The organism is Streptomyces sp. NPDC059989 (genome assembly GCF_042736975.1).
In the GTDB taxonomy this organism is placed as follows: Bacteria; Actinomycetota; Actinomycetes; order Streptomycetales; family Streptomycetaceae; genus Streptomyces.
The window spans coordinates 1-115,343 of sequence record NZ_JBHWUO010000021.1 but is presented as its reverse complement, the minus strand read 5'-3'; the positions used below and the strand labels follow the sequence as shown (position 1 = coordinate 115,343).

Here is a 115,343-nt window from a genome sequence, read left to right as displayed (position 1 = left end):
ACTTGCGCTGCGGCTCAGTCACGGGGCACTCCCAGTCGCCGGCTGAAGTGGTGGAGCTCAGGCAGCGTACGACGGCGGCCCGGGCAACAACCGCCTCTCCGAGCTCCTCCAGCCCCGCCTTGCCCACCTCTCCCACCCCGCCGCCACTCCCCTGAGTAACCTGTCGTGAGCGACGGAGGACCGCCCCCGACCTGCGGCGCACCCTCTTGGCGAGACAGTCTCCGCTGGGGGGAATCTGGGGGGAATGAGGCCTCGTTGGGGGGCGGCTGGGGGGAATCGGCTGCATATACGGGCAGCAGGGTGAAAGACTCGGAAAGGTCGATCGCTGCAGGTCAGACCGCCTGCGTAGGCAATTTCCGCAGGTCATCGGCGTGTGGGTGACAACTTCATGGCGATCTCCTCGCCCTCCTCCTGACGCGCCTCTGACCAGCGCTTTTCAGTATCCAACGAGCGTTGGGGAGAATCCGGGGAGAAGCGTTGGCTTCGCACCTCTGCCAGCCACACCCAGTTCGCCGTTCTGGCCGCTGTGGTAGCGGGTTCCCGGCGGCATCACGTCCCACTTGGGGGGGTTCCCGTACCAGGCGGGTGTCCTGCCTTGCGCAGTACCCGGAGCAGGAACGCGGCGGCGAGGCAGGGCCATGTCGAGCGTCTCGCGGATGGCTGCGAGTACCGGGCCGGGGTGTGGATCGCCGACCAGAAACAGGGCCACGACCGACTCGACCAGGCTCAGCTCGCCGGTTGCCGACCGCGGCGTCAATCGGGCGCGGTAGAGAACGTCTCTCTACCCGCATGTTGGCTGACGTCCATTTCGCAGCTTGAGTCCCTCATCGGCGGTACCAGGTGACACAGTGGCCGCAGGGTAACCGCCTAAACGGGAGGGGAGACCATGACTGGTGACGGGACACAATTCGTCGTGGCAGGCAAAGACATTGGGCCATTCGTACTGCGATGGCTCGAGGAGGTGGACTGCCTCGACAACACGTCAGATTCCCTCCTCCAGCACGCCGTACAGGAGAAGGACCCCAGGCAGCAGGGCTTCTACGCATCCGCATACGTCATCTCGAAAATCGCTCCCCGGGTGTGGGGTGATCAAGGTAGTGATGACGAGCTCCTGCTGTTCGCCGTCATCGCAACGTACAGGCGGTCGAAGCCGCAGGGCTGGGATGGGGTCCGCGCACATACGGAACAAGCATTCGCCTACATGCGCGAGGTGGGTGAAGTTGAGGCATCACGTCGCCTGCGTGCCGAAGTGGCGAAAGAGGCAAGCGACGAGGCAGTTTCTGCCCAGAAGGCATTCCACCAACGCATGGAAATCTCTCCACTCAGTCCCACCGCACAAGCGGCCCATGACCAGGAGATGGCACAGGGCAGCCATAGAGATCTCCGCGCGGCCAACGCACTGGACCCTCTCGGCACCACAGCAATCTGGGACCAATGAAGACGCTGGCCGACGGACGAACGCCGAGCCCCACCGACCGACCGCAACGGCCTGCCCGGCGGAGAAGCGGCCGCGCCCGGCTCCTGGAGTCGCCGTCGTTGCTTGTGCAGCTCCGCCTTGCCCCGGTCGCTCTTCGGCTTCCGGGGCCGCTTCCAGAGCCACTGCCATAGCGACAGCCCGCGCCGAGGAGGGGAGCTTTCTCACAGGTCGCGATGGGTGTGTAGCCGACCGCCGACGGCGATCCGGGAATGCCCGAGGGCGAGCAGGGGGTCACGTGGTGCAAGCGGCTGCGCCTGGACGTCACGGCGGAGGATGTGCCCCGCATCGGGTGCCGGAACACCCTGCCCTGGTCCACCGCCCGGTCGCGCGGATTGATCCGCTGTGGCTCGAGCTCAGGCGGTCGCGTGGAGGCGCGTTTCGGGGCCGTGCCAGTCCAGGCACAACACCGTGGCGTCGTCTCGCGGCAGCTGTCCGCCGTACACGTCGGTGACCGCGCCGACCAGCGCGCACGACCGGGAGTGTCAGTTTCTTCCGGACAGTCCCCTCCGGGGGCTCCACCAGCGCCTGCGCGGCCGGCGCGAGGACCGCCGTCGCATCGACGCCCTGACCAGGAAGATCGCCGACTTGGTGGAGGAGTACGGGAACCGGTGACGCCCGGCCCCGGCGGTCAGTACCGGGACCGGTTGCGGCCGAGGGTGTCCAGGGACGTGGAGGCGTTCGACCGGACATCGGGGTCGAGGGCCGTGTCGTCGGCGAACGCGGCGAGGACCGTGATGCCCCGCGCCCGGTGCCCGTCCAGCTGGGCCAGGGCGCGGGCGGCCCAGACCCGTCCGTCCGACTGCAGCGCGGGGGCCGCCGCGAACGCGGCGAGGAGCGGGGCGGAGCGTTCCTCTCCGAGCGTGGCCAGGGCCACCGCCGCCAGCATCCGGTCGTAGAGGAGCACACGCCTGTCCTGCGTGATGCCGGCGAGGAGGGCGACGCCCTCCTCGCGGTGCCCGTCCAGCCCGGCCAGCACCTCGGCGGCGTCCAAGCGGTAGGCCGAGTCCGCGGTGGGGTCCGCGGCGAGCCTGGCAAGGGGCTCGGCGGCCACCTCCCCGTGCAGGGTGGAGCGTGCCAGGACCCGCAGGGCGCGGACGCGGTCGAAGGAGCGGAAGCCGCCGAAGGCGAGCCCCTGCATCACCAGTTCCGCGGCCTTGTTCTCATCGAACCGGGTCAGGCCCTCCGCCACGATCAGGCGGGCGGCGGAGAGCGATGGGCTCTCGTGGCCGAAGGCCGCCAGCAGCCGGACGGCCCGCTCCCCGTCGCCGGTCGCCTCGGCCAGGAACTCCGCGGCCCACACCCGGTCCCGCGGTTCGGTGCCGGGGTCGGCCGCGAAGGCGGCGAGCAGCCCGACGCCGTCCTCGCCATGGCGTCCCGGCAGGTGCGCCAGGGCGCGGGCGGCCGCTGTGTCGCCGTACTGGGCGAGTCCGAGCAGCAGCCGTGCGCCGCGCTCCCGGTGGCCGTCCAGCCGGGCCAGGAACTCCGCGGCGGCCTTCCGGAGGTACTCGTCCGCCCCGGGGCTCGTGAAGAACGCTTCGAGGAGCGCGGCGGCGTCGTCCTCGTGGCCCTCCACCCGGGCCAGGTCCCGGGCGGAGGCGATACGCGTCCGGTCGTTGAGAGCGGGGTCCCGGGCGAACGACTCCAGTAGCACGGCCCCCTCCTCCCGGTGGCCGTCCAGTCCGGCCAGCGCGGCGGCGGCCCAACTGCGCTCGAACGGCCCCACATCCCGGCCGCGGGCGAGCCGGCCCAGCAGCGCGGCCCCCTCCTCCCGATGTCCGTCCAGCTCGGCCAGGTCCCAGTTTGCTTCCACGCGGTGATGGGGGAGCAGCAGGGGGCTCAGTGCGAAGGCGCTCAGCCAGCGTGCCGTGCTCTGCGGCGGGAGGGCGCTGCCGAGCTGCACCTGCGCCTTGAGCAGGTAATGGCCGGCCAGCCCCGCGGGGGAGAAATAGCCCTCCCTGCCTCGGCTGAGGCGGAACAGGCAGGGGCGTACGAGGGGGGCAGGGGCGCATGGTGGGCGTGTAGGGGGCTGTGGGCCTCTGGAGTGGTTGGCGGGTGCGGTGTGCGCCTGCGTGCTTCCTTGGGCGGGTGAGGACTCGTTTCTGCATCCTGGGGACTTGGGCAGGTTCCTGCCACGGAGTCGCCCTTTCTATCGCTGGATGTGGTGGTCGTTGTCTCTCCTGCCTGCTCCCCGCTGCCCTGCCCGTGTTCTGGTCGCTTCGGTGTCCGCCGCTGAGGCAGGCGGTGGACTGGTGGATGCCCGGGTCTTGGGCGGGGATCGACCTTGACGGTCTACCCGGCCTCTGCGGCTGCCTCCACGCTGGACCTGCCCGTCATCCGCCACGATGTTGACGCGGTACTGGAGGAGTTCCTCCGGCACAAGGTCGCCGCTGCTGCGGACTCCTTCCTGCCTGACGAGGTGCCCCGGGCCCTGGAAGTCTTCGTCTTCGCTGGTGGCAAGCGGTTGCGCCCGCTGCTGTGTGTGATCGGCTGGCACGCCGTGCAGGATCATGGCGTCACGTCTGCGGTGGTCCGCGCCGGGGCCGCGCTGGAGATGTTCCATGCCTTCGCCCTGATCCACGACGACCTCATGGACCGTTCCGACACGCGCCGGGGCCGGCCGACCGTCCACCGTGCTTTGGCCGACCGTCACCGCGCCTCACGTGCCCCCGGTGACAGTGACCGCGTAGGCGCCAGCGCCGCCATTCTGGTCGGCGACCTGGCCTTGGCCTGGTCGGACGAGCTCCTCCACACCGCCGGCCTGTCCCCGAGCCAGCTCGCCGCCGTGCTCCCGGTGGTCGACATGATGCGAACCGAGGTGATGTACGGCCAGTACCTCGATCTGGTCACCACAGGACGGTTCACCGCGGATGTCGGCGCGGCCCTGCGAGTGATCCGCTTGAAGACCGCCAAGTACACCTGCGAGCGTCCTCTGCACATCGGCGCGCTGCTTGGCGGCGGCGGCCCGGAGGTCCTGGCCGCCTGCACCGCGTTTGCCCTGCCTCTGGGCGAGGCCTTCCAGCTACGCGATGACCTGCTGGGCGCCTACGGAAGTGTGGGGACGACGGGGAAGTCCGCTTCGGACGACTTCCGTGACGGCAAGCAGACCGTTCTGCTCGCGCTTGCCCTCCAGCGTGCCGATGACTCTCAGCAGCGCATGCTGCGGAAGCTGATAGGCAACCCGGACCTGGACGACGATGGAGCGGCCGGTGTCCGCGAGATCCTCACCGCGACCGGTGCCCGCCAGGAGGTCGAGCGGATGATCCGTGCCCGCTTCGCGCGGGCCCTGCACGCCCTGGATGAGGCGTCGTTCACGCCGTCCGCGACCGCGGCTCTGCGCCGGCTCGCCCACACCGCCACGGAGAGAACCGCGTGATGTTCTCCGCTCCCGTCGACGACGTCAAAGACAGCCTTGGCCGGATATCTCACCATGGAGACCAGCGATGACGACAGTGGACGCACCCTTGCAAGCCAGCGGCTTCGATTCCTCCGCGGCAGCCGCCCAGCTGGTCGCCGATCTCGTCGCCGCGCCCTGGGGCCGCCCCGCTCCTTCCCTGTACGAAACTGCGCGGCTGGTGAGCCTCGCACCCTGGCTAACCGGACACGAACGGCGGCTGCGGCACCTTCTCGACATACAGCAGCCGGACGGCAACTGGGGTCCGGCGGCATCGGAGGGCTTCGCTCTGGTGCCCACCCTCAGCGCGACCGAGGCCTTGCTGACCACCCTGCAGCGCACACCCGGCGGACCCGGCGTCGATCGGGCGCGCGTGGCTGCGTGCGCCGACCGGGGCCTTGAGGCACTCCTCCGCCAACTGAGCAGCCTACGGAGCCCGCTGCCGGACACCCATGCGATCGAACTGATCGTCCCCGCCCTGGTCGAGGCGGTCAACGCACATCTGGACCGGCTGCGCGACGCTCCGTCCTCGGATGCGCAGATCTGGCTGCCGTCGGGCCGCCTGTCCTTGCCGGCCGATGTCGACGTCAGCGTTCTGGCCGCGCTGCGTTCCCGGCTCCGGGCCGGCGGTGCGGTACCCGACAAGGCCCTGTACTCGTTGGAGAGCGCCGGCGACGCGGCCCGCGGGGCGCGGGGCGTGCGCCCTGTGGAACCCGGCACGGTGGGAGCCTCGCCGGCGGCCACCGCGGCATGGCTCGGCCCCGCCCCCGCCCACGGGCCGGCCGTCGCCTTCCTGGAAAGCGTGGTGTCCGACTTCGGCGCTCTGGCCCCGGCGCCCGTACCCATCGAGGTCTTCGAACGTGCGGCGGTACTGGGCGTGCTGGCCCGAGCCGGCCTGTACCCCCAGGTGCCCGATCACCTCGTGAAGGGCCTGGTGAACGCCGTGGGCCCAGACGGAGCCGCGGGCGGAGCCGGCCTTCCGGTCGATGGCGACAGCACCTCCATCGTGCTGTTCACGCTGGCCTTGCTCGGGGCACCCCAGGACCCGGGATGCCTCTTCGGGTACGAGGAGGATGATCACTTCTGCACCTGGCCGGGAGAACGCACTCCCTCCCCCAGCACCAACGCCCACCAGCTGGAAGCATTGGGGCAGCAACTCGCCGCCACCCGGCCGGGCCCCCCCGACGCCCACCGCTACCAGGCAGCCGTCACCAAGCTCTCCGCCTGGATCTGTGACCAGCAGCAGGCCGACGGCAGCTGGGACGACAAATGGCACGCCTCCCCCTACTACCCGGCCATGTGCTGCACCCTGGCCCTCGCCCACTACGGAACCGGCGCTGCCCCGGCCGCCGTAAACAAGGCCACGCAATGGATCCTGTCCACCCAGCGCCCGGACGGCTCATGGGGCCGGTGGCAGGGAACCCTCGAAGAGACCGCATACGCCCTGCTCACCCTCCAACTCACCCCCCACACCGCCAGCCCGGCGATCGAGCACGCTGTGACCCGCGGAAGCGACTTCCTACTCCCCCGCATCGCCCACCCGGACGGGGCCGAGCTCTGGACCGGCAAGGACCTCTACCACCACCCCGCACTCGCACAAGCCCCGGCCGTCGCAGCCCTGCACCTCGCCCAGCAAGCAACCCGACGCACCACACCACCGCCGGACGCCGGGAGGAACCGCTAAAGGAGACCGCGTGGCAGGCGAGATCAGAGCACGGCACCCCCACGAAGTGCTCGGACGCAATCACGGTGGAAACACCCGCCACGGGCTCCTGCTTGTCCCATACGGACCCGACGCTTCGCGCCCTCAGCAAGGAGCACACCTCATGATCTCCGCCCTTCCCGCAGTGAATTCGCACCGGGATTGAACGCGCCGCCACCGGCCGGACCCTCTTGCACCGACCACAGGACAGCAGGGGCGCGGGCGTCATTCGACGCGCCAGCCTCTCACCCGATCCCACACGTCTCTTCCGAGGAAGTGCCCCATGGCGAAACCACCGGCAGTGTCAACGACCGGGAGCGAGGCGGACAGCATCAGTGTTCCGTTCCCCAAGGCAGCCGGGGGACTGCCCCTGCTGGGCCACCTCGTGCCAATGCTCCGCAATCCCTTGAAGTTCCTTGCCGGCCTGCCGCCACAGGGCGACGTCGTGCAGGTCCGTCTCGGGCCATTGCGAGCGCTGGTGGTCTGCGAACCGGCTCTGACCAGCCATGTCCTGCGCAACGACAAAATCTTCGACAAGGGCGGACCGATCTTCGACCTGGGCCGGAAGGTCGTGGGAGACGCCCTGCTGACCTGTCCGCACAGTGGGCACCGCCGTCAACGGCGTATGCTCCAGCCCGCCTTCCTGGCCCCCCGCCTCCCGGGCTACGCCGAGGCCACCACCGCCCGGGCCGCCGATGCAACCGCATCCTGGCGGGACGGCCAGATCCTCGACGTGCTCGCCGAAACACAGGCGCTCACCGCCAAGATCACGCTCGACACCATGTTCTCGGCCACGGCGCCTCCCCAGGTACTCACCGAAGCACTCAGCGACCTCAACACCATCATCAAAGCTCTCTCCGTGCAGATGGCGACCCCACCGCTGCTGGCCCGGCTGCCCACCCCCGGCAACCGCCGCTACCAGCAGGCGTGGGTGCGTCTGCGCCGCAACCTCCGGCACCTCGTCACCGACCGCCGAGCCGCCGGCATCGACCACGGCGACCTGCTGTCGATGCTCCTCACCGCCCATGACGCCGAGTCCGGGCCCGCCCAGCAGACGCTGACCGATACCGAGATCATCGATCAGATCGTCACGTTCTTTCTGGGCGCGACAGAGACGTCCGCGTCCAGCCTGGCCTCGGCGCTGCACATGCTGGGACAGCATCCCGAAATCGAGAGGCGCCTGCACGCCGAGGTCGATGCCGTCCTCGACGGCCGCCCGGCCACCCACGCCGATCTGCCCCGCCTGGAGCTGACCGGCCGCGTCGTCACCGAGACCTTGCGCCTGTGGCCTCCCATCTGGGGCGCCACCCGCGTCTGCACCGCCGACACCCAGCTGGGCCGACACCCGGTCCCCGCCGGCACCACCATCCTCTACAGCCCCTACCTCATCCAGCGCCGAGCCGACCTGTATCCCGACCCCGAACGGTTCGACCCCGACCGGTGGACAGCTAATGCCCCCCAGCCGCCCCGGCGCGAAGCATTCCTCCCCTTCGGCGGCGGAGCCCGCAAGTGCATCGGCGACCGCTTCGCCACCGCATCGGCAACCCTCGCCCTGGCCACCATCACCAACCGCTGGCGCCTGCAGCCCCTCCCCGACCTGCGCGTCCGCCCCTCCATCGACGGCCCCGCCCTCACCCCCCGCGGACTGAAGCTGCGCGCCACCACCCGCACCACAACCCCCGCCGGCCCCCTCCCTCCCCAGGGGGAAGAAAAACCCTCAAACCCCAGCGAACAGCGGCTTTGCCCCGAACCAGAGAGGTGAGGTGCTCTTCGAGAGCCTCCCGCAGGCGCCCCACGAATCACCCGACAACCGCGCCGAGCCAGACCACGATGCGTCCGAACAGATCGAAACGGAGAGGGCCATGACTGACAGAGACATCCGTCGCACGGTGCCATCGGCATGGCACCTGGACCGGGACCTCCCCGCCGGTGTCAGCGCCGACGCCGCGGCAAGCATGATCGAACTGCACGCCCTGCTTGGCGACGCCGTACGCGGCCTGCAGCCCCACTTCCGCCGCGACCTGCTTCTGGAATGCACCATGACCGCCGTCTTCACCGCTCCGTGGATACGGCCCCAAGACCTGCTGCCCGCCGCCCGTCTCGCGTGCTGGATCGTGGTCATCGACGACCACGCCGACACAGCGGCAGCCGACACCGACGAGGTCGACGCCACCTTCGACAGCTGCCGCAACGTGCTCAACGGCGCCGGCCCAGTAACCGGCAATCCCATCGCCGACGCACTCGCAAGCATCCTCCACAGCCTCGCCCAACTACCGTCGCACGACCTCCTCGGCCCCCCACTCCGCGCATCCCTCCACCGCATGCTCGACGCCATGTCCATCGAGTACCGGGCCAGCCGCCGGCACGGTCAGGAAGCGCGCCCTTTCGGCACACAGGAGTACTTCACGATCGCAGCGGACTCCATCGGCGTCCTGCCCCTCATGACCACGCTGTGGCACGTCATGGACGCACCCGACCTCCCCCGGCACCTGCCCCTGCTCACCGACGCCGCACAGCACGCCAGCCTCGCCGTCCGCGTGGCCAACGACCTCGCCGGAACGGAACGCGAACACGCCGAAGGCAAAATCAACGCCCTCAGCCTCGGCTTCTCCCGCTCCCACCTCCACACCGAGCTCGCGAACGCACAGCAGAACCTGCAGAAGATCTGCCAGCCACTGATCGACAACGGGAACGCCCCAGCCATCGCCCTCACCAGGTTCACGACCTGGGCCGTACGGCTCTACCAACATCAAGGGCTGCCCTCGACCAGCAGTCCGGCGTAACCGCGCGTCGCGCGACCAGCGGCTATTCGCACGCACCGTGGTTCCACCTGAAGATCACCAACAGCATCCCGAAAGTGAGCCAGAACCCGTTCTCGTGAACAAAGCCACCCTGCTGCAGGACAGAGACCTTGACCCGCGGGAGGGCATCGCCCATGCCACAGCGGAGGCGCTCAGAGCCGCAGCCGAAGGCGCGCCGCTCCCTCCCAGCAGGGCGGAACCGGCGCACCCTGACAAAGCGGCCTCAGTGGCCGGCCTCTCCCCGGACCGCCCGCCGTGGCCGGCGGTGGGCCGGGGCCGCGTCGTGGCGGGGTAAGCCGCCCTCGCCCGGACGTTGCGAAACCCCCACCTCACACGGGGGGGGTGAGGCGATGCGTGGCCCGGGCCGCGCACTCCTATGAGGCACGGAATGCGAGGACGACGTTGTGGCCGCCGAACCCGAAGGAGTTGCTGAGCGCCGCGGCCACGTGCTGCCTGACTGCGGTCTTGGTGACGAGGTTGAGGTCGATGTCCGGGTCCGGGGTGGTGAGGTTGGCGGTGGGCGGGATCAGAGAGTGCTGGATGCTCAGCACGGTGAGGGCGGCTTCGACGGCGCCGGTGGCGCCGAGGGAGTGGCCCAGGACGCCCTTGGTGGAGGTCACCTTGGGTCCGTGGGGCAGGACGGCGCGCAGGGTGTGTGCTTCAACGGCGTCATTGAGGCGGGTCGAGGTGCCATGCGCGTTGACGTAGCCGATGTCGCTTCCCGTCAGCCCTGCATCGGTGAGGGCGGTGAGCATGGCCTGCTTGATGCCGCGGCCCTCGGGGTGGGGCGTCGTGGGGTGGTAGGCATCGGTGGTCGACCCGCAGCCGGCGAGCAGGGCCCGAGGACGGTGCCCGCGGGTGACCGCGTCCTTGGCGCGTTCGAGGATGAGGATGGCTGCGGCCTCGCCGAGGACGAATCCGTCGCGGGCCTGGTCGAAGGGCCGCGATGCGGACGCGGGATCGTCGCAGCGGACGGAGAGGGCGCCGAGCTGCGCGAGACCGGTCACGATCAGCGGCGTGTTGCACGCTTCGGTGCCGCCGGCGATGACGACATCACACTGCCCGGAGGTGAGCAGGTCGCGGGCGATCACGATGGCGGTCGCGCCGGAAGCGCAGGCGGTTCCGGTGGCCAGGCTCGGACCCTGGGCGCCGCACGCGAGGGCGACCTCTCCCGCGGGGGTGCTGGGCCCGATCATCGGCAGCAGCAGGGGTGAGACCCGCCGGGGCCCGAACTCCTGCAGACGCCTGCCTTGGGTCTCCCACGTGTGGGACGCGCCCACCCCGCACCCGATCACGACTCCTACACGCGCACCGTCCCAGGTGTCGGGTTCCAGCCCCGCGTCGCGCAGGGCCTCTTTGGCGGCGATGACAGCGAGTTGGCTGGAGCGGTCCAGGCGGTGCGCGGTACGGCGTCCCAGTACATCGGCAGCATCCAAGGGAGGCAGGGAGCAGCAGAAATCGACCGGTAAACCCGCGAGCCGCGTGCTGGTGGCGGCCGTCGGCTTACCGTCCAGGACTCCTTCCCAGGCGGCCTCCACGCCGATCCCGGCAGGAGTGAGCATGCCGAGGCCGGTGACGGCGATAGCGGGGCCGTTCACCACCCACCACCTTCACGCGCAGCCAGGCGTGGAACAGCGATGGCTGTGTTCCCGTCGACCGTCACCGCCTGCCGTGAGGCAACGTCCTTCGTGTAGGCCGCGCGAGCCGCGCAGCCCGTGCCAGGGTGGGGGCACGCCTTGCCCTCGTGGTGAGGCAGCACGGACCGGGCCGCGGTAGGAGGCGTGAACCGGGTGCGGGCGGCGGCTTCGGGGTTGCGTGGTGTCACGGTCTACGCCTGCTGTGTCTGGGCGGCGGGCGTGAGCTGTTGTGCGGCCTCGGCCAGGGTGGTGTCCAGGGTCATGCCGTCCGCGCGGGTGTCGGATTCTTCGGCTGCCATGACGGCCAACTCGGTCAGGGACAGGGAGTCCATGTCCAGCTGGCGGAAGGTGGTCTGCGCGGTGACATGCGAGGTGTCGATGCCGATCTCGAACAGCATCGCGACGAGCCTGTCGTACATACGGTCTCCATGGCGGAAGGAAAGGGTGGTAGGCGCTTGGCTCGCGGCGTGTGTGGCGGTACGGGTGGTGATGTGGGCGGCGAGCGCATCGATGCTGGGGTGGCGCCTCATGTCGGCGATGGGCAGGGTCACGCCGTACCTTGCTTCGAGGTCGGCTGTGAGGATCACTTCTTCCATCGAGGTGACGCCGAGTGCGTCCAGCGGCGTCTGCGGGTCGATGTCCTGGGTGGCGACTTCCAGGAGCGCGGCGAGGTGGCCTGTCAGCCAGTGGCGGATCTCCACCGGGGTGGGGGGCTGGCTCACGTGACCTCGTTCCTGGGCGTGGGGTCTGTGGCGTTCACCGTTGAGAGGTAGTGCTGGCGGCAGTCACCGCGCCGGAGTTTGCCGCTGGTGGTACGCGGGAGTGTGCCGCGCCGGGCCGCGACCACGTCGTGGGGACGTACGCCGTGGCGTTCGGCGACCGCCGTCTGGACCCGGCGGCGCAGGCCGATGTCCTCGGCGGCGGCGGGACCGGCGGCGAGTTCGACCATGACGATCAGACGGTCGCCTTCGGCGTCGGTGCCGGGTACGGCGAATGCGGCCACGCCGCCGGGTACTGCTTCGCCGATGGCGCGGCGGATGGTGTCCTCGATATCGCTCGGGGCGTGGTTGGCGCCGTGGATGATGACGACGTCCTTCAGCCTGCCCAGCACGAACACCTCGCCTTCGTGCAGGAACCCGTGGTCGCCTGTGCGCAGCCAGCCGTCCTGGCTGCCGTCCGCGGTCTTGAGCGTGCACTCGAACGTCTCGGCGGAGCGCCCGGGCTGGCGCCAGTAGCCGGCGGCGATGTTGGGGCCGCGGAGCCAGAGCTCTCCGACCTGTCCGGGTTCCTGCTCGACGCCGGTTTCCGGATCAGCCACTCGCACCTCCTGCCCCACGGGCCGCCCGCATCCCACTACCGTGGTCACGTTGGCCGGAGGCTGTCGCTCTTCGCGCTCGTCCACGATGCGGACCCGTCCGGCGCAGAGCGCCTCGCTGTCCAGAGCGAGTTCGGTCCACCGCTGTCCCACCCGGTTGCACGCCACCAGCACGGTCGCCTCTGCCAGGCCGTAACTGGGCTTGACCGCGTCCCCGGGCAGACCGCAGACGGCAAAGGCCTCACTGAAGCGCCGCAGCGTGCCGGCGCGCACGGGCTCGGCTCCGTTCGTCAGCACCCGAACGCAGCTCAGGTCCAGCTCCAGCCCGGCGGGGTCGGGAATCTTCCGGACGCACAGGTCGTAGGCGAAGTTCGGACCGCCGCTGAAGTGAGCGCGGTGCGCATCCAGGAGCCGCAGCCACCGCACGGGCCGCTGGATGAACGCCAGCGGCGACATCAGCGCGAGATGTGCCCCGGCGAACATCGGGGCGAGGACCCCGATCGACAGGCCCATGTCGTGAAAGAGCGGCAGCCAGCTCGCGATCGGGGTCTCAGCGCCCAGGCCGCATCCGTCGATGACCTGCCGGGTACTGGCGACCAGGTTGCCGTGCGTGATGACCGCCCCGGCGGGCCGACCGGTGGAACCGGAGGTGTACTGCAGATACGCCGGCTCCTGCGGCCCGGCCCGATAGCCCGACCAGCCAACCGCCCGTCCCGGGTCGGTCTCTTCCACCAGCCACACAGGAACCCGCCCGCCGGCCAGCTCCCGGCACGCGGCCGCAGCCGGTCCGACGGTCAGCAGGCACACCGGGTCCGCGTCGGCCAGCACGGCCGCCAGCTGGTCCCTGCGCCGGGGGTCCTCCGGAGGAAACAGCGGCACCGCTGTCATCCCGGCGTACAGACACGCCAGCAGGCCGAGGCTGTACTCGTTGCCCTGCGGGCACAGGACGGCGACCCGCGAGCCCCGGGGAAAGCCGGCTTCGAGAGCAGCCGCCAGGGCGCGGGCCCGCAGATCCACCTGGCTGAACGTCAGGGTCTGCCAAGTGCCGCTCTCGTCACGGCCGTAGTTGATGAAGCTGAGCGCCGGGCGCTCCCCTGAGCGTGCCGTGTGGCCGTGCAAAACATGGGGAAGCGGCGTCCAGCCATCCTCCGGCAGCTGGCGCGCGGAACCCGCCACGCTGGTCACCATCGACGAGGCGGGGCCCCTACGGAAGAGGTCAGGCATATCCATCAGGCCCCTTTGCACCGTGCCGCCGAGTTGCACCTCGACGAGCCGGCTCCCGCGCTTCTGGTGAAGCGCAGTGCGGCTCGTTCCCCCAACTCCCACCGCGGACAAGCCGTGACGTCGGCTGTCCCCGGCGCGAGGGCGAGGTACGGCAAGCTGATCGCACAGCCGGGATCCGCTGAAACCGAGCCGCCGCACGCTACTGCAATCGGGTGACGCTTTCCCCCGATCGAGTCACCCCTAGGAAGGGCGGTGCCCCCTCTGTCCTCCTGCCGGCCGCAGGTCACCCTCACGCACGCATCCAAAACCGACCGGGGATCGTTCCATCGACGGCACGCCCGACCCCTGAGCGCACGTGCGCGAGCGGAGCATGAGTGAAAGCCCCCCACAGCACCGGCCCCACAGCCGCACAACTACCAAGTCCTCAGCGGCACGACACCGTGTTCCCTGAAGACGCGGCCAGGGCGGCGACCCGGCAGCCGGGCGGCCAGCCCCACGACCAGAGGCTCAGCACCAACTCACCTCCCGCGCCGACCGACGGAGCAGCGAATATCCCACCGCGCGCGCAAGCCGCCCCTGGGGGCGCAGAGTTCAGCCCCCACCAGGACCGAGCCATGCTCGAGTGGTCACGTCAGCGTCCCGACGACGGCTTCGTCATCGGTGTCACGCTGCGGCTGCGCGGGCCCAAGCCCACCGCGGGGCAGATCGCCGCGCTCATCACAGCCCGCCTGCCGCAGGTCCCCGCACTCGCACAGCACCTGGACGGCCCGGTCGGCGCAGAGGTCTGGCGTCCGGACAGCGGCTTCGACGCCATCCGGCACGTCCACACCCCCGACCGTGCCACCCATCCCGCACTCTTGGTGGAAGCCCTGGGCAACCAGCCCGTATGGGAGGACCGACCGCGCTGGGGGATCTGGCTCGGGGACACCGAACGCAAAGGCGAGTACCTGCTGGCCTACCGCGTCCACCACGGCGCCCAGGACGGAACAGCGGCCGCCTACACCCTCAGCCGACTGCTCGATGCCCGCAACCCTGCCGTCCCGCTCAGTGGAGCCCGCCACGGCGCCGTCCCCGGAGCCGATGCACCGGCCCCCAACCGCAGCCGCCTACTGGCCACCGCAGATGTCCCGCTGGAGGCCATGCGTGCCATCAGCCGTCGCACGGGCGCATCCCTCAACGACATCTACCTCGCCGCTCTGGCCGGAGCCCTGCGCGCCTGGCAGCCCCCCGCCGAACGTGACCAGCCGGCCGCCGTGCGCGTCCCCTTCAGCGTGCGCTCGCGCCAGGAGCGCCAGGACCGCGGCAACCGGGTGGGATACGCGCGCATGCTCCTGCCGGTCGACGAGCCGAAGCCCGCACACAGGCTGGCCCTTGTTGTCCAGCAGACCGGTGACTGGCCGCGGGAGCGCACCCGAAGGCTCCTGGACCGCATGCCGCACCACCTGCTGTGGAAGCACATCGCAGCCTCCCTCACCCCCGGCGACTCCCTCGCCAGCGTCACCCTCCTCGGCATCCCCACGCCCATGGCCTTCAACGGTGCATCGGTCACCGCGGGCATCGCCACGCCTCCGCTGACTGCCGGGCACCTCTTCTCCAGTGTCCTGTTCCTCCACCGGGCCGGCGCCACCCTCTCCTTCACCGCACAAGAACAGCACCAGCACGTACGCGACCTGCCCCGCCTGTGGCAGTGCGCGGTCGCCGAACTCGCCGCCGCCATCAGCCCCTGACCGCCGTGCTGTCCACCACCGCTGGTTCGACGCGTACTGCGCCCCCGACCTCCAGGAGCCTCGTGTACCCGCCCCCCTCCACCGTCCTGCTCACCGGATCCACGGGAGTGATCGGCACGAGCCTCCTGCCCGCCCTCGCCGCACGCCACGACGTCACCGCACTCGTCCGCCACCGGCGGCCCGACACCCCGACCATCTACGTGGAAGGTGACCTCACCGCCGAAGGCCTGGGCATGAGCAGCAGCGAGCGCCGTGAACTGGCAGCGAAGATCGACGTCATCGTGCACTGCGCCGGCCTCACCGGCATGGCCCCGCCCGACCTCACGGCCTTCGACACCATCAACGCCGAAGGCACCCGCCGCATCCTCAGCCTCGCCGACGAGGCACGCGTGCCCGTCCTACTGCTCTCCTCAGCCGCCGCCGCCTTCGACACCCCCGGCGAAGACCTAACCGCCCGCTCCATGCGCGCGTACGGCAGCTCGAAGCGCCGCGCCGAAGAACTGACGGCCCACTGCAGCCAGCCCGTCGCCGTCGTCCGCCCCGCTCTCCTGTTCGCCGCACACAACGCCACCACCGCCCCCCGGCACCAGTTCCCCCACGCCCTGATCACCGCCCTGCTGCAGGGCCGCACCGGGGGACTGCCCGTCAACCCCGACCACTGGTGCGACGTCCTGCCCATCGAGCTCCTCGTCGACTACCTCACCGCCCTGACCGACGCCCTGCTCCGCGGTGACACCTCCATGGCCACCCTCCACTGGGTCACCGCCGGCCACGCCCACCTGACGGCCGCCGACATGGAACGCGCCTGCCTAGACCACCTCACCGAAACAGGACGGCCCCCCACCCGACCACTCCTCGCCCCGCCCGCCGCCTCCCGCCCACGCAGCCACGGCATGGCCCGCATCGCCCAACTCGGCTTCCAGCCCCCCGACCAGCCCGCACTCCCCTCTCACCTGGACCGCCTGCTGCCCGCCCAACTGACCCGCACCGCAGCCCTCGAAGCCCTGGCACGCAACGTACGCCTATGCGCCCCATAGACGCGTGCACGGCCCCCGCCCGGCACACGGACACAGAACGGCCACCCCGCACCACCACTGGCCCGGACCGGCGACGGACGCGTACGAGTGATCACGAGCGATCTGGCGGTTCCAACCCGGACAGCAGTCGTTACCGGGGGCGTGAACATCTTCAATTCCAAGAAGCGCGTGGTCGTCCTCGCCCTCGCCGCCACGGCCGCCTTCGGCATCACCGCCGTCCAGGCCGGCGCCATCGGCGCCGACCTCCCCCTGCGCGGCAGCGGCACCTTCTGCCTCTCTCCGAACGCGGAGCGAACCCTGGCAGCCCAGAACGTGACGCTCGAAGCGATCGCCCCCGCCACGAGCACCGGCAACTGCGTCACGCTGCCCGGCGCCGGCAACCTCTCTCCCGACCTCTCCGGCGGCGAGATGCCCCTCCAGGGAGGCATGCGCTTCACCGGCTCCCAACACCGCATCGATGTGACCAACCTCCACATCCACATCAAGATCGGCGAAGGCTCCACCAGCGCGGACATCGCCCAGGACGGCGCACCGGCCACGCACGTCGACTTCTTCCACTACCCCGTCTCGCTCGACAAGGTTTCCTTCACACCGACCACCGTGGACACCAAGAACATCCCGCTCAAGCTCGCCGCCCCCGGCGCCGCCGCCTTCACCAACGCCTTCGGTGCGGGCACCACCGCAGCCCACGACCCGCTCTTCCTCTTCGACGGACACGCCCAAGTCACCAACCCCTTCGGAAGCCTCCCCAAGCCATAGCCGAAGCGACACCTCAAAGACGCGGGTAGCCGTGAGCCGCAGCCACCGTCGTCTCCTCCGGGCCCCGGCCACGACCCGGTCTACGCCCCCAGGACCTCGTCGAAGTAGCCGGGCCCCGTGCTGGGGATGACCTGAAGTGCGCTGGTGTAGCGGCGGGTCTGGGTCTGCCAGGCGTGGTAGCCGCTCATCCAGGCCCCCATGACCTCGACATACGTGGCCACAGCGGTTCGCTCCGGGCCGGTGAGACCGAGCTGTAGGCACATGGCCGGGACCTGGAGGGCAAGTTCCTGGAACCGCTCGACGCGCCCGTCCACTTCCCGGCGGGCGGCCGTGATGGCTTCGTCGCGGGTGCACGACCGGGTGTGTTCGATGACGAGGACGAGGTTGTCCATGTCGCCGCGGGCCTCCTCCTTCTCCAGCGAGTAGACGTCGTTGCACATGAAGGTGACGTCGATGGCGGCCTGGCGCATGATGCGCAGCTGCGGGCTGTGGAGGGCAGCTGCGGGGATGGTGATGCCAGCGGCCCGCTCGCCCAGGGACAGGGGGAGGTCGGTGCCGGCTATGCCCCGTCTGACCTGGAGGTACGTTTCCATGTCGGCGGGCGTCCTGCGGAGTCGGCCTATCGCCTCGTGCGCCTGGATGGCGAAGTAATACTCCCACTCGTGCGCGGTACGGGCCACCCAGCCCGGGTGCGCGCCATCGCTGCTACGCGCCCACAGGTCGGCGAACGCCACCGAGCACGCATCCGCCCCCGAGGCCAGGGCAGCGCCGTGCACGATGTCGATCAGTTGCTGGCACAACCTCGCGGCGCGGGCGGGGTCCTGACCGAGGGGACCGTCAAACTGGTCATCGAAGACGAAGAAGAACGCCATCGCGTCCGCGCACAAGTCCAGCGCCGGGCCTTGAGCGTAGGGGAAGCCGTAGGCGGCCAGGAGCGGCATGTCCCACGACACGTACCACTCCAGCGAGCGCCCCTCCCCGACAAGACCCATACGCGCCACCCACTCGAGATTGCGCTGCCGCGCACTCTCCAGGTCCGGGCTGAGGGAGCTCGGGAAGGGGAGGTGGAACTCGATGTCCTGCGGCACGTGTCCTCCGTGAAGCGAGCTGGTCACAGCCGGGATGGAGTCCCCACCAGCTTCCGATACGGAGCTCACGGTCTCTCGGTTCCGCGGCGTGACGAAGCTGGCTATCAGCCAGATAGTGGCCGGTATCCACCGGCGTTGCCCGCGAGCCTGCTGGTGACGGGGCTGGATGTGTCACCGGGCGTGACACATGCGCGGCCGCGGTCGACCGCTACGCGTTGGAGAACCAGCGCATCGGCCTGGGCGCCAGCCCCAGGTCCGGTTTCCAAGCCCCTCGCCCCGCAATGTGTCGGCAACGCTCCCCGTCGCCACGTAGCGTGCCGCGGGCGGGGCGCTCAGGGGGGCTGGCGGTGAATGTCTTCCAGGAACTTCCACCCGGTGACGGTATGACGTCTGCGCACAAAGGGGCGCGGTGGCACCACCACTTCCACCATGTCTCCCTGGACCGTTAGTAGCCCGATGCCGTATAAGTCCGCGCGCATCACAGCGTCATCCTTGCGCCGCAGTACCCCGTCCACGACCACGACCACCGTGCGAGAACAGAGCCCCGGGCCGAGGACCTCAAGCCGTTCATGCATGGCTTGAGCCCCTACGGACCCAGCTGCTGAGCACCCACTCTGCCGCGCACACGATGACGCCCAAGAAGGACTTGCGCTGCGGCTCAGTCACGGGGCACTCCCAGTCGACGGCTGAATTGGTGAAACTCTGGCGGCATACGATGGCGGCCCCGGGCGACAGCAGACTCGCCGAGCTGTTCCAGCCCCGCCTTGCCACCTACTCCGCCCCGCCGCCACTCCCCTGAGTAACCTGTTGTGAGCGACGTTGGATGGCCCCCGACCTGCGGTGCTCCTCTTGGCGAGGCAGAGTCCGCTGGGGGGAATCTGGGGGGAATGAGGCCGCGTGGGGAGCGGCTGGGGGGAATCGGCTGCATATGCAGGCAGCAGGGTGAAAGACTCGGAAAGGTCGATCGCTGCAGGTCAGACCGCCTATGTAGGCAATTTCCGCAGGTCAGCGGAGCGAGGGTGACGACTTCAAGAAGATCTCGGCCTGGGCCGCCATCCTCTTTGCGCCTACACTCGTTGGCACCATCTACGGCATGAACTTCGACTCCATGCCGGAACTGGGCTGGAGCCTCGGGTACCCCTTCGCAATCGGTTTGATGGGGATGGTTTGCGTCAGTTTGTACGTGATTTTCAAGCGTCGGGACTGGCTATAAGCGGAGGCTCACCCCTTCACGCAGCACGCGCGATTTGCGCCTGCACCTCCCGCGCAAGCCTCCCATTTGAGACTCTGGGGAGTCCCTGGGGAGAAGTGATGCGGACGATCTCCTCGTGCTGTCCTTGACGAGCCCCTGACCAGGGCCTTTTGGCATCCAACGACTGGTGGGGAGAATCCGGGGAGAATCGACTGGCCTCACGAGCTGTCGGCCGCACGCCGGAGCAACGCGGGTTATCGATCTGCGGCCTCTACCAAACCTGACGGCGTCGGGCCACATCTCGGACAGTGAGAGCAGCCGCTGCGCTCAGCGGGGCCCAAGGCCAGCCAGGGCGACCGGTCATGTCCCGCCTTCGCCCCAACGCCGTTCCGTTTCCCGCCCGTCCCCCCGTCAGGCATGCACACGGCCATCCGCCATCACCAGCCGAACGCGACGCAGCGCCTGGAGGTCGCTCAGGGGATCACCATCGACGACCAGGAGGTCCGCGCGGAGGCCGGGGAGCAGGCGCCCCGTGACCTTGCCCAGCCCGAGTGCGTCCGCCGCCTCGCAGGTGGCCAGGTCGACGATCTCCTGCGAGGTGCAGCCCAGATGGGCGAAGAACTCGAGACTGGACACGAAGTCATCGAAGACCGCCCGGCTCACGCCCGCGTCCGTGCCGGTGAGCAGCTGCACCCCGCGCTCGCGCATTCGGCGGATCCCGCCGAACATCTCCTCCGCGCGCTCATGTCCAAAGCGCTCGGCGAAGCCGCGCCAGTCGGGGCTGGCCGCCGGACAAACCCCGATGCCCCGGGCGGCGATCTCGTCGACGACGTCGTCGAGGAGCCGGAAGCCATCCTGGTCGATCCACGTGCAGTGCTCGATCGTGCTCACCCCGGCCTCCACCGCCGCGACGATGCCTGCGGTGCCGTGCGCGTGCGCCGCCACCGGGAGGCCGGCACTCGCCGCCTCCTGCACGATGGTCCGGAGCTCCTCGGCCGTGAACTGGGGCGCCCAGATCGGCGGCCCGCCCTTGGTGATGCCCCCGCCCGTGGCCATCACCTTGATGAGGTCCGTGCCCCGCTCCACGTTGCGGCGGACCAGCGCCCTGGCGGCGTCCTCGCCGTTCACCTCTCCGCCCAGGAACCAGCAGTGTCCGCCGGGTCCCGTCACAGGAGTGCCGGCCGCCAGGACACGCGGTCCGGGCAGCCGTCCCGCCCTGACGGCGTCTCGGAACTGCGTCACCAGTCCGTTCCGGTCGCCGAGGTCGCGCACGGTGGTGACGCCCGCGTTCAACAGACCAAGCGCCCGCTCCGCAATGCCTTCGGCCACCGTCGCGTCGTCCGCCTCCCGCAGCGCCGCGACCGGATCGGCCCCCGCGTCCAGAACAAGGTGGACGTGCGCGTCGACGAGCCCCGGCAGCAGCGTGCCGTCGGGGAAGTCGTGACGGAGAATGCCCGCGGGGGCCCGGGACTCCACCTCGCGGCGCGGTCCGGTGTCCACGATGACGCCGTTTCGCACCAGCACGGCGCCGTCCGCCAGGACCTGGCCGTGCGGTCCGTTCACCACGCGCCCGGCAGATATCAGGGTGTCCATCGTCACTCCTCGTTCAGGATTGTGCTGTCAGGGCTTCGGAAAGCCGGATCAACTGCCGTACATCGCTCTCCAGTCCGCCGTCGCCCTCGCCGGGCAGCGCTACCGGAACGGCCTGGGAGGGCGCGTCCTCTCCGGAGGCGTACGCCCGCAGCGCGGACCTCAGATGGCGCGCCGCGACCTCGGGCGTGAGTGGCGCCTCGGCGTCGGCCGTGGCCGCCTCCAGCGCCAGATAGGGACTGATCCGGACGAGCCCGTCCCGGCACTCGATCACACGCCGGTAGTAGCGCCGGTGCACGCCCCGCGGACTCAGCACGTCCCAGCGGCGACCGCCCCCGGTGCGCTCGAGCGCGTCCTCCGGGAACGCTAGGTGCAGAGCCTCCCAGAGGCGTGCCAGCTGGTGGTAGACGCGGCCGTGGTGCCACCACAGACGGATGCTGGCCCAGCGCGTCACCAGCCCCGGGTAGACCACGCCCGCTACGAAGAGGGGGATCGCAAGGTCGAGCAGGAGCTTCGCGCCGGTGATCACCGGGTGGGGCACACCACCGCCGAGCAGGCGCACGAGCGTCAGGCACTCCCGTGCCGCCGAGGCCAGCACCATGCCAGCCAATGCGGTGGCCACCATCCGCAGCCCGGTCGCCAACGGCCGGCTCGCCAGCCGCGCGTACCGCACCGTCCAGAACAGCGCCGCCGCCACGGCATACGTAAGGTAGGCGCCGGCCGAGAGGTAGAAGACCGCGACACCGGGGACCCTCATGTCGGCCGTCGCGTACGTGTGGCCCCGCTCGGTGTGCGGCGTCACAGCCATGGCTGCCGAGGCGATCACCGCAGTCGCGGCGAACGGCACCGCATGCCACCGCACCCGTGTCCGGGCCGAGGTCGGGTCGGACGCCGAGTGGATGAAGAAGCACCCCAGGAAGTAAACGGCTCCGAGCAGGCAGAGGTTCTGCAGCAGCTTCGCGGCACCGTCCCCGGCGAGCCTGTCGACGAGGCGGATGACTACGGGCAGGCCCAACGGGAAGGAGAGTCCCGCACTGAACATGCAAAGGAAGACCGCGCGCAGTAGCCGGTCGGAAGGATCGCGTACGACCTGCCGCCCCGTCCAAAGCAGCGAGCCGTACAGAACAACAGCGAGCACCAGGGACAGCACGGTCACAACCACCCCTGCCGGTCCGCGAGCGCCGTGTGCACCCGTCGGGCCGAGACGTCACCCGGCGCGCGGGGCGTGACCCGGTCCAGCACCGACGCCCACTCGAGGATGATCGTGGCGACGAGTTCCGCCTCCCGCTCCCTCTCCTCGGCGTAGGAGGTGCGCCGGAGCGCGCGGTTGATCACCTCGATCGAGAGGTCCGGCAGCACCTCCTGCCAGACGGCGTCCTCGGACTCGTCGCTCCCGTGGTCCGCCAGGATGTGCCCGACCTCGTGGAGCACGATGTGGTCCTGGTGCGCCCGGCTGGTCTCCTTCTGGTAGAAGATGAAGTCCGCCTGCGCGCCGGCGATCCACAGACCGTACGGGCCGGGGACGGGCAGCGAGTACGGGACCAGCCGGATCGGCCGTCCGCGGTGCTCGCCGAGGAGCCGGCACAGCTCGGGGACCCGCAAGGGGGCGGTGACGCCGAGTTCCCTGAGGATGCTCCGACATCGTTTGCGTAACGTACGTTCGTTCACGGGCCAACTCCGCTGGTGGATCTCCTGGGGCCTGGAGACTCCATCCAATGGCGTCAGACCATCATGATCCAGGACGATTCAGGCCATCGTCCTGGCCGGGACCGCCCTCGGCCTGCTCCAGGCGGTAGACCACGTCCAGCAGATCCATCACCTGTTCGCGGTGCTTCTGGGACAACTGACCCGCCCTCATGGCCATCAGCTTCACATCACTGCCCTGCGACGCCTCGTGCAGCCGTGCCTGCGCGGCGGCGAGGGCCGAGAGCTGCTCCTCGATGCGCGCGGTGGCCGAGTCGTCCACGAAATAGGCCGCGGGGACTCCGAAGAAGGCTGCCAGCGCTTGCAGATGACGCAGCGTCGGATTGGTCTTCTTGCTCTTCCGCAGCTGCCAGATGTAGCTCTGAGAGATCGACACTCCGGTATCCCGGATGGCAGAGGCCACCTGCTCGTTGCTGTACTCGTGGCCGGGATCCGGTCTGACGGTCTCGAAGAGCCTGTTCAGCTTGTCGGCGAACCCACGTTCCGGTTCCTCTGGCATGACGTCCACCCCTCTGGTCCGGCCAGCCCTGTTCTTCCACTCGGATGAATCGGTGCAACGTCCACTATCTCCATACTGGTTGAAGAGCGTCAAGGTGCGGACTACGGTACGGCTGCACCAGCCATCAACCGATGTGAAAGAACGGTCTGCCCGAGAATCGACATGGGTCTATGCCGGACCCGGGGAACGACGAAGGCAGCCATCGGCTCCGCACCGACCACGCGGAAGCCGTCCCTGAGGCTGCCCCCTGCCCCGGCGAGTCGACGGCGTGGCACGAGTGCTTGAGCACAACGTGAACCAGAAGGGGGAGCAGCACATGTCAACTGCGTCCGGAACGGGGAACATCAACCTCCACAGCAGTGCCGCCGAGATACCGCTCTACGCCCAGATCCGGGCGAAACTCAGGATGGACATCGCGTCGGGCCTCTACCCCCAGGGTGAGTACCTTCCGCCCGCCGACCAGCTCGGCAAGGAGTACGGCGCCAACAAGAACACGATCCTCCGCGCGCTGCGGATGCTGCGCAGCGAAGGCGTCGTGGACTTCGGGCGCGGACGCGGTGCCGTCGTCCTGCCGGCTTCCGGCCCGGTGGGCCTCGACGACATCTCCGACCAGCTCCAACGGGTCGTCAACCTCGCAGACGTCTCGGGTATCCCGCGCGCCGCCATCATCTCCGCCATCGAACGGATGCCCAGGATGGCCGCCCGCCACGGGAGGGCGACGCGGCGCGGGCTGCCGACGGTGCGCGGCCGCAGGCCGGGATGGAGCCAAGGAAGCTCAAGCGGAGAGTGACCAACAAGCCAAGAAGACCAGGCCGATCCCGCACGCCCGGACCGGCGGATCCTTCTCACGCCGGTCCCTCTTCTGCCAGGTGGCGGCCCCTGACAAGAGGTGCCGGGAGGCCCGGCCGCCCCGATCGCGGACCGTGTCGACCACCGGTTGCTCCTTGAGCGGCGGGTGGCCACCGATCGAGGATCTTTCCAGGCGGCCACCGAATTCCCGGGAAACGGGGTCGTCCCGTTAGAAAGCCACTCGAGAAGGGATGAGAACCATGGCCAAGAAGATCTACGAGGTTCCGGCTCTGTCCAAGGCCGGCGACTTCCGCAAGGACACCGGATTCCTGAAGCGCGGACCGCACGAGCCCAAGGTCCGTCTGCCCCTGGGCTGGTAGTCCGATGACACGCCACGGCGAGGGATGGTTCGCGCTGTTTCCGGACTGTGAGGCCGCCCTCGCCGTGGCCTCCCGGCTCGGGACACGAGCCGAACGCACCCTCACACACCCGTCAGGACGACCGTTCGTGCTGGGCAACTGGGCCACGTCCGTCCAGGCCCGCAACGACCGGGGAATCTCCGTGACGCTCGTCGGGCACACCCCCGTCGGCGCACCCGAACTCAGCGCGCACATCGCCGGGGTGCGCGATCCCGGCGAGGTCCACCGGGTCACCGCGCGCCTCCCCGGTGACTTCCACGTCATCGCCGAGGCACACGGCGAGATCCACGCGCACGGCACCGCCTCGGGGATGCGCCGGCTCTTCCACGCCGCCGAGGACGGCGTCACCGTCGCCGCCAACCGCTCCGACGTCCTGGCCCGGCTGTTCGACGCGCCCCTCGACGAGGACGTCCTCGCCCTGCGACTGCTGGACTCCGTCCCGCACCCGCTGGGCGACGTCCCCCTGTGGCGCGGTGTGCACTCCGTCGTCCCCGGCGAACTCCTGCGCTTCGGCCGCTCCGCCCCTCGGACGGTCCGCTGGTGGCAGCCCCCGCAGACACAAGTCCCTCTCGCCGAGGGGGCGGAGGCGCTCCGCACGGCGCTGGACGAAGCCGTACGCCTGCGGGTGGACGCAGCCGGAAGCGTCAGCGCCGACCTCTCCGGCGGCCTCGACTCCACCACCATCTGTGCCCTCGCCGCAGGCGTGAGCACCGCACCGTTACCCGCGCTCACCATGCCCAGCAGGGACCCGGGTGACGACGACGTGCACTGGGCCCAGCTCGCCGCCGCCGAGATCGACGGCCTGGAGCACATCCTGCTCGACATCGACGAGATCCCACTCTTCTACAGCGGTCTGCTGGACGTGCGCGGACCCGTCGACGAACCCCTGCCCACCATCCTCGACCAGCCGCGCCAGCTGGTCGGCCACGACCGGCTCCTCGCCGGCGGGTCGCACCTCCACCTCACCGGCATGGGCGGCGACCACGTCCTGTGGGGGCATCCCGCCCACCACCGTGACCTGCTGGCCACCCGTCCCCTCACGGCACTGCGCAGCATCCGCGGCTACCGCGCCCAGAACCGCTGGTCGCTGCGCGAGACCCTGGCCGTCCTCGCCGACAGCCGCCCCTACGGCAGGTGGCTCGCGGACGTCGCCGACGACGTCACCGCCCCGCGACCCGCCCCGCACAGCCCGGACGTCTTCGGCTGGGACATCCCGCCCCGTCTGCCGGTCTGGGCCACCGCCGACGCCGCCGCCTCCGTACGCCGGAGCCTGCGGGAGGCCGCCGGCACGGCACAGCCCCGCGGTACCACCCGCGCCCTCCACAACGAGATCCACACCCTGCACCACGGCACGCGGGCCACCCGAATCCTGCACCAGGTCGCGGAGCACAGCGGGCTGCCCCTGGCGAGCCCCTTCCTCGACGACCGCGTCGTCGAGGCGTGCTGGTCGGTCCGCTCCGAGGAACGCGCCACGCCATGGGAGTTCAAACCGCTGCTCAAGCGCGCCATGCGCGGCCGGATGCCCGACGCACTGCTGCGCCGCACCACCAAGGGCGAGGCCTCGGCCGACGCCGCCAACGGGCTGCGGGAGAACCGCGAACGCCTCGCCGAGCTGTGGCGGGACTCGCTGCTCGCCAAGGCCGGACTGGTCGACGCCGACAAGCTCCTGGACATCACCCTGCGGCCCTCGTCGCCCGAACTCCGGCACGGCGGCCTCGACGCCACGCTCGCCTGCGAGATCTGGCTCCGCACCATCTGAAGGGGAACCCATGCAACTGCGCGAGGACGTGTCCGTGGTGGACACCGACTACGGCAAGATCCTGCTCGACGGCAGTACGGGTGAGTACTGGGAGCTCAATCCGACCGGCAGCTCGGTCCTGGCCGGCCTGCTCGACGGCACCCCGGCGAAGGACATCGCCGATGCCCTGTGCGCCGAGTTCGACGTCGACGCGGACCGGGCGCAGTCCGACGTGAGCACCCTGCTCTCCGCCCTGCGCGACGCCCGGCTGGTCAGCCCATGAGCTTCCATCCGGTCCCGGAGACCCATACCGGGACGTCGTTCGCCCAGCGCGCCGGAGCCCGCCTCGCCGTTGCGGTGGGCCGGCCCCTGCTGCTCTTGCCGCCGGCCCGACTGGCGCGGGTGCTCGGCGTGGTGTCCCGCGGGGCCCGCCCGGCCGGCCATGACCGGACCTACCGGGCCCGGCAGGCCGTCACCACGGTCAGCGCCGCCTGCGCCGGCCGTGAGGGCTGCCTGCCGCGCTCGGTCGCCACGGCCCTGCTCTGCCGCGCCCGCGGCGAGTGGCCCACGTGGTGCGTCGGCGTCCGCGCCGCGCCTCCCTTCGGCGCCCACGCCTGGGTCGAGGCGGAGGGCCGACTGGTGGGCGAGGAACTGCCCGAGAGCTACTTCCGGAGGCTGATCACCGTGGGCTCCGGGAGCGAGGAGAGGAGCCCTTCATGACCGACCACGCGGATCCGTCCGGCGCGGCGACCGAATCCGGCCGGGGAACCGAGGGCGTGCCCGCGGCCGTGGCGCGCCCGGGGGAGAACCCCGCCGACGGTGCCCGCCCGGGCACCCGTGACCTGTTGCGCCTGCTGCGCGGCAGCGGCCGGACCGTGGGGGCCGCGCTCGCACTGACCGTCGTCGGCACCGCCCTCGGGCTGCTCCAGCCGCTGCTGACCATGCGTCTGATCGACCGGGTCTCCGCCGACCGGGCCGTCACCGCGCTCGTCGTGACGCTGGCTGCTCTCTTCCTCGTCCAGGCCGCCCTCGAGGCGGCCGGTCAGTACCTGTTGGACGTGACCGGCGAGAGCGTGGTCCGGCGCCTGCGCCGCGGACTCGTCGAACGGCTGTTGTTCGTCCGCCTCCGGGAACTCGACGGCCGGCGCGCCGGCGACCTGCTCTCCCGGGTCGGCACCGACACGACCATGCTGCGGGACATGGTCGCGGGCAGCTTCGTCCAGCTCGTGACGGTCACCATCACCGGAGTCGGAGCCGCCGGACTGATGCTGTGGATCGACCCCGTCATGTTCCTCATGGTCGCCGGGACGCTGGTGATCGCCGCCGTCCTCGTCGCGGGCGTGATGGCCGGCATCCGGACCAGCACCGAGCAGGCCCTCGCCGGTGTCGGTGCGATGACCGCCGACCTCGAACGCGCCCTCGGCGGCATCAGGACCGTGCGGGCCGCCCGCGCCGAACACCGGGAGGCCGAGCGCATCGGCGCGGACATCGACGCCGCCTACACCGCCGGCGTCCGCTCCGCGAAGCTCGGCTCCGTCGTGGGGCCCGCCATGGAGATCGCGGTCAACGGCTCGTTCCTCCTCGTCCTGCTCGTCGGCGCGGTCCGGGTTTCCGACGGCTCCATGTCCGTCAGCGAACTCGTCGCGTTCCTGCTGTTCGCCACCTACCTGGTGATGCCGCTCGCAGGCCTCTTCAACGCGCTCAGCCTGATCCAGCGCGGTCTCGGCTCGCTCCGCCGGATCGAGGACGTCCTGCGCCTGCCCGTCGAGCAGGACCCGGAGGACAGTGCGCCCGTACCGCTCCCTGCCCCCGCCGCATCGCCCGCGACCCCGCCCCCGCCCCCGCTCCTCGAACTGCGCCGGGTCTCCTTCGCGTACGACGACCGCCCGGTACTGCGCGACGTCTCGTTCTCCGTGCCGCGCACCGGGCTCATCGCCCTGGTCGGCCGGTCCGGCGCCGGCAAGACGACGATCGTCTCCCTTGCCGAGAAGTTCCACGAACCGGACGGCGGACACGTCCTCTTCGACGGCGCCGACGTCAGGGGCGTCGATCCGCGCGACCTACGGGCCCGTATCGGCCTGGTCGAGCAGCACGCGCCCCTGCTGTACGGAACCCTGCGGGACAATCTCGTCTACGCGAAACCCGAGGCGAGTGAGAGAGAAATCCGGGAAGTGCTCCGGATGGTGAATCTCGAAGAACTCGTGGAACGCCTGGCGAACGGACTGGAGACAGAAGTCGGCGACCGGGGATTCAATCTATCCGGCGGAGAACGCCAGCGCGTCGCCATCGCCCGCGCCCTGCTCGCCCGGCCCGAACTCGTACTCCTCGACGAACCCACGTCTCAACTCGACCCCATCAACGAACGGGAACTCACCGACGTCCTGCGGGACATCTCCCGAGAACGCGCCCTGCTCGTCGTCGCCCACCGCATGTCCACCGTCCGGGCGGCCGACCGGATCGTCGTCCTCGACGAGGGCCGTGTCGGCGCCGAGGGCACGCACGAACAGCTGCTCGCCGAGGACCCGTTCTATCGCAGGCTGACCACCGACCACCTCACGCCGCCCCTCGGCCGGCCCGCCCCAGAGAGGAGCGTCGCAGCACCGTGAGCCCCACCCCTGCCCGCACCCCCACCGCACCCCACGCGACCGCCGGCGCACGCGCGCCGGGCGCACCGCACTGGACACCGGCCCTCGAACGGGTCGGCCGACTCACCCCGCGCGAGCAGGAGACCTTCCTCCTGCTCGCCGAAGGGCTCTCCAACGAGACGATGGCCCAGCGGCTGCACGTGACCGAACGGACCGTGCGCGCACACGTCGCCGCGGTCATGGAAAAACTCGAACTCTCCTCACGCCTGACCGTCTGCCTGGCTTCGTATGTGTTCTCCACGGAACACGCGGACGCCGGGAACCGGATTGGTCCGTAATGAGTCATGAAAATGCTGCCCGTTCGAGATCCGGTCCCACGGCGAATACTGTCGCCACGGCCAATGGAACGGACGCACGGTGTTCGACACGATTTCCCTGGCTTCAGAAAATCCCTCCGGAGCCCCCGACGAAGCGATTCGCCGGGAAGAATGACGAAAGGAAAGTCATGTCTGACGCATTCGACCTGGACGCCCGGATCTCCGCCCCCGCCGGCCCCACCGGTGAGCAGGCGCCCCCGCCGTCCATCTCCGGGATCGCCACCCGCACCGTCTGCACCCGGGTGACCTGCCAGGCCAGCAAGACCTGTGTCTGCACCTCGCTCTGCACGACCTTCTGCGTGGGCGGCAAGTAGCCACGGGCTAGTTCCCGACGGGTGCTGCCGTGGTCGAGACACGGCAGCACCCGTCGTCGCAGAGCGAGAGAAGCACGCCGATCAGACAGGGGCCGACCACCATGCACCTCACCCACCACGGTACCGAAGCCTGGGCCCGCGTGGCAGACGACGACCTCGTGAGCCTGGCGCGGACAGCCGTCCGGCAGGTTCTGAGGGAGACCGCGACCACCGCTCAGGTCGAGGACCTCGCGCTCCGCGCCGCCGAGCAGAGCGACACCACCGGCGCCTGGTACCCGCCCAGTCTCACCCACGGCCAGGCAGGTACCGCGCTGCTCCACCTGTACGCCGCCCGGGCCGGGCTCGGCGACCTGGACACGGCCTCCGGCCACATACGCGAGGCGGTCCTCTCGACCCAGACCGAACCTCTGCAGCACCACGGTCTGTTCGCCGGCACCAGCGGCCTCCTCCTCGCCCTCGCGGACGTCACCCGCGACGAACCCCGCTTCCGCCCCAGCCTCGACCGGCTGACGGACCAGCTGGCCGAGCAGGTCCTCGCCGCGCCACCGCACCGCACCGAACGGGCCGTCAGCGACCTCGACTACGACCTCGTCACCGGCGCGGCCGGCACCCTCGCCCAGCTGAGCTCCGTCCCCGAGCCCTCCGAGCGGGTCACCGAGGCCGCCGCCGTACTCGCCGACTACCTCATCTGGCTCGCCGGACCCGCCGAGACCGCGGGCACCCCGCACCGCTGGCTCATCACGCCCGCGTACTACCCACCCGTCGGCGACTACCTCGCGAGGTACCCGCACGGGTACCTCAACCTCGGTCTCTCGCACGGCGTCCCCGGCATCGCCGCGGCCCTCGCCGCCGCCTGGGCCTCGGGCAACCGCCGCCCGGGCCACCTGGAGGCCGTCACCGCCCTCAGCGGCTGGATCCGCGCACAGGCGGACACCGACGCGCACGGCTCCCTGTGGAGCGACGGCACGCCCGTCGACGAACACGGCCACGAGGTCTCCGCCGGATGCGTGCACGACCGGATCGCCTGGTGCTACGGCACCTTCGGCGTCGCCGGCGCCCTCCTCACGGTCGCCGAGGCCACCCTCGACGACGAACTGCGCGCCGAAGCCGTCGGCGCCTTCGAGGGCGCGCTCGCCCGCCTCGGGGACCTCCGGCCACTGTCGCCGACCCTCTGCCACGGCCTCGCCGGACTGGTCATGCTGGCACTGGAGTTCGCCCCCTGGAGCGCCGCCGCCCGCGAGCGGCTGCCGGAACTGGTCGGGGACCTCCTCGACCGCCACGAGCCGGACCGCCCGCTCGGGTTCGCCGACCTGGAGGAGCCCGGCAAACCCGTCGACGACCCGGGACTGCTCACCGGGGCCACCGGCGTCGCGCTCACGCTGCTCGCTGCCACCGGCGACCGGCGGCCCGACTGGTTCCGCGCCTTCCTCGGCCGGTGACGCCCATGACCCCGTACGAGCCCGCCGGCTTCTTCCTCCTGCGCTCCCCGGCCCTGCCCGCCCGCACCTGGCTCGACGTGACCGCGGACCCCGACGACACCCCGCGGGCCCTCGTCGACCTCGCCCGTCGTCCGGACGTCACGCGCGCCCTCCTCGTCGCCAGTGGGGACCTGGCCGACAGTCTCGACCGCATCGGCGACCTGAGCGAGAAGCGCCTGCGCCGGCTGCACTCCGGGCTGCTGCGCTACGTCACGCGCATGGCGACCCGGCCCACGCCCTTCGGGGCCTTCTCCGGTGTGGCGATGGGCGAGTTCGGCCCCGCCACCACCGCCCGGCTCGGCCGACCCGAGGAGCACCGGCTGCGCGTGCGGGCCGACATGGGCTGGCTGCTCGGGCTGATCAAGCGCCTCGACGAGTCCGACGACCTGCTCCGCAGGCTCCGGCTCGTCCTCAACCCGATGGCGGACACGGCCGGCGACCGCGTGGTCCTGCCGCAGGCCGACAAGTACGGCCGGCACGACGCCCGCAGCGTGCGCATCCGGGCCACACCCGCCGTCGGGCTCGTCATGCGGACCGCCGCCACCCCGGTCCCGTACGAGCGGATCACCGCCGAACTCGCCGCCGCCTTCCCCGAGGTCACGGCCGAGACCGTCGAGGGCCTGGTCCGGCAGATGTGGGATCTCGGTTTCCTCATCAGCGACCTGAGGCCCCCGCAGACCGCGGAACGGCCCGAACACCATGTCCTGAAGAGGCTCACCGGCATCCCCGCCGCGCAGGAGACGGCCGACCGGCTCAGCGCCGTCGCCGACCTCGCCGACCGGGCGGACGACGCCGCCTCCCTGCGCCGACTCGCCGCCGCCCAGCAGGACCTCGTACCCGGGCACGACGGCCGCCCCTACCAGGCCGACATGGCGCTGCACCTGGACGGTCCCGTACTGAACGCGTCGATCGGCGAGGCGGCGGCCGAGGCCGTCGGCGTCCTGGTCCGCCTGAGCGCCGCCCACGGTACGCGCAACCACCTGACGCGCTACCGCGAGGAATTCACCGAACGCTACGGCGAGGGCACCCGCGTCCCGGTACTCGGTCTGCTCAGCCCCGACACGGGGCTCGACGCCCCGCCGACCTACACCAACCCGCCGCGCAGCATCGAACTGCCGGGGGCGACGCCCGAGCACACCGCCCGGCTGGACGCCCTGCTCGTCGAGTTCGCCCAGCAGGCCTGGTGGGACAAGTCCTTCGAGGTCGAGCTGACCGACGCCTGGCTGGAGCGCCTCTCCCCGCGCGGGCCGGTGCCCGACCCGCCGCCCGCCATGGAGGTCTACCTCCAGCTGCACGCCGCCGACCGCGCCGCCCTCGACCGGGGGGAGTGGCAGGCCGTCCTGCGCTACGACAGCCTCACCTACGGCGGCCGCACCTTCGGGCGCTTCAGCGAGCTGCTGGGCGAGTCCGCCGCCGAGCGGCTGCGCGGGTACGCCCGCGCGGAGGAGGCGCTCTTCCCCGACGTCGCCTACGCGGAGCTCGCGTTCCTGCCCCCGTACGGCCGTGCGGCCAACATCACCCTGCGCCCCGCCGTCCGGCCGTACGAGATTCCCGTCAACACCACGCCGTCCGTCGGCCCGGACCAGGTCCTCCCCCTCGCAGACATCCTCGTCGGCGTCAGCGGGGAGCGGTTCCACCTGTGGTCCCAGAAACTCGACCGGGAGGTCGTGGTCGCCCAGCACCACATGCTCAGCCCGGCGATGGCGCCGAACGTGGCCCGGTTCCTGCTCGAGGCCTCCCAGGACGGCTGTGTCATGCCCTCCGGTTTCCACTGGGGCCCCGCCGAAGCGGCCCCCTTCCTGCCGCGCGTCACCCGCGGGCAGATCGTCCTGCGCCCCGCGCAGTGGCGGCTCACCAGAAGTCCCGCGGCCGCCACGGACCCCGCGGGCGCGCACGGCAGGACCGGTCTCGCGGCACCCGCAGCCGGCACACCGTCCACGCACCCGCTCGACGACCTCGACGGCTGGCGCCGGCGCTGGAACGTGCCCCGCCACGTCTATCTCGTCGAGTCCGACCAGCGGCTGCTGCTGGACCTCGACCACCCCGCCTGCCGCGCCGAACTCCGTGCGGAGCTGGACGAGCGCGGTACCCTCGTCTTCCACGAGATGCTGCCATCCTTCGACGGCATGTGGCTCCAGGATGCCGACGGCGAGCACTACGCCGCCGAGGTCGTCGTCCCCGTCCTCGCCCGCGACGCGGTCCGCGCCACCCGCGCTCCCGTGCCGCGGCAAGGCCGCGCGGTCCCCGTGGAGCGCCATCTGCCCGGCGGTGCCTGGACGTTCCTCAAGGTCTACGCGGCCCCCGAGCGGCAGGACGAGATCATCGCCGGCCCGCTGCTCGACCTCGTCGCGGGACTGGGCCGCGAAGGGCTCCTGGACCGCTGGTTCTACATCCGCTACGCCGACCCCTTCCCGCACCTGCGCCTGCGGGTCCGCGGCACCGACGCCGACCGTACCCTGACCGAGGTCACCGCGTGGGGACGCGATCTCGTCGCCCGCGGACTGGCCCTGGACATCGAACTCGCCGGCTACGCACCGGAGACGGCCCGCTACGGCGGCCCGGAGGTCTTCGACACGGCCGAGCGGCTCTTCAGCGCCAACAGCGAAGCCACCGCCCTGCTGCTGTCGCGACAGCCCGACATCAGGCCCGAATTCCTCGCCGTCGCCGCGCTGGACACCCTCCACGCCCAGTGGGGCATGCCGCCGGGCGGCGGGCGCGTTCACCACACCGGCGGCCACGACGCGGCCCACGTCCGGAACACCCGGACGCTGTTCCGCGAACACCGCGCCTACCTGTGCGAACTCCTCAGCCCGTGGGAACGCGACCCGCACGAGGAAGGGCGGGCCCACCGGCTGCTCCTCCGGGAGACGTTCGCCGCGCAGGCACCCGCCGTCGCCGAGACGGCCGGAGCCGTCCGCGAGGCGGCCCGCCGCGGCCTCTTGGTCGGCTCCGAGGACTCCATCCTCGCCAGCCTCGCGCACATGCAGATCAACCGGCTCCTCCCCATCGACCTCCAACGGGAGGCCCGCAGCCACGCCCTGTGGGCCCACATCCTGCGCGCCGTCCGGGGCCGCGCGGCCGCGAAGGCCAGGGAGGGCCGATGATCTGGCTGCGCGTCGGCACGCTGTTCTGGCGGCTCAGCCCGCTGCGGGTATCCGCCTTCACCGGCGTCTCCCTCCTCCTCGCCCTCATACCGGCCGCGCAGATCGGGCTGGTCGCCGCCGCCGTGCAGGGTGTGGCCGACGCCGTCACAGGCGACAGGGACGCCGGACGGGCCGCGCTCACGGCGGGCGCCGCCCTTCTCGGGGTGGGCCTCGCCAGTCATGTACTGGGCACCTTCCTGCAGTACCTCGACACCCTCCTGCGGCTCGAACTCACCGCCCGCATCGGCGAATGGGTGATGCGCAAGGGCACCATGCTCGACCTCCAGCAGTACGAGGACGCCGAGGTCTACGACAAGATGCAGCGCGCCTTCCAGGAGAGCAGCGGAGGCCGCGTCTACCAGGTCTTCACCCAGCTCCTGGAGGTCGCGAGGGAGTTGGTCACCCTGGTGACCGTCAGCGTGGTGCTGTTCTCCTGGAGCCCCTGGATCGCCCTGGTGATCCTGGTCTCGCCCATGCCGTCGGTCGTCTCGTACATGCTCTTCAGCCACAGGGCGTACGAGATCGAGTACGACCGGACCGCCGACCGGCGGCGCGCGTACTACTACCAGCACCTCACCACCACCGACCACTCCTACAAGGAGGTCCGTCTCTTCCAGCTCGGCCCGCACCTGGTGGACCTCTACACCCGGCTCATCCGCACCTTCTTCGACGTCGACCGCCGCCTCGCCCGCAAGCAGTCCGTGCTCGGCGGCGTCCTCGGTCTCCTCAGTGTCGCCGCCTCCTCCGGCGCCGTGCTCTGGGCGATCCACACCACCACCCACGCCGGGCAGGTAGGCCAGCTCGCCGGCTACCTCCAGGCCGTCGGTTCGGTCCAGGTCTCCGCTCATGGCATGCTGCTCGGCATCGCCGCTCTCTACAAGGACAGCCTGTTCCTCGGCAACCTCTTCGACTTCTTCGCCCTGCCCGAGCGTCAGATCAAGGGCGGCACCCGCCCGTTCCCGGACACGCTCCGCAAAGGCATCGAGTTCCGCGACGTCCGCTTCGTCTACCCCGGCACCGGCCGCGTCGTCCTGGACGGCGTCAGCTTCACCCTGCCCGCGGGCGAATGCGTCGCGCTGGTGGGACAGAACGGCTCCGGCAAGACGACGCTGGTCAAGCTGCTGACCCGGCTCTACGAGCCGACGAGCGGCCAGATCCTCGTCGACGACGTCCCGATCGAGGAGTACGACCTCGACGACCTGCAACGCCACATCGGCGTCATCTTCCAGGACTTCATCCGCTACGAGCTGCCCGTCCGCGACAACATCGGCCTCGGCAGCGTCGAAGCCCGCGAGGACACCGGGCGCGTCGCCGAGGCGGCACGGGCCGCCGGCGCCGACGGGTTCGTCGAGGCGCTGCCCCGTGGCTACGACACGACACTCGGCCGCCACTTCGAGGACGGCCACCAGCTGTCCGGCGGCCAGTGGCAGAAGATCGCCCTGAGCCGGGCCTTCATGCGCCGCGCTCCCGTCGTCGTCCTCGACGAGCCGACGGCCTCCATCGACGCGGAGGCCGAAGCGGAAATCTTCGGCCGGCTCAAGGACGTCGCCCGCGGCGCCACTGCCCTGGTCATCGCCCACCGCTTCGCCACCGTCCGGATGGCTGACCGGATCGTCGTCCTGGAAAACGGCAAGGTCATCGAGCACGGAGTGCACCAAGACCTCCTGAGGGCCGACGGCGTGTACGCCCGGCTCTTCCGTATCCAGGCTTCGGGCTACCTGACCGAAGCCGCGTCCCCCTGAAGGCCGAGTGATGCGCGTATCCGTCCTGTATCCCGCCATGCCGACGGACCCCCGGCACGTCGCCCCCTTCGCCGCGCTCGTCCGCGACGAAGGAGCGGCCCGCCTCTGGCAGGGCCAGTCCCTCTGCGCCGACACCCAGCAGGTCTTCGCCTACCTGGCCGGAATGGGCTACCGCGTCCCGGTCGGGACCAGTGTCGCCCTCATGCCGCTGCGGCATCCGCTGGACGCAGCGATCCAGGCCCGCTCCCTGTCCGTCCTCACCGGACACCGCACGACCCTCGGACTCGGTCCCGCGACCCCCGACATCGTCGCCGGACTGCACGGAAAGCCGTACGACAGCCCACGCGACGCCTGTGTGGAATACCTGACCGAGGTGCGGCGCCTGATCGGGACCGAGGACGGAGTCGCCGGACCCGGCATCGGCGCCGCCATCGGCCTGCCGGGCCTGTCACATCCGGGGGTGGAGACCGGACTCGGTGTGCTCCGGCCGACGCTCGCGCGGGCCGCAGGCCGGGTGGCGGACGCGGCGATCAGCTGGATGACCCCGCCCGGCTACGTCCGCGACACCCTGCTGCCCGCCATGGCGAAGGGCGCGGCCGAGTCGGGCCGCCCGGTGCCCCGCATGGTCACCGTCGTGCACGCCGCCGTCGACCGCCCCGGGCGCCACGCCTACCGGCTCGCCTTCGCGGCCGCCCACGTCCACCTCGCCGGGCCGCACTACTGCGACATGCTGCGCCGCGCCGGACTGCGCGTCCACCACAGCCGCCCGGGGCTCGGCGCCCGCGCCCTGGTCGATTCCGGAGTCTTCCTCTACGGCACGCCCGGGCACATCACCGCACAGCTGGCCGAATTCGATCGGGCGGGGGTGGACGAAGTTGTCGTCAACGTCGCGGGAGTGTATTCCGAGCATGGCCGACCGGACGCCGTACAGGACCTCCAGGAGATCCTCGCGGCCTGCCGGGAGGCGATGAACTGACCCAGGAACGGGTGCGGAAGGCCGGGGCACGCCCGCGTGCCGCCCTCCCGCACGCGGTGAGGAGAGGCAAGACGGTGCCCGACGACATCGCCCGATGGCTGAACGAGCACGCCAACCCCTTGAGTACCCTGACCCCCGGCGCGCCGGTGGAGGACCTGAAACCCCTGGGCGAGGCACTGCGGGGAACACGGATCGTCGGTCTGGGGGAATCCACCCACGGCACGGGCGAGTTCTTCCGGCTGAAGCACCGCATCGTGGAGTTCCTGGTCCGCGAGGAGGGGTTCACCACCCTCGCCATGGAGGCCAGCCAGTCCGCCGCCCGCGCGCTCGACGCGTACGTCCGGAACGGCACGGGCGCCCCCGAACGGCTCGTCGCCCGGCTGGGCTTCTGGACCTGGCGCACCCGCGAGATGGTCGACCTCGTCGAGTGGCTGCGCGCCCACAACCGCGACCTGCCCGAAGAGCGCCGGGTCCGCTTCGTGGGAACCGACCCCCAACTCTGCGCCGACTCGGTCGAGGCCGTCGCCGCCTTCCTGCGCCGCGCTGCGCCCGAACAGGCCGGGCGCGTCAGCGCCCTGGACGTCCTGGCCCGGGCCCGCCCGGGCTCGCTTCCGGACCCGGACAAGGCCCTGATGCGACGCGCCGAGGAGATCGCCCGCCTCGTCGCGGATCACGCCGGGCGGCCGGGTCCCGGCGACGACGCTGGCGAGGCGCTGGAACACGCGCGGATCCTGGTCCGCGCCGCCGACCTGGTGGGCCGGCCCTTCGCGGCCTCGGCCGGCGAGGACGGCGTGCTCGCCGCGCGTGACCGCTACATGGCCGAGGCCGTCGCACGGCTCGTGGACGACAACCCCGAGGCTCGCGTCATGGTCTGGGCACACAACGGGCACATCGCGAAGGGCACGTACGGGGACCAGGTGCCGGCCCTCGGCAGCAGACTCCGCGAACGGTACGGCGACGCCTACTATGCGCTGGCCCTCCTCTTCGGCAAGGGCTCCTTCCTGGCCCGCCGCGGCAACGACCTTCAGCGCCCGCCTGCCCGCCACCGCATCGGCACCGGCCTCCGCTCCCTGGAGGCCAGACTCACACACGCCGTACCCGGCGACTACTACGCAGACCTCCGCGCTGCGGGTTCCCCCTCCGACACCGCGCCCTGGCTGCACGCCCCGCACGCGCAGCGCAGCTTCGGCGCCAACGTCCAACGGTTCCTCTACCGCTTGAACACGGCCCCGCTCGTACCGGCCGAGGACTACGACGGCATCGCGTTCGTAGCACGCTCGACCTGCTCCCACCTGCTGCCCCCGGCGGAGGACTGAGGTTCTCTCACGGCCACAGGTCGAGCGCGGCGTTCAGAGCGAGCTGCCACATCGGTTCGGCACCGGTGCCGAATGCCGCGGCGAGCCCGTACCCCACGGACGCGTCGTACGGGTCCCTGGCACACTCGGACTCGCCCGCCGCCTCCCAGTCGGCCGACACGCGCCCGTCGCCGCTCGATGTGAAGATGCCGAGCAGCCGCTCGTCCCGCAGCAGCCGGCTGGTGCCGAGGGAGTCCGGAACCAGCAGATAGCTGCACTCCCGCGCCCCTGAGACGACCTCGACCCGGTACGAGCGCCGGGTCAGGAACCCCTTGGACGGCCGCAGGGTCTCCTCTGCACCGTCGACGAGCAGAGTGAGGTGCTCGGGGTCGCGCGTCCCGATCGGCACATGGCTCTCCGGCACGGTGTGCGGGGCCCGCCGGATCTCGACCGGCGGCAGACCGTCCCCGCTCACGCCCAGCGTCCCGCCCTCATGGTCGAGTTCGATCCGGACCGCGCCGAAGAGCGGATCGTCAACGGGCACGTCCGCGTACGGATTCATCGGGACCCTTGCCTCCTGTTCATCCTGGTGATCGTCTTCCCCCAGTCTCGTCCGGACGCGGTGGACCGGTTCCCTTTCCGGCCAGAGGCGGGCCCGTGGGCGACGGCCACCGGCTCCCGCCTCGCTGCCACTACGTCGCGTAGCCGGTCACGCCAGGCGCTTCGCGGTCCCGACCAGCCGCGATCCGTCTTCAGAGGCAGCCGCGGCTGGGGAGAATCCGGGGAGAACGAAGCCTCGTTGGGGAGCGGCTGGGGAGAATCGGCCGTACAAACGGGCAGCACGGTGAAAGGGGCGGAAAGGCCGATCACCGCAGGTCGGACCGTCTGTTCGGGCGATTTCCGCAGGTCAGCGGGGTGAGGGTGACGACTTCAAGAAGATCTCCTCATGGGCCGCCATCCTCTTCGCCCCCACCCTGGTAGGCACGATCTACGGCATGAACTTCGAGGACATGCCGGAACTCAAGTGGGCCGGCGGCTACCCCTTCGCAATCCTGCTGATGGCGGTGGTCTGCGTCAGCCTGTACGTCATCTTCAAGAAGCGCGACTGGCTGTAGACCACACATCAACACCGTTGATCAACTTAGCTCTTGCGAATCCCTGAAAGTGGCCCGCAGGGCCCCCTGGGGAGAATCTGGTGAGAATCCGCAGCCCGCCCATGCCGGGTACTCCCCCGCACCTTGGCGCTGACCCTCCCGCACCGCCGACCACCTTCGACGGCACGCGGTTGCGGAGGGTAACGACAACGGGTGGCACAGCAGATGCTGTGCCACCCGTTGTCGCGACCAGGTCTGTCCTGTCTCCCCCCAACGACTACAAACCGGCAGTCGTCCAACAACCTTCACCGTAGGGCGTCGATGTCCGACCCCCTGTCTAGCCTGTCTTCGTGAAGCCCACCGATGATCGCCAGTTCCCCGCCGCGCTCGCCACTGCGATGGTCGTTCGATTCGACTACGCCGACGGGAAGACCGGGGTCGACTTCGAGCCCTTCCCGGCCTTCCTGTCCGCTGCCGAGACCACCGACTGGTTCCAGGCATGGACCGGGAACAGCGAACTGGACGGCAGCGACTTCCGCGTGTTCGGGCAGGACGGCACGGGCGGGTACGCCGCGTTCTGGCTGATCCGCCCGAGCCGGCCGCTGTCCGAGCAGCCCATTGTCTTCCTCGGCTCCGAGGGCGAGACCGGTGTGGTCGCGCGCGACCTGGGCGACTTCCTGTGGCTGCTGGCCGACGGCTTCGGCCCCTGGGAAGCCGCCACCTCCTACGAACCCGGCTGGAAGGCGAACCCCAATCCGGAGTTGGCAGCCATCGCCGAAGGATTCGCGCCGAACCAGCGCCGGTCGGCGGCGGCCGTGATCGAGCTGGCGGCCCAGGAGTTCCCCGACTTCGACGACACCATCATGGAGCTCTGCCGCTGAACCCAGCGTCACCACCTGCACGACCGGCCGGAATCACTGGACAAACCCCGATCGGACGCGAGTGATCACCGCCGAACTCGCCGCTTCGGCACGGTCCCCACGGCAGGGGGAATCGCCGAACTGGCCGCGCGCAGCGGCGACTGGGGCGCCTAGACGTTCTCCGGTTCAGCCGGCCGGCTGCCCGTCCGCTGTCGCCGTGACGGGTTCTTCCGGTGCCGACGGCAGGCCACGTAGTCGGCTCACCGGGGACAGGACGAGCGCGATCAGCACGGCGGCGGAGCCGATCGCCGCCACGGTCAATGCCCCCCGGGCGCCGATCCGGCCGGACAGCAGGCCCGCGAACAGGCCGCCGAGTGCGCCGCCGCCGAACAGCAGGGTGCGGAAGACCGCCGTCATCCGGCCCATCATCGACTGCGGGGTACTGGCCTGGCGCAGGCTGACGATGATGACGCCGGCGACGCCGAGTCCGAGGTAGGTGGTGAAGAAGGAGAGGACGAACATCCCCACCATCACCGGCCGGGGGCCGGTGGCCAGGACGATCAGCGTCGGGCCGATGAGGAGGGCCGACTGAGCGACGAGATAGACAAGGCCGAGCCGGAAGCGCCGGATGACCTTGCGGGAGACCGCCGCGCCGATCAGGCCTCCCACGGAGGCCGTGGCGAAGATGCCACCGAGAGTCGTCGAGTCCAGGTGCAGGTCGCGTGTTCCGTAGATCAGGAACATCGTCCATACGGAGATCATGGAGAGGTTGCAGCAGAACCCGATCAGGGCCAGCGACCGCAGGACCGGGTTCTTCAGCACCAAGCGCAGGCCGTCCCGGAGTTCGGTGGGCAGGTGCCGTCTTGCCGCGGGCGGTTCGGGACGGGGCTCGGGCGTGCGGATGAGCAGCAGCGAGATCAGGGACACCAGATAGGAGAAGGCGTCGACGATCAGCGCCACGGGCGCAGCCAGGGCACCGACCAGGACGCCCGCGAGCCCGGGCCCTGCCACATCGGCCGCCGATGAGCTCATCCCCATCTTCGCGCCGGCTTCCACATAGTGCTTGGGGTCGCGTACGAGCGTGGGTACGTACGACATCCAGCTCACGTCGAACAGCACCGAGGCGACGCCGACTGCGCAGGCGATCACCAGCAGCGATCCCATACCGAGCACGTCCGTCCAGTACAGGACGGGGACGAGTGCCAGCAGGATCATCCGGACGAGGTTGGCTCCGAGCATGATCCGCCGCCGTCGGGCCCGGTCCACCCACACCCCGAAGACCAGGGCGAGACCGAGATACGGGACGAGCTGCAGGAACCGCAGGATGCCGACCTGCTCGTCGGTGGCGTTGAAGGCGATGATGGCGGTCAGCGGCAGGGCGAGGTTCGTCACCTGGGTGCCGAGGAGCGAGAGTGTCTCGCCGAGCCAGAACTTGAGGAAGTCGCCGTTGCGCCAGAGGTTCTCCGTGGACGGCTCCTCGGTGCGTGTCTGTGTGGCGGTCATCGCCGTCCCCGGCCGGCGAGGTCCGCGACCGCGTCCGCGACGTGGTCCACTTCCTCCTCGGTGTTGTAGTAGTGCGGCGACAGGCGCAGGCACCAGTCGACGTCCTTGTCCCCGAAGTCGAACTGTGCGAACTCGCGGAAGCTGAGCGCCGAGTTGATGCCGCGGGCGTCTATGGCCGCCTTGAACGGCTGCGGCTGCCAGCCCGCTACTGCGAAGGTGACGAGCGCGGCAAGACGCGGGCCGCGGTCGAGCACGCGCACCCCCGGGATCGGTGCGAGCCGGTCGCGGAGCCGGGCCGCGAGCGCCGGGGTGCGCTGCTCGATGGCCTCGATGCCGACCTTGCGGGCATAGCGCGCCGCGGCGGCGCTGCCGAGCACCGTGGCATACGGGAACTCCCACTCCTCGAACCGGGCCGCTGTCGCTACGGGCTCGTAGCCGCCCGGCTCGGTCCAGCGGGCGCCGTGCATGTCGATGAACAGCGGTTCGTAGCCCGCGCGCAGGACGCGATCGGATACGTACAGGAATCCGGAGCCGCGCGGGCCGCGGAGAAACTTGCGGCAGGTGGCGGTGAGGAGGTCGCAGCCGATCTCCTCCACGTCGATGACGAACTGGCCCACCGACTGGCAGGCGTCGACGAGGTAGAGCAGATCCAGCTCCCGGCAGTGGCGGCCGATTTCCGCGACGGGCGAGACGAGGCCCGAATTGGTGGGGACATGGGTGGCGGACACCAGGCGGGGGCGGTGGATCCGCATCAGCGCGGCCATCGCCTCCACGTCGACCCCGCCCTCCGGGGTGTTGGGCGCGTGGACGATGCGTACGCCGAATCGCTTGCGCAGGGAGAGGAAGGCGATCTGGTTGGAGACGAAGTCGTCGCGGGTGGTGAGGATGACGTCGTCGGCCTCGAACGGGATCGACGACAGGGCGTTGGCATAGGCGTGGGTGGCGCTGCCCGCAAAGGCGACGTTGTCGGGTGTGGTGTTGATGAGGGCGGCGATCTCCGTGTAGAACCCGCGGACTTCGGCGGCTTGCGCGGCCGAGGCCTCATAACCACCGATCCTGGCTTCGAGGTTCAGATGGCCGACCATCGCGTCGAGGACCGGGGCCGCCGGCAGTCCGCAGCCCGCGTTGTTGAAGTGGATGACCTGGCGGCACCCCGGGGTGTCGGCCCGCAGGGCGGCGACGTCCAGCCGAAGTGCTTCCTGACCAGGACCGGAAGCGCTACTGTTGTCTCTCATGAATGACGGTAGCACTTCTGGTGAGTTGGTCGACAGCCTCCGTGCGCTGCTCTCCCGGCTGTCGCCCGGCGACCGGCTGCCGAGCAGCCGGGAGCTGACCAAGGAGTACCGGGTCGGCCCTGCGACCGTGGCGCGGGCCATCGCCACACTGGCCGCCGAGGGCGCGGTGGTGACCCGTCCGGGCAGTGGGACGTACGTGGCGCAGCGCACCCGCCTGCACGACGGAGCCAGTTCCACCGACACGTCCTGGCAGACGGTCGCCCTCACCGACCGCGCCGTCGACACCCACCTGATCGCCGACCCGCTCGGCCCGCCGCCGGTCGGGACGATCACGATGGACGGCGGCTACGTGCACCGCTCGCTCCAGCCCACCCGGGCCCTGAGCGCGGCGCTGGCGCGGGCGGCACGCCGTCCAGACGCCTGGGACCGCGCCCCGGCCGGCGGCCTGATGGCGCTGCGCACCGTGTTCGCCCGGATCGTCGGCGGCAGCGTGGCGCCGGAGGACGTGCTGGTCACCGCCGGCGGGCAGAGCGCCCTGTCGATCGCGTTCCGGGCCATCGCCGGGCCCGGCAGCCCGGTCCTGGTCGAGTCCCCCACCTATCCCCGGGCCCTGGCCGCCGCCCGCGCCGCGGGGCTGCGGCCGGTCCCGGTACCGCTCGACGCCGACGGACTGCGGCCCGACATGCTGGCCGACGCGTTCGCGATGACCGGCGCGCGACTGCTGTACTGCCAGCCGACCTACCAAAACCCGACCGGCACCGTGCTCACGCCCGAACGGCGCCGCCAGATTCTCGATGTGGCGCGCGCTTCGGGCGCGTTCGTGCTCGAGGACGACTTCGCACGGCACCTGGGACACGGCGGCGCCGTGCCGCGACCGCTGGTCGCCGACGACCGCGACGGCACGGTCGTCCACGTCACATCCCTCAGCAAGCCCGCCGCACCGAGCCTGCGGATCGGGGCGCTGGTGGCCCGCGGACCGGTCATGGAACGCATGCGGGCGGTGCGCCTGGTCGACGACTTCTTCGTCACGCGCCCGCTCCAGGAAGCCGCGCTGGAAGTGCTCAGCTCCCCCTCCTGGGACCGGCACGTCCGCTCTCTCGGTACGGCACTGCGGGAGCGGTGCGCCGTGCTGGCCGCCGCGGTCACGCAGGAGATCCCGGGCGCGACCCTGGCCGGGTTGCCTACGGGCGGACTGCACCTGTGGGTTCGCCTGCCGGCGGGCGTGGACGACACGTTCCTCACCGGCGCCGCCCGGCAACGCGGCGTCACCGTGAGCGACGGCAGTCGCTACTTCGCCACCGAGCCGCCGGCGGCTCACCTGCGTATCGGGTTCGCCGCGACGGCCGATCACGCCGAGCTGACCGAGGGCGCACGTCGGCTGGGAGCCGCGCTTGCGGATGTCGGCCCCGGGCAGGAGTGAGGGGCCTTTCAGTCGGTCTGCTCGCGTACGTAGGTGTCGGTGAGGAGTTCGCAGGTGCACCAGTCGCCGGTGCACGGGGTGCCGTACTCCGCGCCGTAGGGGCCGAGTAGGGCCATGAGGTCGAGGATCTCGGCGCGTTCGGGTGGGGTGAGAGCGGGGGCCGAAGGGTCCGCCAGTTGCTGCCAGTCGGACGGGACGTCATTCACGTCGGCGACGCGCCGGCCGTCGACGAAGAAGGTGTACAGCGGGTGCTCGGGGAAGTCGTTGAGCCGCAGGACCCACCAGCATCCTTCGACCCGCGCGGCGTGAGGGAAGACTCCCGAGCCCGTGGCGTGCCAGGTGGTTCCCGGGGGGAGCGGGAGCGGGATCCCGCCCGCCCCCGCAGGGTTGGTCGCGGCCCGTTCGTTCTTCATACGGACCATCCTGCAAGCTCCCGGGCCGCCAGGTCCAGGCCGTGTCGTCAGGCCGGGTACGCGCAGCGCGGTCAGGGCCAATGCCGGGAGGAGGGGCCCGAACAACACCCCGTAAGCCAGGCGCGGCGAGCGAGTCAGCCGCGTCGAGCGATGCTTGGCCTCGGCTCGGAGCGTCACCCACCGCACAGCGCGGTGTCCGCGGCGCGGTCGAGGTTCATGCGGGCCGCCTCGTCGGTGAGTTGGGTGGTGACCGCGAGGTGGGTGGCGCGGCCGTCGTCGGTGGCGCCGCCGCGGGTTTCGTAGCCCGGGAAGCTGCCGCCGTGGCCCCAGGCGAGGCCGCCGCACGGCAGGGGCCTGCTGACGAGTCCGAGTCCGTAGCGGGCGCCGGGGCCGAAGGTGGCTTCGGCGGGGACGGTGGAGCGCATCTGGGCGAGCTGGGCCGGGGGCAGGAGGCGGCCGGCCAGGAGTGCGCTGAAGAAGCGGTTGAGGTCGGAGCCGGTGGAGATCAGCTGGCCTGCCGCCCAGGCCCAGGAGGGGTCGATCTCGGTGATGTCGCGCAGTGGCGCGTCCGCCGATTCCCGTAGGTAGCCGTGGGGGTGGGGCTCCCGGATGGAAGCGTCACCGGGGGCCGGGAAGTAGGTGTGGTGCAGCCCGATGCGCTTGATGATGCGGCGGTCGATCTGGTCGGCCAGGGGGCGGCGGGTGACCTTCTCGATGAGCAGGCCGGCCAGGACGTAGTTCGTGTTGCTGTACTTCCAATTCGTGCCCGGGTCGAAGTCGGCGGGGTGCCGGAGGGCTGTGGCGAGGAGTTCGCGGGGGGTGTAGTAACGGACGTCGTCGCCTAGGTCGTTGCTGTAGTTGGGGATTCCGCTGGTGTGCTGGAGGAGTTCGCGGACGGTGATCCGCCGTCCGTCGATGCCCTCCCCGCGGACGAGGCCGGGCAGGTAGGTGTCGACGAAGGCGTCCAGGTCCACCCTCCGCTCCGCGACGAGCTGGAGGACGACCACCGCGACGAAGGTCTTGGTGTTGCTGCCGATCCGTACCTGGCCGTCCCTGGGCACCTTCGCGCCGGTGGCCAGGTCGCCGACTCCCGCTGTGTAGGTGTGGGTGCGGCCGTTGCGGTCCTGGACGCTCGCCAGCGCGGCGGGCATCCCGTCGGCGCGCACCAGCGCGTTCAGCCTTTGCTGGACGGTGTCCGGCCTTGCGGAGGAGACAGCGGGCGGGGCGAGGGCGCCCAGCGTCAGAGCGCCGATGGTCAGCGCTATCGCGGCCGACACGGTGCGTCGCCGCATGCCGCCCTTCCTGCGGGTCGAGGCAGGATGGTTCTGTGGGGTCCGAGCATGCATGAGTCAGCTCCTGGGGATGGTTGGCGTTCGTTGGGGATCGTTTGGGCTGGGCACGATCCTGGGGTCCTGGGCCTTTGGCCGCATCGCGGGAAGGCGGGAGGGATCGCTCCCCCGATCGGGGGAGGCTGTCGGTGGGTTGCGTGGCGATACTGGCGATCATGATCAGGGGAATTCGGCCGCTGTTGAGCGGCTCCACGTATACGGGTGTGTTCTTCGCCTACTGCGGCGCGCTGGCTAGCCTGCCGCTGCTGCCTTTCGCGCTGCTGCCGGCGATGTCGTGGCCATACGCTCCCGAGAGCGTGCAGATCGTGCTGGTTCTGGTGGTCTGGGCGGTGCTCGTGGGCGTGGTCGGGCTGGCGCGCCCCGTACGGCGGGCGCTGGTCGTGTCCGCCCGCCGGCTGCTGCGGGTGCCGCTGCCGGATCCGGTGGCCTCCGGTTCAGTCGGCCTCGACCGCTGGCGGACCCCGGTGTGGCTGGTGCTGCATGCGGCCGTCGGGTGGACGGGGGCGCTGGTGAGCGGGGTGCTGTTCCTCATGGGCCTGTCCCTGCCGGGGAACTGGCTCGGCGGCGAGGCGCGGGTGGGTCTGTTCGGCACGTCGGTCCGAGTTGCGGGCGGGTGGAGCTGGGTGGTGGCGGCCGCGTGCCTCCTGCTGGCGGCGGCCGTCTGCGTACTGGTGACGAAGGCGCTGCGGTGGTCGGCGCCACGGCTGTTGGGGCCGTCGGCGGCCGAACGGCTCGCGTTGGCCGCCGAGCGGGAGCTGCTGCTGGCCGAACGCAACCGGATTGCCCACGAGTTGCACGACTCGATCGGGCACACGCTGACGGCGGCCACCATCCAGGCGGCGGTGGCCGGCGAGGTGCTCTCCGTCGACCCGGCGGCGGCGCGGGCCGCCATGCGCAGCATCGAGGAGTCGACGCGGGCCGCGCTGGAGGACCTGGACTACGTGCTCGGAGTGCTGCGCGAGGAACAGTCGGGGACGGCGCCGACCCGGACCCTGGCCGACCTCCCGGAGCTGCTGGACCGCCTGCGGCACGCGGGTGCGGTGGTGGAACCGGAGTTGTCGGGCGAGTGGGCGCAGGTGCAGGGGACGCTCTCCCGGGCGGCGTACAGGATCCTCCAGGAGGGGCTGACGAACGCGCTGCGCCACGGGGCGGGCGGCCCGATCGAGGTCCGGGTGGCGGCCGGTCCCGACGGGCTGGATCTCACGGTGGTCAACCGGACCGGGGCACGGACGGGACCGGGTCAGGGCGAAGGCCAGGGCCAGGGGGCCGCCTTCCCGACCTCCGGGCACGGGCTGTCCGGACTCGCCGAGCGCGTCCGGCTGCTGCACGGCGAGTTCCGGGCCGGCCCGGACGGGACGCAGCACTGGCGACTGGCCGTCCGGCTGCCGGGACGGGTGTCGGCGTGAGGGGATCCGACGCGGGCGAGGGCACGGCCCTCCCCGCCGTCACCGGCCCCGACGTCACCGGCCCCGACGTCACCCTCCTGATCGCGGACGACGACGAGGTGACCCGCAGCGGCCTGCGCATGCTGCTCGCCGCACAGCCGGGGATCACCGTGGTCGGCGAGGCGGCCGACGGTGTCGAGGCGGTGGAACGGGCGCGGAGCCTGCGGCCCGACGTGGTCCTGATGGACGTCCGGATGCCGCGGCTCAACGGGATCGAGGCCACCCGCCGGCTGCTGGCCGAAGCGGCCGACCCGCCGAAGGTCGTGGTGATCACCACCTTCGAGAACGACGGCTACGTCACCGCCGCCCTCAGCGCGGGCGCCAGCGGCTTCGTCCTCAAACGCCTCCCGGTCCGCCGGATCGCCGAGGCGGTCCGGGTGGTGGCGGCGGGCGAAGCGGTCCTCTTCCCGGCCGCGCTGGGCCGCATGGTCGCCGCCCGCCCGCTGGGCTCCACCCAGGCCCTGCCGCAGGCCGCCCTGACCGGCCGGGAGGAGGAGGTGCTGCGCCTGATGGCCACCGGGCTCTCCAATCCGGAGATCGCGGAGGCCCTCAGGGTGAGCCTGGAGACGGTCAAGACCCACGTCGGGAACGTGCTGACCAAGCTCGGCGCGCAGAACCGGACCCATGCGGTCGTCATCGCGTACGAGTCCGGCCTCGTGGTCCCGGGCTTCGTCGGCTGACCGGTCAGCCGGCAAAGCCGGGTCAGCCGGGTCAGCCCGGCGAAGCCGCTCAGCCGGCGAGGGAGAGGACGGGCTGACGGTCGGTCGTGGCCCGGTGGATGCCGAGGTTCTCCTGGATGTCGAGAGCGGCGGACGAACGGTTGAGCGTGATGTGGTGCAGCCCCGGCGCGCCCGCGTCGAGCAGGCGCTCCGCGAGCACGGTGGCGTGCTCGACGCCGATGGCGTAGGCGGCGTCCGCGTCGTCCCGGGCGCTCTCCAGGGCATCGGCGAGGCCCCGGGGGAACACGGCGTTGCTCAGCGCGGCGAAGCGTTGGATCTGCCGCACGTCGGTGGCGGGCATGAGCGCGGGAATGATGGGGATGTCGCAGCCCGCCGCGGCCACTCGATCGCGCAGTCGCAGGTAGTCGTCGGCGTGGAAGAACATCTGGGTGATCGCGTAGTCGGCTCCGGCACGGCATTTGGCGACGAAGTGCCGGATGTCGCTCTCCCAGTCCGGTGACCGGGGGTGGCGTTCGGGAAAGGCCGCCACACCGACGCTGAAGGTCCCTGACTCCTTTATCAGGCTGACGAGTTCGCCGGCATGGCTGAAGCCTCGGGGGTGCGGCACCCACGTTCCGCGCGGATCGTCGGGCGGGTCTCCGCGCAGGGCCAGCAGGTCGTGCACGCCGGCTTCCGCGTAGGAGCCGATGATCTGCCGGAGTTCGGTGACCGAGTGGCCCACCGCGGTGAGATGGGCCACCGGGCGCAGTGTGGTCTCGGCCGCGATGCGCCCCGTCAGGTCGACCGTCCGCTCCCGCGAGGAGCCGCCTGCCCCGTACGTCACCGAGACGAAGGACGGAGCGTACGCCGCCTCGATCCGCCGGATCGAGCGCCACAGCAGGGCGTCGCCCTGGGGCGACCGGGGCGGGAAGAACTCGAACGAGAAGGAGGGCCGGCCCGGCTCCGGCAAGGGGCGTGAGGGCGGGAGGGAGGTCATGGGCGCACGCTCTCCAGATGCGCGGCGGCCGCCCGGGCGGATGCCTCTCCGTAGCTGTCCCCGATGCGCCGGAGCAGGGTCTTCGCATCGAACGCGTACCCCTGCGCGCCCAGTGCCTCCAGCGAGAGGGAGGCCACCGCGCACCCGACCCGGGCGGACAGATCGAGCCCTTCCCCCCAGCTCACGGAGGCCAGGAACCCGGCGCGGAAGGCGTCTCCGGCACCGGTCGGGTCGGCGATCATGTCCGGGGGTACCGCGGGGACCTCGCGCGCCCGTTCACCGGCGGCTTCCATCCGTACGCCCCGCTCGCCCAGGGTCGTGAGCCAGACCCCTGTGCAGGAGAGGATGTCGGCGTGCCGCCAGCCGGTCCGTTCCTGGAGCAGGGACGCCTCGTATTCGTTGGTGAAGAGCCAGCGTGCTCCGGTCACGAGGTGGCGGGCCTCCTCCCGGTCGAGCCGGGCGAGCTGCTGTGAGGGGTCGGCCGCGAACGGGATTCCCATCGAGCGGGCCTGGTCGGTGTGGCGGAGCATGGCCTCCGGGTCGTTCGGCGATATCACGACGACTCCGATGTCCCCGGCCCGCTCGACCACCTGCCGGAGGTCGATGCCGGCGGCTTCCGCCATGGCTCCGGAGTAGAAGGAGGCGATCTGGTGCTCCTCCCGGTCCGTCAGGCACATGAAGCGCGCGGTCTGGCGCTCGGACGAGATGTGCACGAAGTCCGTGTCGACGCCCTGCTGTTTGAGCCGGACGCGGTACTCGGCGAAGTCGCTCCCGGCGGCCCCGACCAGTACGGGCGCCTGCCCGAGGCCGCCCAGACCGTAGGCGATGTTCGCGGCCACGCCGCCGTGCCGGATTTCCAGGTCGTCGACCAGGAAGGAGAGGGAGATCTTGTCCAGCCGGTCCTGGATCAGGTGGTCGGTGAATCTTCCCGGGAACACCATGAGGTGGTCGGTGGCTATGGAACCTGAGACGGCTATCCGCACGGGTACTCCTGGTTCTCGAGGTAGGACCGGACGTTGCGGCGGGTTTCGGTGACGCTGTCGCCGCCGAACTTCTCCGCGACCGTGTCCGCGAGGACGAGTGCGACCATCGCCTCGGCGACGACGCCGGCGGCCGGCACGGCACACACGTCGGAGCGCTGGTGGTGCGCCGTGGCGGCCGCACCGGTGGTCACATCGATGGTGGCCAGTGCACGCGGGACGGTGGCGATGGGCTTCATCGCGGCCCGTACGCGCAGCAGTTCGCCCGTGCTCACCCCGCCTTCGGTACCGCCGGAGCGGCCGGAGGCCCGCCGCACGCCGTCGGGCGTGGCGATGATCTCGTCGTGCGCCCGCGATCCGGGCACCCGGGCCAGCTCGAAGCCGTCACCGATCTCGACGCCCTTGATGGCCTGGACGCCCATGAGGGCGGCGGCGAGCCGGGCGTCCAGACGCCGGTCCCAGTGCGCGTACGAGCCCAGGCCGACCGGCACGCCGTACGCGAGGACCTCCACGACCCCGCCGAGGGTGTCGCCGTCCCCGTGGGCCCGGTCGATCTCCGCGACCATCGCCCTGCTCGCGTCCGCGTCGAGGCAGCGCACCGGGTCGGCGTCCAGCTCCTCGGCGTCCGCGGGGACCGGGTGGACCCCGTACGGGGCCTTCGCCGAGCCCAGTTCCACGACGTGGGAGACGATCTCGATGCCGGCCGTCTCCTTCAGGTAGGAGCGGGCGACGGCGCCCAGCGCTACCCGGGCCGCCGTCTCCCGCGCGGAGGCGCGCTCCAGCACGGGGCGCGCCTCGTCGAAGCCGTACTTCTGCATCCCGGCGAGGTCCGCGTGGCCCGGTCGGGGCCGGGTCAGCGGGGCGTTGCGCGCCAGTGCGGCGAGCTCGGCCGGATCGACCGGGTCGGCCGCCATGGCCTTCTCCCACTTGGGCCACTCGGTGTTTCCGATCATCACGGCGACCGGCGAGCCCAGGGTGAGGCCGTGGCGTACACCGCCGAGGAAGGTGACCTCGTCACGCTCGAACGCCATCCGGGCACCGCGCCCGTGGCCGAGGCGCCGCCGCGCCAGGTGGTCCGCCACCGTCCGTGTGGTGATGGGGACGCCGGCGGGCAGTCCCTCCAGCGTCGCCACCAGTGCGGGACCGTGGGACTCCCCCGCGGTCAGCCAGCGCAGCCTGCTCAACGTGCCACTCCCCCCGGGACGTGCCCCAGGCCGTCCCAGTCCCGGTCCGGGACCAAGTCACAGCCGCGGTCACAGTGGTTGACGGTCGTGCACACGCCGCTGCCCTCCGTACACTTCCGCGATCAGGAACGCCAGTTCGAGCGACTGGCTGCGGTTCAACCGCGGGTCACAGGCCGTCTCGTAGCGCTCGCGCAGATCGGCGTCCCCGATGGCGCCCGCGCCGCCGACGCACTCGGTGACGTCATCGCCCGTGAGCTCCACGTGGATGCCGCCCGGGTGGGTGCCCAACTGCCGGTGCACCTCGAAGAATCCCCTGATCTCGTCGAGGATCCTGCTGAACTGGCGCGTCTTGTAGCCGCTCGCCGACTCGTAGGTGTTGCCGTGCATCGGGTCGCACGTCCACACCACCTGGGCGCCGGAGGCGGTGACCTTCTCCACCAGGCCGGGCAGGACGTCCCAGATCTTTTCCGCGCCCATCCTGGTGATGAAGGTGAGGCGGCCGGGCCGGCGTTCGGGGTCGAGTACGTCGATCAGCGCGAGCACGTCGTCGGCGGTGGTGGTCGGTCCGAGCTTCACCCCGATCGGGTTGCTGATGCCGGCCGCGAACGCCACGTGGGCGCCGTCCAGTTGCCGGGTGCGCTCCCCGAGCCACACCATGTGGGCGGACACGTCGTACAGGTCTCCGCTCCGGGAGTCCACGCGGGTCAGCGCGGCCTCGTAGTCCAGCAGCAGCGCCTCGTGGCTGGAGTAGAACTCCACCGATTCGAGCTCCCGGTGGAGCGTGCCGCAGGACCGCATGAAGGACAGCGCGGAGTCGATCTCTCCGGCCAGCCTCTCGTACCGCTCCCCCACCGGGGAGAGCGCCAGGAAGTCCCTGTTCCAGGCGTGCACGCGGTGCAGGTCCGCGTATCCCCCGGTGGTGAAGGCCCTGACGAGGTTCAGGGTGGTGGCCGAGGCGTGGTAGATCCGGCGCAGCCGCTGCGGGTCGGGCTCGCGGCTCGCCGCGGTGAACTCGAGCCCGTTGACGGCGTCTCCGCGGTAGGACGGCAGGGTGACGCCGTCACGCGTCTCGAAGTTGCCCGAGCGGGGCTTGGCGTACTGGCCGGCCATCCTGCCCACTTTGATCACGGGGACGGAGGCCGCGTAGGTCAGCACGGCCGCCATCTGCAGGATCGTGCGCAGTTTGTTGTCGATCTGGTCGACGCTCACGCCGTCCAGCGTCTCGGCGCAGTCGCCTGCCTGGAGGAGGAAGGCCTCCCCCCTCGCCACCGCGGCGAGGCGGTCGCGCAGCCGGTCGCATTCGGCCGCGTACACCAGGGGCGGGCTCGATCCGAGGAAGGAGAGGACGTCGCGCAGGGCGTCGGGGTCCGGCCACTGCGGCTGCTGCGCCGCGGGCCGTGAACGCCAGTCGGGTGTGGTGTCTCCGGCCATCGGTCAGGCCCCCGCGGCCTTGCGCAGGGCGTCCACTCGGTCGGTGCGCTCCCAGGTGAAGTCCGGCAGCTCGCGGCCGAAGTGGCCGTAGGCGGCGGTCTGGGCGTAGATGGGGCGCAGCAGGTCGAGGTCGCGGATGATGGCGGCCGGGCGGAGGTCGAAGACCTCGCCGATGGCGTCCTCGATCTTCTCCGTGTCGATGGTGTGGGTGCCGAAGGTCTCGACGAACAGACCGACCGGCTGCGCCTTGCCGATGGCGTACGCGACCTGGACCTCGCAGCGCGAGGCGAGGCCGGCGGCGACGACGTTCTTCGCGACCCAGCGCATGGCGTAGGCGGCGGAGCGGTCCACCTTCGACGGGTCCTTGCCGGAGAAGGCACCGCCACCGTGGCGGGCCATGCCGCCGTACGTGTCGATGATGATCTTGCGGCCGGTCAGACCCGCGTCGCCCATCGGGCCGCCGATCTCGAAGCGGCCGGTCGGGTTGACCAGCAGCCGGTAGCCCTCGGTCTCCAGCTTGATGCCGTCACCGGCGAGCTGATCCAGGACGTACTCGACGACGAACTGCCGTATGTCCGGTATCAGCATCGAGTCGAGGTCGATGTCGGAGGCGTGCTGCGAGGAGACGACGACGGTGTCGAGGCGGACGGCCTTGTCGCCGTCGTACTCGATGGTGACCTGGGTCTTGCCGTCCGGGCGCAGGTACGGGACCGTGCCGTTCTTGCGGACCTCGGTCAGCCGGCGCGAGAGCCGGTGCGCCAGGTGGATCGGGAGGGGCATCAGCTCGGGGGTCTCGTCGGTCGCGTACCCGAACATCAGACCCTGGTCGCCCGCCCCCTGCTTGTCGAGCTCGTCCCTCTCGGACGCGCCGTCGACGCGGTTCTCGTACGCGGTGTCGACGCCCTGCGCGATGTCCGGGGACTGTGAGCCGATGGAGACCGAGACGCCGCAGGAGGCGCCGTCGAAGCCCTTCACCGAGGAGTCGTAGCCGATCTCCAGGACCTTGTTCCGGATGAGCGCGGGGATGTCGGCCCACGCCTTGGTGGTCACCTCGCCCGCCACATGGACCAGGCCCGTGGTGATCAAGGTCTCCACGGCGACACGGGAGGACGGGTCCTCCCGCAGCAACGCGTCGAGAATGGTGTCGCTGATCTGGTCAGCGATCTTGTCGGGATGTCCCTCGGTCACGGACTCCGAGGTGAACAGATGACGTGACATGGCCTTCCTTCGCGTAGCGTCGGTGTGCTCTCATCCCGCGGCCGGCCCGAGCCGCCGCAGGACGTCGAGCACGGTCTCCTGGCTGTAGAAAGCCTCGGGAGGCAGGGAGACGAAGACTTGGATGCTGGTCACTCCGGGCAGGTGGAAGCGCATGATCTGCTCCCGGCACTCCTCCGGGGATCCGCTGATGAACAGCCCGTCGACCACCTCGTCCGAGAGCGCCTTCTGGGCGCCCGCGGGGTCGCCCGCCTCCCACGCGTCGTGCACCTCGCGCAGCAGCTCCCCGTGCCCCAGCCACTCGTGGAACTTGCGGTAGGGCTCGCGGTTCAGGATCCAGGCGAGGAACGGACGGGCCTGGCTGCGGGCGTACTCCTTGTTCTCGGTGGGACAGACGAAGACCTTGACCACCAGCTCCTTGCCCAGGGGCTGCGGGCCGACGGCTTCCAGGATCTTGGGAACGTCCTCGGGGAAGAGCAGGTTCGTGATGGCCCCGTCGCCCTCGTTGAAGCCGAGCCTCAGCATGTTGGGGCGCAGCGCGCCCAGGATGACCTTGACCGGTTCGGTGGGCGGATGCGGCAGGCGGTAGCCGGTGATGGAGAACGTCTCGAACTCATCGGCGACGTACTCGCCGCGCAGGGCCCGGGTGACGAACCGCAGGACGTCCCGTGTGCGTTTGAACGGCTCCTCGAACGGGATGCCGTTGATGTCGCTGACGTGGGCGGGAACCGACGAGCCGAGCCCCAGCAGCAGACGTCCGGGGGCGAGCTGGGCCAGTGTGGCCGCGGTCTGCGCGATCAGGGCGGGACCGCGGGTGAAGACGGGGATGATCCCGGTGCCCAGGCGCAGGGAAGGGGACCAGGCCGCGGTGGCCGCGAGCGGGGTGAACGCGTCGGTGCCACCCCCCTCCGCCGTCCAGACATCGGAGTATCCGATGTCCGGAAGCCGCTCGACGATGTGCTTGTGGTGGCCGATCGTGATGCCGGGGAGGGGCAGGGTGACGCCCCACTTGGGCTGCGCGAGCGGGGAGCGGTCGCTGGAGGGCACGGGGGATGGGGTCCTTTCCTGGTGACGGTGCGCCCCCGAGGAGACGGTGACGGGAGCGGCAGGTTCAGCATCACGCCCTCCGCACCGCCCGAACCAGCCAGGCGTTGATGCCATTACTCCTACTAACAGGACCAACGCCTGGCTGGTTGGCCTTCGTCGGGAGCGTCAGGGTGGTCGAGCCGGCAGCCGGATGTCCCCCGAATTTCGCTCGAAAGGCAACTCGTCTCATGGACAGTTCCTCCACACCCCCCGTAGCCGCCGCCCCGGCGCGGTTGCGCTGGGGTTCGTACTCCTCGGTCTTCCTCCTGCTGTTCCTGTTCGGGACCGAGACGTTCCTCGTGTCCCCGCTGTTGCCGACGATCGCGGGCGACCTGGCCATCTCCGAGCAGGCGGCGGCGTACAGCGTCACCGCGTACGTACTGGTGTACGCGGTCTGCGCGCCCTTCCTCGGCCTGGTGAGCGACCGTGTCGGACGCCGACGCACGCTGGTGGTCGGCTCGGTGCTCTTCCTGCTGTCGAACGTCGCGGCCGCGCTGTCCGACGGGCTGACGCTGCTGATCGTCTCGCGTGCGCTGGCCGGTGTCGCGGCCGCCGCGGCCGGCCCGGCGATCTGGGCGCACATCTCGGAGACCACCGAGGACACGGTGCGCGGCCGCGCCCTGGGTCTGGGCATGGCGTTCTTCTCCTGCGGCCAGGTACTGGGCGTGCCGCTGGGCAGCTTCCTCGCGGGCGCCGCCGGCTGGCGTGCCGCCTTCCTGGCCATGGCCGTCGGCACGCTGCTGGTCGTCCCGCTGCTGCTGAAGCAGGTTCCGGTCAGTGCCATCCAGGCCGCCGCGACCAGCGGCGCCCGCGCGGTGTTCGCCGCCTGGGGGCATGGCGCGCTGCGCAAGGCCCTGCTGGTCAACACCGCCTTCAACGCCGCCAACCTGGGTGCCTACACCTTCATGGGTGTGGTCCTCGCGGACCGGTTCGACCTCTCCGTGACGGCTCTGGGCCTCGTCGGCATCCTCGTCGGCATCGGCAGCATCGTCGGCTCGACGGCCGGCGGGCGGCTCGGCGACCGGGCCAGGGCCCAGGGTCAGGCGCACCTTCCCATGCTCGCCGTATGGGGACTCCTCCTCGCCGTCGGCATCGCCCTGACGGTCTGGGGTCCGGGTCTGGTCCTGGCACTGCTCGGCGTGACCATCTGGTTCGTGGCCAGCGGCGGCTTCGTCACCGACCAGCAGACGCTCGCGGGTACGGCCGCCCCCGAACTGCGGGCGACCTCCAGCGCCTGGCTCACCTCCACGATGTACGCCGGTACGGGCGTGGGCGCATGGGCGGTCGGCCTGTTCTCCGATCTGGCGCTCGGTACGGCCGTGATCGGCGGTGGCCTGGCCCTCGTCGCCGCTCTCGGCGGCCTGATGGTCAGCGCTCAGCTGCGCCGGGGCACCGGCAGCGGACCGCGCGTCGAGCAGGTGGGCGTGGCGGAGAAGGCCTGAGTCCGGCCGCTCGGCGGCTCGATGAGCAGTACCTCACCCAAAGACAGGGCTGAAGGCGCGGCAACCAATCCCCCGGTCGCGCCCTCAGCCCGCCTTTCGTGTCGCCCCGACCGACCGGAGCGGCCGGCTCACCAGAGCCGACACCCTGGCGCTGTCCTCCTGGCTCGCCGGCGTGAACAGCAGGATCAGCGATGCCGGGTCGTCCACCGGGCGCATCGACGACAAGGACACCTTGATGGGCTCGCTGTGCACGGGCGTGACCGTGACGACCCGGGTGGTGAGCTCGCCCACGGAGTGGCAGCTCCACCAGTGGCTCAGCTCGGGCGCGTCCGCCGCCAGCCGCCGGTACAGCTCGGCGACCCGCTCGTCCGCCAGGTTCGCCCCCGCCTGGGCGCGGAAGTGCTGGAAGACGCTCATGGCCAGCGGCTCCCAGTCGGTGTCCCGCAGGACGCCGCGCAGGTGGTCGTCGGCGGCGACGAACCACATCAGGTTGCGGCGGTCGGCCGGCACGGCCGAGGGTTCGCCCCACACCGCCGACCAGGCGGCGTTCCAGGCGACCAGGTCGAAGTTCCGGTCGAGCAGGACGGCCGGGCTGGTCAGCCAGGAGTCCAGTACGGGCTGGAGCGAACCGTTCAGCGGCGCACGGGCCGAGGCCGCCTCGGGCTCGTAGTAGCCGGCCAGGCGCAGGGCGTGGCGCACCTCGGCGTCGTCGAGGCGCAGCACCCGGCCGACGGACTCCAGCACCTGCCGCGAAGCGGTGACCCTTCCCTGCTCCAGCCAGGTGTACCAGGCGATGCTGACACCGGAGAGGGAGGCGACTTCCTCCCGGCGCAGGCCCGGGGTCCGGCGACGGGACGTGGCGGGCAGGCCGACGTCCTCGGGCTTGAGCAGCGCGCGATGGGCCCTGAGGAATGCGCCGAGTTCAGGACCGGCGGTGGGAGTTGACATGTATGTGGCTCCTTCACGGGCGCCGGGAGGAACCCGGCCATGATAGACCGCGCCGCGACGGCCCGGCTGTTTTCTCCCCTGTGGGAGGGACCAGCCGGGCCGTTCCGCGACGCGGGTGCTACGCAGGTCGTGTGGTCATGTTCCACAGCCGGACCGGCATGTTGCTGACGTGTCCGCGCTCCTGCTGGCGCCGCCATGCGGCTTCGCCCACGGCCCCGAAGAAGGCCGCGCGCTTCGCGGGTTCGACCAGGCGGCTGTAGTAGTCGCCGAAGGTCGCCGCGTGGAAGTGCTCGTACTCGGCCGCGCTGTCGACCCGTACGACGGCGTCGCGTTCCGTGGTGGCGACGATCCGCAGGTCCCGCTCCAGGAGCTCCTTGAGGCCTTCGGTGCCGCGGGTCCGGGTGGCTATGGGAAGGATGTCCTCACCGGCGAACAGCTTCGGCACGAGCGCACGGTCATGGCCGAGCGCGACGAGCGCTTCGCGTACCAGTTCGTCCTCGCCGCCGAGGCCGTGCCCGTCCCGCGCGGGGTGGTAGGTGGTGAGCAGGAACGTCCCGCCCGGCGCCAGGTGCTGCCCCACCCAGTCGAAGATCCGCTCTTCGACGGGGTAGAGCCAGTGGAGCACCGAGGTCATGGTGATGAGGTCCGGGGACAGCTCCAGGGGTTCCGGAGCCGTCAGGTCGGCCTGCCGCAGCAGGACGCGGCCGCCGTAGCGCTGGAGCCGGCTCGCCGCCTCGGAGAGCCGGAACGTGGACTGCTCCAGGCCCACGACGGTCTCCAGGGACGGGAACCGCTCCAGGGTGGCCTGCAGCAGCTGCCCGATGCCGCTTCCGAGGTCGGCGTGGACGCGCGGGGCGGCGGGGGCCTGCGCCAGCACCCAGTCCTGGTCGTTGGCCTGGCGCAGCTTGCTCGCGTCGGAGTACCCGGAAAGGGTGCTGGCCTGTATCTCCACTGCGGAATTGGTCACGAACGCTCGCCTTCCGAGGTGTCTGCGGTGGTGTGGGTGGGGGCGGAGGGTGTGGAGGGGGCTGAGGGGGCGGCGATCAGCTGCTCCAGGCGGCTGCGGACCTCGCTCTGGTCCTGCCGCTTGTAGATGTTGATCCGGTTGCGGGCGAGGTCGCCGCGGTGCACGTACTCGTACAGGTCCTGGCGCTGGCCGAAGCTGTCGCCGGTGAGGTCCCACGCGAGCCGGAACAGGCGGGACTTCTTGTCCGCGGGCATGTTCTTGCCGCGCATGTAGCGGTCGAGGTGCGGACGCAGCCGCGGGTTGTCCAGGTCGTTCGGGGTGGGCTGCATGAGGATGCCGGCCGAGCCGATGTTCCGTACGACCGCCACGGCGGCGGCCGCCACCTCCGCGGACCACACGCGGCTGGCCGCGGTGTCGCCCGGCGCGAGCAGGCCGCTGTCGGTGACGGTCGCCCGGGCTTCGGCGGCGTCGATGAAGTACTCGGTCAGCTCGGCATAGCTGGCGAGCTTGCCCAGCTCTTCCTGGATGTTGCGGAAGCCGTCCACTCCGATGCTCTCGGCGAGCATGGTGGCCGTGCCCAGCAGCGTGCGCAGCCGCTCGCGGTAGCGGATGTGGCCGATGTACGCGCTCCAGGCGTTGATCCGGCCGAGGCCGGTCCGGGCCAGTGCGCCGTCGCGCAGCAGGAACACCCGGTCCCAGGGCACGAGCACGTCGTCGAAGAAGAGCATGGCGTCCTGCTCGTCGAAGCGCCCGGCGAGCGGGTGCTCGTGCCCGTACGGCTCGGCCCCGAAGGGCTCCCGGCAGAGCGTGATCAGGCCGGGTGTGTTCAGCGGCAGGGCGCACCAGACGACGAACTGTTCGCCGCGCCGCTGGGTGAAGGAGGCGGAGAGGTAGACGAGCACCTCGTGGGCGGTCGGTGCCAGGGTGGTGAGCTGCTTGGCGCCGCGCACCACGATGCCGCGGTCGTTCTCCTCGATCACCCGCAGGGCGAGGTCGGGGTCGTCCACGGGATCCGCGGACCGGTCGATCTGCGGGTCGCCGAGCGCGTGCGTCAGGACGAGGTCGTTGGTCGCGCAGTGGCGGTACCAGGCCTCGGCGTTGGCGCCGAATCCGGGCCGGCTCGCTTCCAGTTGGTGGCGGAAGTCGTACAGCCCCAGGGCGATGCTCGCCATGAACGCCGGGGACCGGCCGTGCTGTCCCATGCTCTCCCGGAGCCAGACCTCCGCGCTGCGGCGCTGCGTCCGCAGGTCTTCCAGGGTGCGCGTGGGCTGGTAGGCGCGGGCCAGGGTGAGACCGCTCTGCGGGTCCTTCCACGTCATCAGGGGGGCGTGCTCGGGATCGTGTTGGAGGTCGATGAGCCTGGCCAGCTCGTCGACGGAGGGCTTGAAGGCCGGGTGGGAGGCGGGGTCCGTGACGCGCTTGCCGTCCAGGTAGAGCTCCCGCCCGTCATCGAGACTGGCGCGGTAGCGGTCGCCGGTCTGGACGCCCAGCGGGGCCTTGCCGGTCTTGGTGGTGGCCGGTTCGCTCATGTACGTACTCCTGGTGCCGTGGGCGCCCGGTCCGGGCGCGGGGGTGAGGTGGCGGTGAGGGCGGCCAGGGCGTGGTAGCCGCCCGCGCGGTAGAGCAGCGGCTCGCCTTCCGAGCCGGCGGCCGCTACGGGCCGGCCGACGAGGATGCTGTGGTCGCCGCCCGGCAGCACGCTGTGCAGTCGGCAGTCGAACCAGCTCAGGCAGTCCTCCAGAACAGGGGCCCCGGTGGCCTCCGTACGGGTCGCCACCCCGGCGAAGGCACCGGTGGCGCGGCCCGCACCGGGGGTGGCGAAGCGCTGCGAGAGGTATTCCTGGCCGACGCGGAGCACGCTGACGGCGAGGCGTCCGGAGTCGCCGACGGCCCGGACGAGGGGGCTGTGCCTGGTCACCGCGACGCTGATCAGGGGCGGGTCCATCGACAGCGTGACGAAGGACGAGACGGTCTTGGCGAAGAGCTCGTCGCGGAGCCTGGTGGTGAGGACCGCAACGCCCGTGGCGCAGGTGCGCGCGGCCTGCCGGACGAGCTCGGGGTGGAGGGTGTGCGCACTGTCGCTCGGTGCCGTCATCGCAGGCCCACCTTGTAGGCGCGCAGCCATTCGTCGACCTGGAGCAGGTGGTCCAGGCCGCCTACGGGGTTGGGTGCGGTGCGGGGGCTCGGCAGCGGCCGTCCGTGGCGGATGGCGTCGCGTACGACCTCCCTGTCGACCAGGTCGAACACGGGGGCCGCGGCATCGGCGAGCAGGTCGTTCATGCGGGCCGTGAGCACCTCGGTGTACCGGACGGCGGGTGTGGAGGGGTAGCCGCTCTTGGGCCGGTCCACCACCTGGGGCGGGAGCAGGTCCCGTACGGCCTCGCGGAGGATGCCCTTGGGGGTGCCGCCGAGCGACTTCAGTTCCCACGGGATGTTCCACGCGTACTCCACCAGGCGGTGGTCGCAGAACGGCACCCGTACTTCCAGGCCGACCGCCATGCTGACGCGGTCGACGCGGTCGAGCAGCGGGGGCATCCACCGGGTGAGCGCGAGGTGGCCGACCTGGCGCAGGCGGCGCTGGCTGCCCTGCTCACCGGGCAGTTCCGGCGTCTCGGCGAGCGAGTCGCGGTACTGCTGGGCGGTGTACTCCTCGGGCCGTACCGCCGCCCTGACCTCCGGGCGCAGGAGCGCGGCCGGGGTCTGGCGGCCGTGGAGCCAGGGGAAGGTGGTGGCGGCGAGGCCCTCGGGTGCGTGGAAGTAGGGGTAGCCGCCGAAGACCTCGTCGGCCGCCTCGCCGGACAGCGCGACCGTGGACTGCCGTCGGACCTCGCGGAACAGCAGGTACAGGGAGGCGTCCATCTCGCCCCAGCCGGGGCGGTCGCGGGCGCGCAGGACCATGTCCCTGGCCTCCAGCAGGTCGTCGTCGGGGAGGACGACCTGCGAGTGCCGGGTGCCGAGGTGGTCGACGACGGCCTGGACGTACGGCGCGTCGTGCGTGGTGCGCCAGTTGTCGGGGCGCAGTGCGGTGGCGCTGTCGGGGAAGTCCACGGAGAAGGTGTCGACCTTGTCGTGGCCGGCCCGGCTGCGCGCGAGGGCCGCCAGGGCGGTGATGGCGCTGGAGTCGATGCCGCCGGAGAGCAGGGTGCACAGCGGTACGTCGCTGAGCAGTTGCCGTTCCACGGTGTCGGTGAGCAGTTCGCGGATCTTCGCGGTGGTGGTCGCGGTGTCGTCGGTGTGCGCTTCGGAGTGCAGCTGCCAGTAGCGCACCTCGCGGGTGGCACCGCGGGTGACCTTCAGGAGGTGGCCGGGGCGCACCTCGCGCATCCCGCGGAAGAGGCCGTGCCCGGCCGTGGGCGCCGCGGGCAGGGCGAACAGCTCCGCGATGCCTTCGGTGTCGAGCTCGGCGCGGAAGCCGGGGTTGGCGAGGATGGCCTTGGGTTCGGAGCCGAAGAACAGGCCGGTGGCATGGGCGTGGTAGTAGAGCGGCTTGACGCCGAGGCGGTCGCGTACGAGCGTCAGTTCCTGGGCGCGGGTGTCCCAGATCGCGTACGCGTAGATGCCGTTCAGCCGGCTCGGTGCGTCGGCGCCCCACCGGAGGTGGGCCTGCAGGACCACTTCGGTGTCGGACTCCGTACGGAAGTGGTGCCCCAGGGACTGGAGTTCGGTGCGCAGCTCGCGGTAGTTGTACAGCTCACCGTTGTAGGCGAGCACCGCTTGCGGTGTCTGCTGCGGGCCGGCGTCGGTCAGGGGCTGCACACCGCCCTGGAGGTCGATGACGGCGAGCCTGCGGTGTCCGAGCGCCGCGCGGGCCGAGAACCACGTGCCGCCGGCGTCCGGTCCCCGGCAGGCCAGCGTGTCGGTCATGGCCTGTACGGTCTGCCTCTGCTCGCGCAGGTCGCGGTCCCAGTCGAGCCAGCCGGTGATGCCGCACATCACGCCTCCTGAGCGGTGTTGGGGGCGGTGTTGGGAGCGGTGTCCGGGGCGGTGGCCTCCCAGTGGCAGCCGTGTCCGCTGCGGTCCTCGCGGAGCTGGTAGGAGACCTCGTACCCCTTGGCGCGTACGTTGGCCGACATGGCCTTGGTGCAGTAGGTGCACGGTGAGGCGAGCGTGAGGCGTACGCCGTTGCTCCTGGCCTGTTCCCGGTAGTCCCAGATCGCGCAGTGCGTGATGTTCACGGAGGCGACGGCGGCCGGTCCGGAGCCCTCGGCCACGTGCACCCGGTACTGCGATCCGTAGAGTTCGGCTTGGCGCGCGATGCGCCTGACGGGGTCGGCGGCGCCGCCGTCGCGGTCCGGCTCCACCGTGCGGTGGACCTCGGCGATGGAGGCGGCCCAGTCGGCGAGGATGCCCTCGCCGTAGCGGGAGACCAGGAACCGCTCCATCAGGGCCTGGCCCCGGAAGAAGATCCGCTGCCAGGCGGCCGACGCGTGGGTGGAGGACATCGGCAGGTCGGCGAATATCTCCGCCTTGAGTCCGAACCAGGCCTTCAGGTCGGCGGCCGGGCCGCGGGCCACCAGGAAGCGGGTCAGTCCGGCTTCGGCCTCGTGCAGCCGCTGGCGCCACAGGGCCGCGCGCTCCGCATCCGACATCGCGGCGATGGCCTCGTCGTCCGCGGACCGCCGGTCGATGACTCGCTCGTCGCCCTGGCCGGCCGCACGGGTCCCGCTGCCGGAGTCGACGGACGGGGGTGCCGCGAGGCCGAGGGCCGGGCCCACCGCCGTGGCCCCTTTGGCCGCTGCACTCATCAACTTCTCCCTCTGCGAATGGGGGGCCGGACTCGGACGCCCGGCCTGAGACCACGCTAGGAACGGCGGCCTGCCCCCAGAAGCTCCCTTCGTCTCGGATGGTGGTGACCTTCGGAGGTCCCGGGAGGCTCCCAACAGCCCTTCGGGGAACGTGACAGCGCACCGCGGCGCCATCGGGCCGGGCGGTGTGCCGCGCAACCGGGACGGGGGCCCGTGACCAGCGAGAAGGCCACGGCAGCGGGAACGACCGCATGTCACACCGCGCTCCCGGCACCGGGGGAAGCGGGGCCGGCCCCTTCGGCGACCCGTCGTAAACCCGAAGGCTCCCCAGGGCTGCCCAGGGCGGAGCCCGCCACGGTCAAGGGCGGGGTCCCTGGTGGACACCCGCCCTTGAGGTACCGACGCCGAATCAGCGTGATGACGGCATGGCCGCGGCTCTCACGCCAGGCCCTGGCGATGGGCGTAGAGCGCCGCCCGCAGCCGGTCGGGCTGGCGGATCTTGCGCATGGCCTGGGTCAGATGCTTCTTGACCGTGGCGACGGAGAGCGAAAGGGCCCTGCCGATCTCCGCGTTCGAGAGCCCGCGCGCCAGCATGGACAGTACGGCCCGTTCACGGTCGGTCAGACCCGCCTCGTCCACGGAGGGTTCGGGATCCTCCGTGAACTCCGGGGCCTCGTCCTCCTCCAAGGGCGCCGGCAGGAAGATCGAACCGCCGGCCGCGACCACCGCGATCGCCCGGATGACACAACCGGCGTCCTGGTCGAGGGGGAAGGCACCGCTCACCCCCGCCTTGAGCATCTGGCTCACCTGGGACGCGGTCGCGGCCTGGCGCAGCAGGACGATGCGCACATCGGCCGCGCCCCGTGTCCGGCGCATGCTGCGGACCATGGCGAGGTCCTTGCGCAGATCGTCGGTCGCGCCGAGCAGGATCACGTCGGGGCGGTAGCGGTTCACCTCCGACAGTGCCTGCCAGTGGTCCCGGACGGCGCCCACCACCTGGAGTCCCTCGCTCCGTGCCCCGTTGAGCACGCTGCGCAGTCCGGCGAGGGCGATGGGATGCCCGCCCGCCAGCAGGATCCGGGCGAGGACCCACGGCGAATTCGCGGCGCTGTCGTTTCCGGCGGGATTGGACAGGGGAGTCAACCACCGCCCCTCGGGCAGCGCGGCGTCCTCTCTGAACAGCCTCTGGTGTCCGGCGACGGTGTCGAAGGGGTTGGACGCCTCGACTTCGATTAATTCCTGCTCGGATAATTTGGCCACCTCGAGAAACTTCGAGCGTCCTGAGCCCTGTTGGGGCCTTCTGCGGGAGGCGCCGGTGGTGGATTCCATTCCTATGGTGAATCTGTTCATTACATTACTCCCCCGAGAGATGCAAGCTCAATTCTGGAACTGTCGAGGATAACTTTCACCAGCGCCCCGGTGCCCAACGACTGGATCACACCATCGAATTCCGGACACGTAACAACGACAGCCCTAGCTCTATTCCCTTGGATGGCGCAGATCGGCCGGGCGCAATTCAGTGCGCCCTCATCTCAAGGGGACGCCCTTCGTTTCGCGCATGCCGACGTAGACGAGGGTCGACACCAGGGTCAGCCCGGACACGTACCAGCCGAACCGGTCGGCCTGGCCCCTCGCGATCAGCGACGTGGCCAGGTACGGGGCGGTGCCGCCGAAGGCGGCGACGGTGACCGCGTACGGCAGGCCGATGCCCGCCGTGCGCACCGAGGCGGGGAACAGCTCGACCATCACGGCCCCGCTCACCGCCGTGTACCCGGTGAGCAGGACCATTCCCGCACACGAGATCAGGAGCAGGCTCCAGAAGGAGTCGCGGAGCAGCCCGAGCAGCGGAACGGTCAGCACGGTGAACCCCGAGCCGAACGTGATCAGCAGCGGTTTGCGGCCCACCCGGTCCGACAGCCGGCCCGCCAGCGGCTGCAGGGCGGTGAAGAACGCCAGCGCGATGGTGCTCACCGTGAGCGCCGAGCCGGGGTCGAACCCGACGACGAGCCGCGCGTACGTGGGCAGGAACGTGGTCCACGTGTAGAAGGTGACCGTGGCTCCGAGGGTCATGCCGACGATCAGCGCCGCCTCGCGCGGGTTGGTGCGCAGGAAGTCGAAGGGCCTGGGGCGGGCGGTCCGTTCCGTGCCCGGGTGGTACGTCTCCTGCGTTCCGTGCCGTACCCACAGACCGGTCAGGCAGGCCACGGCGCCGAGGCCGAAGGCCAGCCGCCAGCCCCACGCGTGCATCTGCCCCGCCGTCAACTGCCAGGTCAACAGGGCGGCGACACCCGAGGCCAGGAGCTGCCCGAGGTTGCCGCTCACGTAGGCGATGCTCGAATAGAGCCCGCGTCGGGTGGCGGGCGCGGATTCGACGACGAAGACCGCGGACACGGTCGACTCGCCGCCCACCGACAGCCCTTGGGCGAGCCGGATGACCACCAGCAGGACCGGGGAGGCCATGCCGATCTGCTCGTAGGTGGGGAGCAGGGCCATGGCCAGCTGCCCGCAGCCCATCAGGGTGATCGTCGTCGCCATCGCGGTACGGCGGCCGTGCCGGTCCGCGAGCACGCCGATGAGCAGGCCACCGACCGGGCGGGCGGCGAAGCCCACCGCGAAGACGACGAAGGCGCTCAGCGCGAGGACGACCGGATCACCGCCGGGCGGGAAGATCTGGTCGGCGAAGTAGGCCGAGAGGTACGCGTATGCCAGCCAGTCGTACCACTCTGCGAGGTTGCCGGCGGAGGCCGCCAGCAGCTGGCGCCTCCCGTTCACGACAGGGGTGGGAGGGGGTGGCGCAGAGGGCGGAGAGGGTTCCGACGGAGCGTCAACTCTCATGACGCCGGACCTGCCGGAGGCTCCGGTGGTCGGCGATTCCACACGAGCCCGGTCTACAGTCTCCGACGTCCGTGATGCCTGCGCTCCGGGCGGGGACGAAAACTAAGACACAGCGGCTCATATCGATCGTCTTTCGTGGTGCGGGGGGACGCTGTGACATCGGCCGACCACGCCACAGCGACGGGACGACATACATGGAGGACCTCATGGAGCATCACTCTCCGCATACTGATCTGTCAACCGCGCCTATTGCGTGACGCGTTACCCCACGCCAAGGTGGCGAAAAACGATCCCCGTCCGCCCCGCACCGAGCCGATGCGATGTCGCTCATGCCGGAGAGAATTACGGAAAGGCGAGTCGGCGCACGACGACCGGTTTCCCGCACCGGGATACCGCACCGCGGATACGGGCGGCGGACGAATTGTTCGGTCAGCCCACCCCGTCGCCGCTAGGGTTCACGGATGCGCATGTACCTCTCCTCCTTCCGCACCGGCGACCACCCGGAGGAGATGTCGGCGTTGCTGGACCGTCCCGCCGAAGCGGGTGAGGTCGCGGTGATCGCCAACGCGATCGACGCCCTGCCGGGCAGCGAGCGCCGGGCCGCTGTCGAGCGGGAGATCACCGCACTCGCCGGGCTCGGTCTGCGGGCGGTCGAGCTGGATCTGCGTGCGTTCTTCGGTCGCCCCCCGGCCCACGTGGCAGCCGCTCTGGCCCGCTTCCCCCTGGTCTGGGTCCGCGGAGGCAACGTGTTCGTCCTGCGGCACGCCCTGGCGCTCAGCGGCGCCGACGAGGCCCTGATCGGGCTGTTGCGGCAGGATGCAGTCGTCTACGGCGGATACAGCGCCGGCGCGTGCGTGCTGGCGCCCGACCTGCGCGGGCTGGAGCAGTGCGACGACCCGCGAGCGGTGCGAGCCGCGTACGACGCCGAGGCTCGCTGGGACGGACTCGGGCTGCTGGACTACGTCGTGGTGCCGCACATCGACTCTCCCGGGCATCCCGAATCCGAGATCCTCGGCGTCGTGGCCGGCGGATACCGCGCGGGAGGTGTCGCCCATCGGACCCTGCGCGACGGCCAGGCCCTCGTGGTCAACGGCGGCAACAGCTACGTCTGCTGACCCCCGCTCGCGCCCAGGGCGCGCAGTGCGGCCGTGATCGTCTTCGGCCGGGTGTACTCGCGCAGGGCCAGCACGCTCAGGTCGGTTCCGTGTCCGGAGGCGCCCCGGCCGCCGTGCGGCAGCTCGGCGGTCTGCACCAGGTGGCAGTTCACCCACACCTCGCCCGCGTCGATCCGGCGCGCAAGGCTGAGCGCGGAGGCCAGATCGCTGCTCCAGACGCTCGCGGCGAGCGCCTGGGACGTGCTGTTGGCCAATTCCACGGCGTGCTCCACGCTGTCCGCCGGCTGCACCGTGAGGACGGGTGCGAACACCTCTTCCGTGATCGCGGGGTCGTCCTCGGGCAGCCCGGCCAGCAGGGCGGCCGGCCGCCAGAAGCCGTTCTGCTCGTCGGCGGGCACCTCGACCTCGCCGCGAAGGACCGTCTTCGCGCGGGTGGTACCGAGGATCCGGTCGTACCGGGCAGCCTGGTCGGCGTTGTTCAGCGGCCCGAAGTGGACCCCGGCGGTGTGCGCGGCCATGGCCGCGCCCAGTCCCTCGACGGCCTTGTCGTGGTGCTCCGCGAGCACGATCACGCGGGCGGGTGCGGCGCAGCTCTGTCCGGCGTTGTACACCGAGGCCGCGACGATGTCCGTCCAGGCGTGCTCGGGTGCGTCCGGCAGGACCACGACCGGGCAATTGCCGCCCAGTTCGAGACTGGTGCGCTTGAGCCCGGCGCGCACCGCGACGTCGGTGCCGCCGCGCACGCTGCCCGTGAACGCGACCGCGTCCACATCGCTCTCGACCAGGAGCTGTCCGGTGGTGCGGTCGCCGGTGAGAGCGGTGAGCACGCCGGAGCCCAGGGTGCCGTCGGCCAGCTCGGCCATCAGCAGTGCGGTGTCCGGCGTGGATTCGGCCGGTTTGAGCACCACCGTGTTGCCGGTGGCCAGCGCGGGCGCCAGCCGCCAGACCGCCATCATCAGCGGATAGTTCCACGGCACGATCACGCCGACCACGCCGATCGGCTCCCAGCGCACCCAGCTCTCGTGGCCGTCGAGCAGCCCGCCCGCGGCCGGGCTCAGCTCCGTACGGGCCGCCTGTGCGTAGAACCGGATCAGGTCGACGGCCTGCTCCACTTCGCCCGCGGCCTCCGCCGCGGGCTTGCCCGTACCTGCCCGCTCCGCCGCGGCGAACCGCTCCGCGCGGGAGCCGATCGCGTCGGCCAGGGCGGTCAGCCGCTCCGCGCGCGCCCTGGGCGTGAGCGCCCGCCAGACCGGCAGCGCCGAGCGGCAGGCGTGGACGGCGCCGGCGACCTCGGACGCACGGCTCAGCGTGGATGCGCCGCGGCGGCGTCCGGTACGGGGGTCGAGGAGGACCAGGGGCTCTGTCACTGCCCGTCTCCGTTGCACTCAGAGGCGTACATGTCGCCCTTTCCAGTGATGAATTGTGGTCATGTCCGCCCTATGCCTCCATCGCCCGGTCCGGCCAGGGCCAGGGTGCGGCGGGGAGGCCGCCGGGTTCCAGGCCGTACGGCAGGAGGGACTCGACGGGCAGCCGCCCTGCCTCCCGGGCCCACCGGGCGAACTCGTCGGCCTGCGGAGACCCGGCTTTGCCCAGGGCGGTCAGGAGCGCTTCGTGGCAGGAATCGGTGGTCCAGCCCCGGTCGATCCTCGCGAGCGGGTCGCGGCGCAGGAGCTCGTCGACGGCCTCGGCCGCTCCGGCCGCGAGGAACTCCTCGATCAGCCGGGCGACACTGTTCATGTGGGTCAGGTCCGCGCCTGTGGCGGCCCGCCGGATGAGGACCTCTCGCGGTTCCCGCAGGCCGTGGGCGGTCATGGTGGTCAGCAGGTATCCGATGCCCATGGTGTCGGCGAGGTCGATGCCGACGGCGGCACGGTCGGCGAACGCGCGGGCGGTTTCCGTCACCCCCATCTCACAGAGGGTCTCCAGGAGACCGGCGAGCGTGTGCCAATCGCCGTAGGTGCCCGCGTCGATCAGGTCCACGAGCCCGCGGTCGAGGAGGATCCCCACGGCCTCGGACGCACCGGCTTCGTGGAGGAACCAGAGCATGAAGTCCATGGTGTCCACGCTCGGGCTCTCGACGTGCTCGGCGATGTGCCGGGCCAGCCGCAGGGCTCCTTCCAGGGCGCCGGCCTCGGACAGTTGGCGCACGACGAAGACCATGTCCCCGTACGGAGTGTGGGCCAGCGCCCGCCGCATCAGTGGGTCGATGCCCCGCTCCGCACCCGTCGCCCACAGCACCTGGACGACCTCTTCGACGAAGTCCGGGTTGGTGAAGTCCGTGTCGTGCACGACGGCCGACGCCAGTGCGTCGAACTCGGCCACCGATCCGGTCCGCAGCAGCGTGGTGAGGAGGGAGGACAGTTCCGCCGGATCGAAGTAGTAGACCTCGTCGATCGGCTTGCGCCCCAGCAGCTGCCGCGTGGCCCCGGCCCGGCCCGCGGTGTGGAACAGGTTCAGGAGCGAGGCCACCGCCTCCGCACTCTCCAACGAGACCCCGGCCGCCACCCGGTCGGCCAGTTCGGTGAACTCATCCTCCGCCCCCAGGTCCCGGAGCTCGGTCAGCAGCTCGCAGAGGACGGACTCGACGTCGTAGAAGTCGGGACGGCCGACGACATCGACGTGCCGGGCGAGCGAGCGGCCGAGCAGGGTCCGTACGCCCTCCTCGTCTCCGGCCTGCCGGAGCACCCGGAGCAGACACAGCACGACATCGGCCTCGGTGAGCCCGATCCGGGCCGCCGGGTCCAGGGCGAGCAAGGTGCGCAGGGCCTGCTCGGCCCCGGCCTGCCGCAGGACGCGCATCAGCCAGGGCAGTTCGTCGGGGTCCATGCGCGGCGCCTCGGCCACGATGCGGGCCACGAGCACGGCGACGGCGTCGGGCGCACCGACCGTGTCCAGTACGTGGAGGAGCCGGCTGACGCTCCATCCGCCCGCAAGGTCGGCATGTGCGGCCGCGCGGGGCGCCAGCCGCGCGACGACCTGGTGGGCACCGGCCCGTGCGAGATCGGGCAGCGCCCAGACGATGGCATCGGGATCGATCCGGTCCACATGGACCGCCAGTGAGTCGCCGAGGGCTTCCGTGACCTCCGCCGACACGCCCCTGTCCGCCAGTCGCCCCGCCAGCGCGCCGACCGCCCGTACGTCCGCCGGGTCGACCTCCGCGACGAGGCGCCGGGCGAGCGTGTCGACGGACTCCTGGGATCCGGACGCGCGCAACGCGGCGAAGAGCCCGTCCAGGCCCCCGCCGTTGGACACGTCGGCGTGCGCCGCGGCCCAGGCGGCGGCCTTCGCCGCGTCGGGGTGCCGTGTCGTCCGTTCGACGATACGGACGCACGCGTCGGCGGCGCCCGCGAGTGCGGCCCGTCGGTCCAGCCGGAGGGCGTGCCCGAAGAGGCCGCGCTTCCAGGCGGCGGCCTGGAGCCGGTGGAGGTCCTCGGCATCCTCCGTCTGCCGGACGAGTGCCTCCCACAGGGCCACGGACCCGGCGCGGTCCCCGTGGCGTGGCGCGGTGTGCTGGAGGAGGTAGTCGGCGGGTTCGTAGCGGGGCGGCGCCCCGGCGAACTCCCGTAGCGCCCGCAGCGGTGTGAGGGTGCTGCGGATGTCGGCGCGGGAGCCGTCGGCGCGCACGCCGCCCGTCAGCGCCTCCAGTTCGGGGCCGGCCCAGTCTTCGCAGGACGCGTGGTCGTGCAGGGCGAGGGCTCCGTCGGCCGCCGCCGCGAGGAGGGCCCGAGGGAGGCGCAGCTGGTGGCCGAGGCGGCGGGCCTCGAGTGCGGCGGTGACCAGGGCGTGCTCACGCGGGGTGAAATGGCCCCCGGGACCGCTCAGGTAGGCGGCCAGCAGCTCGGGCCCGCCGGCCAGGTGCTGGACGACCCGGCCGTCCGCCGCACCGGCGCGCTCCGCGGAGCGGAGACGGGCGTCGCCCTGGTCGAGGGCGAGCTTCCCCCAACGGCCGCGCTCCTCGGCGGTCAGCTCGCGCGGTACCTTGAAACGCCGGGCGTGAGCGCCGGTGAGCAGAGCCCGGGTGTGCCGGTGGGGGTCCTCACGGCGTCCCTGGGTGGTGAATTCGCGCCAGTACGGGTCCTCCCACAGGGTGGCGACGGCAATGATGCCGGGCCGCTCTTGCAGGACGGTGGTCAACTCGGCCGCGGCCTTCTCCCCTTCGCGGTCGTGCACGATCCGCTGGAGCTCGTCCAGCCACAGCACGCACCCCTCCCGGAGCTCGTCCCCGGGGAGCAGGTCGAGCAGGTTCCGGGCGGTCTGCGGGCGCAGCACCCCGAGGTCCGGTGCCACCTCCAGGAGCGCCTCGTACAGCGCCCTGGTCTTGCCGGTCGACGAGTCGCCGGTCAGCACCGCGAGAATCGAAGTCCCGCTCGCCACCGCATACTTGAGATACTCCCGCAGTGCATGGTCGTGGTCGCGGATCAGGTAGGGCGTGAGGGCGGGCGCCGTGGTGGACCCGGGCGACCCGGGCAACAGCGCTTCCCCCACCCAGAGTTGCCCGGGGGTGAGGTCCAGGATGGTCCGGCGCCCGGCGGGCGCCCGGCCGGAGGCGGATGTCCGCTTTTCGCGCGCCTGCTCGTCGCGGGCCCGGTCCAACAGGTCGCGGAGCTCGCGTTCGGACACGGGTACTTGCGCCCACTCACCCCACAGAGTGGCGAGCGCGACGACTCGGTCGTCGCTGTGCACCTGAGGGATCTTCAGTTCTGAGGCCTCCTTGGGCGCCCAGTCGCTGATCCGCTGCTTCGGGAACCCCTGCGCGCCTGGGCGACCGGATGCCTTGAGCGCCTTCTCCACCTCACCCTGTGAGGCAGACAGCCCCTGAGCGCTCCGGGCGACCGCCGCGCGCTCGCTCAGACCGTGCAGCACCTCCCACAGCCGCTGCCGTGCCGCACCCATCGCGCTCCCCCTCCCCCGGCCCGTACTTCCCCTGCCCGTTCCGCCCGTTGCGGGTGCTCCGGGCACCGATCCGCGAGGGCGTTGACCAGCAGGATAGATCGCCGGGCGCCCGGTCCGCCCGGGTGTGGGGGGCTGCTGCGATGCCCGGCCGCAGGGTGATGCCACGGACCGCACACGGGGCGCGGCCAGGGCGCAAACCGCCCTTGAACTGCGGAGGTTCACATGCGTGGCAACGGCGACCGCGACGGCGGCGGGGCGGAAGAGGAACACAAGGAGCAGGAGCCGGGCACGGATCCGCGCCCCTCCCTGTGGAAGGAAGCGCGGCGCAGCGCCGTGCTCGGCCTGGCCGGCGCCGCCTGCCCTCTCCTGCTCGTCCTGGCCGAGTGGTGGGCCCGTACGCACTGAGCGGCGCGGTGCGTGGTCCCCCGGGTCAGCGCAGCTGGCGGCGGACCAGGTCGTGGAAGAGGCCGGTCGGGTCGGCGAGGAGTTCGGCGGGGGTGCCCTGCTGCACGATGCGGCCGTCCGCCATGGCGATCACCCGGTCGGCGTCCATGATCGTGGAGAGGCGGTGGGCGATCACGATGCGGGTGGCCTGCAGGGTGCGGGTGGATTCGATGACCACCCGCTGGGCCTCGTTGTCCAGGGCGCTGGTGGCCTCGTCGAAGAAGAGGATGCGCGGCTTGCGGATGAGGGCCTGGGCGATCATCAGGCGTTGGCGCTGGCCGCCGGAGACGGTGCCGCCGCCGTCGGACAGCATGGTGTGCATGCCCATCGGCATGGCCTTGATGTCCTCCGCCAGGCCCGCCATCGCGGCGGCTTCCCAGGCCTCTTCGAGCGAGAACGTACCGGCGCCGCAGATGCAGTCGAGGATCGAGCCGGTGAAGGGCTGGGCGTTCTGGAGGACGACTCCGCACTGGCGGCGCACGGCCGCCTGGTCGAGTGCCGCCAGGTCCTGGCCGTCGTACAGCACGCTGCCGGAGAGGGGCCGGTCGAAGCCGATGAGCAGCCGCAGCAGGGTCGACTTGCCGCAGCCGCTGGCGCCGACGATCGCCACGAACTCCCCCTGCCCGACGGTGAAGTCGATGTCGTCGAGGACCAGGGGGCCGTCGTCCGTGTAGCGGTAGGAGAGGCCCTTGGCCTCGATGGCGCCGGTCAGCCGGCCCGGTCGGGTACTGGAGCGGCCCGCCTCGGGGGATTCCCGTAGCAGCGGCTTGATCTGTTCGAACATCGGCAGGACCGCGGCGGCCGAGATGAGTGCGCCCGTCAGCTGTGTGACGGAGGACAGGAGCATGGTCAGCGCGGTGCTGAAGGTGAGGAACTCGCCGGCGGACATGGCCCCGCGGGCCGGTCCGGCCAGCAGCATGAACATCACCAGGGTGCACAGCGGCAGGTAGACCGCGCCCAGCACCGTGATGACGTTCTGGATCCGGCCGATGCGCTGCTGCAGGTCGCGGGTGCGGGCGAACTCCCGGGCCCAGGCGGCGTACGCGAAGCTCTCGGCCGCGGCGACGCGCAGCTTGGGCAGGCCGCGCAGGGTTTGGAAGGCCTGGTTGTTGAGCTGGTTGCCGAGCTTGATCAGCCGGCGCTGGTAGCGCAGCTGCCACAGCCCCAGGCCCAGGAAGACCGCCGCGATGACGACCAGCATGGCGAGCGCCGCCATCGCCAGCGGCACGCTGTAGACGAGCAGCAGTACGAGGTTCATCGTGCCGACCGCGCCCGCCTGTACGCAGACCGAGCCGATGCCGGACAGCACGCGGCGGATGGCGCTGATGCCCATCGCCGCGCCGGCCAGTTCGCCGGTGGAGCGGCCGGCGAAGAAGGTGGTCGGCAGCCGCAGCAGCCGGTCCCAGACCGCCGGCTGCAAGGTGGCCTCGATCCGGCCCTCCATGCGCAGGATGGAGGTGTTCTGCAGCAGCATGAAGACGGCCGAGACGACGCCGGTCGCGATCAGCGCCAGCCCGGTCTGCACGATGAGGCCCGTCTCGGCCTGCGGGACGTACCGGCCGAGGACCTGGCCGGTGGCGATGGGCACCAGCGCCCCCAGCACCACCGCGGCCAGCCCGCCCAGGATGATGCTGCGCAGCTCCGGGAGGGTGCCGCGCACGCTGAAGCGGAGCAGCGCGGGCAGGCCCACCCGGCCGTCGGGCAGCGGGCGGTAGAGCATGACGGCGTGCGGTGCGAAGCCGGCCTCGTTGGCCTTGCCCACGCGCTCGCGCGTGCCGGCGGCGGGGTCGACCGCCTCGTAGCGGCCGCGCCGCCACAGCAGGGCGACGGGGGTGCCGTCCTGCTCCCGGCGGCCCACGAGCGGGCCGCTGTTCTCGCGCCACCAGCGTCCGCCGAGCCTGACGGCGCGGGTGCGGATCCGTGAGGCGAGCGCGATGCGTTCGACGGGGTCGGTCTGCTCGGAGGTGCCGCCGGCCCCCTCCGGGTCGGACAGGGTGATGCGGGCCTCGGCGGCGACCAGGCGGCATACGGCGAAGGTCGCGTCGGCGCTCGCGCCCCGGTGGGCGTCCCGGCCGGAGCGGTCGATGGACGCCAGCAGCGTCCGGTCCGCCTGGGTGCGGGCCGCCCGGCCGGCCTCGATTCCGGCCGCCGTACGGTCCTCGTGGGCGCGCTCCAGCCGTTCGATCCAGCGGTCCAGGGCGTACAGCAGCCGGTGCTGCTGGTCGACCATGCCCTGCCACATCGCCGCGTCGACGAGGAGGGTGCCGACGGCCTCCGCCTCGTACACGGCGCCGTACTGCACGCTGCCGGGGGTGATCTGCATCCACAGGATGTCGTCGTCGGCCCCGCCGGGACCGGCGATGGCGCCGTCGGCCGGGGGTGCCTGGTAGAGCACGCGCAGGCCGCGGCCGATGCCGCGTGCGAAGGCGTCCTCCAGGGGGCTCGGCTGTCCCACGGCGGCGGCTCCGTACTGCCCTTGATCGGCGTACCACGCTCCGCCCTGGGGCTGGTCGCCGTACTCGGGGCGGTACAGCTCCCGCAGTTCGATGCGGCGCAGCCAACAGCCCTGCAGGGGCCGGCCGACCAGGGTGTGGTCCGGGCCCTCGGCCGGGCCCAGCAGCAGCGTTCCCGGCTCCAGCCGGCCCAGGAAGTGCCAGTGCCCGGCCTGTGCGGCGTCGACGGCGAAGAGGTCCAGCTCGCCCTGTACGACGAGCCACAGGACGAGCGGGCCCTCCAGGGACAGGCTGCGCAGGCCCGTGCAGTCGACGGGCGAGCCCAGTCCGCCCAGGGCCGCGACGACCGGGTCGGCGGCGGTGACCGTGTCGTGGTGCGCGTACGTCACCTCAGTGCTCCTTGACCAGTTCGGCGTACGGGCCCTGCGCGACGACCAGGTACTCGTGCCGGCCGCGTTCCACGACCGTCCCCCGGTCGAGTACGACGATCTCGTCGCTGTCGCGCACCGTGCTGAGCCGGTGGGCGATGACCACGCAGGCGCAGCCGCGGCGGCGCAGGTTGTCGATGATGACCTGCTCGGTCACCGCGTCCAGGGCGCTGGTCACCTCGTCGAGGACCATGACGCTGGGGCGGCGCACCAGCGCCCGGGCGATCTCCAGGCGCTGGCGCTGGCCCCCGGAGAAGTTGCGGCCGTCCTGCTCGACGCGGCTGTGGATGCCGCCGGGGCGGCGGGCGACCACGTCCAGGACGGCGGCGTCCTCCAGGGCGGCGGTGACGGCCTCGTCCGGGATGGACGGGTCCCACAGCGTGACGTTGTCGCGGACGGTGCCTTCGAAGAGGAAGACGTCCTGGTCGACGAAGGAGACGGAGGCGGCCAGCGCGCCGCGCGGAATGTCCTCCAGCCGCATCCCGTCGATCCGGATGGTCCCCTCCCAGGGGGCGTAGAGGCCGGAGATGAGACGGGAGACGGTGGACTTGCCGCTGCCGGAGCCGCCGACGAGCGCGACCTGCCGGCCGGGTCCGACCGACAGCGAGAAGTCCTTGAGCAGCGGGGCGTCCAGCGGGCTGTAGCCGAAGGTGACGTTCTCCAGCTCCACGTGGCCCTTGAGGCGGCGGGTGCCCGCGGCGGGCTCGCGCCGTGAGTGGACGGGGTCGACGGGGAAGTTCTCGACGTCCTTGAGGCGGGCGACGTCGGCGGCGAAGTCCTGGATCCTTCCGGCGACGCCGCCCAGTCGGGAGATGGGTGCGGTGAAGCTGGTCACCAGGGCCTGGAAGGCGACGAGCAGACCGATGGTGAGGTGGCCCTCCACCGCCCGCAGGCCGCCGATCATGAGGATCAGGGCGCTGTTGAACGCGGCGAGGGTGGGCGCGACGATCGCCAGCCACGCGCTGGGCACGCCGAGCCGCTGCTGCACGTCGAGGGTGACCGCGTGCTGTCCGGCCCAGCGGCGGAAGAAGCCGTTCTCGCCGCCGGTGGCCTTCATCGTCTCGATGAGCTGGAGGCCGCTGTAGGAGGTGTTCGTCAGCCGGGCGCTCTCGGCGCGGAGCTTCTGGGTGCCGGTGGCCCGCAGCCGGATCACGATGCGCAGGGCCACCACGTTGAGGAGCGCCACGGCCACGCCGACGAGGGTGAGCTGTGGGTCGTACGTCCACAGCAGCACCGCGTAGAGCACGACCACCACGGCGTCCACGCCCGCGGCGGCCAGGTCCCGGGCGAGGGTCTCGGCGACCGCGTCGTTGGACTGGAGCCGCTGGACCAGGTCGGCCGGGTTGCGCTGGGCGTAGAAGGTGACCGGAAGTCTCAGCAGGTGCCGGAAGAAGCGGGCGCTGCCGAGGGTGGAGGAGATGATGCGCCCGCGCAGCAGGTTGGCCTGCTGGAGGGCGGTGAGCGTCGCGGTGAGGACGAGGGCGACGGCCATCGACGCGAACAGCACGCCCAGCAGGGACGTCTGCTCCCCGATGAGGAACATGTCGATGTACGTGCGGCTCAGGGCCGGGACGGACGCGCCGACGGCGACCAGCAGGAGGCTGGAGAGCACGGCGGCGGCCATGGTGCCCGAAGTGCCGCGCAGGCGGGCCGGCATGGCGCCCAGGACGCCCGGCTTGCGGCCGCCGCGGCGGAAGCCGTCGGCGGGCTCGAAGGTGAGCACGACACCGGTGAAGCTGGTGTCGAACTCGTCCATGGGGACGAACCGGCGGCCCTTGCCGGGGTCGTTGACGTACACGCCCCTGCGGCCGAGGCGGCGGCCCATGCCGTCGTAGACGACGTAGTGGTTGAACTCCCAGAAGAGGACGGCCGGGGCCCGCACCTCGGAGAGCGCGGCCAGGTCCATCTGCATGCCCTTGGCCGCCAGCCCGTAACTGCGGGCGGCCTTGAGGAGGTTGCTGGCGCGCGAGCCGTCGCGGGAGACGCCGCAGGCGATGCGGAGCTCTTCGAGGGGGACGTAGCGGCCGTAGTGGCCGAGCACCATGGCCAGGGCGGCGGCGCCGCACTCCACCGCCTCCATCTGGAGCACGGTGGGGGTGCGTACGGGGCGGGGCGTGCGGCCCCTGGGGGCGGGGGCGGGCCTGCGGCGGCTGCCGCCCTTGGGCTCGGGGCGGTGGCCACGGCGTCCGGCGGGAGGGAGCCGGCGACCCTGCGGGGCGGTCACGGCAGCAGCCAGTCGACGGGGCGGCGGGCGGCGAGGTGGACGGCGCCGGCGACCGGGGTCGTCGAGTCGACGGCGTACGGGGGCCCGTCCTTGGAGGACCACCGGTAGCCGGATTCGGTGGCGGAGGAGCGCTCCAGCTGTACGAGCACGGCGACCGGGTTGCCGTGGCGGGAGAACTGTTCGGCGAGTCCGCTGTCGCCGAGGAAGCCGCTGATCTGCGCCTGCGTCTGGGGCGCACGGCCGACCGCCTTGACGCGACCGCGCAGCATGCCGAACTGCTGCTGCGGGACGGACTGGACGCTGAGGTCGACGGCGGCGCCCACCGGGATCGTCGCCCCGCTGCCGCCCGGTACGTACAGCACGGCCACCAGCGGGTCCTGCGGATCCTTGACGCGCTCCACGGTGGCGACGTCCGCGCCGGTCGCGACGACCGAGCCCACCTTGGCGACGAGGGTCGTCAGGCGGCCGCCGGTCACCACGCGCACGGGGCGGTCCCCCTGCTCCGTACGGACGGTGAGCAGGGGGGCGCCGGGGGCCAGCAGTTGGCCCTCTTCGGCGAGGATTCCCGTCACCTGTCCCGCGACCGGGCTCTGGAGCACGTAACTGCCCTCGGCGTGGGTGAGGATGCCGGGTGCGGTCAGCTTGGAGGACACGGTGCCGGTGAAGGCCCAGAAGGCCGCGGCGGCCATGACGACGACCGTGACGGTCAGGACGAGCCGCCCCTGGGGGCGTGCGAAACGCACCGGCAAATCGAGTTCTTCGGGCGATTGCAGCTTGGAAAGAGCCTTTTGGCGAAACTGCACGGACTATTCCTTCAACTGCATTCGTATCGGTCGGGAGCGGGCAGCCAGGAACCCCGGAGCCGTGGGGGGCGCTCCGGGGTTCATGGGGATATCCCGATCAGAGACCGGCGCGACCGGTGTTCACCGAAACGCCGGTGATGCCCTGGACCAGGCCGGGGACGTGGGAGACGATGCCCGTCGCGGTCTGGACGGTGTTCAGCGAGCCCACGAGGCCGACAACGTCGTTGACGTCGCTGCTCACGGCGCCGACGAGGCCGCCGTGCACGCTGATGATGCCGCCGGAAACGGCGTCCAGCTCGGTGTCGGCGATCTCGCGGGTCTCGATGTCGTTACGCATGGCGCGCACCTTTCATTGGGGGGAGGAATTACTTCCCGCGGCGGCTGGGCGGCCCGAAACCCGGCCACCATTCATATCCGCCGCAGTGCGCATGATGAAAGCACGCAAACGGGCTGCCCGGCCAATCCCGTTGACGCCCCATCACGGTCGGATGACCACCGCCGACGACCGTCGTGCAGCTTCATTCACCGAAAAGTGACGGCTTCTCCACAGAATCGAGTAACACATACGCGCCGCCCGTTGCTTACAAGGAACCCAACGGGGCAAACCGTCACCAACCAGCGGGGACGGCTCCTGTATTTCGAGGAGTTGTGGAGGCGGACCCTCCGGCACACGCACACGATGTGCAGGTTTTCGGAAGGCGCGTGCGGTGACGGGCCCCTCACGCCCGGTGCGCGCCCGCTCCCCCGCGCGGGGAGCCGGCGCGGGATCAGCCGAGGCGGGTCGGGGAGGCGGCGGACGGGGTCAGGAGGCGGGGGGCGCCGCTGCCGTCGGCGGGGACGGTCCACAGGTCGGTGCTGTCGACGACGCCTTCGGTGGGCAGGGCGTAGGCGAGGGTGCGGTCGTCGAGCCAGGCGGCCTGGTCGTCCACGCTGCGCTTCTCCGCCAGGGGGTGTTCGCGGAGCGTCGCGAGGTCCAGCACGTGTTCGCGCCACAGTGACGCGCCCCGCTGCACGCGCTTCTTGTACGCGATGCGGGTCTCGTCCGGGGAGAGGGAGGGGCACTCGACGTTCCGGGCGAGGGTGGTGACCGTGCGGCGGGAGAGGGAGCCCTTGACCAGATGGGTCTGGCCGGCCGTGGCGAGGGTGGCGTAGAAGGTGTCGTCGTCCTTGGAGAAGGTGACGCCCCAGAAGTTCACGTCCGCCGCGCGGTACTCCCGGCCGTCCATGCTGATCGCGAACTCCTCCAGGCTGGGTACGAGCTCCCAGGTACGGGTGTCCACGATCGCGGTGCGGGTGGAGAAGAAGGCTGAACCGTAGGACTCGCCGGAGACGAAGACGGTCCAGGCGGCGAACCGGCCGCTCGGAGAGACGCGGGCGCGGCTGGGCGTGCCCGCGAGGGGGAAGCTGCGCTGCGTGCGCAGCTCGGCGTCGACGATCAGGGCGCGGTTGTCCTGGGCGAGCGCGCCGGGCGTGGAGCGCAGGCACACGCCGGTGCCCGCGGCGGCGTGGAAGCGCTGGCAGGTGAGCTCGGAGGCGGTCCGCCCGGCCTGGGGCGTCCCGGCCGGGACCGAGACGAGGGCGCCGCGGTGCGGGCCGCGGTCGACGTTGAGGAAGGCCAGCGTGTCCTGCCGGGTGAGCGTGACCCGGCCCGCGCCGACCTCCGGGCCGCCCGCCTGCGGCTGGTCGGCGCGGGAGGCGCCGCGCAGCACCAGCGCGGTGGCGAGGCCGGCGAGCAGCAGCACCGCCGCGGCGAGTACGAGCAGGCGGCGGGAGAGGGTCATCGGGTTCCTCGCGGGCGTGGGGAGGGGGCGGGGGCCGGGTCGGGGTCGGGGGTCGGGTCGGGGGCGGGGGCCGGGTCGGGGGCGGGGGCCGGGTCGGGGGCGGGAGCGGTCGGGCGCAGGACGAAGCCGGCCACGGCCGCCGAGCACAGCAGGCCGGCCGCCGCGGCGGCCAGGGCCGGGCCGGGACCCCAGAGCGTCCACGCCCCGCCGAAGGCCAGCGAGCAGCCGAAGCGGGCCAGCGCCTGGCCGGTGCCGACCAGGGCCAGGCCGGTGGCCCGCAGCTGCCGCGGGACGGTGGCGGCGACGGCGGCGGGCAGCACGCCGTCGGTGGCGGCGTAGAACAGGCCGTGCAGTACGAGGACCAGGTAGGGCAGGGCCGGCCAGTCCGGGGCCCACAGCAGGAGCCCGTACGCCGCGAGCAGGAGCGCGTGCCCGGTCAGGAACACCGTGCGGCGCCCGATCCGGTCGGCGAGGGCCCCGGCGGGTACGGCCAGCAGCAGGAACACGGCGGCCGTGCCGAGCGGCAGGAGCGGGAACCACTGCTCGCCGATGCCGGCGCGGCGCTGCAGCAGCAGGTAGACGAAGGCGTCGCTGACCGTGGTGAGGCCCAACAGGGCGGCGCAGGCCGCCAGGGCGCGCAGCCGGGGCAGCCGCAGCAGGGCCAGCGACTCGCGCACGCCCACGGAGGGCGGGCGCACTCCGGCCGCCTCCGGGTCCCGGAGGCGCGTAGGGGCAGCCCCCACGGAGTGAGCCCGGCTGCGCCGGGACCTGGGGCTCCGTCCCAGACCTCGCGCCTCAAACGCCGGCGGTGCTGGATGGTGCCCCGGCGGGACCGAATGGGCCGGTGCACCTGGCACACCCCGCGCACCCGGTACGAAGAGCACGAGCACCACCACGCCCAGAAGGGCCACGCACGCGCTCACGCCGAAGACGGTGTCGTAGCCGTCGGCCACCGCGCTCAGGATGAGGAAGGCAGCGAGCGGGCCGAGCAGCGCCCCGGTGGTGTCCATGGCCCGGTGCACGCCGAAGGCGCGCCCCTGTGACTCGGCCGGGGCGGAAAGGGAAATCAGCGCGTCGCGCGGTGCGGTGCGCAGCCCCTTGCCGGTGCGTTCCAGCGCGAGGACCACGCCCACCGGGCCGAGGCTGTGGGCGAGCAACAGCAGCGGTTTGCACAGGGCGGACAGGCCGTAGCCGAGTCCGGCGATCAGCTTGTGGTTGCGGACCCGGTCGGCGAGGTGCCCGCCGGTCAGCTGCACCAGGGCGCTGACCCCGTTGTAGACGCCGTCCAGCGCGCCGAACCCGAGGGGGCTCAGGCCCAGTCCCGCGACCAGGTACAGGGGCAGGACGGCGGTGACCATCTCGGAGGAGATGTCGGTGATCATGCTGACCGTACCGAGTGCGAGGACGGCCGAGGTGACCGCGGGCGCCCGTCCGGGTCCGCGGTCCGGCCCGGTCTTCGCCCCGGCGGGGGCGGAGCGGTCCGCGAGGTACATGGTCAGGAGCTCCCGATGGCGACGGTCTCACATCACTCGAAACTCGAACGTGCGAGTGGAAACATAGTGGTTGTACGGGGCACCGGAGGTGCGTTCGGCCCGATCCGCCGTACGCACCGCACCAGTTCAGCTCTGGCGGCTGCTCTCGTCCCGCAGCCAGGTGGAGAAGTCCCCGCTCCGGATGGCCTTGCGCGATCCCCGCCGGGCGGCGAGGGCCGCGGCCACGAACACCACGACCCCGGGGAGCAGCCGCGGCTGGGCCCGCAGCAGGGCGCGCAGGTCGGCCGTGCCGGTGCGCGCGGAGGGCGCGGGCCCCGCCTGCGCGGCCGGCCCCTCCGACCGCCGCGATGCCTGGAAGCGCTCGAACTCGGCCGAGGAGGTCGCCGCCCGGATCCGCCGCCTGACCAGGTCGGCCCAGGTGCGCGGCGGACGCACCACCACCCGGGCCGCCTCGACCACGCGCCGCTCCCCCGGCCCGAAGGCCTGCGACGCGGCCAGGTCGTCGGCCATCAGCGGGGGCAGCGCAGCGATCCGCGCGTGCCCCGCCTCCGACACCGCGATGACCCCCCGGCCGAACAGCCCCTCGCGGACGGCCGGCAGCCGCTGCCACACCCCGTAGTACGCCCGTACCGGCCATGCGCACCCGGTCAGCGGGATCTCCCGGTCCGGAGCGGCGGCCAGCAGCTCCGGGCTCCCGGCCAGCGCGCCCGCCAGGGCCCGTACGTCGGCGGCCCCGACGACGACGTCGGCGTCCACGTAGAGCCGGGGGAAGCCCCGCGCGTGCTCGTCCCCCACCCGAAGTGCCGTGTGTTTGGAGGGAGTCGGGATTTCCACCACCCGTACGCGGGGGCCGCGCGCGCCCGCCACCTCGGCGGTGTCGTCCGTACAGCCGTTGCACACGACGACGATGTCGGTGTCCTCGGCCCCGGCGCCGGCCAGGAGCGCGTCGAGGAGGCGGCCGATGACCCGGCCCTCGTTGTGGGCCGGTATCACGATGCTGGTCACCCGGGCAGTATGCACGGTCGAACACATGCACCGGGTGATTCCCCCAACTCTGCCCGGGGGTACGCCCGGTGGTCTAGATTGAGCGTCGCCGACCGGATTCGGCGCGCTTCGGCGATGTGGGGATCAATCCGGAACGCCGGGGGGCGAAAGCAGGCGGATCACGTAGGGCATCGGTTGTGGGGGGCCATCACCGTTGAGCGGGTCACGCACGGGTCGCGCACGCGTCCGGCCCGCCGCCGACGGCACTTCCATCCATCGCACGCGTCCCGGCCATGAGTTGTCGACACGCCAGCCGGCGTGCGTCGCGGAAGGAAGGGGAACGCTGTGAAGGACACGGTGCAGGACGCGGGCGGCCGGGAGCCCGGGGACCCGTTAGGCGTCGCCGTGGTCGGCGCGGGCTACTGGGGTCCCAATCTCGTCCGCAACTTCCAGTCCAGCCCTCGGTTCCGGCTCCGCTGGCTCTGCGATCTGGACGTGGACCGGGCCCGGCAGGTGCTCGGCGGATACTCCACGGTCCAGGCCACCTCGGACTACGCGGCTGTCCTCGCCGACCCCGCGGTCGAGGCGGTCGCCGTGGCCACCCCGGCCGGAACCCACCTGGACGTCGCCCTGGCCGCCCTGCGCGCCGGAAAGCACGTCCTCGTGGAGAAGCCCCTCGCCGCCACCTACGAGGACGGCCTGCGGCTGGTGGCCGAGGCCGAGGAACGCGGCCTCACGCTGATGTGCGACCACACGTACTGCTACACCCCGGCGGTGGCCCGCATCCGGGAGATGGTCCGCTCCGGCGAACTCGGCGAGATCCAGTTCGTCGACTCGGTACGGATCAACCTGGGCCTCGTCCAGAAGGACATCGACGTCCTGTGGGACCTGGCCCCCCACGACCTGTCGATCCTCGACTTCATCCTCCCCGACCACGTCCAGCCGGTCGCCGTGGCCGCGCACGGCGCCGACCCCATCGGAGCCGGTCAGTCCTGCGTCGCCTACCTGACGCTCCAGCTCAACACCGGGGCCATCGCGCACGTGCACGTCAACTGGCTCTCCCCGACGAAGGTGCGCACCACCATGGTCGGCGGCTCCAAGCGCACCCTGGTGTGGGACGACCTCAACCCCGCCCAGCGCGTGGCGGTCTTCGACCGCGGCGTGGACCTGGCCGCCTCGCAGGAGATCGGCGCGGACGAGCGCCGCGACATGCTCATCTCCTACCGGACCGGCGACATGGTGGCGCCCGCGATCGGCGAGAAGGAAGCGCTGCGCAGCATGGTCGAGGAGTTCGCCGACGCGATCACGACGCGGCGCCCGGCGCTCACCGACGGCCGGGCCGGACTGCGGGTGCTGGACATCCTCGAAGCGGCCTCCCGAAGCCTGGAGTTCCGCGGTGCGGTCGTCGGACTGCGCACCGGGCGTTGACCGTTGCCGGACCGTTCGCAGGCAAGACCATGACCGACTCAGTGGGGGCAGGGCGTTGAGCAGGGTAGAGGGCAAGAGGATTCTGGTCACCGGCGGGGCGGGCACCATCGGCTCGCACGTGGTGGACCTGCTGGTGGACAACGGGGCACGCGAGGTCGTGGTGCTCGACAACTTCGTACGGGGGCGCGCCGCCAACCTGGCCCGCGCGCTGCCCAGTGGCGTGGTGGAGGTCGTCGAGGGCGACATCCGCGACGTGGCCGCGGTGCGCAAGGCGACGGAGGGCGCCGACCTGGTGTTCCACCTCGCCGCCATCCGGATCACCCAGTGCGCGGAAGAGCCGCGGCTGGCGAACGAGGTGCTGGTGGACGGCACGTTCAACGTACTGGAGGCGGCGGCCGCCGCCGGGGTGGGCAAGGTGATCGCCTCCTCCTCGGCCTCGGTCTACGGGCTCGCCGAGACCTTCCCGACCACCGAGCGCCACCACCCGTACAACAACGACACCTTCTACGGGGCGGCGAAGGCCTTCAACGAGGGGATGCTGCGCAGTTTCCACTCCATGTACGGGCTGGACTACGTCGCGCTGCGCTACTTCAACGTGTACGGGCCCCGGATGGACATCCACGGGCTCTACACCGAGGTGCTCATCCGCTGGATGGAGCGGATCGCCTCGGGCGAGCCGCCGCTGATCCTCGGCGACGGCCTCCAGACCATGGACTTCGTCGACGTCAGGGACATCGCGAGGGCCAACCTGCTGGCCGCGGAGTCGGATCTGACCGACGAGGTGTTCAACATCGCGAGCGGGACCGAGACCAGCCTGCTCGACCTCGCGCTCGGCCTGCTGGAGGCGATGGACGCGGACGGTCTGGTGCCGGTGCACGGGCCGGCCCGCGCCGTGAACGGGGTGACCCGCCGGCTCGCCGACACCGCGCAGGCGGCCGAACGCCTCGGCTTCACCGCGGAGATCGATCTGCGCGGCGGGCTGCGGGACCTGGTGGACTGGTGGCGGGCCGAGCGCGCCGCCGACGCGGCGGCCGCCACGACCGGGGAGTCCGCAACCGGGGAGTCCACGACCGGGGAGGCCGCAACCGGGGAGGCCGGCCGATGAGCGCCCCCGATCCCGCGGCCGCACCGGCACCTGTCGCACCCGCCCGTATCCCGGTCATGGTGCCCTGGCTCGGCGAGGAGGAGGCGCGGGCGGCCGCCGACGCGGTGCTCTCCGGCTGGGTCGCCCAGGGCCCCCGCGTCGCCGAGTTCGAGCGGGCCTTCGCCGACCGGGTGGGCGCCGAGCACGGCATCGCGGTGAGTTCGTGCACCACCGCCCTGCACCTGGCCCTCATCGCCCTGGAGCTGGGCCCGGGCGACGAGGTGGTCGTCCCCTCCCTGTCGTTCATCGCCACGGCCAACGCGGTGCGCTACGTCGGAGGCCGCCCGGTGTTCGCGGACGTCGAGGAGGCCACCGGCAATCTGACCCCGGCCACGGTGGACGCGGTCCGTACGCCCCGTACGAAGGCGGTCCTCGCCGTCCACCAGGGCGGGGTGCCCGCGGACGTCCACGCCCTGCGCGCGGCGTGCGCCGAGTGGGACCTCCCGCTGGTGGAGGACGCCGCCTGCGGCATCGGGGCGACCGTGGGCGGCAAGTCCGTCGGCCACGGCGCGCTGCTCGCCGCCTGGTCCTTCCACCCCCGCAAGGTGATCACCACCGGCGAGGGCGGCATGGTCACCACGGACGACGCGCGGTGGACGGAGCGGCTGCGCCGGCTGCGCGAGCACGGCATGAACGTGTCCGCCGCGCAGCGGCACGCGAGCAGCAAGCCGATCGTCGAGAGCTACCTGGAGGTCGGCTACAACTACCGGATGACCGACATCCAGGCCGCGGTCGGCCTGGTGCAGCTCGGCAAGCTGGACGCGATCGTGGCCCGGCGGCGGGCGCTCGCCGCCCGGTACGAGGAGCTGCTGGGCGACGTCCCGGGGCTCCGCCCCGTCCGGGACCCCGACTACGGCCAGGGCAACTTCCAGTCGTACTGGGTACTGCCGGCCGAGGACTTCCCGATCGGCCGGGACGAGCTGCTCGCCAGGCTCTCCGCCGCCGGGATCTCGGCCCGGCGCGGGATCATGGCCTCGCACCTGGAACCGGCCTACGCGGACCACGGCGCGGCCCCGCTGCCGGTGACCGAGCGGATCAGCCGCGACTCCCTGATCCTGCCGCTGTTCCACACCATGACGGAGGCCGAACAGGACCGGGTGGTGGCGGCACTGCGCGAGGCGGCCGGCGGATGAGCGGGCCGCGGACGGGGACCACGACGCGGACCGGGACCGAGGACCTGCTGATCGTCGGCGCGGGCGGGTTCGCCCGGGAGACCGCCCAGGCCGTACGGGACGCGGCCGTACGGGACGCGGCGCACGGCCGTGCCCCGCGGTGGCGGCTGGCCGGGCACCTCGACGACGACCCGGCCCTGCACGGCCGGGAGGTCGACGGCGTGCCGGTGCTCGGCGGCAGCGACCGGGTGCACGAGCTGACGGCCGCCCGGGTGGTGGTCTGCGTGGGCAGCCCGCGCGACTACGCCGTACGGGCCCGGCTGGTGCGGCGCCTGGGGCTGCCCGGGAGCCGCTACGCGACCGTGGTCCACCCGACGGCGGTGGTGTCGGGGTCCTCCGTCCTCGGCGCCGGCTCGGTGCTGCTCGCGCACTGCGTGCTGACCTCCGCCGTCCGGATCGGGGCGCACGTGGCGGTGATGCCGCAGGTGGTCCTCACCCACGACGACACGGTCGGCGACTTCGCGACGCTCGCCTCCGGGGTCCGCCTCGGCGGCGGGGTGCGGCTGGGGCGGGGGGCGTACGTGGGCGCGGGGGCACTGGTCCGCGAGTACACCGAGGTCGGCGCCTGGTCGCTGACCGGCATGGGAAGCACGGTCCTGGCCGATGTGCCGCCCGGCGAGGTGTGGGCCGGCAGCCCGGCCCGCCGGCTGCGCGCGGCGGGGGGTCCGGCGCTCGACGAGCTGGCCCGCGACGCCTGGGCCCGGCCGGACGGCCGGACGCCGGACGGGCCGGGCCCGGATGGACCGGGCCCGGACGGACCGGCGGCCGCGCCGTACCGGAGGGCCGCCGCCCACGAGCACGAAACCGGCCCACGGCCGGAGGCTCGCACGCCGGAGGCCCGCACGCCCGAGGCCCGCACGCCGTCGGCACACGTGCCGCAATCACACCTGCCGGAACCAGGGATGGGGAGCCCCGTCACATGAACCAGATACCACTCGTCGACCTGAAGGCGGCCCACGCCGAGGTCGCCGAGGAATTACGTGCCGGATTCGACCGCGTGCTGGCCGACACCGCCTTCATCGGCGGCGAGGAGGTCCGCGCGTTCGAGCGCGAGTACGCCGACTTCGCCGGGGTCGGGCACTGCGTGGGCGTCGCCAACGGCACCGACGCCCTCGAACTGGCCCTGCGCGCCGTGGGGGTCGGGGTCGGCGACGAGGTGGTGCTGCCCGCCAACACCTTCATCGCCACCGCGGGCGCCGTGGCCCGCATCGGGGCCCGGCCGGTCCTGGTGGACTGCCTGCCGGACAGCCTCCTGATCGATCCGAAGGCCGCGCTGGCCGCGGTCGGCCCGGCCACCCGCGCGGTGGTCCCGGTCCACCTGTACGGGCAGTGCGCCGACACCGCGGAGATCGCCGCGGGGCTGCCGGAGCACGTCAGGATCGTCGAGGACGCCGCCCAGAGCCAGGGCGCGACCCGCGACGGCCGCTCCCCCGGCAGCGGCGGGATCGCCGCGACCAGCTTCTACCCGGGCAAGAACCTCGGCGCGTACGGGGACGCGGGCGCGGTGGTGACCGACGACGAGGAGACGGCCGGCCTGGTCCGGGCGCTGGCCAACCACGGCGGGACCGCCAAGTACCGGCACGACGTGGCCGGGTTCAACAGCCGGCTGGACGGGCTCCAGGCCGTGGTCCTGCGGGCCAAGCTGGCCCGGCTGGCGGACGGGAACGCGGCCCGCAGGGCCGCCGCCGCCCGGTACGACGCCCTGCTGGCGGGCCACGCGGACGCCGGCCGCCTCACCCTGCCCGTCACCGCCGGGGGCAACGTCCACGTGTGGCACCTGTACGTCGTACGGGTCTCGGGAGCGGACCGCGACGCCGTCGTCGGCAAGCTCAACGCGGAGGGCATCGGCGCGGGCGTGCACTATCCCGCTCCGGTCCACCTCACCCCGGCCTTCGCCCACCTCGGGCACGGCCGCGGCGCCTTCCCGCACGCCGAACTGGCCGCGGACCACATGCTCTCCCTCCCCCTCTTCCCGCAGATCACCGCCGCTCAACAGCAGCGGGTCGCGGACGTGCTCACCGACGCCCTGCGCTGACGCCCCGTGCCGACGCCAAAAAAGAGGTCCAGATGAACAGACGGACAAGGTTGCTCCGGTACGGTCTCTTCACCGTGATCGCGGCCCTGATGGCCACGGTCCTCCCCCCGTCCACGGTGGCCGGCGCGGCCGACCCCTGCGGTCCGGGAACGAACGCGATCGTGTGCGAGAACTCCAAACCGGGCACGCCGATGTCCGATTGGTTCGCGCCCAGCGCGTACGGCGACATCAAGGGCTTCAGCGCCCAGATGAGCGTCCAGGCGGGTGACACCCTCCAGTTCAAGGTCCAGTCGCCGACCCCGTACCGCGTCTCGGTCTACCGGCTGGGCCACTACGGCGGCAACGGGGCCCGCCTGATGTCGACCGCGGCCCAGGCCGCCCAGACGTACCCGGCGAACTTCCCGCAGGGCGGGAACCCGCGCAGCTGCACGACCAAGCCGGCCACCGGCCTGGTCGACTGCGGCAACTGGCCGGTCACCGCCACGTGGAGCGTGCCGGCCGACGCGGTCTCCGGCCTGTACGTGGCCAACTTCGACCAGGCCGACGGGAACGGCGTGATGCCCTACCCGTTCGTGGTCCGCAACGACTCCAGCCACTCCGACATCGTCGTGCAGACCAGCGACCAGACCTGGCAGGCGTACAACAACTACGGCGGCCAGGACCTCTACGACGGCGCCGGGCCCGCCCCGGACGGGCGGGCCTACGAGGTCAGCTACAACCGGCCGCTGGACATCGGCGGCGAGAACGGGATCTACGGGTCCGAGTTCCAGATGATCTCGTGGCTGGAGCGCAACGGCTACGACGTCAGCTACATGTCCGGCCTCGACATGTCGACCCGGGGCGCGGCGCTGCTGGGCAACCACAAGGTGTTCATGTCCTCGGGGCACGACGAATACTGGACGCAGGAGCAGTTCACGAACGCGCTGAACGCCCGGCGCGCCGGTCAGCACCAGACGTACTTCAGCGGCAACGAGGTCTTCTGGAAGACCCGTCTCGCTCCGAGCATCGACGGGGCGAACACCGCGAACCGGACGCTGGTCTGCTACAAGGAGACCAAGCTGTCCTTCCCGCAGCCGAACGGGATCCCCGACCCGAGCGGGATCTGGACGGGCACCTTCATGGACCCGGCCAGTGCCACGAACGGGCGGCCGTACCAGCCGCAGAACCAGCTGACCGGCTCGCTGTTCAGCGTGAACGGCTACCGCAGCGACGCGATCACCGTGCCCGGCGCCTTCGCCAAGATGCGGCTGTGGCGGGGGACGACGGTCGCGAACCTGACCCCGTCCCAGACGGCGACCTTCCCGGCCGGCACGCTCGGCTACGAGTGGGACAGCGACGTGGAGGACGCGGCGCGGCCGGCCGGGCAGATCCAGATGTCGTCGACCACGGTGGACATCAACGACGGCAAGCTGCGCCTGGACTACGGCAACACGTACGGGAACGGCACGGCGACGCACAGCCTGGTCGCCTTCCGCGATCCGACCTCGCGCGCCCTGGTGTTCGGCGCGGGCACGGTGCAGTGGTCCTGGGGCCTGACCAACATGCCGACCGGGAACCCGGACGACACCGTGGTGACCGAGGACAAGCGCATGCAGCAGGCCACCGTGAACGTGTTCGCCGACATGGGGATCCAGCCCAAGTCCCTGCAGTCCAACCTGGTCCCGGCGACGGCGTCCACGGACACGGCGGGCCCGGCCATCACGGTGACCAGTCCGGCGGCGAACGCCACGGTCCCGGCGCTGCGGCCGGTGACCATCACGGGTACGGCCACCGACTCCGGCGGCGGGGTGGTGGCCCGGGTGGAGGTGTCCACGGACGGCGGGACCACCTGGAAGGCGACCACGGGCATCGGCTCCTGGAGCTACAAGTGGACGCCGACCACACCGGGTCCGGCCCAGATCAAGGTGCGCGCGGTGGACGACAGCGTCAACATCGGCGCCACGACCACCGTTCCGCTGACCGTCGGGCCCCAGCAGTGCCCCTGCACCGTATGGCCGGCGGCGGCCGTGCCGGGCACCGTCAACGCCGGTGACGGCAGCGCGGTCGAGCTCGGCGTGAAGATCCGCTCCTCGGCGGCCGGTTCGATCACCGGGGTCCGCTTCTACAAGTCCCCGGCCAACACCGGTACGCACACCGGCAGTCTGTGGAGCGCCTCGGGGCAGCGCCTGGCGACCGGTACGTTCACCAACGAGACGGCTTCCGGCTGGCAGCAGCTGAACTTCTCCACGCCGGTGCCGGTCAAGGCGAACACCACCTACATCGCCTCCTACTTCGCGCCGCACGGCGGGTACTCCTTCGACACCACCTTCGCCTCCTCCGACGCGGGGCTGGCGCCGCTGACCGCGCTGCGCAGCGGCACGGACGGCGGGAACGGCGTCTACCGCTACAGCCCGACCGGCGGGTTCCCGTCCACGGCCGCGTCGGGCAGCAACTACTGGGTGGACGCGGTCCTGGACACCTCGACCGCGAGCACGACCCCGCCCACCGTCACCTCCACCACCCCGCAGTCCGCGGCGACCGGCACCTCGATCACGGCGCCGCTGCGGGCCACCTTCAGCTCGGCCGTCGACGCGGAGTCGCTGGTGTTCACGCTGAAGGACCCGGGCGGGGCCACCGTACCGGGCAGCAAGGTCCTCGAATCCACCAACAGCGCCGTCTTCACCCCGGCCTCCGAACTGGCCCTGAACACCACCTACACGGTGTCCGTGCAGGCCGCCGACCTGTGGGGCAACACGATGGCCGCGCCGGTCACGTGGACCTTCACCACCAGTACGACGCCACCGGCGGTGACCTGTCCCTGCACCCTGTGGGGCAGCGGCACCACGCCGAGCACCGCCAACGTCACGGACGACACCAACTCGGTGGAACTGGGCACCCGGTTCCAGTCCTCGGTGAACGGCTACGTCACGGGCATCACCTTCTACAAGGGCACCGGCAACACCGGTACGCACACCGGCAGCCTGTGGTCCGCGAGCGGCACCCTGCTGGCCACCGGCACGTTCGGCAGCGAGACCCTGTCCGGCTGGCAGCAGCTGCACTTCGCCACACCCGTGCAGATCACGGCGGGCACCTCGTACGTGGCCTCCTACCACGCGCCGCACGGCAACTACTCGGTGGACGGCGGCTACTTCGCCGGCGCGCACCGCTCCTACCCGCTGGTCGCCCCGGCCGACGGCAGCGGCGGCTCCAACGGCCTCTACAAGTACGGCTCCACCACCGCCTTCCCCACGAACACCTTCGGCTCGGTGAACTACTGGGTCGGGCCGGTCTTCACCACCACCCCGCCGGCCGCCCAGTCGGCGGCCTCCTCGGAGGTGACGGGCCAGTGAGCACGGTCAGCGTGGTGATCCCCTGCTACAAGTACGGCCACTTCCTGGCCGACTGCGTCAAGAGCGTCCTGGACGAGCAGGAGGGCGTCGACGTCCGGGTGCTGATCATCGACGACGCCTCGCCCGACGACTCCGCGGACGTGGCGCGCGCCCTGGCGGCCGCCGACCCGCGGATCGAGGTCCGGGTCCACGAGCAGAACCGGGGCCACATCGCCACCTACAACGAGGGCCTGCTGGAGTGGGCCGACGGCGACTACGTCGCCCTGCTCTCGGCGGACGACCGGCTGGTCCCCGGAGCCCTCGTACGGGCCGCCGCCCTGCTCGACGCGCACCCGGAGGCGGGCTTCGCCTACGGCCGGCCCCTGCGCTTCCTGCACGGCGGCCCGCTGCCCGCCGCCCGTACGCGGAGCACCGGCTCGGTGGTCTACCCCGGCCGGTGGTGGCTGGACCGGCGCTTCCGGGAGGGCACCGGGTGCATCACCTCACCCGAGGTGGTCGTCCGCACCAGCCTCCAGCGCAAGGTCGGGGGCTACGATCCGGCGCTCCCGCACGCCGGGGACATCGAGATGTGGATGCGGCTCGCGGCGCACGCCGACGTGGGCTACGTCCGGGGGGCCGACCAGGCCTTCTACCGCGTCCACGGCAACAACATGTCCACCACCGACTTCGGCGGGCAGCTCGACGACCTGCGCCAGCGCCTCGTCGCCTTCGACTCGGTGCTCGACAAGTGCGCCGATCTGCTGCCCGGGGCCGACCGGCTGGCGCTGGCGGCGCGCACCCGGCTGGCCCGGTACGCGCTGCGGCGGGCCTACCGGGCCTACGACCGCGGGCGCACCGCGGTGGTGCCCGTCGAGGAGCTGGAGGCGTTCGCCGCCGAGTGCCTGCCCGGCGGCTACACCTCGCTCGGCGAATACCGGGCGCTGCGCCGGCGGCGGCGCATCGGGGCGCGGGCCATGCCCTACCTCCAGCCGCTGGTGCTCTCGGCCGTCGCCGACCGGGGCCGCGAGTGGCTGTGGTGGCAGTCCTGGAAGCGCCGAGGGATCTGATGCTCCGTCCGTTCCCCTCAGTTGCCCGCCCGCCGCGCCCGGCGGGCGAGCAGCCGGTCGGTCCACAGGGCCGCCGGCACCCCCACGACCCCGGCCAGCAGGGCCGATCCGGCGAGCCCCCGGCTCTTGGTGCCGGTCTGCGCCACGGCGTTCGGCGGCACCAGGAGGGTGATGCTCATCCGCGCCGCTTCGGGGATGCCCTGCTCCGTCTGCAGGTCCGTCAGGTGCTTCGTGTACAGCTCGATGATCTTCCGTACGGCGGTGTCGGCCGCGTCCGGGGCGGGCTGCTCGGCCTGGATCTGCAGGGAGGGGATCAGGTAGCGCGGGGTCACGCTGGTGCCGCTGTTGCGCGGGATCAGCCGGTAGGTGCCGGTGACTCCCACGGCGCTGAGCTCGGCCTTCCCGGCGGGCGAGTCCAGCTGCTGCGCCGCGGCGTAGGAGACGGCGGCGAGCGGCGGCTGCAGATTGGCGAGCTGGTTCGGCTGGCTGCCGGTCACCGGCGGCTTGAGCACCACGATCGCCGTGCTCAGGTACGTCACGGAGGGGCGGAGCACCTGGTAGGCGCCGGCGGCCGCGAGCACCACCGCGAGGACCAGGACGTACCAGCGCCGACGCAGCGCGCGAACCAACTCACCAGGCGACACACGATTCCCTTCGTCGTGATCGATCCTTGCAGGGCGCGTGTCGGCACGCCATCAAATCCCGTACGTTGTGGGGGCGTTAGTGACCATCGGTGAGATATTGGCGGTGTTGCGGCGCCGCTGGTACGTGATGGTGCCGCTGACGCTGATCGGCCTGCTCGCGGCCGCGCACCTGTACCGTTCGGTGCCGGTGGCGTACCAGTCGCAGAGCTCGGTGGCGCTGACCGATTCCAAGGCGGTGGCCGAGCTGGCGCCCACCTTCGGCAATCCCATCTCGAACGCCGGCGGTTCGCTGGTCGTGACCGCGGACGTGCTGATCAGAACCCTGTCGGGGACGGACGCGGCGCGGGACCTGAACGGCCTCGGGGTGACGGACCCGTACACGGTCTCCTTCGCCGCGAACGCCTCCGGCCCGATCCTCACGCTGACCGTCACGGGTACCGACCGGGAAAAGGTGTTGCGGGAGACCAACATCCTCACCGGTTTCGCCGGGGAGCAGCTGGGGGCGCTCCAGGCGGCGGCCAAGGTCGAGCCCGCGTACCTCGTGCAGACCACGCCCGTGGTTCTTCCACAGACCCCGCGGCCCCAGCTCAAGAGCCGCTACCAGCAGGTGCTGGGCGTCATCATCCTCTGCACGACGGCCGGTTTCGCGCTGTCCTTCATGACCGAGAGCCTGGTGGCGGCCCTGCGCCGCAGGCGCGCGAACGGGTCGTCCGGTGTGCGTGCCTGGCGTGCGCACCGGCGGGCCCGGGGCCGGCAGCTGGACGCGGTCACCCTGCTCAGCGGCTATCTGGCGCTGGCCTTCTTCATCCCCTCGAACCTGACGCTGCCGGGCATGGGCGGGGTGGGCACCCCGGCCAACGTGTTCGCGCTGCTGGGCCTGTTCTGGTACCTGGCGGCCTGGATCACCGGCCGCATCCGGCCGGCCCCGGGCACCCGGCTGCCCCGGGTCGTGATGTGCCTGCTGGCCGTGTCGGTGCTGGCCTCGTACCTCTCGAACGCGACGCGCGCCAGTTCGCAGAAGGAGGTCCTCGCGGCGGACCGCGGCCTGATCGGGCTGCTCGTGTGGGTGTCCCTGGCGGTGTTGGTCTCGGCGGGGATCCAGGACCGGTCGCGCCTGGACGTACTGCTGCGCCGGGCCGTCGTGATGGGGGCGGTGGTGGCCGCGATCGGCTACTACGACTTCTTCACCGCGACCAACATCGCCGACAAGATCAGCATCCCGGGGCTCAAGTCGGCGGTCGCCCAGATCACCGCCCTGGACCGCGGCTCCTTCACCCGGCCCCGCTCCACCACGGCGCAGCCCCTGGAGTTCGGCGGGATGCTCGCCATCCTGCTGCCCTTCGCCGTGCAGCAGGCCTTCGATCCGGTACGGCGCCACCTCAGCGCGTGGCGCCGCTGGGGGCCGGTGGTGCTGATGGGGGGCGCGCTGCCGCTCACGGTGTCGCGGACCTCCATCATCGGGGCGCTCATCGTGGTCCTGGTGATGGTGCTGCGCTGGAAGCCGCAGCGCAGGTGGACCGCGATCGGTCTGCTCATGGTCTCGGTGGCCTGCTTCAAGGTGATCGTCCCCGGGCTGATCGGCACCATCACCACGCTGTTCGGGTCCTTCCTGGCGAACTCCGACAGCAGCACCCAGGCGCGCACCGTCAAGTACACCGCGATCGTCCCCTACCTCGACGAACGCCCCCTGTTCGGGCGGGGATTCGGCACCTTCCTGCCCGAGCTGTTCTTCTTCACCGACAACCAGTACATGCTGACGCTGGCCGAGATGGGCCTCCTGGGGCTGATCGCGCTCCTGGTCCTCCTCTTCACCGGCATCCACCAGGGCGGCGCCATCCGCAGGCTGGCCCGTACCGAATCCGACCGGGAGCTCGGCCAGGCCTTCTTCGCCTCGGCCCTCGTCTCCCTGGTCATCAGCGCCACCTTCGACGCCCTCAGCTTCCCGATGTTCGCCGGGATCTTCTTCCTGACGATCGCCGCCGGAGGCAGCTGCCTCGGCTTCGTCCGGCGCGAAGCGCCCCAGCCCCCGACCGTGGAGTCCCCATGCCCTCCGTCAGCCCAGCCTCCCGTCAGCCCGTCGCGGGTGCCGGTCCCGTAGCCGTCCTCGTCGTCACCTGGAACAGCGCCGCGGTGCTGCCGGAGTTCCTGGCCTCGCTGCCGGCGGCCATGGCCGGGCTCGACTGGCGCCTCGTCGTCGCCGACAACGACTCGGCCGACGACACCGTGGACCTGATCCGCGCCCTGGCCCCGGAGACGACCATCGTCCAGACCGGCCGCAACGCCGGATACGCGGCCGGGGTGAACGCCGCCCTCGGGGCCGCCGCCGAGTGGGACGGCGGCTTCCGTGCCGCCCTGGTGTGCAATCCGGACATCCGGATGCGGCGCGGCTGCGCCAAGGTCCTCGTGGACGGGCTCGGCGCGCCCGCGGGCGACGGCGACCGCGTCGGGATCAGCGTGCCGCTGCTGTACGAGGAGGACGGCCGCACCCTCGTGCACTCGCTCCGCCGGGAGTCGAGCGTGACCCGCGCCCTCGGCGAGGCCGTCATCGGCAACCGGCGGGCCGGGCGCTTCCCCCGCCTGAGCGAACTGGTCACCGACCCCGCCGCGTACGAGCGGCCCACGTACGCGGACTGGGCGAGCGGAGCCTTGATGGCCCTCTCCGCGGACTGCCTGGCCGCCTGCGGCCCCTGGGACGAGTCCTTCTTCCTCTACTCCGAGGAGACGGAATACTGCCTGCGTGCGCGGGACCGCGGCTACCGCACCCGACTCGAGCCGGCCGCCGAGGCCGTACACCTCGGCGGCGACTCCCGGGTCTCGCCCCGGCTCTGGACCCTGCTCACCCTCAACCGCGTCCGTCTGTACCGGCGTCGGCACGGCGCCCTCGCCACGGCCGCCTTCCGCTCCGCCGTCCTGCTCCGGGAGACCTCGCGCACCGCGCTGGGCCGCCCGGCCAGCCGCGCGGCCGCGGCCGCACTCGCCCGGCCGGGCGCCCTGCGCACCACGCCTGGGCCCTGACGCGCCCCGAAGGGGCGCGGGGCTGTATCAGCGTGCGGCTCCGCCGCGTGGGCGCGACCAGCCACGACGGCGCCGCAGACGGCCGACGGCACACCCCGGCGCTTCTGCGCCGCCTTTAGCCTGAGCTCCTTGGCCGGCAGACCATGGCGACGAAATCGTGCCCCACCTCCGGCAAGGCCGCGTCCTCAGCGGCAAAGCACCGCTCCAGCAGCGCCAGCGTCTCCGGCTCCTGGTCGCGGAAGTTGTGCGCGATCCCGGAGAACGCGATGTGCAGCACCGTGCCCCCGTACGGCCGTTCCTCGACGACCTCGAAATGGCGTCGCAGGCCCGGCAGCAGCGCCGCCGCGTCGACCGCCTCCGAGGGGTCGTCCAGCACCATCGACAGCCTGCTGGGGCGCACGACGCGGCGCTTGATCCGGCCGTCGGCCAGGCGCCGCCGCTCCTCGGGGAGCTGGGCCAGCAGGGCGTTCGCCGCTTCCAGTTGGCCGTCGGTCCACTGGAAGCGGGTGGGGCCGACGAACTCGTCGACCACGAACGTCCCGCCGGGTTCGATCAGTTGGGACAGCCGGGGCAGGGTCTCGTCGAGGTCGTCGAAATGGTGCAGCGACTGCAGGCCCAGCAGCACGTCGAAGCGTTCCCCGTCACTGGTCATCCGGTTGACGTCGGTGACCCGGAAGCGCAGGACGTCGGCGAGGCCGTGCTCGGCGGCGGCGCGGGTGGCGAAGTCGATCCGCTGCCGCGCCACGTCCACGCCCTCCAGGAGACCGAACGCACCGGTCTTCGCCCAGAGCAGTTCGTTGCCGCCGGTGCCGCAGCCCAGCGAAAGGCCGCGCAGATCGGTGCGCGGCGCGAAGTGCCTGGCGGCCACGTACTGGGGATAGGAGGTGTCCGCGTCGCCGGTCATCAGCAGGTTCCAGCGCTTGATGACCCCCGGTATCGCCCACCACTCGGTCAGCGACGGGTCGACCTGGGACCAGTGCTGGACCACCCGCGCGCCGCCGCGCACCCGCAGCTTGGCCAGCACCGGGTCCAGGTCCAGCTTGCGCACCTTGCGCAGCAGCCGGTCCGCGTCGTGCCGGTTGATCAGGTTGTTCAGCATGCGCGCCCCGTTCGTACGGCCGTCAGCGACTTCGTGACACCGAGCACCCGCTCGCCGAGGAGCACCGATCCGGGGAACAGGTAGCGCATTTCGGCGCGGGTCAGCAGCTCGATGTTGATCACGGCGTTCATCGCCGACTCCGGGCTGTCGGGACGACTGTGGACGAGCGGCCAGTGCCGTACCAGACGGGTCCTGGCGGCCAGGGGCAGGAACTGGAAACCGGGTGCCACGAAGTGCGGCTCGACCGGGAAGTAGCGGTACGGCGTCTGGATCCAGTGCAGCGGCGCCAGTGACTCGACGGCGGCGACGAACCGCCGGCGCTGGCTGTGGCCGCCCACGTGCTCGATGGTCGAGTTGGAGAACACCAGGTCGTAGCCGCCGTGGCCGCTCAGTTCGGCGGCGACGGCCGGGTCGGTGACGTCGGCGACCTCCGCGGTGATCCAGTCGGGGAGTTCGGCGGGGTGCTCCTCCAGATTGATCAGGTGGACGTGCTTGGCGCGCACCGGTGCGCGCAGCCACATCTCGGCCGTCCCGCCCAGGTCCACGACGCTCATGCTCTCGATGCCGGGGAAGCAGCGTTGGAAACGCTCCCAGCGGGCGATGCGCAATCGCTCGCCCAGCGAGCCGGGTGCGTCGACGAACTTGTTTCTGAGGGCCCGGGATCGGGGCATCGGATCAACCACCTGTGGGTCGGAATGGATAGGGGCGACTCTCAACCGGTCTGTCGCCATTGCGTGTAGAAGCTGGACGGGTTCATCAGGTACCGGACGGTGGGGTGCGGCACATGGAGCACCGGGTGCCGGCGGCCGTACCGGCGGATCAGCTCCCAGTCCTCGCGGGGCAGCACCTCCGGTGTCCGGCGCAGTCGGCTGAAGTGAAGCGAGCGATTGCGGCGGGCGACGAAGGCGTTGGTGTCCAGGAAGGACTCGCGGGCGGCCCTGCGCCGGTCGTAGGGCACCGACAGGACGTCCTTCTCGCTGCCGTCGGGCAGGACGCGGCGCAATGCCGTGTAGACGCCGTCGGGCCCGCCCGGGGACTCCAGGACCGCCAGCGTCCGTTCCAGATGGTCGGGTTCCCACACGTTGTCGTCGTCCAGGAACGCCACGTACCGCGAGCGGGTGAGACGGATGCCCACGTTGCGCACGACGCCCGCCACGCCGGTGTTGTGCGCCAGCGAGACGGCGAACAGCCGCGGGTCGTCGGGCAGTTCGGGCAGCCCGGCGCCGTCGTCGACCACGATCACGACGTGGTCGCGAACGGTCTGGTCCAGGGCCGAGCGCACCGCGGTGCGCAGCGCGTCGGGGCGTCGGTGGGTGGCGATGACCGTGGCGACCAGCGCCGAGGGCGGCGCCTCCAGGACCGCGGCCAGCCGCCGGGTCTCGGCGTCCTCGATCCGGCGCAGCCGCACCGCGGTGGGGGCCAGCAGGACCTTGTTCCTGGCCTCGAAGAGCACCAGCCAGCCGAACAGCGCCTTCAGCAGCGTCCAGGGCGCCCGCGCGACACGGCGTACGACGGCGCTCACGGGGCCGGCTCCGGCTCGATCGGGCGGCCGTCGGACATCCGGTTGTTCCGCCACACGTTTCCGGCGCCGCCGTGGTTCCAGTGGGCGACCACGCCGTAGCCGCCGGAGGCGGGGTGGTACTGCGTCGAGAAGACGTTGTCGGTCACCTTGATCCCGGTGGCACCGGTGCTCCCGCCGTAGAGGGCGTACGCGCCGCCGGCGATCCAGTTGTTGTCGACGGTGACGTTGCGGACCACCCCGGTGTCCGCGAACAGGCCGATGCTCCCCGAGGCACCCTCCTTGAGGCTGGTCGGGTTCAGCAGGGTGTTGTGGCGGATGATCAGGTCCCCGGTGTTTCCGCCCCCGCTGATCACCGTGTTGGTGTGCTGCCACTCGCCGCCCAGGTTGATGAACGGGACGAGGTCGTGCACGTAGTTGTCGTGCAGGTTGCCCTGCCCCATGGACAGGGCGTCCCCGAACACCGAGACGTCGCACCAGCCGACCTCGATGGAGCTGCCCCCCATGTTCGACACCGCGTAGTCCACGCCGCCGTTGTCCGGCCCCTTGCCGGGCACGGCCGTGATGGTGGAGTGCAGGACCCGCAGACCGCTGAAGCCGGGGCGCAGGTTGATGCCCCACCAGTTGTCCGAGGTGATCTTCGTATCGATGACGGTGACGTCGTTCGCGTAGATGTCGAGCGAGCCCGTGATGTCCCACCCCCGGATGACGAGCCCGTCGGTACGGACGGCCATGTACCCGGTCTTGTGGGGCTCCAGGGCGATCCGCGGACCGGTGGTGCGGGCGTCGGGGAAGCCGCAGTCGCCGGGAGAGGCGCAGGCGGTCTTGGCCCCGGGGGTGCCGGACGCACTGCCGGCGCCCGGCGTCGCGGTGGGCTTCCCCGACGGGGACGCGGAGGCGGCGGGGCGGTCCGTCGGCCGGCCGGCCGCGGTCGGCGGACCGGTGCTCGGTAACGCCGGGGACCCGCTCGCAGGGCAGGTCGGCGCGTCATCCGGGCAGTCCGACGGGGCGGATCGGTCCGCTCCCGAGCAGGCCACGCCCAGGACCGCCAAGAGGGCTGCGAGCAGCAGTCCCGCGAGCGTGTTCCGGCTGATGCGCCGTGCCATGGGGCTCACCTCATGTCCTGTCGGGTAGGCCGAACCGGTGCGGACGACCGGTGCCGGCCGCGGTGGGGCCCGTCGCCGGGGCCGACGCCGCGCAGGAAGTCGCGGCTGGGCAGTACGCACAGCGTGTAGCCGGCCAGGGCGATCGCGCCGAGGGCGAGGAGCGCGAGCGGGCCGTCGCCCAGCCGGTGCTTGAGGCCGAGGATGATCGCGGCCATCACGGCGCCGCCGAGGAAGGGCCACGCGCAGGCCCTGGCGATCCGGCCGACACCGATGCCGCCACGGCTGAGGGCGACGAGGAACACGGGCACCACCATGCCGCCGGCCACCAGGACATGGGCCTGTGAGGCTCCGACGATGCCGTTCAGCCGGGCGCCGGCGAGGAGCACCGGGATCAGGGCCACCAGCCACAGGCCCTGCACCAGGAAGAGCGACCGGCGCTGTCCGATCGCGACCAGGCAGTCGTAGGCCAGTTCGCTGCCGATGCGGATCAGGCCGAGGGCCATCAGCCAGGGCAGTGCCGCGGCGGCGGGCGCCCACTGGCTCCCGTAGATCAGCTGGACGGCGGGCCCCGCGAGGCCGGCCAGCAGGACGCACAGCGGGACCGTGGCGGTGATCACCACGCCCAGGGCGCGGCTGAAGCCCTGGGCCAGCGCCTGTGGTGAGTCGGCCAGGCGGGAGAAGCCGGCGAAGGAGACCCGGCGGGCGGCCTCGGAGATGATCCGCACGGGCCAGCCGGAGATGTTGAAGGCGAGCACGTAGAAGCCCAGGGACACGCTGCCCAGCGTCGCGCCCACCACCATGGTGTCGACGTTGACCACCGCGAGGGCCAGCATGCTCGCCCCCGCCAGCGGAAGCCCGAACCTGAGCAGCGCCCGGGCCTGTTCGGGGTCCCAGCCGAATTTCAGGGTGCCCGGTGCCGCCAGCGAGCAGCCGATCAGCGTCACGACGTTCCCCGCCACGGCTCCCCAGGCGAAGCTCATCGCGCCCCAGCCCTCGAAGGCCAGCAGCAGCGTCACCGAGGTGCTGAGCACGAAGTTGAGCCCGTCGATGATCATCCGCTTGCCCTGGGCGAACTCACGGGTGAGGAAGCCGCCGGGCACCTGGGCCACCCCGTCGATCACCACGCACAGGCACATCACCCGCAGGACGCCCGCGGCGTCCGGCGAGCCGAGCAGGCCCGCCACCGTCGGCGCCGCCGCGAACAGCGCCACGTAGAGCAGGCCGCTGGAGAGGGCGCTGAGGGTCAGCACGGTCGGCGCGAACCGCCGCGCGTCCCCCTCCCAGCGCACGATGGCCAGGCCCACGCCCAGCTCGTTCGCGGACAGCAGGACCAGCAATACGGTCTGGGCGATGCCGTACACGCCCCACTCCGCGGGGCCCAGGGCGAAACGTGCCAGCACGATGCCGGTCGCGAAGTTGCCCAGGCGCATGACAACGGTGTTGATCAGGCTCCACCGGGCCGCCGAACGGACCTTCCGGCCGAGGGAGGGGGCAGCGGGGAGTGCGGGCGCGGGAGGAGCGGGGGCGTCGCTCGGCCCACCGGTCTCACTGTCCGGTGCGCGGGCGGTGTCCACGGGTCGACTCCTCGTCGAGCGGCTCGGCGGCGGACGCCCCGGGCATGACGGGCTGTGGCGCCTTGGGCTCCGCGGCGGTCGGCCCGTCCCCGGCGGACCGCGCCCAGCTGGGCGGCCGCCGGATGGCGAGCGTGCTCTCCACGGCCGGTTCCCCGGCCGGGGGGACGGGGGCGGTCGTCTCCTCCTCCGGCCCGGAGCCCTCGGCCTCCGGCTCGGCGGGCTCGGGCTGAGGTTTGGGATCCGGCTTGGGCTCGGGCTTGCGCGACCTGTTGCGCGCCTCCACGTAGAAGGCGGCGACCATGCTGAGCACCAGGCCCAGCACCCCGGCCATGACGAGGTACTGCAGCCTGGTCTTGGTCTCGGCCACCGGCTCCTGCGGCGGCACGATCGTCGCCATGCGGATCATGGCGTCCGGAGCGACCTTCTGGTTCGCCTGGAACTCGGCCAGCCGCTTCTCGGCGTAGGTGGTGAGCTTCCGGTCCGATTCCAGGACGCGGTCCGGGTCGCTCCCGGTGACGATGAGCCACATGAACGGGCCCAGGGCGTTGTCGGCGATCTTCGCCTCGGGGGTTCCGGTGACGCCCAGGTCCTTGAGGTCGGCCAGCGAAGCGTCGGAGTTGAGGTTGCGGGCGAGCCCGTCGGCCATGCCGGTGAGGGAGGCCTGCGTGCTCAGGAAGGGGTTGCCGTCGTAGGCAGCGGTGGCCTTCTGCGAGTTGAGCAGGGTCACGGTGCTCTGCGACCGGTAGGTCACCGGCACCACCAGGTGCACGCCGACGACGAGTGCCGCGGTGATCAGCAGTCCGGGCAGCAGCACGTACCAGCGCCTGCGCATGACCCGCCAGATTTCGGCGAGATCCATGGTCTTCCCCCTCGAATGTACGGTTACTGCGGTGCGGTGCCGGCCCCGCGCGGGACGAGGTCGGTGGGTCTGGGCCGGGTGGCGGCGGACCCGCCGGCCAGCAGGACCTCGGCGATACGGTCGCTCGCGCGGCCGTCCCACAGCGCGGGGCAGCGGGGCGCGGGCGGGTCGTCGAGGACCCGGTTCACGGTGGCGACGATGCGCTCCGGGTCCGTGCCCGCCAGGACGTTGGTGCCCTCCTCGACGGTGATGGGGCGCTCGGTGTTCTCGCGCAGGGTCACGCAGGGGACGCCGAGGGCGGTGGTCTCCTCCTGGATGCCGCCGGAGTCGGTGAGCACCAGGCGGGCGGAGTCCTGGAGGGCGATGAAGTCGAGGTATCCGGCGGCCGGCACCAGCCGGATGCCGCCCGGCACGCCGACGTCCGCCAGCCGCTCGGCGGCCCGCGGGTGCACGGGCAGCAGCAGGGGACAGCGGCCGGCGATCTCGCCCAGGGCCTTCAGCAGGCCGCCGAGGGCGGCGGGGTCGTCCACGTTGGCCGGGCGGTGCAGGGTGACCAGGCCGTACCCGCCGCGGGTGAGCCCGTAGCGGTCCAGGACGTCCGACCTCCGCGCCCGGTGCAGGTTGGCGAGGAGGGTGTCGATCATGACGTTGCCGACGACGTGGATCTGGTCCTCCCGGTAGCCCTCCGCCCGCAGGTTCGCCGCGGCGTCGGGCGAGGGGGCCAGCAGGTAGTCGCTGACCCGGTCGGTGGCGACCCGGTTGACCTCCTCGGGCATGCTCCAGTCGCGGCTGCGCAGTCCGGCCTCGACGTGGGCCAGCAGCGGGCCGGCCTTCGCCGTCACCAGGGCGCAGGCCAGCGTGGAGTTGATGTCGCCGACCACGACCACGGCGTCCGGGGCCAGTTCGTCGAGCAGCGGCTCGAAGGCGGCCATGACCCGACCGGTCTGCTGGGCGTGGGTGCCGGATCCGGCCCCCAGGTACCGGTCGGGGCTGCGGATGCCGAGGTCGCGGAAGAACACGTCGTTCATGGAGGTGTCGTAGTGCTGGCCGGTGTGGACGAGGACCACTTCGACGCCGCGGCGCTCCAGTGCGTCCATCACCGGTTTGATCTTCATGTAGTTGGGTCGCGCTCCGGCGACGCAGATGATCCTGGTCATGGGCTCAGAGCACCTCCACCGTCGGTCCGGACAGCCGGTTGCGGCAGTCGAGGACGAAGGAGGCGTGCTCGGTGACCATGGCGTAGTCGAAGGAGTCGTGGTCGGTGAGCAGGACGACGACGTCCGCGTTGGCCAGTTCCTTGCGGGTGGGCTCGACGCGGACGAGCCGGGCGTCGACCTTGATGTTCTCCACGACGTGGGGGTCGGCCGCCCGGACCTTGGCCCCCATGTCCAGGAGGAGTTGGGAGATGCGCACGGCGGGCGACTCCCGGGCGTCGCCGGTGTTCTTCTTGTAGGCGAGCCCGAGCAGCAGGATGCGGGAGCCGTTGACCGAGCGGCGTTTGGCGTTGAGGGCGTCGATGACGCGGCGCGTCACGTACTCGGGCATGTGGCTGTTGATGTCGTTGGCGAGTTCGACAAAGCGGAAGCTCTGGCCGAGTTCGCGCTGGACCCGCCAGGACAGGTACGACGGGTCGATGGGCAGGCAGTGCCCGCCGACGCCGGGGCCGGGTGTGAACTTCATGAAGCCGAAGGGCTTGCTGGACGCGGCCTCGATGGCCTGCCACACGTCGATGTCGAGGTGGCGGGCGAACATGGCTATCTCGTTGACCAGCGCGATGTTCACGTGCCGGAAGGTGTTCTCCAGCAGTTTGGCCAGCTCGGCCTCCTTGGGGGAGCTCACCGGCACGGTGGTGTCGACGAGTTCCCCGTAGAAGGCCTCGACGGCCTTCAGGGAGGCGGCGTCGACGCCGGAGATGACCTTGGGGGTCTGCTGGAAGCCCCAGACGGCGTTGCCCGGGTCGATCCGCTCCGGGCTGTAGCCGAGGTGGAAGTCCACGCCGGCGGTGAGGCCGGAGCCGTCCTCCAGGATGGGCGCGAACAGCTCCTCGGTGGTGCCCGGGTAGGTGGTGGACTCCAGGACGACCGTGGCGCCGGGGCGCAGGAAGCGGGCCAGTGTGTGCGCCGACTCCTCGATGTAGCGCAGGTCGGGGGCGCCTTCCTGTAACGGGGTGGGCACGGTGACGACGGCGACGTCGAAGCCGCCGCAGTCCCGGGCCAGTTCGCTGGGGCGGTAGGTGCCGCGCTCCAGGGCGCGGTTCAGCCGTTCGGAGGAGACGTCCTCCACGTACGACTCGCCGGCGGCGAGGCTCTTGACCCGCCGTGCGTCCACGTCGTAACCGATCACCTGGTGTCCGACCTCGGCGGCCCTGATGGCCAGCGGGAGGCCGACGTATCCCTGTCCCACGACGACGACGCGCATCAGTGACTCCTGTTCGCGGAACCGGCAGACGGTGTGCGGCGGATGAGTTCCCGGACCGTCATGAGGAGGAAGGCAGCATTGGTGGTGAGGTAGCGCTTGCCGAGCCGGCGCGGCTCCTGGAGGGTGCGGTAGAACCATTCGAGTCCCATCCGCTGCCAGAGCAGGGGGGCTCGTTTGGTGATGCCGGCGAGGATGTCGAAGGAGCCGCCGACGCCGTGGACCACGTGCGCGCCGGTGCGGGTGCCGTAGCCGGCGGTGAAGATCTCCTTCTTGGGCGAGGTCATGCCGAGGAACAGCAGCTGGGCGCGGCTCTCGCCGATGGCGTCGGCGATCGGCCCCTGCTCGGAGTCGTCGAAGTAGCCGTTGCGGCTGCCGGCCACGCGCAGCTTCGGGAAGCGCTCGGCGATCTGCCGGAGCATCATGTCCAGGACCTGCTGCCGGGCCCCGAGCAGGTAGACGGAGATGTCCGCCTCCTCGGCGGCGGCCAGCAGGCGCATGAACAGGTCGATGCCCGCGACCCGTTCGGGGAGCCGGACGCCCAGGACGCGGCCGGCCCAGACCACGGCCTGGCCGTCGGCCAGGACGAGGTCGCAGCCGGCGACCGCCTCGGCGAGCCGGGGGTCGCGCCGCATGTTGACCAGCTTGGCGGCGTTGACCATGCCGATCTCGATCCGTTCGCCGCGCGCCACCGCGTCCAGGCAGCGCCGCACGGTCTGGTCCATGGTCAGGGCGTCGAGTCCGACCCCGAAGAGGAATTGCCGTCCGGTCATCTCTGCGGGCCCCCCAACCAGGCGAACAGGAGCCAGCCGAACTCGTACGGGCGGCATTCTCGGTCCACCGAGAGGGGCCGGAACAGCCGGTCCAGCGGGGTGAGCCGGGCGTGCGGCGCCACGCGGGTGCTGAGCCCGCGGGCGGCGCGGACGGCCTTCATCGGGTCGCCGCGGTAGACCTTGCGCCAGGTGACGCCGAAGCCCTCGCGGATCATCGGCTCGCGCGGGGTGCCGGCCGGTCCGGCGAGTTCGGGCACCTCCGTCATCCAGCGCAGGCCCCGGCGGATGTGCGCGCCGAAGTCGGTGCCGCCGGCGTCGGCCAGGTCGAACAGGGCCGTCGGGGCCATGGCGTGTTGGTGGACGCTGTAGACGGGGTAGCCCTCGACCACGCTGCCGTGGCGGGCGTCGTAGTGCCACCACCACTGTCCGCCGTCCCCTTGCAGGGCGCAGATGCGGGCGGCGCAGGCGTCGGCGGCCTCCAGGGCCTCCGGGTCGTCGCCGCTCGCGTGCAGCCTGGCCAGCGCCTGGAGCGGATAGGTCTGGTCGGCGAAGCAGGCGACATGGGAACGGTATCCGGCCACCAGGCCCGGACCGGTGGCGTGCGGGAAGAGCGGGCTGTCGCCGGTCCTGGCCGCCAGCAGGCGGGCGCGGGCGGCCACGATGCGGCCCTCCACGTCCACGGTGCCGCGGGCCGCGGCGAGGGCGGAGAGCACCCAGGCCGCCTCGACCGTGTACTGCGGCCGCGCGTGGTCGTCCAGCTCGGCCACCCGGGCGAGGGCGTCGGACAGCTTGGGGTGGCCGGTCTCGGCGGCGGCCCAGGCGATGAGCGCCGCGTCCCCGAGGTTGTCCACCCCGGGCAGCCCCTCCACCAGCAGTCCCGTGAACTCCTCGGCGGTGCGTCCGCCGAACAGGGCGCGCTGCCGCTCCTCGGGCAGGAAGCGGGCCCCGAGCGCGGTGATGGCCGCGTACCGGGTGCTGGTGCCCCGCTGCTCCAGGCGGCGGGTGCCGTCGGGCGCGATGGTTCCCGCCCGTGTGAAGACGAAGGTCCGCTCGCCCGGCAGGTACATCGCGGGCAGTCCCGCCTCGGCCAGCGCCAGCAGCCGCTCGGCGAGCGCGTGCAGCGGCGCGTCCGCGTCGGCAAGTGCTCCTAATCGTGTGGCGGTCATCGGGTCCCCACCCCGACTTCCCGACTGTTGAGCGCACTCCGTATGTCCGAGCTGTTCGGCTCCAACACACCTATCCCCTCTGATCGCTCCTCGGACGGACCTGGCGGTCGTCATTCCGCGGAGGGGGACTGCGCATGACGGTGCGCGTGCCCGGCGCGTTGTCGTCCCGCCGATGCACGAGCCGTCCGACGGCTGCGTCTGGACCCCCCAGCGATGCCGCGGACGGGGGCACGCGTGATCGGCAGTGGCCGCAGGCGCGGTGGATCCGCGCCGGCACGACACTGCCGGCAATGCCCCTCGTCGTGTACAACCCCCCACTGAGCAGCGGCTGTTGCCTGCCCAGATCCCGTGTGCAGGGACACGGTATGCCCATGGATGTTCGTTGATTGTGGTTTTGAGGAAATGCCGGTGCTCTAAATTGCCGACATAGCGTCAGTTCCGTCGGTTCCGCTCGACGAGGGCGCCGTCCTTCTCCTCGTGCAGCGCGCCGGTGCGCGGGCACTCCCACACTCCCGGCTCCCCCGCGCGCTCGACCAGGCGGACCCCGGCCCGGCCCACCCAGCCGATCCGCCGGGCGGGCACGCCCGCGACGAGCGCGAAATCGGGCACGTCCCGGGAGACCACGGCGCCGGCCGCGACCAGCGCCCAGCGTCCGACCCGCACCCCGGCCACGCACACCGAACGGGCCCCCAGCGAGGCCCCCTCGGCGACGACGACCCCTGCGGGCTCCCAGTCGCCGTCGCGCTTCAGCGTGCCGTCGGGCTCGACCGACCGCGGGTAGAAGTCGTTGGTGAGCACCGCCGCCGGGCCGATGAAGACCCCGTCGCCGAGTTCGGCCGGCTCGTACACGAGGGCGTAGTTCTGCAGCTTGACGTGGTCCCCGATCCGCACGCCCGGCCCGACGTACGCCCCGCGGCCCACGATGCACCCGCGCCCGAGCCGGGCCTCCTCCCGTATCTGCGCCAGATCCCAGATCGTGGTCCCCTCGCCGAGCTCGGCCGTCTCGTCGACCTGGGAGGAGGGTTGGATGCGGACGCTCACGGCGCGGTCCCCTTACGGTTCGCGAGACATTCGAATGCACGGGTGTGCGTACGGACGCACGGCCCGAGCATATGCCCCGGCGGTCCGCTCCACCGGTGGATCAACCGACTGTTCACACACGGGACTTGAGCCCCGGAGCACGGGCGTTCAGCGCGTCCCCGGGGCGCGCCGCGCGAGCGTACGGCCGCCCACCGCCAGGGCGAGCGCGACCACGATCAGGACCCCGGCGACCGCGAACGTGATCCGCATGCCGCCGGCCACCGCATCGGGGGACGCCGTGGCCACGTCGGCGGCCGCCGAGGCGAGGGCGAACACGGCGCCCATGACCGAGGCTCCGGTGATGAGCCCGAGGTTGCGCGACAGGTTGAGCATGCCGGAGGTGACGCCCCGCCGGTCCGCGGGGACGTCCGCCATCACCGCGGTGTTGTTGGCCGTCTGGAAGACCGCGTAGCCGGCGGTGACGACGACGAGGGGCGCGAGGTAGCCGGGGACGCCGAGCGTCTGCGGGGTCACGGACAGGAGGAGGGAGCCGGCCGCCATGGCGGCGAGCCCGATGACCGTCATACGGAAGGCGCCGAACCGGTCCACGACGCGGCCGGCCGGCACCCCGGTCAGCGCGGCGACCAGCGGGCCGACCGACAGGACCAGCCCGACGAGGGCCTCGCGGAGCCCCAGCGTGCGTGAGAGGTAGAACGGCCCGACCACCAGCGTCGCCATCATCACCGTCGAGACCAGCGTGCTCATGGCCAGGCTCGCGCTCAGCGCGGGATCTCGGAACACGGCCGGCCGGATCAGCGGGGACACCGCCCGCGCCTCGGCCCGCACGAAGAGCCCGACCCCGAGGGCCGCGACCAGCAGCAGCACCAGGTTGAGCGAACCGAAGCGGCCGCGCCCGGTCGTCATGGCGAGCGCGTAGGCCGCGAGCGTGAGGGCGAGCAGCAGGGTGCCGAGGTGGTCGAAGCGGGCCCGGCCGGCGGCGGGCTCCGGCCGGCGGTCGGCGGGCAGGTGGCGGTGCGCGAGCAGCAGGGTCAGCAGCCCCAGCGGCACGTTGACGAGGAACAGGGCCCGCCAGCCGAATCCGGAGATCAGCACGCCGCCCAGCGACGGACCGAGGGCGGTGCCGATCGCGGACATGGTGCCGAGCAGCCCCATCGCGCTGCCGGTCCGCGCCTTGGGCACCGCCTCGCCGACGAACGCCATGGTCAGGGCCATCATGACGGCCGCGCCGAGGCCCTGCGCGGCCCGGGCGGCGATCAGCAGCCACAGCGTGGGCGCGGAGCCGCACAGTGCCGAGGCCGCCGTGAACAGGAGGACGCCGGCCAGGAGGAGCCGTCGGCGGCCGATGATGTCGCCGAGCCGTCCGACACCGACGATCACGGTGGTGATGGCCAGGAGGTAGGCGAGGACGATCCACTGCACCTCCTGGAAGGGGGCGCCGAACACGTGCGCCAGGGTCGGCAGCCCCACGTTGGCGATGCTGGTGCCCAGCGAGGACAGCAGCATCGACAACGACAGGCCGGCCAGCACCCACCGGACCGGGGAAGGCGCCGGCTCCGTACCTCCGGCTGCCGCCCGGGCCCGGCCCGTGCCGGCCGCCCTCACGAGCCGCCGGCCGGGCGGGCGCCGGTGAAGACCGTGGTGGCGGCGAGGAGGAAGGCGTCGGGCCGCCGCAGGATGCCCTCCGGCGCCGCGGGATCGACCAGCACGTCCAGGGTCTTGCGGTCCTCCGCGTCCAGGGACTCGCTCATCGCCTCCCGCAGCCGGGTCAGATGGGCGTGCAGGAAGGTGCGGGCCGACTCGCCCAGCGGCGCCGGCAGGTCCAGCAGGAACGTGAAGCCGCCGACGTCGGTGAGCCCGGCACGGCCGAGCAGCGCGGGCCAGTCCTCGACCACGGCGGCGCTGCCGGGCAGTTCGTCCCGCATGATCGAGAACCAGTGCTCCTGGACGGCGTCCAGCCGGGCCTGGAGGCCGGGCCGGCCGATGCCGATGTCGCGCGGGAGGAAGCGCATCGGCAGTCCGCCCTCCGCCACGGCGAGCAGGCCGCCGGGCCTCAGCACACCGGCGAGCGCGTCCAGCGCGCCCTGCTGGTCGCCGAGGTGGTGCACGGCCTTGCTGCTCCAGACCAGGTCCGCCGTGCCCAGGGCGTCGTCGAGGCCCTCGGGGAGTTCCGCGTGGAGGGTGGCCACCCGGCCCCCGAGGCCGAGCCGCTCGGCGCGGGCCAGGGTGTGGTCGAGCAGCCCCGGCGCGCCGTCCACGGCGACCGTCTCGGCGTCCGCGAAGGCCTCGGCGAGTACGCAGGTCATCACGCCCGGGCCACTGCCGATGTCGAGGACGCGCCGGACCTCGTGCCCGGGGCCGAGCAGCTCCTTCAGGCGGGCGGCGGTCCGGTTGAGGACGGGGAGCTGGAGTTCGCCGTTGCGCTCCAGGTGGCCGGCCATGACCTCCCAGTCGATGTCGGTGGAGTGGTGCGCGTGGCCCTGCCCCTGCCCGTGGCCCTGCCCCTGCCCGTGGCTCTGCCCGTGGCCGTGGCCGTGGCCCTGTCCGTGTCCGTGCCCGGAGGCGCTGTGTGTGCTCATGCCGAGGAGCGTGCGCCCGCGGACCGCCCCTGGCAATTCTTGTTGCCGTTTCCGGGACGGCGAGGTGGAATGCCCGCATGGACACACCGCAGGACACGGCCCAGGACACCCCGTCGCCCCACCAGGCGGTCCTCGACGAGGTCGCCCCCCGGCTCCGCCGGCTGCGCGCCCAGCGCGGCCTCACCCTGGCCGCCCTGTCCGAGGTGACCGGCATCTCCAAGAGCACCCTGTCCCGGCTGGAGTCCGGTCAGCGCCGCCCCAGCCTGGAGCTGCTGCTGCCGCTCGCCACCGCCTACCGCGTGCCCCTGGACGATCTGGTCGGCGCCCCCGAGGTGGGCGATCCCCGAGTACGGCTGGCCCCCCGCGCCCTGCCGAACGGCGGCACCTCCGTGGCCCTGACCCGCGGCCCGGGCCCCCTCCAGGCGTACAAGATGATCATCCCGGACCGGGGCAGCGAGCCGGATCTGCGTACGCACGAGGGCTACGAGTGGCTGTACGTCCTGGACGGCCGGCTGCGGCTCGTCCTCGCCGAGCACGACCTGGTCCTCGGCCCCGGCGAGGCGGCCGAGTGGGACACCCGGCTCCCCCACTGGTTCGGCAGCGCCGACGGCCGGCCCGTCGAGATCCTCAGCCTCTTCGGCCGACAGGGCGAGCGGATGCACGTCCGCGCCAAACCCCGCGCCTGACGGCGGACCAGGGACCGGCCCGTCCGCCCCGGCGCGTTGACGTGCGCCCGGTGGTGAAACCCGATCGGGTGTGTGGCGTTAGAAGGACGGACCCGCCGCGCCCCGCCGGGCGCGCCGCCCTGCGATGCCGACAGTACGAGGAGCACGATGACAGTCCCGGAGCCGGCCGGACGCGGCCGCATGAAGCTGGCAGCCCGATGCCGGGTGGCCACGGAGGCCCCCGCCTTCGGGTTGGTCGTCTTCTGCGTGATCCTGCTCAACGCGGGGCTGATGGGGGTGGAGACGTACAGCGGCCTGGCCGCGGAGTACCGGCAGGTCCTGCAAGCCGCGGAGGAATGCTGCCTGCTGGTGTTCTCCCTGGAGATGCTGCTGCGCATGGGCGCCTACGCCGACAGGCCGAAAGCATTCTTCCGGGACCCCTGGAACCTCTTCGACCTCGCGATCGTGGCCTCCGCCTTCGTCCCCTTCGTCCGCGAGAACGCCACCGTCCTGCGGATGCTGCGCCTCGCCCGCGTCCTGCGGACCGCGCGCTTCCTCCCGCACCTGCGGATCCTGCTGATCGCCGTCGGCCGCAGCCTGCCGGGCACCGCCAGCTTCCTCTTCGTCGGCGCGCTGGTGCTGTACGTGTACGCCATGGTCGGCTGGGTCTGCTTCGCGGACTCCGACCCCCAGCACTACGGTTCCGTAGGCCGGGCCATGCTCACCCTGTTCCTGCTCACCACGCTCGACGGCCTGACCGACGCCGTCCGCGCGGGCCTGCAGATCTCCCGCCTCAGCATCATCTACTACGCCTCCTACGCGCTCCTCGCCTCCTTCGTGCTGGTCAACGTCCTCATCGGGGTCGTCCTCAACTCGCTGGACGAGGCGCGGGAGATCGAGGCGGAGGCCAGCCGGGTGCCGCCGCCCTCCGCGGGCCCCGACGCGGACGGGACGGACGTCAGGGAGCGGCTCGCCACCGCCCGCCGCGCGCTGGACGAGATCGAGGCGAGCCTGGCGGTGGCCGACCGGCCGGCCGGCCGCGGCGCGGGCCGGCAACTGGAGGGCGCCGCGCACAAATCCAGCCCCGCCGGCGTTTGAGGCGCTGGGGTTCGGGGGCGGAGCCCCCGGCAGCGGCGCCGCGCGGCCTGCTGGGCCGGTCTCCCCCGGGCCTGCCCCGGCGCAGAAGACCGGCCGCAGGACTCACCGCTTGCGGGCGAGGGTGAGGCCGTCCGCGATCGGCAGCAGCACCGACTCGACCCGGTCGTCCGCGCGGACGTGCGCGTTGAACTCGCGGATGGCCAGGCCGTTGCCCTTGGCGTCGGCGCGGACCGCCTCGCCCCCGTAGAGGACGTTGTCGGCGAGGAGCAGCCCGCCGGGCCGCACGCGCGGCACCAGCTGGTCCCAGTAGGCCTGGTAGCCGGTCTTGTCCGCGTCCAGGAACACCAGGTCGATCACCGGCTCGGGCGGCAGCGCCGTCAGGGTCTCCAGGGCGGGGGCGATCCGCAGGTCGATCCGGTCGGCGACCCCGGCCTCCTTCCAGGCCTCCCTCGCGATCGAGGTCCACTCGTCGGAGATGTCACAGGTGATGACGCGGCCGCCGGCCACCAGCCCCTCGGCGAGGGCGATCGTCGAATAGCCGGTGAAGGTGCCCACCTCCACGATCCGCCGGGCGCCGGTCAGCTTGGCCAGCAGGGTGAGGAGCACCGCCTGCTCGTGCGGGATCTGCATCTCGGCCGGCCCGCCGAGCGCGCGGGTGCGCGCGACCAGCCGCTCCTGGACGGGGCTCGGCGGTTCGGCCTGCTCGACCAGGTAGGCGTAGACCTCGGGGGTGAGGTGCACGGTCTTCACTTCGTCGGGCTTCCTGCTCATGTCGTACGTCCCTTCGTGGGATTCGGGATCTTCGGCGGGGCGTTGCGGGCGGGCGGTTCCTCGCAGACGGCCACCGCGATCAGCCGGGCGACCGACTCCCGGCCGAAGCGCTCGGGGCAGCCGTCCGGAAGGGGCCCCAGGCCGTAGGCACCGATGTCCGCCAGGCAGAGGTTGAGCAGCCGGACCAGCTGCGCCCGGTGGACCGGGCCGCACAGCGGCTGCCGCTCCACCCGGAAGTGCGCGTCGTGCAACGCCTGTTCGGCTTCGGTGGGCTCGGGGCCGGGGCTTCGGCCGGCCTGCCGGAGCGGGGAGGAGCCGTCCGGTACGAGCCGGCGGGCCACGGCCATGTGCACCCGCTGGTTGTCCTTGACGGCGTCGGACAGCCGGTCGAGCGCGGCCGCCCGGTGGCTGTCGCGGGCCGCGTCCAGGGCGGCGGGTACGGGGGTGTGGTCGCGGGCCCATCCACAACTGAAGGCGGGGTGGGCGGCCGCCATCCGCGGGTGCAGGAGGGTCGCGTACTGCTCGGGCGTACAGCCGGCGGCGTAGAGGAAGAGGACCGAGTAGACGTCGTAGAGGGCCGTGGTCCAGGCGATCGGCAGGGTGGCCGCCGCCTCCGGGGTGGCGGCCAGTGTGGACAGGCCGCGGGCCAGCAACTGCCATACGGTGAAGGCCGCGTGGTGGCCGGTGAACCACCGGTGGCGGACCCGGTCGGCCTCGCCGTCGGGCGGCAGGCAGGCCGCCGGCGGGCCCGTGGTGAGGGTGGCGCGCAGCGCGGTCAGCTCGGCTTCGAGCCGCTCGGCGCAGCGGGCGTGGTCGCAGGCGGGCAGGTCCGCGCCGGGCATGGGCAGGACGAGCCGCCCGACCGTGACGGCGGCGGCGAAGGGGGTCACCGCAGCCTCGGGTGGCGGTCGCGCGGCGGGGTGGGGAAGTCGGGCGGGGCCGGGGGGACGGCGGTCATCGGCGGGCCGGTGCCTTTCGGTCGGAGGCGTCAGCGGGTCGCGCGTACGGCGGCCGCCGGACGGTCGGGGGTGGCGGCGAGGGCGCGGCCCTCGGCGGCGCTCATGCGGGCCCCTCAGGGGGTGGGGCCAGGGGGTTGCGCGGGATCCGGTCGACGACGCGGATCTCGCGGGGCGCTGCTCCCAGGCCGCGCGCGAGGGCCCGTACGCCGTCCTCCGTCAGCGGGCCGCCCCCGGCGACGAGCACGTCGTACGTCTCCCCGCGCTGCGGGTCGGCGGCGCGCACGCAGGTCACGTCGGCTCCGGGGAGCAGGGCGCGGAGCCGGGCGGCGATGCCGTCGAGGTCGCGCCGGACGCCGTTGACCTTGACCGGGTGGGCGCGGCGGCCCAGGCGCAGGAACTGGCGGTCGCCGAGCGGCCGGACCAGGTCGTCCATCTCGTGGTGGGCGGAGAGCCGCGGTCCGGACACGGTCAGCGGGACCTCCCGGCCTCCGCGGGGGCCGGCGAAGGAGACGTCGTCGAGCAGGGTCCACGGGCCGTCCGGGTCCCAGCCGGTCCGGTGGGCGACGGCGCCGGTCTCGGTGGAGCCGAGCACCTCGACCATGGCGGTGCGCCGTCCGTCGCACAACCGCACGGCTTCCGGGGGCAGTTCGGCCGAGCTGTGCAGGAAGGTGATGTGCTCGAAAGCGGCGAGCCAGCCGGGGTGGCGGGCCAGGATCCGGAAGGTCCGCGGGATGGCGACGACCGCGATCCGACGGGCGGTGACCGGGGGCGGCGGACAGTCGAAGGCGGGCCAGAACCAGACGGGCAGCCGGGTCACGGCGGGCAGCAGCACGGTCGCGGAGGCCCCGTAGGCGTGCCGGGAGGGAGCGAAGCCGATGACGGCCTGCGGCTCGTACGGGCTTAGCAGGCGGGCCAGTTGCTCGCTGTCGGCGCGCAGCCGGGCCCCGGAGAGGGTCCGCCGGACGGGCTCGCCGGTGGAGCCCGTGGTGTGGAAGGCGTAGTCCCGGGCGGCGAGCCGCTCCAGCGCGTCGGCGGACCGGGCGGCGTCGAGCGCGTCCCACGCCAGGTGCCAGGCCCCGGCCGGGGGCTCGGCCGCTCCCTGCGCCGGCGTGCCGATCCCGGGCCGGTCCCACAGGGCGTCGAAGGGGAGCGTCTCGTAGGCGGCGGATCCCGCGGCGGGGGCGGTCACGGGCGGGAGACCAGCGGGCTGTCGGTCGGAGTCGAGGATCATCGCTGAGTCCCTGCGGTCTGGTGGCAGCGTGTGGGGAAACACCCCGCTGATCAACGACGCGGGGCCCGACGGGAAACGGCGCGGGTCCGCCGGCCCCGGTTCGCCTCAAACGCCGGCGGGGCTGGGTTTGTCCCCCTCGGGCGGGGCCGGAGTGGGGGTTGGGGCGGTGCCCCTCCGGAGTGTCTCCTCGTCCTCGCGCACGAAGCCACCCCTTCGTGACGTAAGCCCAGGTTGCGCGCTCGTCCTGCGGGGA

Annotated in this window: 94 protein-coding genes and 2 pseudogenes (1 of these 96 running past the window's edge); 41 read left to right on the top strand and 55 right to left on the bottom strand. The window is 71.8% G+C overall.

The genetic code is table 11. The features are described 5' to 3' along the window. Positions 1 to 22, bottom strand: partial view of a flavoprotein gene (locus ACFWBN_RS20535; RefSeq protein WP_385178309.1) — the beginning only. It extends 416 nt beyond the left edge of the window; the window shows 22 of its 438 coding nt (coding positions 1–22); the start codon lies at positions 20 to 22; its stop codon lies beyond the left edge, outside the window. A gap of 864 nt (positions 23 to 886) precedes the next feature. On the opposite strand from ACFWBN_RS20535, the gene ACFWBN_RS20530 reads away from it, so the two are divergent. Then, positions 887 to 1,438, top strand: coding sequence for a hypothetical protein (locus ACFWBN_RS20530; protein ID WP_385178308.1), 552 nt, complete (start codon positions 887 to 889; stop codon positions 1,436 to 1,438). A gap of 667 nt (positions 1,439 to 2,105) precedes the next feature. Here the strand turns inward: ACFWBN_RS20530 and ACFWBN_RS20525 are convergent. Next, the gene (locus ACFWBN_RS20525) at positions 2,106 to 3,377 is read right to left on the bottom strand and encodes a hypothetical protein (protein WP_385178307.1); all 1,272 of its coding nucleotides are present in this window, start codon (positions 3,375 to 3,377) and stop codon (positions 2,106 to 2,108) included. A 381-nt stretch (positions 3,378 to 3,758) separates the two neighbouring features. On the opposite strand from ACFWBN_RS20525, the gene ACFWBN_RS20520 reads away from it, so the two are divergent. The 4 genes from ACFWBN_RS20520 to ACFWBN_RS20505 all read left to right on the top strand — a co-directional run bounded on the left by ACFWBN_RS20520 (position 3,759) and on the right by ACFWBN_RS20505 (position 9,353). After that, a complete protein-coding gene (locus tag ACFWBN_RS20520; RefSeq protein WP_385178306.1) occupies positions 3,759 to 4,850 on the top strand; it encodes a polyprenyl synthetase family protein in 1,092 nt (363 codons plus the stop codon). A gap of 67 nt (positions 4,851 to 4,917) precedes the next feature. After that, positions 4,918 to 6,552, top strand: a complete 1,635-nt coding sequence (locus tag ACFWBN_RS20515) for a prenyltransferase/squalene oxidase repeat-containing protein (protein WP_385178305.1) — start codon at positions 4,918 to 4,920, stop codon at positions 6,550 to 6,552. Between the two features lie 301 nt (positions 6,553 to 6,853). Next, positions 6,854 to 8,332 carry a cytochrome P450 gene (locus tag ACFWBN_RS20510; RefSeq protein ID WP_385178304.1) on the top strand — a complete coding sequence of 493 codons (1,479 nt, stop codon included), beginning with the start codon at positions 6,854 to 6,856 and terminating at the stop codon, positions 8,330 to 8,332. Positions 8,333 to 8,432: 100 nt separating this feature from the next. Continuing rightward, positions 8,433 to 9,353: a terpene synthase family protein gene (locus tag ACFWBN_RS20505; RefSeq protein WP_385178303.1), complete on the top strand. Its 921-nt coding sequence runs from the start codon at positions 8,433 to 8,435 to the stop codon at positions 9,351 to 9,353. 392 nt (positions 9,354 to 9,745) lie between these two features. Here ACFWBN_RS20505 and ACFWBN_RS20500 read toward each other — a convergent pair whose 3' ends face one another. The 3 genes from ACFWBN_RS20500 to ACFWBN_RS20490 form a co-directional block, all read right to left on the bottom strand. Further along, complete coding sequence (locus tag ACFWBN_RS20500) at positions 9,746 to 10,969, bottom strand: beta-ketoacyl-[acyl-carrier-protein] synthase family protein (RefSeq protein WP_385178302.1); 1,224 nt, start codon at positions 10,967 to 10,969, stop codon at positions 9,746 to 9,748. A gap of 230 nt (positions 10,970 to 11,199) precedes the next feature. Next, positions 11,200 to 11,730, bottom strand: a complete 531-nt coding sequence (locus ACFWBN_RS20495; protein WP_385178301.1) for a phosphopantetheine-binding protein — start codon at positions 11,728 to 11,730, stop codon at positions 11,200 to 11,202. Beyond that, complete coding sequence (locus tag ACFWBN_RS20490; protein WP_385178300.1) at positions 11,727 to 13,586, bottom strand: fatty acyl-AMP ligase; 1,860 nt, start codon at positions 13,584 to 13,586, stop codon at positions 11,727 to 11,729. The genes ACFWBN_RS20495 and ACFWBN_RS20490 overlap by 4 nt, the downstream gene beginning before the upstream one ends. Positions 13,587 to 14,161: 575 nt before the next feature. Between ACFWBN_RS20490 and ACFWBN_RS20485 the strand changes: the two genes are divergently transcribed. The 3 genes from ACFWBN_RS20485 (at position 14,162) to ACFWBN_RS20475 (ending at position 17,070) form a co-directional block, all read left to right on the top strand. Then, positions 14,162 to 15,274, top strand: a complete 1,113-nt coding sequence (locus tag ACFWBN_RS20485; RefSeq protein ID WP_385178299.1) for a wax ester/triacylglycerol synthase domain-containing protein — start codon at positions 14,162 to 14,164, stop codon at positions 15,272 to 15,274. 62 nt (positions 15,275 to 15,336) lie between these two features. Next, positions 15,337 to 16,311 (top strand): SDR family oxidoreductase, encoded by a 975-nt coding sequence (locus ACFWBN_RS20480; protein ID WP_385178298.1) that lies wholly within the window; start codon positions 15,337 to 15,339, stop codon positions 16,309 to 16,311. Positions 16,312 to 16,452: 141 nt separating this feature from the next. Then, a complete protein-coding gene (locus ACFWBN_RS20475; RefSeq protein WP_385178297.1) occupies positions 16,453 to 17,070 on the top strand; it encodes an HtaA domain-containing protein in 618 nt (205 codons plus the stop codon). An 80-nt stretch (positions 17,071 to 17,150) separates the two neighbouring features. On the opposite strand, the gene ACFWBN_RS20470 is transcribed toward ACFWBN_RS20475, so the two are convergent. Then, entirely contained in the window at positions 17,151 to 18,158 is a 1,008-nt protein-coding gene (locus ACFWBN_RS20470) for a terpene cyclase (protein ID WP_385178296.1), read from the bottom strand. A gap of 1,027 nt (positions 18,159 to 19,185) precedes the next feature. Here ACFWBN_RS20470 and ACFWBN_RS20465 point away from each other — a divergent pair. Continuing rightward, a pseudogene (locus ACFWBN_RS20465) lies at positions 19,186 to 19,371 on the top strand (CorA family divalent cation transporter); the annotation flags it as partial. Between the two features lie 390 nt (positions 19,372 to 19,761). Here ACFWBN_RS20465 and ACFWBN_RS20460 read toward each other — a convergent pair. The 4 genes from ACFWBN_RS20460 to ACFWBN_RS20445 form a co-directional block, all read right to left on the bottom strand. Next, the gene (locus ACFWBN_RS20460; protein ID WP_385178295.1) at positions 19,762 to 20,943 is read right to left on the bottom strand and encodes an amidohydrolase family protein; all 1,182 of its coding nucleotides are present in this window, start codon (positions 20,941 to 20,943) and stop codon (positions 19,762 to 19,764) included. A gap of 13 nt (positions 20,944 to 20,956) precedes the next feature. After that, positions 20,957 to 22,096 (bottom strand): MAB_1171c family putative transporter, encoded by a 1,140-nt coding sequence (locus tag ACFWBN_RS20455; RefSeq protein WP_385178294.1) that lies wholly within the window; start codon positions 22,094 to 22,096, stop codon positions 20,957 to 20,959. Further along, a complete protein-coding gene (locus tag ACFWBN_RS20450) occupies positions 22,093 to 22,608 on the bottom strand; it encodes a hypothetical protein (protein ID WP_250740567.1) in 516 nt (171 codons plus the stop codon). Before ACFWBN_RS20450 ends, ACFWBN_RS20455 begins: the two co-directional genes overlap by 4 nt. 61 nt (positions 22,609 to 22,669) lie before the next feature. Next, positions 22,670 to 23,143 (bottom strand): helix-turn-helix domain-containing protein, encoded by a 474-nt coding sequence (locus tag ACFWBN_RS20445; protein WP_250740569.1) that lies wholly within the window; start codon positions 23,141 to 23,143, stop codon positions 22,670 to 22,672. A gap of 316 nt (positions 23,144 to 23,459) precedes the next feature. Here ACFWBN_RS20445 and ACFWBN_RS20440 point away from each other — a divergent pair, with 316 nt between their 5' ends. From ACFWBN_RS20440 to ACFWBN_RS20380, 13 genes are all read left to right on the top strand, one after another. Next, a complete protein-coding gene (locus ACFWBN_RS20440) occupies positions 23,460 to 23,933 on the top strand; it encodes a GntR family transcriptional regulator (protein WP_385178293.1) in 474 nt (157 codons plus the stop codon). A gap of 259 nt (positions 23,934 to 24,192) precedes the next feature. Beyond that, entirely contained in the window at positions 24,193 to 24,312 is a 120-nt protein-coding gene (locus ACFWBN_RS20435; protein ID WP_250740573.1) for a keywimysin-related RiPP, read from the top strand. Positions 24,313 to 24,439: 127 nt separating this feature from the next. Continuing rightward, positions 24,440 to 26,110, top strand: coding sequence for an asparagine synthase-related protein (locus ACFWBN_RS20430; RefSeq protein ID WP_385178292.1), 1,671 nt, complete (start codon positions 24,440 to 24,442; stop codon positions 26,108 to 26,110). Positions 26,111 to 26,120: 10 nt separating this feature from the next. Continuing rightward, on the top strand, positions 26,121 to 26,372 hold the full coding sequence (locus tag ACFWBN_RS20425) for a lasso peptide biosynthesis PqqD family chaperone (RefSeq protein WP_250740577.1): 252 nt from the start codon (positions 26,121 to 26,123) through the stop codon (positions 26,370 to 26,372). Beyond that, the gene (locus ACFWBN_RS20420) at positions 26,369 to 26,809 is read left to right on the top strand and encodes a lasso peptide biosynthesis B2 protein (protein ID WP_385178291.1); all 441 of its coding nucleotides are present in this window, start codon (positions 26,369 to 26,371) and stop codon (positions 26,807 to 26,809) included. The genes ACFWBN_RS20425 and ACFWBN_RS20420 overlap by 4 nt, the downstream gene beginning before the upstream one ends. After that, complete coding sequence (locus ACFWBN_RS20415) at positions 26,806 to 28,695, top strand: ABC transporter ATP-binding protein (protein WP_385178290.1); 1,890 nt, start codon at positions 26,806 to 26,808, stop codon at positions 28,693 to 28,695. Before ACFWBN_RS20420 ends, ACFWBN_RS20415 begins: the two co-directional genes overlap by 4 nt. Beyond that, entirely contained in the window at positions 28,692 to 29,012 is a 321-nt protein-coding gene (locus tag ACFWBN_RS20410) for a LuxR C-terminal-related transcriptional regulator (protein ID WP_250740583.1), read from the top strand. Before ACFWBN_RS20415 ends, ACFWBN_RS20410 begins: the two co-directional genes overlap by 4 nt. Before the next feature lie 167 nt (positions 29,013 to 29,179). After that, complete coding sequence (locus ACFWBN_RS20405; RefSeq protein WP_250740585.1) at positions 29,180 to 29,365, top strand: FDLD family class I lanthipeptide; 186 nt, start codon at positions 29,180 to 29,182, stop codon at positions 29,363 to 29,365. A gap of 140 nt (positions 29,366 to 29,505) precedes the next feature. Then, complete coding sequence (locus ACFWBN_RS20400; protein ID WP_385178289.1) at positions 29,506 to 30,804, top strand: lanthionine synthetase C family protein; 1,299 nt, start codon at positions 29,506 to 29,508, stop codon at positions 30,802 to 30,804. A gap of 5 nt (positions 30,805 to 30,809) precedes the next feature. Continuing rightward, complete coding sequence (locus ACFWBN_RS20395) at positions 30,810 to 33,947, top strand: lantibiotic dehydratase (protein WP_385178288.1); 3,138 nt, start codon at positions 30,810 to 30,812, stop codon at positions 33,945 to 33,947. Further along, positions 33,944 to 35,728, top strand: a complete 1,785-nt coding sequence (locus ACFWBN_RS20390; RefSeq protein ID WP_385178287.1) for an ABC transporter ATP-binding protein — start codon at positions 33,944 to 33,946, stop codon at positions 35,726 to 35,728. Before ACFWBN_RS20395 ends, ACFWBN_RS20390 begins: the two co-directional genes overlap by 4 nt. A 10-nt stretch (positions 35,729 to 35,738) precedes the next feature. After that, positions 35,739 to 36,704: an LLM class flavin-dependent oxidoreductase gene (locus tag ACFWBN_RS20385; RefSeq protein WP_385178286.1), complete on the top strand. Its 966-nt coding sequence runs from the start codon at positions 35,739 to 35,741 to the stop codon at positions 36,702 to 36,704. 74 nt (positions 36,705 to 36,778) lie between these two features. Further along, positions 36,779 to 38,020 (top strand): erythromycin esterase family protein, encoded by a 1,242-nt coding sequence (locus ACFWBN_RS20380; RefSeq protein WP_385178285.1) that lies wholly within the window; start codon positions 36,779 to 36,781, stop codon positions 38,018 to 38,020. A 7-nt stretch (positions 38,021 to 38,027) separates the two neighbouring features. Here ACFWBN_RS20380 and ACFWBN_RS20375 read toward each other — a convergent pair whose 3' ends face one another. Beyond that, positions 38,028 to 38,561, bottom strand: coding sequence for a hypothetical protein (locus ACFWBN_RS20375; RefSeq protein ID WP_385178284.1), 534 nt, complete (start codon positions 38,559 to 38,561; stop codon positions 38,028 to 38,030). A gap of 367 nt (positions 38,562 to 38,928) precedes the next feature. Here ACFWBN_RS20375 and ACFWBN_RS20370 point away from each other — a divergent pair. Then, positions 38,929 to 39,114, top strand: a pseudogene (locus ACFWBN_RS20370) (CorA family divalent cation transporter); the annotation flags it as partial. A 329-nt stretch (positions 39,115 to 39,443) separates the two neighbouring features. Continuing rightward, positions 39,444 to 39,974, top strand: a complete 531-nt coding sequence (locus tag ACFWBN_RS20365) for an SMI1/KNR4 family protein (RefSeq protein WP_385178283.1) — start codon at positions 39,444 to 39,446, stop codon at positions 39,972 to 39,974. Positions 39,975 to 40,139: 165 nt separating this feature from the next. On the opposite strand, the gene ACFWBN_RS20360 is transcribed toward ACFWBN_RS20365, so the two are convergent. Next, positions 40,140 to 41,456 carry an MFS transporter gene (locus ACFWBN_RS20360; RefSeq protein ID WP_385178282.1) on the bottom strand — a complete coding sequence of 439 codons (1,317 nt, stop codon included), beginning with the start codon at positions 41,454 to 41,456 and terminating at the stop codon, positions 40,140 to 40,142. Then, entirely contained in the window at positions 41,453 to 42,691 is a 1,239-nt protein-coding gene (locus ACFWBN_RS20355; RefSeq protein ID WP_385178281.1) for an aminotransferase class V-fold PLP-dependent enzyme, read from the bottom strand. The genes ACFWBN_RS20360 and ACFWBN_RS20355 overlap by 4 nt, the downstream gene beginning before the upstream one ends. Between ACFWBN_RS20355 and ACFWBN_RS20350 the strand changes: the two genes are divergently transcribed. Beyond that, on the top strand, positions 42,690 to 44,111 hold the full coding sequence (locus tag ACFWBN_RS20350; RefSeq protein WP_385178280.1) for a PLP-dependent aminotransferase family protein: 1,422 nt from the start codon (positions 42,690 to 42,692) through the stop codon (positions 44,109 to 44,111). The genes ACFWBN_RS20355 and ACFWBN_RS20350 overlap by 2 nt on opposite strands. 8 nt (positions 44,112 to 44,119) lie before the next feature. Here ACFWBN_RS20350 and ACFWBN_RS20345 read toward each other — a convergent pair whose 3' ends face one another. Both ACFWBN_RS20345 and ACFWBN_RS20340 read right to left on the bottom strand, forming a co-directional pair. Continuing rightward, positions 44,120 to 44,524, bottom strand: a complete 405-nt coding sequence (locus ACFWBN_RS20345) for a hypothetical protein (RefSeq protein ID WP_385178279.1) — start codon at positions 44,522 to 44,524, stop codon at positions 44,120 to 44,122. A gap of 173 nt (positions 44,525 to 44,697) precedes the next feature. Continuing rightward, positions 44,698 to 45,816: a serine hydrolase domain-containing protein gene (locus ACFWBN_RS20340; RefSeq protein WP_385178278.1), complete on the bottom strand. Its 1,119-nt coding sequence runs from the start codon at positions 45,814 to 45,816 to the stop codon at positions 44,698 to 44,700. A gap of 212 nt (positions 45,817 to 46,028) precedes the next feature. Between ACFWBN_RS20340 and ACFWBN_RS20335 the strand changes: the two genes are divergently transcribed. Both ACFWBN_RS20335 and ACFWBN_RS20330 read left to right on the top strand, forming a co-directional pair. Then, positions 46,029 to 47,279 (top strand): sensor histidine kinase, encoded by a 1,251-nt coding sequence (locus ACFWBN_RS20335; protein ID WP_385178277.1) that lies wholly within the window; start codon positions 46,029 to 46,031, stop codon positions 47,277 to 47,279. After that, on the top strand, positions 47,276 to 47,998 hold the full coding sequence (locus ACFWBN_RS20330) for a response regulator (RefSeq protein ID WP_385178276.1): 723 nt from the start codon (positions 47,276 to 47,278) through the stop codon (positions 47,996 to 47,998). Before ACFWBN_RS20335 ends, ACFWBN_RS20330 begins: the two co-directional genes overlap by 4 nt. Positions 47,999 to 48,047: 49 nt before the next feature. Here ACFWBN_RS20330 and metF read toward each other — a convergent pair whose 3' ends face one another. From metF to ACFWBN_RS20300, 6 genes are all read right to left on the bottom strand, one after another. After that, positions 48,048 to 48,974 (bottom strand): methylenetetrahydrofolate reductase [NAD(P)H], encoded by a 927-nt coding sequence (metF, locus tag ACFWBN_RS20325; protein WP_385178275.1) that lies wholly within the window; start codon positions 48,972 to 48,974, stop codon positions 48,048 to 48,050. Next, a complete protein-coding gene (locus ACFWBN_RS20320) occupies positions 48,971 to 49,957 on the bottom strand; it encodes a carbohydrate kinase family protein (protein WP_385178274.1) in 987 nt (328 codons plus the stop codon). The genes metF and ACFWBN_RS20320 overlap by 4 nt, the downstream gene beginning before the upstream one ends. Further along, positions 49,948 to 51,138 (bottom strand): chorismate synthase, encoded by a 1,191-nt coding sequence (gene aroC / locus ACFWBN_RS20315; protein WP_385178273.1) that lies wholly within the window; start codon positions 51,136 to 51,138, stop codon positions 49,948 to 49,950. Before aroC ends, ACFWBN_RS20320 begins: the two co-directional genes overlap by 10 nt. Positions 51,139 to 51,207: 69 nt before the next feature. After that, positions 51,208 to 52,569 (bottom strand): class II 3-deoxy-7-phosphoheptulonate synthase, encoded by a 1,362-nt coding sequence (locus ACFWBN_RS20310; protein ID WP_385178272.1) that lies wholly within the window; start codon positions 52,567 to 52,569, stop codon positions 51,208 to 51,210. Between the two features lie 3 nt (positions 52,570 to 52,572). Next, a complete protein-coding gene (gene metK, locus ACFWBN_RS20305; RefSeq protein ID WP_385178271.1) occupies positions 52,573 to 53,787 on the bottom strand; it encodes a methionine adenosyltransferase in 1,215 nt (404 codons plus the stop codon). 30 nt (positions 53,788 to 53,817) lie between these two features. Then, the gene (locus ACFWBN_RS20300) at positions 53,818 to 54,831 is read right to left on the bottom strand and encodes an LLM class F420-dependent oxidoreductase (RefSeq protein ID WP_385178270.1); all 1,014 of its coding nucleotides are present in this window, start codon (positions 54,829 to 54,831) and stop codon (positions 53,818 to 53,820) included. A 227-nt stretch (positions 54,832 to 55,058) separates the two neighbouring features. Between ACFWBN_RS20300 and ACFWBN_RS20295 the strand changes: the two genes are divergently transcribed. Then, entirely contained in the window at positions 55,059 to 56,312 is a 1,254-nt protein-coding gene (locus tag ACFWBN_RS20295) for an MFS transporter (RefSeq protein ID WP_385178269.1), read from the top strand. A gap of 84 nt (positions 56,313 to 56,396) precedes the next feature. Here the strand turns inward: ACFWBN_RS20295 and ACFWBN_RS20290 are convergent, their stop codons facing one another. From ACFWBN_RS20290 to ACFWBN_RS20255, 8 genes are all read right to left on the bottom strand, one after another. Next, the gene (locus ACFWBN_RS20290) at positions 56,397 to 57,260 is read right to left on the bottom strand and encodes a helix-turn-helix transcriptional regulator (RefSeq protein WP_385178268.1); all 864 of its coding nucleotides are present in this window, start codon (positions 57,258 to 57,260) and stop codon (positions 56,397 to 56,399) included. A gap of 118 nt (positions 57,261 to 57,378) precedes the next feature. After that, positions 57,379 to 58,227 (bottom strand): class I SAM-dependent methyltransferase, encoded by an 849-nt coding sequence (locus ACFWBN_RS20285; RefSeq protein ID WP_385178267.1) that lies wholly within the window; start codon positions 58,225 to 58,227, stop codon positions 57,379 to 57,381. Then, complete coding sequence (locus ACFWBN_RS20280; RefSeq protein WP_385178266.1) at positions 58,224 to 59,756, bottom strand: 4-hydroxyphenylacetate 3-hydroxylase family protein; 1,533 nt, start codon at positions 59,754 to 59,756, stop codon at positions 58,224 to 58,226. Before ACFWBN_RS20280 ends, ACFWBN_RS20285 begins: the two co-directional genes overlap by 4 nt. Beyond that, complete coding sequence (locus ACFWBN_RS20275; RefSeq protein ID WP_385178265.1) at positions 59,753 to 60,322, bottom strand: flavin reductase family protein; 570 nt, start codon at positions 60,320 to 60,322, stop codon at positions 59,753 to 59,755. Before ACFWBN_RS20275 ends, ACFWBN_RS20280 begins: the two co-directional genes overlap by 4 nt. Further along, a complete protein-coding gene (asnB, locus tag ACFWBN_RS20270; protein WP_385178264.1) occupies positions 60,319 to 62,160 on the bottom strand; it encodes an asparagine synthase (glutamine-hydrolyzing) in 1,842 nt (613 codons plus the stop codon). Before asnB ends, ACFWBN_RS20275 begins: the two co-directional genes overlap by 4 nt. Continuing rightward, positions 62,160 to 62,972 (bottom strand): hypothetical protein, encoded by an 813-nt coding sequence (locus tag ACFWBN_RS20265; protein WP_385178263.1) that lies wholly within the window; start codon positions 62,970 to 62,972, stop codon positions 62,160 to 62,162. The genes asnB and ACFWBN_RS20265 overlap by 1 nt, the downstream gene beginning before the upstream one ends. A 438-nt stretch (positions 62,973 to 63,410) precedes the next feature. Then, complete coding sequence (locus tag ACFWBN_RS20260) at positions 63,411 to 64,232, bottom strand: LuxR C-terminal-related transcriptional regulator (protein WP_385178262.1); 822 nt, start codon at positions 64,230 to 64,232, stop codon at positions 63,411 to 63,413. A gap of 267 nt (positions 64,233 to 64,499) precedes the next feature. Continuing rightward, a complete protein-coding gene (locus ACFWBN_RS20255; RefSeq protein WP_385178261.1) occupies positions 64,500 to 65,807 on the bottom strand; it encodes an MFS transporter in 1,308 nt (435 codons plus the stop codon). A gap of 461 nt (positions 65,808 to 66,268) precedes the next feature. Here ACFWBN_RS20255 and ACFWBN_RS20250 point away from each other — a divergent pair, with 461 nt between their 5' ends. Then, positions 66,269 to 66,922, top strand: a complete 654-nt coding sequence (locus tag ACFWBN_RS20250; RefSeq protein WP_385178260.1) for a Type 1 glutamine amidotransferase-like domain-containing protein — start codon at positions 66,269 to 66,271, stop codon at positions 66,920 to 66,922. Here ACFWBN_RS20250 and ACFWBN_RS20245 read toward each other — a convergent pair. Continuing rightward, positions 66,910 to 68,289: an aldehyde dehydrogenase family protein gene (locus tag ACFWBN_RS20245; RefSeq protein ID WP_385178259.1), complete on the bottom strand. Its 1,380-nt coding sequence runs from the start codon at positions 68,287 to 68,289 to the stop codon at positions 66,910 to 66,912. The two genes, ACFWBN_RS20250 and ACFWBN_RS20245, sit on opposite strands and share 13 nt — an antisense overlap. Positions 68,290 to 68,359: 70 nt before the next feature. Next, positions 68,360 to 71,815: a hypothetical protein gene (locus tag ACFWBN_RS20240; protein WP_385178258.1), complete on the bottom strand. Its 3,456-nt coding sequence runs from the start codon at positions 71,813 to 71,815 to the stop codon at positions 68,360 to 68,362. A gap of 222 nt (positions 71,816 to 72,037) precedes the next feature. On the opposite strand from ACFWBN_RS20240, the gene ACFWBN_RS20235 reads away from it, so the two are divergent. Next, positions 72,038 to 72,220, top strand: a complete 183-nt coding sequence (locus tag ACFWBN_RS20235; RefSeq protein ID WP_385178257.1) for a hypothetical protein — start codon at positions 72,038 to 72,040, stop codon at positions 72,218 to 72,220. Between the two features lie 25 nt (positions 72,221 to 72,245). On the opposite strand, the gene ACFWBN_RS20230 is transcribed toward ACFWBN_RS20235, so the two are convergent. The 7 genes from ACFWBN_RS20230 to ACFWBN_RS20200 form a co-directional block, all read right to left on the bottom strand. Further along, positions 72,246 to 75,101: an NHLP bacteriocin export ABC transporter permease/ATPase subunit gene (locus ACFWBN_RS20230; protein ID WP_385178256.1), complete on the bottom strand. Its 2,856-nt coding sequence runs from the start codon at positions 75,099 to 75,101 to the stop codon at positions 72,246 to 72,248. 1 nt (position 75,102) lies between these two features. Then, on the bottom strand, positions 75,103 to 77,364 hold the full coding sequence (locus tag ACFWBN_RS20225) for an NHLP family bacteriocin export ABC transporter peptidase/permease/ATPase subunit (protein WP_385178255.1): 2,262 nt from the start codon (positions 77,362 to 77,364) through the stop codon (positions 75,103 to 75,105). Continuing rightward, complete coding sequence (locus ACFWBN_RS20220) at positions 77,361 to 78,167, bottom strand: hypothetical protein (RefSeq protein ID WP_385178254.1); 807 nt, start codon at positions 78,165 to 78,167, stop codon at positions 77,361 to 77,363. The genes ACFWBN_RS20225 and ACFWBN_RS20220 overlap by 4 nt, the downstream gene beginning before the upstream one ends. A 97-nt stretch (positions 78,168 to 78,264) precedes the next feature. Continuing rightward, positions 78,265 to 78,504: a hypothetical protein gene (locus tag ACFWBN_RS20215; protein ID WP_385178253.1), complete on the bottom strand. Its 240-nt coding sequence runs from the start codon at positions 78,502 to 78,504 to the stop codon at positions 78,265 to 78,267. Positions 78,505 to 78,934: 430 nt separating this feature from the next. Further along, positions 78,935 to 79,948 carry a TolB family protein gene (locus ACFWBN_RS20210; protein ID WP_385178252.1) on the bottom strand — a complete coding sequence of 338 codons (1,014 nt, stop codon included), beginning with the start codon at positions 79,946 to 79,948 and terminating at the stop codon, positions 78,935 to 78,937. After that, complete coding sequence (locus ACFWBN_RS20205; protein ID WP_385178251.1) at positions 79,945 to 81,441, bottom strand: MFS transporter; 1,497 nt, start codon at positions 81,439 to 81,441, stop codon at positions 79,945 to 79,947. Before ACFWBN_RS20205 ends, ACFWBN_RS20210 begins: the two co-directional genes overlap by 4 nt. Before the next feature lie 126 nt (positions 81,442 to 81,567). Next, positions 81,568 to 82,446 carry a glycosyltransferase family 2 protein gene (locus ACFWBN_RS20200; protein ID WP_385178250.1) on the bottom strand — a complete coding sequence of 293 codons (879 nt, stop codon included), beginning with the start codon at positions 82,444 to 82,446 and terminating at the stop codon, positions 81,568 to 81,570. A gap of 324 nt (positions 82,447 to 82,770) precedes the next feature. Here ACFWBN_RS20200 and ACFWBN_RS20195 point away from each other — a divergent pair, with 324 nt between their 5' ends. From ACFWBN_RS20195 to ACFWBN_RS20165, 7 genes are read left to right on the top strand one after another with little or no spacing between them, the layout of a single operon-like run. Beyond that, positions 82,771 to 83,853 carry a Gfo/Idh/MocA family protein gene (locus ACFWBN_RS20195; RefSeq protein ID WP_385178249.1) on the top strand — a complete coding sequence of 361 codons (1,083 nt, stop codon included), beginning with the start codon at positions 82,771 to 82,773 and terminating at the stop codon, positions 83,851 to 83,853. A 55-nt stretch (positions 83,854 to 83,908) separates the two neighbouring features. After that, positions 83,909 to 84,958, top strand: a complete 1,050-nt coding sequence (locus ACFWBN_RS20190; RefSeq protein ID WP_385178248.1) for an NAD-dependent epimerase/dehydratase family protein — start codon at positions 83,909 to 83,911, stop codon at positions 84,956 to 84,958. After that, positions 84,955 to 86,130 (top strand): DegT/DnrJ/EryC1/StrS family aminotransferase, encoded by a 1,176-nt coding sequence (locus tag ACFWBN_RS20185; protein WP_385178247.1) that lies wholly within the window; start codon positions 84,955 to 84,957, stop codon positions 86,128 to 86,130. Before ACFWBN_RS20190 ends, ACFWBN_RS20185 begins: the two co-directional genes overlap by 4 nt. Beyond that, a complete protein-coding gene (locus ACFWBN_RS20180; RefSeq protein WP_385178246.1) occupies positions 86,127 to 87,092 on the top strand; it encodes an acetyltransferase in 966 nt (321 codons plus the stop codon). Before ACFWBN_RS20185 ends, ACFWBN_RS20180 begins: the two co-directional genes overlap by 4 nt. Continuing rightward, the gene (locus ACFWBN_RS20175) at positions 87,089 to 88,204 is read left to right on the top strand and encodes a DegT/DnrJ/EryC1/StrS family aminotransferase (protein WP_385178245.1); all 1,116 of its coding nucleotides are present in this window, start codon (positions 87,089 to 87,091) and stop codon (positions 88,202 to 88,204) included. The genes ACFWBN_RS20180 and ACFWBN_RS20175 overlap by 4 nt, the downstream gene beginning before the upstream one ends. A 32-nt stretch (positions 88,205 to 88,236) precedes the next feature. Beyond that, positions 88,237 to 91,533 (top strand): DUF4082 domain-containing protein, encoded by a 3,297-nt coding sequence (locus ACFWBN_RS20170; protein ID WP_385178244.1) that lies wholly within the window; start codon positions 88,237 to 88,239, stop codon positions 91,531 to 91,533. Beyond that, positions 91,530 to 92,579, top strand: a complete 1,050-nt coding sequence (locus tag ACFWBN_RS20165; RefSeq protein ID WP_385178243.1) for a glycosyltransferase — start codon at positions 91,530 to 91,532, stop codon at positions 92,577 to 92,579. The genes ACFWBN_RS20170 and ACFWBN_RS20165 overlap by 4 nt, the downstream gene beginning before the upstream one ends. A 17-nt stretch (positions 92,580 to 92,596) precedes the next feature. Here the strand turns inward: ACFWBN_RS20165 and ACFWBN_RS20160 are convergent, their stop codons facing one another. Beyond that, the gene (locus ACFWBN_RS20160; protein ID WP_385178242.1) at positions 92,597 to 93,223 is read right to left on the bottom strand and encodes a hypothetical protein; all 627 of its coding nucleotides are present in this window, start codon (positions 93,221 to 93,223) and stop codon (positions 92,597 to 92,599) included. A 79-nt stretch (positions 93,224 to 93,302) separates the two neighbouring features. On the opposite strand from ACFWBN_RS20160, the gene ACFWBN_RS20155 reads away from it, so the two are divergent. Both ACFWBN_RS20155 and ACFWBN_RS20150 read left to right on the top strand, forming a co-directional pair. Further along, on the top strand, positions 93,303 to 95,321 hold the full coding sequence (locus ACFWBN_RS20155) for an O-antigen ligase family protein (RefSeq protein WP_385178241.1): 2,019 nt from the start codon (positions 93,303 to 93,305) through the stop codon (positions 95,319 to 95,321). Then, positions 95,267 to 96,238, top strand: a complete 972-nt coding sequence (locus ACFWBN_RS20150) for a glycosyltransferase family 2 protein (protein ID WP_385178240.1) — start codon at positions 95,267 to 95,269, stop codon at positions 96,236 to 96,238. Before ACFWBN_RS20155 ends, ACFWBN_RS20150 begins: the two co-directional genes overlap by 55 nt. A gap of 115 nt (positions 96,239 to 96,353) precedes the next feature. Here the strand turns inward: ACFWBN_RS20150 and ACFWBN_RS20145 are convergent, their stop codons facing one another. The 13 genes from ACFWBN_RS20145 to ACFWBN_RS20085 form a co-directional block, all read right to left on the bottom strand. Next, the gene (locus ACFWBN_RS20145; protein ID WP_385178239.1) at positions 96,354 to 97,337 is read right to left on the bottom strand and encodes a class I SAM-dependent methyltransferase; all 984 of its coding nucleotides are present in this window, start codon (positions 97,335 to 97,337) and stop codon (positions 96,354 to 96,356) included. Further along, positions 97,331 to 98,008 carry a class I SAM-dependent methyltransferase gene (locus tag ACFWBN_RS20140; protein WP_385178238.1) on the bottom strand — a complete coding sequence of 226 codons (678 nt, stop codon included), beginning with the start codon at positions 98,006 to 98,008 and terminating at the stop codon, positions 97,331 to 97,333. Before ACFWBN_RS20140 ends, ACFWBN_RS20145 begins: the two co-directional genes overlap by 7 nt. A gap of 41 nt (positions 98,009 to 98,049) precedes the next feature. Further along, the gene (locus ACFWBN_RS20135) at positions 98,050 to 98,859 is read right to left on the bottom strand and encodes a glycosyltransferase family 2 protein (RefSeq protein ID WP_385178237.1); all 810 of its coding nucleotides are present in this window, start codon (positions 98,857 to 98,859) and stop codon (positions 98,050 to 98,052) included. After that, complete coding sequence (locus tag ACFWBN_RS20130) at positions 98,856 to 99,962, bottom strand: hypothetical protein (protein WP_385178236.1); 1,107 nt, start codon at positions 99,960 to 99,962, stop codon at positions 98,856 to 98,858. Before ACFWBN_RS20130 ends, ACFWBN_RS20135 begins: the two co-directional genes overlap by 4 nt. A gap of 5 nt (positions 99,963 to 99,967) precedes the next feature. Beyond that, on the bottom strand, positions 99,968 to 101,536 hold the full coding sequence (locus ACFWBN_RS20125) for an oligosaccharide flippase family protein (RefSeq protein WP_385178235.1): 1,569 nt from the start codon (positions 101,534 to 101,536) through the stop codon (positions 99,968 to 99,970). Further along, on the bottom strand, positions 101,508 to 102,395 hold the full coding sequence (locus ACFWBN_RS20120) for a chain length determinant protein (protein ID WP_385178234.1): 888 nt from the start codon (positions 102,393 to 102,395) through the stop codon (positions 101,508 to 101,510). Before ACFWBN_RS20120 ends, ACFWBN_RS20125 begins: the two co-directional genes overlap by 29 nt. A gap of 23 nt (positions 102,396 to 102,418) precedes the next feature. Then, positions 102,419 to 103,552 carry a non-hydrolyzing UDP-N-acetylglucosamine 2-epimerase gene (gene wecB / locus ACFWBN_RS20115; RefSeq protein WP_385178233.1) on the bottom strand — a complete coding sequence of 378 codons (1,134 nt, stop codon included), beginning with the start codon at positions 103,550 to 103,552 and terminating at the stop codon, positions 102,419 to 102,421. A 4-nt stretch (positions 103,553 to 103,556) separates the two neighbouring features. Beyond that, entirely contained in the window at positions 103,557 to 104,813 is a 1,257-nt protein-coding gene (locus ACFWBN_RS20110; RefSeq protein WP_385178232.1) for a nucleotide sugar dehydrogenase, read from the bottom strand. Continuing rightward, positions 104,813 to 105,583 carry a WecB/TagA/CpsF family glycosyltransferase gene (locus ACFWBN_RS20105; protein ID WP_385178231.1) on the bottom strand — a complete coding sequence of 257 codons (771 nt, stop codon included), beginning with the start codon at positions 105,581 to 105,583 and terminating at the stop codon, positions 104,813 to 104,815. Before ACFWBN_RS20105 ends, ACFWBN_RS20110 begins: the two co-directional genes overlap by 1 nt. After that, positions 105,580 to 106,749 (bottom strand): hypothetical protein, encoded by a 1,170-nt coding sequence (locus tag ACFWBN_RS20100; RefSeq protein ID WP_385178230.1) that lies wholly within the window; start codon positions 106,747 to 106,749, stop codon positions 105,580 to 105,582. Before ACFWBN_RS20100 ends, ACFWBN_RS20105 begins: the two co-directional genes overlap by 4 nt. Before the next feature lie 432 nt (positions 106,750 to 107,181). Continuing rightward, positions 107,182 to 107,790 (bottom strand): acyltransferase, encoded by a 609-nt coding sequence (locus ACFWBN_RS20095; protein WP_385178229.1) that lies wholly within the window; start codon positions 107,788 to 107,790, stop codon positions 107,182 to 107,184. 147 nt (positions 107,791 to 107,937) lie between these two features. Then, complete coding sequence (locus tag ACFWBN_RS20090) at positions 107,938 to 109,317, bottom strand: MFS transporter (RefSeq protein WP_385178228.1); 1,380 nt, start codon at positions 109,315 to 109,317, stop codon at positions 107,938 to 107,940. A 71-nt stretch (positions 109,318 to 109,388) separates the two neighbouring features. After that, the gene (locus ACFWBN_RS20085) at positions 109,389 to 110,366 is read right to left on the bottom strand and encodes a class I SAM-dependent methyltransferase (protein WP_385178227.1); all 978 of its coding nucleotides are present in this window, start codon (positions 110,364 to 110,366) and stop codon (positions 109,389 to 109,391) included. 77 nt (positions 110,367 to 110,443) lie between these two features. Between ACFWBN_RS20085 and ACFWBN_RS20080 the strand changes: the two genes are divergently transcribed. Both ACFWBN_RS20080 and ACFWBN_RS20075 read left to right on the top strand, forming a co-directional pair. Beyond that, positions 110,444 to 111,052, top strand: coding sequence for a helix-turn-helix domain-containing protein (locus ACFWBN_RS20080; protein WP_385178226.1), 609 nt, complete (start codon positions 110,444 to 110,446; stop codon positions 111,050 to 111,052). A gap of 147 nt (positions 111,053 to 111,199) precedes the next feature. Further along, a complete protein-coding gene (locus tag ACFWBN_RS20075) occupies positions 111,200 to 112,129 on the top strand; it encodes an ion transporter (RefSeq protein WP_385178225.1) in 930 nt (309 codons plus the stop codon). Positions 112,130 to 112,231: 102 nt separating this feature from the next. Here the strand turns inward: ACFWBN_RS20075 and ACFWBN_RS20070 are convergent, their stop codons facing one another. From ACFWBN_RS20070 to ACFWBN_RS20060, 3 genes are all read right to left on the bottom strand, one after another. Continuing rightward, entirely contained in the window at positions 112,232 to 112,900 is a 669-nt protein-coding gene (locus ACFWBN_RS20070) for an O-methyltransferase (RefSeq protein WP_385178224.1), read from the bottom strand. After that, positions 112,897 to 113,790, bottom strand: coding sequence for a hypothetical protein (locus tag ACFWBN_RS20065; RefSeq protein WP_385178223.1), 894 nt, complete (start codon positions 113,788 to 113,790; stop codon positions 112,897 to 112,899). The genes ACFWBN_RS20070 and ACFWBN_RS20065 overlap by 4 nt, the downstream gene beginning before the upstream one ends. Before the next feature lie 169 nt (positions 113,791 to 113,959). Continuing rightward, on the bottom strand, positions 113,960 to 115,090 hold the full coding sequence (locus ACFWBN_RS20060; RefSeq protein ID WP_385178222.1) for a hypothetical protein: 1,131 nt from the start codon (positions 115,088 to 115,090) through the stop codon (positions 113,960 to 113,962). Between the last annotated feature and the right edge of the window lie 253 nt (positions 115,091 to 115,343).

Bases quoted from the DNA above. Each gene is read 5' to 3' on its own strand.
- ACFWBN_RS20265 (WP_385178263.1), bottom strand. From the start codon at position 62,972: ATGAGTGCAGCGGCCAAAGGGGCCACGGCGGTGGGCCCGGCCCTCGGC.
- ACFWBN_RS20435 (WP_250740573.1), top strand. From the start codon at position 24,193: ATGGCCAAGAAGATCTACGAGGTTCCGGCTCTGTCCAAGGCCGGCGAC.
- ACFWBN_RS20085 (WP_385178227.1), bottom strand. From the start codon at position 110,366: ATGAGCACACACAGCGCCTCCGGGCACGGACACGGACAGGGCCACGGC.
- ACFWBN_RS20215 (WP_385178253.1), bottom strand. From the start codon at position 78,504: ATGCGTAACGACATCGAGACCCGCGAGATCGCCGACACCGAGCTGGAC.
- ACFWBN_RS20240 (WP_385178258.1), bottom strand. From the start codon at position 71,815: ATGGGTGCGGCACGGCAGCGGCTGTGGGAGGTGCTGCACGGTCTGAGC.
- ACFWBN_RS20075 (WP_385178225.1), top strand. From the start codon at position 111,200: ATGACAGTCCCGGAGCCGGCCGGACGCGGCCGCATGAAGCTGGCAGCC.
- ACFWBN_RS20420 (WP_385178291.1), top strand. From the start codon at position 26,369: ATGAGCTTCCATCCGGTCCCGGAGACCCATACCGGGACGTCGTTCGCC.
- ACFWBN_RS20185 (WP_385178247.1), top strand. From the start codon at position 84,955: ATGAGCGCCCCCGATCCCGCGGCCGCACCGGCACCTGTCGCACCCGCC.
- ACFWBN_RS20205 (WP_385178251.1), bottom strand. From the start codon at position 81,441: ATGTACCTCGCGGACCGCTCCGCCCCCGCCGGGGCGAAGACCGGGCCG.
- asnB (WP_385178264.1), bottom strand. From the start codon at position 62,160: ATGTGCGGCATCACCGGCTGGCTCGACTGGGACCGCGACCTGCGCGAG.
- ACFWBN_RS20440 (WP_385178293.1), top strand. From the start codon at position 23,460: ATGTCAACTGCGTCCGGAACGGGGAACATCAACCTCCACAGCAGTGCC.
- ACFWBN_RS20255 (WP_385178261.1), bottom strand. From the start codon at position 65,807: ATGAGAGTTGACGCTCCGTCGGAACCCTCTCCGCCCTCTGCGCCACCC.
- ACFWBN_RS20395 (WP_385178288.1), top strand. From the start codon at position 30,810: ATGACCCCGTACGAGCCCGCCGGCTTCTTCCTCCTGCGCTCCCCGGCC.
- ACFWBN_RS20385 (WP_385178286.1), top strand. From the start codon at position 35,739: ATGCGCGTATCCGTCCTGTATCCCGCCATGCCGACGGACCCCCGGCAC.
- ACFWBN_RS20375 (WP_385178284.1), bottom strand. From the start codon at position 38,561: ATGAATCCGTACGCGGACGTGCCCGTTGACGATCCGCTCTTCGGCGCG.
- ACFWBN_RS20405 (WP_250740585.1), top strand. From the start codon at position 29,180: ATGTCTGACGCATTCGACCTGGACGCCCGGATCTCCGCCCCCGCCGGC.
- ACFWBN_RS20345 (WP_385178279.1), bottom strand. From the start codon at position 44,524: ATGAAGAACGAACGGGCCGCGACCAACCCTGCGGGGGCGGGCGGGATC.
- ACFWBN_RS20175 (WP_385178245.1), top strand. From the start codon at position 87,089: ATGAACCAGATACCACTCGTCGACCTGAAGGCGGCCCACGCCGAGGTC.
- ACFWBN_RS20150 (WP_385178240.1), top strand. From the start codon at position 95,267: ATGCCCTCCGTCAGCCCAGCCTCCCGTCAGCCCGTCGCGGGTGCCGGT.
- ACFWBN_RS20460 (WP_385178295.1), bottom strand. From the start codon at position 20,943: ATGGACACCCTGATATCTGCCGGGCGCGTGGTGAACGGACCGCACGGC.
- metK (WP_385178271.1), bottom strand. From the start codon at position 53,787: ATGTCACGTCATCTGTTCACCTCGGAGTCCGTGACCGAGGGACATCCC.
- ACFWBN_RS20295 (WP_385178269.1), top strand. From the start codon at position 55,059: ATGGACAGTTCCTCCACACCCCCCGTAGCCGCCGCCCCGGCGCGGTTG.
- ACFWBN_RS20360 (WP_385178282.1), bottom strand. From the start codon at position 41,456: ATGACCGCCACACAGACACGCACCGAGGAGCCGTCCACGGAGAACCTC.
- ACFWBN_RS20530 (WP_385178308.1), top strand. From the start codon at position 887: ATGACTGGTGACGGGACACAATTCGTCGTGGCAGGCAAAGACATTGGG.
- ACFWBN_RS20235 (WP_385178257.1), top strand. From the start codon at position 72,038: ATGCGTGGCAACGGCGACCGCGACGGCGGCGGGGCGGAAGAGGAACAC.
- ACFWBN_RS20280 (WP_385178266.1), bottom strand. From the start codon at position 59,756: ATGAGCGAACCGGCCACCACCAAGACCGGCAAGGCCCCGCTGGGCGTC.
- ACFWBN_RS20515 (WP_385178305.1), top strand. From the start codon at position 4,918: ATGACGACAGTGGACGCACCCTTGCAAGCCAGCGGCTTCGATTCCTCC.
- ACFWBN_RS20100 (WP_385178230.1), bottom strand. From the start codon at position 106,749: ATGACCGCCACACGATTAGGAGCACTTGCCGACGCGGACGCGCCGCTG.
- ACFWBN_RS20080 (WP_385178226.1), top strand. From the start codon at position 110,444: ATGGACACACCGCAGGACACGGCCCAGGACACCCCGTCGCCCCACCAG.
- ACFWBN_RS20120 (WP_385178234.1), bottom strand. From the start codon at position 102,395: ATGGATCTCGCCGAAATCTGGCGGGTCATGCGCAGGCGCTGGTACGTG.
- ACFWBN_RS20145 (WP_385178239.1), bottom strand. From the start codon at position 97,337: ATGCTGAACAACCTGATCAACCGGCACGACGCGGACCGGCTGCTGCGC.
- ACFWBN_RS20110 (WP_385178232.1), bottom strand. From the start codon at position 104,813: ATGCGCGTCGTCGTCGTGGGACAGGGATACGTCGGCCTCCCGCTGGCC.
- ACFWBN_RS20355 (WP_385178281.1), bottom strand. From the start codon at position 42,691: ATGAGAGACAACAGTAGCGCTTCCGGTCCTGGTCAGGAAGCACTTCGG.
- ACFWBN_RS20250 (WP_385178260.1), top strand. From the start codon at position 66,269: ATGCGCATGTACCTCTCCTCCTTCCGCACCGGCGACCACCCGGAGGAG.
- ACFWBN_RS20140 (WP_385178238.1), bottom strand. From the start codon at position 98,008: ATGCCCCGATCCCGGGCCCTCAGAAACAAGTTCGTCGACGCACCCGGC.
- ACFWBN_RS20445 (WP_250740569.1), bottom strand. From the start codon at position 23,143: ATGCCAGAGGAACCGGAACGTGGGTTCGCCGACAAGCTGAACAGGCTC.
- wecB (WP_385178233.1), bottom strand. From the start codon at position 103,552: ATGACCAGGATCATCTGCGTCGCCGGAGCGCGACCCAACTACATGAAG.
- ACFWBN_RS20505 (WP_385178303.1), top strand. From the start codon at position 8,433: ATGACTGACAGAGACATCCGTCGCACGGTGCCATCGGCATGGCACCTG.
- ACFWBN_RS20425 (WP_250740577.1), top strand. From the start codon at position 26,121: ATGCAACTGCGCGAGGACGTGTCCGTGGTGGACACCGACTACGGCAAG.
- ACFWBN_RS20170 (WP_385178244.1), top strand. From the start codon at position 88,237: ATGAACAGACGGACAAGGTTGCTCCGGTACGGTCTCTTCACCGTGATC.
- ACFWBN_RS20415 (WP_385178290.1), top strand. From the start codon at position 26,806: ATGACCGACCACGCGGATCCGTCCGGCGCGGCGACCGAATCCGGCCGG.
- ACFWBN_RS20105 (WP_385178231.1), bottom strand. From the start codon at position 105,583: ATGACCGGACGGCAATTCCTCTTCGGGGTCGGACTCGACGCCCTGACC.
- ACFWBN_RS20510 (WP_385178304.1), top strand. From the start codon at position 6,854: ATGGCGAAACCACCGGCAGTGTCAACGACCGGGAGCGAGGCGGACAGC.
- metF (WP_385178275.1), bottom strand. From the start codon at position 48,974: ATGACCTCCCTCCCGCCCTCACGCCCCTTGCCGGAGCCGGGCCGGCCC.
- ACFWBN_RS20350 (WP_385178280.1), top strand. From the start codon at position 42,690: ATGAATGACGGTAGCACTTCTGGTGAGTTGGTCGACAGCCTCCGTGCG.
- ACFWBN_RS20485 (WP_385178299.1), top strand. From the start codon at position 14,162: ATGCTCGAGTGGTCACGTCAGCGTCCCGACGACGGCTTCGTCATCGGT.
- ACFWBN_RS20060 (WP_385178222.1), bottom strand. From the start codon at position 115,090: ATGATCCTCGACTCCGACCGACAGCCCGCTGGTCTCCCGCCCGTGACC.
- ACFWBN_RS20390 (WP_385178287.1), top strand. From the start codon at position 33,944: ATGATCTGGCTGCGCGTCGGCACGCTGTTCTGGCGGCTCAGCCCGCTG.
- ACFWBN_RS20340 (WP_385178278.1), bottom strand. From the start codon at position 45,816: ATGCGGCGACGCACCGTGTCGGCCGCGATAGCGCTGACCATCGGCGCT.
- ACFWBN_RS20275 (WP_385178265.1), bottom strand. From the start codon at position 60,322: ATGACGGCACCGAGCGACAGTGCGCACACCCTCCACCCCGAGCTCGTC.
- ACFWBN_RS20310 (WP_385178272.1), bottom strand. From the start codon at position 52,569: ATGGCCGGAGACACCACACCCGACTGGCGTTCACGGCCCGCGGCGCAG.
- ACFWBN_RS20130 (WP_385178236.1), bottom strand. From the start codon at position 99,962: ATGGCACGGCGCATCAGCCGGAACACGCTCGCGGGACTGCTGCTCGCA.
- ACFWBN_RS20335 (WP_385178277.1), top strand. From the start codon at position 46,029: ATGATCAGGGGAATTCGGCCGCTGTTGAGCGGCTCCACGTATACGGGT.
- ACFWBN_RS20290 (WP_385178268.1), bottom strand. From the start codon at position 57,260: ATGTCAACTCCCACCGCCGGTCCTGAACTCGGCGCATTCCTCAGGGCC.
- ACFWBN_RS20070 (WP_385178224.1), bottom strand. From the start codon at position 112,900: ATGAGCAGGAAGCCCGACGAAGTGAAGACCGTGCACCTCACCCCCGAG.
- ACFWBN_RS20180 (WP_385178246.1), top strand. From the start codon at position 86,127: ATGAGCGGGCCGCGGACGGGGACCACGACGCGGACCGGGACCGAGGAC.
- ACFWBN_RS20210 (WP_385178252.1), bottom strand. From the start codon at position 79,948: ATGACCCTCTCCCGCCGCCTGCTCGTACTCGCCGCGGCGGTGCTGCTG.